Here is a 115,343-nt window from a genome sequence, read left to right as displayed (position 1 = left end):
TCAGCATTAGCAAAACGGTGCTGAAAGCACTGAAGTATAAATTGATCACCAATCCAGATATTACGACGATGGTTGGCGATAGGGCTCTGCGCCAAGATAGAGCAAACACTAACCCCATGGTAATTAAGCCACCGGCTAAAGCCACTAAGCTATGAGACAGTTCAATAAGCCAAGGGGCATAAATTGTTGCTAGCATTAGGCTGAAGCTAGCACCGCTGGCAACACCTAGTGTCGAGGGGGAGGCGATTGGGTTGCGAAGAACTTGCTGCATTAATACGCCAGCAACAGCAAGCGCTGCACCACATAAAAGCGTTGTAAATAAGCGCGGCCACCAAGTTAGGGAGAGTGTGACCGATGTATTTGATTGCCAATTCGTCTCAAACAGACTGAATATGTTTTGAGTAAGGTTTCCCGTGATCGACAATTGCCAGCCCATTAAAAGCAAAACTAAGGCGGCCAATAGAGTAATAAGTCCTATCGGAAATAGACGCATTATTTTGCCTCCTTAGTAAGCTTATTTGTCAGTAAGGTAGCAAATCTAACTGTTGATGGTATGGCGCCAAAACTCCATACGGGTGAGATCTTTAAAACGGGGTTGCCTGTTTGCTTCACTAAGTATTGCCAGAATTGGTCATTCTGCAGGTGTTGCTCTACACCTGCTGGAAGAGGGTCGATAATAACAAGTTGCCCTTTAATGTTGTTCAGCTTGTCTATACCAACTAAAGAAAATCCCCAGGCGTTGGTTTTACCAAGCCAGGCACTGTCTAGACCAATTTCATTGGCAGCGACTTTATACATACTGTTGTCACCGAATACCCGAACATGCCGCGCATCCATAAATTGAATCATGATGAGCTTTGGTGTATTCGGCGGAATTTTTTGTGCTAATTGGGCAAGCTTTGTTTCTGATTGGGTGATTAATTTCTCAGCTGCTTTGTCTGTTTTTGTTTGTGATGCCATTGTGCGCGTGAAGTCTTTGAGCGCTTGCCATGAAATGTTGCTTTTTTTATAGAGAGCAATGTTTGTGACTGGCGCAATACGCGATAGTTGAGATTCGAGAGACTGGAACATGGGTGATATAAAAATACGATCTGGCTTTAATTCAGATAAACGCTCTAGATTTGGCTGTGTTCTTAAGCCAAGGTCGAAGGTGTCTGATGGGATTACTGGTGCTTTTACCCATGAGTTATAGTCAATCACTTGTGCCGCGGCAATTGGATTAACCCCAAGTGCTAATAAGGTTTCGGTTTGTGTCCAATCAATGGTCGCCACTTTTAGTGATGATGCGGATAGATGGTGTGTTGATTTTTGTTCTTGTGCCGCCATCGCAATAGCATTAGTGGTACTGGCAATAAGCACTATTAGATAGGAAAGGTAAGATTTCATAGCAACTACCTGATTACTAATTAATAAGGCATGGCGATAGGATAGCCAGCGGGATGTTCAGAAATATGCATTTTAATACCGTAGATTTTTTGCAGATGATCTTGATTGAAAATACTGTCTACGGAACCCGAAGCAATCATTTCACCACTATGAAGAGCCACTATATGATCGCAAAAGCGTGCCGCCATGTTTATGTCATGGATAACGATAATGACGCCTAAATTGAGTTTTTCACTTAGCTTTTTTATTAGGTTAAGCATGTCAACTTGGTGAGCGATATCGAGTGCCGAAAGAGGCTCGTCAAGAAGTAGATATTGAGTGCGTTGAGCGAGTAGCATAGCTAGCCATAAACGTTGGCGTTCGCCTCCCGATAAGGTATCAACCAGTCTATCTGCATAGTTTGTGGTATCGGTTAGGTCCATTGCCTCGTCAATATATTGTTGATCTTCTTTGTTCAGTCTGCCGAGTAACCCATGCCAAGGGTAGCGACCAAAGCTAACGAGATCTCTTCCAGAAAGGCTGTCTGTAGAAGGTGTTTGTTGAGGCAGGTAAGCCACTTGTTGAGCAAACTTTTTTTGCGACCAAGAAGAAATAGATTGGCTATTCAGTAAAATATTGCCCGCAGTTGGTTTTTGTTGTTGAGCAAGCAATTTTAAAAGGGTGGATTTTCCAGAGCCATTGTGACCTACCAAGGCGTAAATTTTTCCTGGCTCAAATGTCATCGAGAAATTTGTTAATAGTGAACGGTCACCGATACTAAACTGCAGTTCTTTAGACTCTATCATTCTTAAGGCTCTACCATTTTTTAATCGAATATTGACAGTGCTTAACTGAAAAATCATGTCTGAGACTTGTTGATCAATACTCAGGTGGTTAATTATTTTATTGTTATTAGTAGTGGTAATGCAAATCATTTGTAAATACGTCTCTGTATTTGTTTGGTTTGAGAGGTGAAAAATTTGGACGAAATTTTAAATAGTGATTAATTACATAGGCATTGATTGTTTATAACGCTGAGATCAGCGAAAATAGTCGCCAACGAAAACACGATTAACATAACGGGGTTGAGCACAGGCTTTTAGGTCGAGTGTTTTAGAGCCCGCGTATAACCTAAAAGAACACTTTAATGGCAGACCAGAATTTCCTTAATGAAGTAAGCGATAGACGTACATTTGCTATCATATCTCACCCTGATGCGGGTAAAACAACCATTACAGAAAAGCTACTATTGCTCGGTCAGCTTATTCAGACTGCCGGTTCTGTAAAAGGCCGCAAAGGGGATAAGCATGCAACTTCGGACTGGATGGCAATGGAGAAGCAGCGTGGTATTTCGATTACCTCTTCTGTTATGCAGTTTCCATACAAAGATCGTACCGTCAATCTGCTTGATACGCCTGGGCACGAAGACTTCTCCGAAGATACTTACCGCACGTTAACGGCTGTCGATTCTGTGTTGATGATTATCGATGGGGCGAAAGGTGTAGAGGATCGCACGATCAAGTTGATGGACGTCTGTCGTCTTCGAGATACGCCTATTTTAACCTTTATCAATAAGATGGACCGAGATATTCGTGATCCGATTGATTTGTTGGATGAAGTGGAAGACGTGCTGAAAATTGCAGCAGCACCGATAACATGGCCTATAGGCATGAGTGATTTCTTTAAAGGGGTTTATAACCTTTATACCGATACTATTCATGTATTTGTTCGCGGGCGTGGTCATACCTTGATGGACGATATTCGCATCGAAGGGCTGGAGTCTGATGAAGCAAAAGAGTTGCTTGGTGATGATTGGGCGGCTTACATGGATGAGATTGAGCTTGTTCGTGGTGCGAGCCATGAATTTGACCATGATGCGTATTTGGCGGGTGAATTAACGCCTGTATTCTTTGGTACGGCGTTGTCCAACTTTGGTGTTCGTGAAATGCTAGATGGTTTTGTTAAGTGGGCCCCTGCACCGATTGACCGCGAAACAAATTCTCGTAAAGTAGAAGCGAAAGAAGAGAAGTTCTCCGGCTTTATTTTTAAAATACAGGCTAACATGGATCCGAAACACCGTGACCGTATTGCGTTTATGCGAGTGTGTTCAGGGACCTATAGCCGCGGCATGAAAATGCGCCATTGTCGTATCGGTAAAGATATCAAAGTGACGGATGCCGTATCTTTTACTGCCGGTGATCGTGAAGGTGTTGATGAGGCGTTTTCTGGCGATATCATTGGTTTGCATAACCATGGCACAATTCAAATAGGTGATACCTTTACTGAAGGTGAGGATTTGAAGTTCACTGGTATTCCTCACTTTGCTCCAGAATTGTTTCGTAGAGTACGTTTGAAAGATCCGATGAAAATGAAAGCATTGCAGAAAGGGTTGCAGCAGCTTTCTGAGGAAGGTTCCACTCAGCTATTTATGCCACAGCGTAATAATGAACTGATTGTTGGTGCTGTGGGTCAGTTGCAATATGAAGTGGTTGCTTATCGTTTAAAAGACGAATACAAGGTTGAGTGCATCTACGAGCCAGTTAACGTTAATACTGCTCGATGGGTTGAATGTGATGATGCTAAGAAGTTTGAAGAATTTAAAAACAAGTGCCGTGATAATTTAGCGATTGATGGTGGTGGTCATTTAACCTATTTGGCGCCAACACGAGTAAATCTAATGATGGCGGAAGAGAAATGGCCTCAGGTGCGCTTCCGTTCAACTCGTGAGCATTGATCTATACTTGACTAAATTACTCGGATAAGCGGATAATTCATTTATTGAAATGGTTTTAGTGGTATTGAGATGAGCATGGTTGAATCGATTGATCCTATCGAGTTTACAGACGCAGCAGCGGCAAAGTTGCAATCTTTGATTGAAGAAGAAGAGAATGATCGACTCATGTTGCGAGTTTATGTGACAGGTGGCGGTTGCTCTGGCTTTCAGTATGGCTTCACATTTGATGAAGAGCATCAAGAAGACGATACCGAAGTGCAGCGTAATGGAGTGACTTTAGTTGTTGATCCGTTAAGTTTCCAATATCTTGTTGGATCTGAAGTGGACTATAAAGAAAATTTAGAGGGTTCGCGCTTTGTTGTGCAAAACCCTAATGCCACATCGACCTGTGGTTGTGGTGCGAGTTTTAGTATTTAGTTTTCTTTCTAAGCACTTTGTTTGGCTTAGCCGATAAAATGAACCCTTCGTGCGAATCGTATGAAGGGTTTTTTATTGTCTAAATATTGTGCCTTAAGCCTTGGTATAAAGATTGTGTGCTTGCCGGGCTCTTTCTTCTGCGCTAATTGGGTTTCCTTCAATTGGCTTGTAGTGACCGACAAATAGCAGGCCAATTTGTTTGTCTCCTAAGACAACAGGCGTTAGTGTGTTGTTTTTAGATCTCCAAATGCGCAAACCGAAAAATTGAAGGGGAAATGTATTTTCTCCCATGATTTTGCTTTGGTTTGTGTGAACGTAGAGAGGGGATAACTGATCCGGCTCACCGTCTTGATCAAGTAAAATATGGTGGTGAGTGACCTGTTGTTCTAAAAATTCAGGTGGGTAAGGAGTGCGCAAAACTGGAAGCCAACTTTCTTTCGGGAAGGTGTGGAATAGGCTTGGCACTTCTGGGGAGCCGCTATTTGGAGATAATAAGAGTGTCATATCTATGGGGATGCCGTAAGAAGGCTTCACCGGGATATGAAATATAAGCTGCTTTGCTGGTGGGCGCTGTAATGTCTCTGGAGCAACATATTCCACTGATTTTTCGTTTTTTTCTTTTGTTGTGGGCGGGACTTGTAGAAAAAGTGTCCAATCTTTCGTATCTAATTCGAGCTCCTCAGGGGAGTGAATGTGCATGTTGCTTTTTATAATATGACTGAGAACGTGCTCTATAAGGTTGGCAAAAACGCTTGCTGATGCCGTGAGTTGAGATTTTGCTTGGCTATCTAGATGTATTTCCTTTACCTGATGGGCTGCAGAACTTAAGTCGACAGAATCTTGATTGCTGATTATAGGGCGATATTTGGCTCTAGAGATCAACTTTCTCTCGTTTGTCTGAGTGCTGGCTCTATTGAGCGCCTCTATAAATAGCATGGTACGACTCCTTTGTTAGCTGTCAAAGGTATCGGCCGTAAGTTTGAAGAGTTTAGAGATAGTCTAATTTTTACACAAAATAGACTATCTCTAAGCCATATCTTAACGAAGTAAGTTTGAAAGCTTTGGGTTTGGCTTTAAAGCGGCACGATAGAAAAGTGCTACTTTGCCAATGGTTTGTACCGTTTCAGACTTCATTATCTTATTAATTTCTTCAATTAATGCGGAGCGAACTTCGCGGTCAGCAATGCTGATACGTATTTTAATCAGTTCGTGATCTTCAAGAGCGCGATCTATTTCAGTTAGAACAGTCTCTGTTAAACCGTTGCCCGCAATCATAACCACAGGGTTAAGAGCGTGGCCGATTAGACGATATTGCTTTTTTTGGGCGTTTGTAAGACTCATAGTAAAAATTTCTCATATTAGTTGACCCTCTTTATTGGAGGCTTAAGAGGTTAAGCGATATTATAGCGGAATATTGACTGATTTAGGTATGATGAAAACGTGGCAAGATCAAAAAGTAGTAATAATTGGATGAAGGAACATTTTGACGATCCGTATGTCAAAAAATCCCAACAAGATGGCTATCGCTCTCGAGCGAGTTATAAGCTGATAGAAATTAATGACAAGGATAAGTTGTTTAAGCCCGCGATGCGTGTTGTTGATCTTGGTGCCGCTCCTGGGGGGTGGTCTCAAGTGGCGGCAAAGCTAGTGGGTGATAACGGGACAATAGTTGCTTCTGATATTTTGGAAATGTCTCCTTTGCCGGGTGTGAGTTTTGTTCAGGGAGATTTTACTGAACAAGAAGTATACGAAGCAATTTTGGCTGAAATTGGAGATCAAAAAGCAGATCTTGTAATTTCGGATATGGCCCCCAATATGAGTGGTAACAGTTCTTCTGATCAGCCACAAGCTATGTATCTTGTAGAACTTGCCTTGGATATGGCGGCTCAAGTGTTGCGTCCAGGTGGTAATTTTCTGGTGAAAGTGTTCCAGGGAGAGGGGTTTGAAGAATACCTCAAGACTATGCGGGCTCAATTTGAATCTGTAGTAACGCGTAAACCAGATGCGTCGCGAGCAAGAAGTCGCGAAGTTTACTTATTAGGAAGACAATATAAAGGTTAATAGGGTATGTTCTGGTATGATTGCCAGAGACATTTAAAATAACCTTTAAGAGGTGTGCTCTTGAACGATATGATGAAAAATATACTGTTGTGGTTGGTTATAGCGGCTGTACTACTAACTGTGTTTAATAACTTTAATACGACACCTGACACGAATCGAATTTCGTATTCTGAATTTGTGAAAGAAGTCCAAGATGGCCGTATAGCAAAAGTGGTTGTTGATGGTTATACCATTAGCGGTAGCCGAACTAGCGGCGATACCTTTGATACAGTTCGTCCTGCGGCAGCTGATCCAAAGATTATGGATGATTTGCTGAGTAATAATGTGGTTGTTGAGGGGCGTATGCCTGAGCAGCAAAGCATTTGGACACAACTGTTAGTGGCTAGTTTTCCTATTCTTCTCATTCTTGCTATTTTCATGTTTTTCATGCGCCAAATGCAAGGTGGTGGCGGTGGTAAAGGTGGTCCAATGTCTTTTGGTAAGTCCAAAGCGCGCCTTTTACCTGAAGATCAGATTAAAACGACCTTTGCAGATGTTGCTGGTTGTGATGAAGCAAAAGAAGACACTTCAGAATTGGTGGATTTTCTTCGCGAACCAAGTAAGTTTCAGCGTCTTGGCGGTAAAATTCCACGCGGTATTTTGATGTGCGGGCCTCCAGGTACGGGTAAAACCTTGCTAGCAAAAGCCATTGCTGGTGAAGCAAAAGTGCCTTTCTTTACAATTTCAGGTTCTGATTTCGTTGAAATGTTCGTTGGTGTTGGTGCATCTCGTGTACGTGACATGTTTGAGCAGGCGAAAAAGCACGCGCCATGCATCATCTTTATCGATGAGATTGATGCTGTGGGTCGTAACCGTGGTTCCGGTATGGGCGGTGGTAATGATGAGCGTGAGCAGACATTAAACCAGCTATTGGTTGAAATGGATGGTTTTGAAGGTAACGAAGGTATTATCGTTATTGCTGCGACTAACCGTCCAGATGTATTGGATCCAGCTTTGCTTCGTCCTGGTCGTTTTGATAGACAAGTCCAAGTTGGCTTGCCTGACATTCGTGGTCGTGAGCAGATTCTTAAAGTGCATTTGCGTAAAGTGCCTTGCGATGATGATGTTGAACCAAAAAATATTGCTCGCGGTACGCCAGGTTTTTCTGGTGCTGATTTGGCGAACTTGGTAAACGAAGCAGCGCTGTTTGCAGCTCGCTCTAATCGTCGTTTGGTTAACATGGAGCAGCTTGAGCTTGCAAAAGACAAGATTCTCATGGGCGCTGAGCGCAAAACCATGGTGATGAGTGATAAAGAAAAGCTCAATACTGCATACCACGAGGCAGGTCATACTATTATCGGCTATTTGATGCCAGAGCATGATCCAGTATATAAAGTGTCTATTATTCCTCGTGGCCGTGCGCTTGGTGTCACCATGTATTTACCTGAAGAAGATAAATACAGTGTTAGTAAGCGTGGCCTTGAAAGCCAGGTATGTAGTTTGTACGGCGGTCGTATCGCTGAAGAGATGATTCATGGTTTTGATGGTGTTTCCACTGGTGCTTCCAATGATATTGAGCGTGCGACCAGTATTGCTCGTAACATGGTTACTAAATGGGGTTTGTCTGAAAAGCTAGGTCCATTTGCTTACGAAGAAGATGACAATTCTGGTGGTTATATCTCTGGGCCAACAGGCAGCAAGGCAAATTACTTCTCTCCTGAGACGGGTAAAATTATTGATGCCGAAGTTCAGGATATTATTAGTCGCTGTTATGCTAAAGCTACACAGATTCTAGAGGAAAATCGCTCTAAGCTTGATGTGATGTCGGAAGCCTTGATGCAATATGAAACGATTGACTCTAAGCAAATCAAAGAGATTATGGATGGCAAAAAGCCTTCTGCGCCTGAGGGTTGGTCTGATCCTGGTTCTAAAGGCGATGATGTGGGCAAGGTAAGTGACGAGGTTGATGCTCCATCTGGGGTGGGGGCTTCTGAAAATGAGAGTGAGTCAGAGGATCTCGATTCTAATTCGGGTCAGGCTTCACCTAAGCCAACAGGTGAATAATCTCAAATTATTAACTACTGATATGGTTTTTTAATGTCGTTAATACCTTTTGGGGACAAGTCGCTAGACTTGTCCCTTCCTCATGTTATGGGGATACTAAATGTTACGCCGGATTCTTTTTCTGATGGTGGCGCTTTTAATTCTTTAGATGCGGCATTGCGCCAGTCTGAAAGGATGATTCAGGAAGGTGCTAGCATTATTGATGTTGGCGGAGAATCGACTCGTCCTGGAGCTGCGCCCGTTTCTACTCAGCAGGAGTTGGATCGTGTCTTGCCTATTGTTGAGGCTATAAAAAAACGCTTTGACATCGTTGTGTCTGTAGATACTAGTACGAAAGAGGTGATTCGAGGTGCAGCTCATTTGGGTATGGGGTTGATAAATGATGTTAGGGCACTTGAACGTGAAGGCGCTTTGCAGGCGGCGGCTGAAGCTGAGTTGCCTATTTGCCTGATGCATATGAAAGGTATGCCACAGACGATGCAGGATCGACCGGATTATGTGTCGGTGGTGGATGATGTGGTTAGTTACTTGATGTCTAGGGTTGAAGAGTGTGAGTTGGTGGGTATTCCTCGATCTCGCCTTATTTTGGATCCTGGTATCGGATTTGGAAAAACGCTGGCTCATAATTTGTCATTGCTTAAGCATACTGAGGTATTTACCGGTATGGGGTTTGACGTTCTTATCGGTCTTTCGAGAAAGACTATGATAGGAGAGGCTTTGGGTTTACCAGTTGAAGAGCGTTTGTATGGCACTATGGGAGCAAATGCTTCTGCTTATTCAAAAGGTGCCCGTATTTTTAGAGTTCATGATGTTAAGCCGCATGTTGAAATGCTGGCGTTGATGTCTCGTATTGAGAGAGAAATTTAATGCGTAAATATTTTGGTACAGATGGAATTCGTGGAAAAGTCGGTACGACGCCAATTACGCCAGAGTTTATGCTGAAGCTTGGTTGGGCTGCTGGTCAAGTTTTTAAAGAAAACGATAAAAAAATCCTGATAGGCAAGGATACTCGTATTTCTGGTTATATGTTTGAGTCTGCCCTTGAGTCTGGCATTGTTGCTGCGGGTGCTGACGTGCGTTTGGTTGGTCCTATGCCAACACCTGCAATCGCGTATCTTACTCGAACTTTTCGGGCGAGTGCGGGCATTGTTATCAGTGCGTCTCATAATCCTTATACAGATAATGGGATTAAATTCTTCTCTGCAGAGGGTGGTAAAATTTCTGATGAGATAGAAGAGCGAATTGAGTATTTTCTAGAGCAGCCGATGGTGGTTGTTGAGTCTAGTCTTATTGGTCGTGCTAAGCGGATTGATGATGCAGCTGGGCGCTACATAGAATATTGTAAAGGTACATTTCCTATTGGTTTGCAGTTAAGCGGATTGAAAATCGTTGTAGACTGTGCTGACGGTGCGACTTATCACGTTGCTCCTAGAGTTTTCTCCGAGCTGGGGGCAGAAGTTATTTCGATTGGTGCAAACCCTGATGGTTTGAATATCAATGAGTTTAGCGGTGCGACTAAGCCTGAATTGTTATGTAAGAATGTTTTGGCCGAAGAAGCTGATCTTGGTATTGCTCTAGATGGTGATGGGGATCGGTTAATACTGGTTGATCGTCACGGTGTGGTGCGTGATGGTGATGATATTCTGTATATTATTGCTAATCATCTGATGCGCACTGGGCGTTTTAGTGGTGGTGTCGTTGGTACTTTGATGAGTAACTTTGGCTTGGAGTTAGCTTTCTCAGAAACGGGGATTGGCTTTAGTCGTGCCGCGGTCGGAGATCGTTATGTGAACGAAAAGCTTATGCAGCATGGTTGGGTGTTGGGTGGCGAGCCATCAGGGCATATTGTTTGTCGCTCAATTACTACCACAGGTGACGGTATTATTGCGGCACTTCAAGTATTGCGGGCTATGGTTGAAGAAGGTAAGGCTCTTGATGAGCTTTTAGTTGGCTTGGTGAAGTTTCCGCAAAAACTAAAAAATATCCGTGTTGCTAAGCGTTTTGTTCCAAATGAAGAGCCAGCTTTGCAAAAAGCGATTGCTATCGCAAATGAGCGTTTGAACGGCCTTGGCAGGGTTTTGCTTCGAGCGTCCGGTACAGAACCTTTGATTAGGGTAATGGTTGAAGGTCGAGATAGTGATACCGTAGACGAGCTTGTTGAATATTTGGTTGAAGAGGTTAACTCTGTTGTTTCTTCTAAAACGGATGCATAAAACGAATTTTATGTGTTGAGTGATAATAAATACTTGAAACCATAGCGCCCATTCCATAGAATGGGCGCCTCGAATTTAGGGGTTAGAATATGATTCGTCAGAAAATAGTAGCTGGTAACTGGAAAATGAATGGCTCTAAAGAGTCTATTGTTTCACTGATTAACGGCCTGCTTGAGATGGATGATTCTAACTCTGAAGTGGTTGTTGCTCCATCTTTTCCCTATTTGTCACAAGTTAACGATTTAACATCTGACAGTAGTATCGTTTTAGCTGCGCAGAATGTGAGTCAAGAAGTGAAAGGCGCTTATACAGGAGAGGTCTCCACTTCGATGTTAGGTGACTTTGGGGTTAAGTATGTATTGCTTGGTCATTCAGAGAGACGTTCTCTCTATGGCGAAACAAATGAGCTTGTCGCTTCTAAAGTAAATGCGGTTTTGGAATTTGGTTTGACTCCCATGTTGTGTATCGGTGAAACATTGGCTGAACGTGAGTCAAACAAAACCCTAGAAGTCTGCGAGCAGCAGCTTCAGGCTGTTATTGATGTTGTTGGTATTGACTCATTTGAGCATATGGTTATTGCTTATGAGCCAGTATGGGCAATAGGAACTGGTTTGTCTGCAAGTGCAGAGCAGGCGCAAGACGTTCATAAAGCTATTCGGGCCTTTTTGGCCAAAACATCGGAGTCTGTTTCTCAAAAGGTACAGATTTTGTATGGTGGAAGTGTTAAGGCATCAACCAGCTCGGCTTTGTTTCAAATGCCTGATGTAGATGGTGCTCTTGTTGGTGGTGCATCTCTTGATGCAGAAGAATTTATCGCGATTGTAAAAACAGCAGGTTAATTAATGGAAGCACTAATTTTAGTTTTGCATGTACTGGCGGCGGTTCTGATTATCGCGTTGGTTTTGTTGCAGCAAGGAAAAGGTGCGGACGCTGGCGCCTCTTTTGGTGGTGGTGCGTCCCAGACGGTATTTGGTAGTCAAGGTGGTGGTAGTTTCTTCGGAAAAATGACTGCTGTATTTGCTTTGGTATTCTTTTTGACTAGTTTCGGATTGGCTTATTTTGCCAGCGAACAAGCGAAAAGTGTTTCAGGTGCGCTTGATTTTGTTCCTTCAGCTCCTCAGGTTGATGAAACGGTAGGTTTGCCAGAATTGGGTGATAAGAAGAAGACATCATCTGATCTACCTGTAACTGAATAATATTTGGTTGTATTTGTTATAAAGTGTTTGTGTTAATGATTAAGTGAACTTGCGGATGTGGCGGAATTGGTAGACGCGCCACCTTGAGGGGGTGGTGAGCTATGCTCGTGGGGGTTCGAGTCCCCCCATCCGCACCAATCTTGAATTGATGTCGTGTTTTGTGTATGATGTCGAGATATTGATGCAGGGCAATCTGGTTTGTCGAGATTTGAGTCTCTTTTTTAAGATATTCTTCTCATGGTTTTCCTAGTTTAGGTATCCGCACCAGTTTGTTCTTAGTGTTTAGTGTCAGGATTGACGACCTTCCTTAGGAAGGATGCTCTCTCAGTTTTATTTGAGCAGAGTGCTGAGAACCCCTATATGGGGTTTTTTGTTATCTGTACTGTGACTGTTAATAAATGGAAATGGGCCTAGAGCCCGTTTTTTGTTTCTGCGTTTTACAAAATTGGTTTTCGGAGAAAACGATTGTCAGCAAAATATACGATTTTAGAAGAACTTATTCGACCAGTCGTTGAGGGTTTAGGGTTTGAGTTTTGGGGTATGGAATACTTATCTTTAGGTAAGGATTCTGTGCTTCGTATTTACATTGAAACGGATGATGAAAAAGGGATTGATGTAGAAGATTGCGCCCGTGTTAGCCGTCAAGCTAGTTCTATTCTAGATGTTGAGGACCCAATTACAGGGGAGTACAACCTAGAAGTATCGTCACCAGGTTTAGATCGGCCTTTATTCAGTTTGGCTCAGTATCAGGCTTATATCGGTTCTATTGTTTCTTTGCGTTTACGTGTGCCTTTCGATGGGCGTCGCAAATTTAAAGGGCAACTAATGGGGATCGAAAGCGAAGATATTGTTATTCGCGTAGATCAAGAAGAATACTTATTGCCTATTGATTTGATCGATAAGGCAAATGTTGTTCCACAATTTTAAAAATTAACCTTGAAGAGAGGCTAAAAGGATGAGCAAAGAAATTCTTTTGGTAGTAGAAGCCGTTTCCAACGAGAAAGATGTTCCGAAACAAGTTATTTTCGAAGCCGTTGAGATTGCTTTAGCTAGTGCTGCCAAACGCCGTTTTGAAGAAGATGCATTAATTCGTGTCTCTATTGATCAGCGTACAGGTGATTATAAAACTTACCGTCAATGGCATATTGTTGCAGATGAAGATTATTCTGCTCCAGCATTTGAGTTAACAATTGATGATTCTGAAGAACAAAATCTTGGCGTGCCTATCGGCGAGATTTACGAAGAAGAAGTTGAGTCTGAAGTTTTCGGCCGTATTGCTGCTCAAACAGCAAAACAAGTTATCGTACAAAAAGTACGCGAAGCTGAGCGTGCTAAAATGGTCGCTTTGTATTCTGAGAAAGTCGGCAGGCTGGTTCATGGTCAAGTTAAAAAAGTGACTCGTGATAGCTTGATCATTGATCTTGGCGAAAATGCGGAAGCGTCATTGCCAAAAGATCAATTGATTGCCCGTGAAAGCTTCAGAATGAATGATCGCATTCGTGCTTTGTTGCTTGAAATTCGCGATGACAGCCGTGGCGCTCAGTTGATTCTTTCCCGTAATGATCCAGCATTCATGATTGAGCTATTCCGTCTTGAAGTGCCAGAGATTTCTGAAGAAGTTATTGAAATTCGTGGTGCTGCTCGTGATCCAGGTTTACGTGCAAAAATTGCCGTAAAAACAAACGATCGCCGTATTGATCCAATTGGTGCTTGTGTTGGAATGCGTGGAGCACGAGTTCAAGCAGTTTCAAATGAAATGAATGGTGAGCGTGTTGATATCGTACTTTGGGATGATAATCCTGCTCAGTTAGTAATCAATGCAATGGCGCCAGCAGAAGTGGATTCGATTGTTATTGATGAAGACGCACATTCTATGGATGTGGCTGTTAAGAGTGATAATTTAGCGCAAGCTATTGGCCGAAATGGTCAAAACGTTCGTTTGGCGTCTACTTTGACTGGTTGGTCTTTGAATGTAATGACCAGCGAAGATGCAGAAGCTAAACAGCAAGAAGAATCGCAAAAGCTGATTGATATCTTCGTTACTGGATTAGATATCGATGATGATTTGGCGATCCAGATGGTTGATGAGGGATTCACTTCTTTAGAAGAAGTCGCTTATATCCCAATGGAAGAAATGTTAGACATCGATGGATTTGATGAAGATTTAGTAAACGAGCTACGTTCACGTGCAAAAGAGGCCTTGCTGAATCAAGCGCTCCAGGCTGAAGAGCAATTAGATGGTGCCAAACCTGCTGCCGACTTATTGGCGATGGATGGAATGGATAATCACCTTGCTTTGGTTCTTGCTTCTATGGGTGTTATCACTATGGAAGACTTGGCTGAACAATCGGTTGATGAATTGCTTGACGTTGAAGGTATGACTGAAGAGCGTGCAGGTCGTCTTATTCTGACTGCTCGCGCACCTTGGTTTACTGAATCTGAATAAAATCTGAGTACATAAGGGGGAACTTAATGACAGTTCAAACCGTAAAGATACTATCCGAGCTGGTAAATACACCAGTCGATAAGCTACTAGCTCAGATGAAAGACGCTGGCCTACCTCAAACGAGTGCAAGCCAAGAAGTCTCTGAAGTTGAAAAGCAAACGCTATTGAATTATTTAAAGCGTCAACATGGTGAAGAGGGCGAGAATAGCCAGCGAATTACTTTGCAGCGCAAGACAACAAGTACCTTGTCTCGTGGTGATGGCGGAAAAGCTGTCAATGTTGCTGTTAAGAAAAAGCGCACCTATGTTAAGCGTGATGATGTAGATGAAGAAGCTCAGAAGCAGGAAGAGTTGGCAAAACGTCTTGCAGAAGAGCAAGAGCGTTTAGCAGAAGAGAAAGCGCGTCTTGAGTTAGAGCGTAAGCAAGAAGAAGAGAAGGCGGCCAAAGCGAAGGCTGAAGCCGAAGAAAAAGCGCGTCAAGAAGCAGCGGTGAAAACCGTCGTAGCGGATGCTGGCGCGGTCAATGATACGGAGCAGAATGTTTCCGATACAGGAGCGGCAGAACCCGTGGAATCACCGAAGCAGCCTAAAGCAGCGAAAAAAGTGTCTCAACCAGCAATGGATAGTAAAAAGCCTACTGTTGCTCCTAAGGGCAAAAAAGGCCCAGTTAGACACGATAATGACAAAGATAAAGACAAACCTCGTGGTCGCGTGAATCCAGACAATAAGCGTACTTCACGTGTAAATGTGAATGACGAAGATGAATTTACTCGTCGTGGTAAATTAGGTCGTAAGAATAAGAAGCCATCTAAACAAGAGCATGGTTTCCAAAAACCGACGGCGAAAATGATCCACGAAGTGGCATTGCCAGAAAGCATCACGGTTGCTGACCTTGCTGAAAGAATGGCTGTGAAAGGCGCTGAAGTTATAAAAATCATGTTTAAAATGGGCGCGATGGCGACTATTAACCAAACAATTGATCGTGATACAGCAACCTTAGTTGTTGAAGAAATGGGTCATACAGTTAAGTTTATCGACGAGAATGCAGTCGAGAATGACATGATCGAAGCGATTGACTACGAAGGTGAATCGATTAAACGCGCACCTGTAGTCACTGTAATGGGTCACGTTGACCATGGTAAAACATCATTACTTGATTACATTCGTACTACTCGTGTTGCTGCGGGTGAGTCAGGTGGTATCACTCAGCACATTGGTGCTTATCATGTTGAAACACCTCATGGCATGGTTAGTTTCTTGGATACGCCTGGACACGCCGCGTTTACGTCTATGCGTGCTCGTGGTGCTAAAGCTACGGATATCGTTATCCTGGTTTGTGCTGCTGATGACGGTGTGATGCCGCAAACAATTGAAGCTATTCAGCACGCACGTGCTGGTAATGTTCCAATGGTTGTTGCCATCACCAAGATTGATAAAGAAGGTGCAGATATAGATCGTGTTAAAAACGAACTAGTTGCGCAAGAAGTTGTGCCGGAAGAATGGGGCGGTGACGTTCAGTTTGTTGGTGTTTCTGCCAAATCTGGTGAAGGTATCGAAGAGCTACTAGAAGCGATTCTTTTGCAATCAGAAGTGCTTGAGCTTACCGCTGTGCCTAGTGCTCCTGGTAAAGGTGTTGTGGTTGAGGCTCGTCTTGATCGTGGTCGCGGTTCTGTTGCAACCTTGCTTGTTCAAAATGGTACCTTGAAAAAAGGTGACATTGTGTTGGCCGGTCTGCAAATGGGTCGTGTACGTGCTTTGTTAGATGAAACAGGTAAGGCAATTAACTCTGCTGGTCCTTCTATTCCTGTTGAGATTCTTGGTCTTGATGGAACGCCTGAAGCGGGTGAAGAATTTATCGTTGTTGCTGATGAGCGTAAAGCTCGTGAAGTAGCAAACTTCCGCCAAGGTAAGTACCGCGAAGTGCGCTTTGCTCGTCAACATTCTGCTAAATTGGAGAATTTATTCTCTGAAATGGGCAAAGACGAAGTTCGTACATTGAATGTAGTTCTTAAGGCAGACGTTCGTGGCTCTCTTGAAGCATTGATCAAGTCTCTGACTGATCTGAACACTGACGAAGTAAAAGTGAATGTCGTCTCTAGCGGCGTTGGTGGTATCACTGAAACGGATGCGACTTTGGCTTTGGCTTCTGATGCCGTGATTTTTGGTTTCAATGTGCGTGCCGACAACTCTGCTAAGCAGTTTATTGAGCGTGAAAGCATCGATCTTCGTTACTACAGTATTATCTACAACATTATCGATGATGTTAAATCTGCATTGTCTGGCATGTTGTCTCCAGATCTTCGTGAGGATATCAAAGGTACTGCAGAAGTACGTGATGTGTTCCGTTCACCTAAGTTTGGTTTGATTGCCGGCTGTATGGTTATCGAAGGTACGGTTTACCGTAACAAGCAAATTCGTGTATTGCGTGATGATGTTGTTATTTACGAAGGTGAACTTGAGTCTCTTCGTCGTTTCAAAGATGCGGTTAATGACGTTAGCCGTGGTATGGAATGTGGTATCGGCGTGAAGAACTACAACGATGTGAAAGTAGGCGATAAGATCGAGGTTTTTGAAACCGTCGAAGTAGCGCGTACGCTTTAATAGGGCAAGATCATGGCAGGCGAATTTAGTCGTACTAGTCGGATTGGTGACCAGCTCCAAAAGGAGCTGGCGTCCTTGATCCAGTTTGAAGTAAAAGATCCGCGTTTAGGATTAGTTACTGTCAACGAAGTGCGTGTAGCAAAAGATTTAGGCTATGCGGATATTTATTACACCGTATTGGGTAAAGATGACCAGCCAGAAGTATTGGCTGAGAACCAGGCTGCACTTGATAGTGCAAAAGGGTTCTTGCGTCGTCGTTTAGCACAAGAAGTAAAACTTCGTGTTATGCCGCATTTGCGTTTTCATTATGACCAGAGTGTTGTAAATGGTTCACGCATGTCCGCTCTGATTGATGAAGCAATTCGTGATGATGAGACAAAAAACGGTAACGAAGACGAGTAATAATTTCGTATGGTTAAAGCAAAATGGCGTTCAGTGGACGGTATCGTTCTACTGAACAAGCCGATAGGTTTGAGTTCGAACCAAGCGTTGCAGCGTGTCCGTCGCCTTTATCAGGCAGCAAAAGCTGGGCATACTGGGGCGCTTGACCCTTTGGCAACAGGAATGTTGCCATTGTGTCTCGGAGAAGCAACGAAATTTTCTCAATATTTATTAGATGCAAATAAGCGCTACTTAACCTGCATCCAGTTGGGAAAAAGAACCACAACCGGTGATCGTGAAGGTGAGGTCTTAACTGAAGACTTAATTCCAGCACTTTCAGATGAGTCTCTAGAAGGCATTCTAGACGGATTTCGTGGTGACATTGAGCAAATTCCTCCCATGTATTCTGCGTTAAAACACGAAGGTAAACCTTTGTATGAATATGCTCGTCAGGGCATCGTTATAGAAAGGAAGCGCCGTCGCGTGACTATTTCAAATCTAACCCTTGTTTCAAGAACGGAAGATACACTGACGCTTGATATTCAGTGTTCTAAAGGTACTTATATTCGAACCATTGGTGAGGATATTGGTGAGGCGTTAGGTTGTGGTGCGCATCTTCACTCATTGCATCGAATTTCGACGGCAGGATATCTGCCGGAAAATATGATGACGTTAGAAGAGTTTGAAGCCATTGCAGAGCAGGGTTATGAGGCATTAGATTCTCATTTGATCTCTATGGATACCGCGGTGGAGCATTTCGCTAAGGTAGATTTACCTGAGATAGATACAAAGGATATGATGTTTGGTCGAACCATTCCGAGCCCTGTTTCATTAGAGCATGAAACCGTGGTGAGAATGTACGATCAGGGAGCACAGCGTTTCTTGGGGCTCGGGCAAATTAAAGGTGCGTTTATTCGACCTTATCGATTGGTAAATACTAGCGAGTTCTCTTTATAAATAGCAGTGAGTTCTGCTAAAAAGAGTGTTAAACTTGCCAGCTTAGGATGACTGAAAATATGCTCGGCTATCCTTTACTTTTAATAGCATATTAATTTGGAGATTAAGATTATGGCATTGTCTGCAGAATCAAAAGCAGCGTTGGTAAAAGAGTTTCAAGTAGCGGAAGGTGACACTGGTTCTCCTGAAGTTCAAGTAGCATTGTTGACTAAGAACATTGAAGGTCTTCAAGGTCACTTTAAAGCTCATATCCACGACCATCATTCTCGTCGCGGTCTAATCCGTATGGTAAACCAGCGTCGTAAGTTGTTGGATTACCTTAAGCGTAAAGATGCAACTCGCTACACTAGTTTGATCAAAAAACTAGGTCTGCGTCGCTAAGACTGAGAAAGGGCCATAAGTGATTATGGCCCTTTTTTTATTGGTCTCCCAAGGGACAGCCTGTACTTCATATGCACTTTTCTTTTCTTTGATGAAAAAGTAAAAAGAGTCCATATGAGTACTGGCTTAAAAAGAGGTCTTTGGGAGAAGAATTTTTTTTAATAAAAGGAATACGTGTGAGTATTACTACTAAAACTTTTCAGTTCGGTAACGATACCGTAACGCTAGAAACAGGCCGCATTGCTCGTCAAGCAACAGGTGCTGTTCTTTGTACAATTGGTGATGCACAAGTACTTGCTACTGTTGTGGGTGCTAAATCAGCGAAACCTGGTCAAGACTTCTTCCCATTATCTGTTCATTATCAAGAGCGTGCTTACGCTGTTGGTAAAATTCCAGGTGGTTTCCTAAAACGTGAAGGCCGTCCTTCTGAAAAAGAAACGTTAACTTCTCGTTTGATCGACCGTCCAATTCGTCCATTGTTCCCTAAGGGATTCATGAACGAAGTTCAGGTTGTTTGTACAGTAATGTCTACTAACACTAATTTAGACGCTGATATTGCGGCTATGTTAGCAACATCTGCAGCATTGACTATTTCTGGTATCCCATTCAATGGTCCTATCGGTGCAGCTCGTGTTGGTTTTAACGACGAGTCTGGTTACGTTCTTAACCCAAGCTATTCTGATCTAGATGGTTCTTTGCTAGACATGGTTGTAGCGGGTACGAAAGACGCAGTATTGATGGTTGAGTCTGAAGCGCAAGAGCTTACAGAAGACGAAATGCTAGGTGCTGTTCTTTATGCTCATAAAGAAATGCAATCAGCTATCTCTGCTATTACTGAATTCGCAGCTGAGTGCGCTAAGCCTCGCTGGGATTGGGTTGCTGATACAGCAAACGTTTCTTTGACTGATGCACTTCAGTCTGGTTACGCAGCTCAAATCGAAGAAGCATACGGCATCAGTGAAAAAATGGCTCGTTACGCTCAACTAGGTGTTGTTCGTAATGCTGCTGTTGCGGCGCTTGTTACTGAAGAAGGCGAGTTCTCTGAAGCAGATGTTACAGGTGCTTTCTCCAAACTTGAAAAACGCATAGTTCGTCGTCGTGTTATCGATGGCAAACCTCGTATTGATGGTCGTGACAACAAAACTGTTCGTCCAATTGACGTAGAAGTGGGTTTGCTAAGCAAAACTCATGGTTCTGCTTTGTTTACACGTGGTGAGACTCAGGCGATTGCAACTTGTACTCTAGGTACTAGCCGTGACTCACAAATGACTGATGGTTTGACGGGCGAAAGCAAAGACAGCTTCATGCTTCATTATAACTTCCCTCCTTACTCTGTAGGAGAGTGTGGTCGTATGGGTGGTGTTGGTCGTCGTGAAATTGGTCACGGTCGTCTAGCTCGTCGTGGTGTTCAAGCGGTATTGCCTTCTGAAGATGAATTCCCATACACAATTCGTATCGTGTCAGAGATCACTGAATCTAACGGTTCAAGCTCTATGGCGTCTGTTTGTGGTGCGTCTTTGTCTATGATGGATGCGGGTGTTCCTCTGAAAGCACCAGTTGCGGGTATCGCAATGGGTCTTATCAAAGAAGACGACGGCTTTGCTGTATTGACTGATATCTTGGGTGATGAAGATCATCTTGGCGATATGGACTTTAAAGTAGCGGGTACAGCAGAAGGTATCACTGCGCTTCAAATGGACATCAAAATCGAAGGTATCAACGAAGAAATTATGGACATCGCCTTGAGCCAAGCGCTTGAAGCTCGTACGCATATCCTTCGTGAAATGGCGAAAGTTATTGGTTACGCTCGTCCAGAAGTTTCTCCAAATGCGCCTTCTATGGCAACGATCAAAATTGATCCTGAAAAAATCCGTGATGTTATCGGTAAAGGCGGCGCAACAATCCGTTCTATTACTGAGCAGACGGGCGCTTCTATCGATCTAGATGACGATGGTACTGTTCGTATCTACGCTGCAGACAAAGCGGCTTCTGATGCTGCCTTGCTTAAGATTCATGAAATCACTGCAGAAGCAGAAGTGGATAAACTTTACAAAGGTAAAGTTGTTCGCCTAGCTGAGTTTGGTGCATTCGTAAATATCTTGCCGGGTAAAGACGGTTTGGTTCACATCTCTCAAATTGCTGAAGAACGTATTCGTGCGGTAACCGACTTCCTTTCAGAAGGCCAAGAAGTTATCGTTAAAGTACTAGATGTTGATGCTCGTGGTCGTATCAAGCTTTCTATGAAAGATGTAACTGAAGAAGAAAAAGCAGCTTACACTGAGTAATTACTAGTGTAAATTGATGTAAAAGGGCGCTATTTATAGCGCCTTTTTTTGTTTTTAATAGTCTGAATGGACTAAAATAACAATCATGTTTTTAATGTTTAAGTTATATTTTGCCACTATTTATCTCTTAGTAATTCAGAATCTTAGATAAAGGAAAAAGTCATGACGATGAAAGTTGTAGGTTTATTGGCTGCTAGTATGCTTTTGGCTGCTTGTAGTAAAGATGTGGTGAATACGCCAGTTGCTGTTGTTCCTGATTGTGTTTTTGCGGATGGCTCAAACCAGCCAGCTCCTGATTGGGTGTGTGGTGCTCCTGTTGATGGTGTGGCTTTGTCTGCCGTAGGGTATAGCGAAAAATCAGCGGCTGGACCTAATTACATGAAGCAAATGGCTTCGACGGCGGCGCGTGTTGAGTTGGCACAAGTGCTTAGTGTTGATTTGCAAAATATGGTTAAGCAGTATGTCGAGACAACGGGCGCTGGCGATGCTGAAACCGTTGACCGTGTAAATAGTGTGGTAACAAAGCAAGTAACTGAGCAAAAGCTGATTGGTTCAAAGGTGGTTCGTCAGATGCCTACGCCTAGCGGTGGTTTGGTTGTTTTGGTAGGTCTAGATCCGGATCAAGCCGGAAAAGTAGCGCAAGATATTTTGCGTACTTCTATGAAAAATGAAGCCGCTTTATTTCAAAAATTAGAAGCTGAAAAAAGCTTTGATGAATTGGCTGCAGAAATAGCTAAGCGTCACGCTCAGTGATTTCGAGTGATGAGTAGTACTTAATGCGAAGTGCTACTCATTACAATCTCTTCTTAAATATTCGTTTCTTCATCAAAGATCGGGGTAGGTTTCTTATTGATATCCACTGCGACGAAGTTGAAGTGTCCGGTTACTGCTTTTGTGCGTTTATCACTATCCAACTGTTCTAGATAAATCGACACTTCTACTTTCAATGATGTTCTGCCAACATGAACCACACGAGCAATTAATTCGACTAAAATACCCGAAGGTATAGGTTGTTTGAAGTCGACTTGCTCTGTTGATATGGTCACCATGGTTTTTCTGGCAAAGCGAGTTGCGGCGATGTAGGCAACTTCGTCCATCCACTGCAAAGCAATGCCGCCGAATAGCGTGTCATAATGGTTGGTTGTAGCGGGAAAGACCATCTTTGCGACGCGTGTTTCTGAAATTTCTTCTCGTTTTTGGATAAGTAGCTTGTTCATGTTAAAAAAACCTTTTCTTTCAGTGATTCTATTAGGCGGCATTATACTCGCTGGAGTAGCGGGTTGTGACACGCGTTTTAAAGCAGAAGATGTTTTGTCTGAATATGTAACGGATTTAAATCGTTCGCAATTTGTCTCGCTATCTTCTCCAGCAATGGCTATGCCAATTAGTTTACCTGCCTCTCGTGATCGTCAACAAAGTTTGACCCAATTTGATATTGGTTTATTGGATTTTTTGTCTTTGCAACAGTGTGATGTGGGCATTGTTGCAGGAAGAAAGAACAGTATTCTCGGTAAAGTTATGCCCGACAGTCAGCGCTTTTTATATGAGTTGGACATTATTCGTGCCATTGAGTCGTGTGATATTAATAATGAGTCCTTGTCTAAAGAGCTGAATCAAATAGCACAAAAAAAACGTCTTGAGTTACCCAAGGCGTTTGGTAATGCGCTTTTTAACGGTGCAGAGAGTGAGGCTTTTTTTGGCTTATCCAATGGCTATCTTCCATTAAATTATTCGACGGCCGAGCAGCAAGCATTATTAGATGCTTTAAATCGACTGCTTGATATTGGCGAAAATCTTGCCGATTTGCCACTGATAGACGCGAATGTTTTTGAAGGTGATTTAAAAGTATTAATGGACAGCGAATACGCTGGACGATTGTTGTATTCCCTAGCTCGTATTGCCAGTTATTTGAACCTTGTTGCCAACAAAGTAAGTGCATTGGATGGCGATATTTGTGGTGCTCCAATAACGTACCTTAAGCAACAATTTCAGGCGCATTATGTAGAGGTTATCCAGCCTTATATGGGGCGGATCAATCGTGGAGCTTATCAGGTCTTGCCACTAATGAACCGTTTGTTTGAGATCAGTGAGCCATTGAGTCGTGGTATGAGTGATTTTTCTCATCAATTTTCTTTGTCGGAGTCTGATGGTGTATGGCAGCGTTATCAGCAGGCGTCTCAGTTGCATGCTAAGCAGTGGAGTACTTTGTTTACGAGATGCTCTGTTTCTATTGGAGGAAAGTCTTAGTAGAAAATATTCAGATGCGAGTGTTGATTTGCTGTTCTAGGCTTTCAACAGCATCGTATTGATACGCTGGACCTGGCGCTAAAGGCTCGAAGCTTAACGCTTTTAGTAAGGCGATATTTGCAATCGGATTTTCTCCAATGCTGTGTGAAAATTGCATTGGTCGTGTAATGGCGTGTGGCTGATGAAAGCTTAGTTCATCAGGTGTGTCTATGACAGATGGCCCTGGTTGATTGAATAGGCTCATTAATAAAGCAAAATGCGCATTGCCAGAAACCGGATTGCCCGCTTTACTGCTTTGGGTTACCTGTGTCTCAACAATTTCTCTTATATTCATTAATGTGCCTATTAAATTATCTTCGATAACGCTATCGGCACAAAATGGTTTTTCTTAAAGAAAACAGGTAATTAATTGAACGTGCTCTTTCTAAACTGGTTGCAGTTCTTCAGACTCCATCATTTTGAATGGTATGGAGAGTAAGAGTATTTTAATTGTTATTTTTTGTATGTCAGGCTATCAATTTTTGTTCAACGTATAGCCCAAAGTGTGTAAGCATCGTACTATAATGCATTATAGATCAATTATTTTTCAGGATTTGGCGCTTCTATTAAGAAAAATGAGCCGCTTACACACCAGTGCGGTGAGGCATAATGAATGCATGATATTAACGAACTGATCGACAATGTTAGACGCAATGAAGAGATCGCTCGTAAATTTTTTGAGATAGAGCGCTGCATTCTTTCGATTGGTCGTTGTGATCAGTTCGTTTCTACATTAACTAAAGAAGTACAGAAGCAGTTCAGTGTTCCCTATGTTTGGGTAAACCTAATAAACGAAGCTCCTTTATCTCATTTAATAGAAAGTCTAGAAAAAATGCCAGATCTGCGTGATCGGGTACTTTTTACAAGACGCCGCTCTATGATAGATATCATCAAATCCAGTAATAAAACGGTTTTGGTGAACACTAATTTAAGTCAGTGTTGGGAAATTATCCCCGCGGTTTATCGCGACATTATTTCTTCGGTCGCTATTTCTCCTTTAACAATTGACGGTGAGCTAGTTGGCTTATTTTGTCAGGCGGACTCCGACAGTACGCGTTATGATGCCGCGACAAAAGACACCTTCCTACTGGATCAATTAGCGATAAAAATTTCTATTTGTTTGAGTAACGTGACGGCAAGAGAGAAGCTAGAATACTTGGCAACGCGCGACCCTTTGACTGGCTTGCTTAATCGTCGACAGTTGGAGCTGATGTTGGACCGAGAGTTTGCTCGATCTAAAATGCAGGAGCGCGACCTAACCGTTGTATTTATTGATTGTGATGCATTTAAGTCTATCAATGACACACTAGGTCATAATTGTGGTGACGAAGTATTGGAGTATATAGCGAAGCGATTGCTCAAATACGTTCACAAACAAGGCTTGGCCTTTCGGTTCGCTGGTGATGAATTTGTTTTCGTTATGCCAGGTAAAAACTATGAGCAAGCCATTTTAGTAGCGGAATCTATCCAAGAATATCTGCAATCTAATCCATTAAGGTATAAATCTAACCTTGTACCGATTACTATTAGTTACGGTGGTGCCAGCGTCATGTCTGATTCGCCTAGTAACTATAAGCATTTGCTGAAAGTGGCAGATGAGCGCCTCTATGATTATAAAAATAACCGTAAAAGATTGGTGCCAACGAAAGTCTTTAAGTTTTTAAATAGGCTGAGATGATTTTGTAATTTTATTACATTATGAGGCTTATTTTTTCAAGGCTGCGGTATTTTTCACCTCAATTTTGTTGTAAAATTTCAAAAAAATTAAATAGGGTTCGTCTATGTCCCATGCTTTAATCGCCGATCTTGGTGGCACTAATGCGCGTTTTGCTTTGGTTCCTATCCATCAATATGAGCCTCTAGAAGTTAGAGTACTTCCTTGTAAAAATTACGATAATTTTTTTGATGCTGCAGCTGACTACATTGAAAATTGCAGTATTTCTATGGATAAAATAGATGCCATTGTTTTGGCGATTGCGGGCCCTATCAATCAGCCAGTGATACAGTTTTCTAATAATCCTTGGAAATTTACTCGTGATGAAGTGCAGTCCTATTTTGGTGATAATAAACCAGTTGCTTTATTAAACGATTTTGATGCCGTTGGACATTGCTTAGAAATCCTTACATCTGAAGATATGGTAGTCATTGGAGAAAGCTCAACAGTCGACCCTAAAGGTGCTTGTTGGGTGGTTGGGGCTGGAACTGGCTTAGGGATATCCTGTGTTGTTCCTCAAGACAATGGGCCTAATATTGTTTTGCCTGGCGAGGGTGGTCATGTTGACTTATCTGCTTGCAATGACATCGAAGACGACATTCTAAAATTTCTTCGGACGCGCCATAAGCGGGTTTCAGCTGAGCGTGTTTTGTCCGGTATGGGGCTTGAAAATATATACGAAGCACTGGCATTGCGAGAAGGGATTGAAAAACGCTTAACCGCCCCTGAGATTGGCGACGCGCTAAAGCTTGGCAATGACCCAATAGCGACTGCCACTTTAGATCAGTTTTTTGTGTTTTTAGGACGAGTGATCGGAGACCTAGTGTTGTCGGTTGAGTCTCGCGGTGGCGTTTATATCGCCGGTGGGATTGTGCCTCGTTATTTAAATGAGATTCTTAAAAGTAATTTCCGTGATGCGATGCAAGACAAAGGTCGTATGGAAGAGTTTGTTTCCCCTATTCCGACTTTTGTTGTTATGTCTGAATACCCAGGGCTGATGGGGTGTGCATGTTATGCGTCCCATCTTGTGTCGAAAGCCTAGATTAGTTGGAGAATAAAGAATGAAGGCCAGTTTAAAAGCCTGTGATGTTGTAATTTTTGGTGGTGGTGGTGATCTTGCGATGCGTAAATTGCTGCCAGCATTGTTCCATTTGGATATGGATGGTTTACTTGCTCCGACGACCCGCATCATTGGTGCTTCGAGACGAGAAGTAAGCACAGAAGAGTACCAAACTAAAATTCGAGCAGCGCTTGATGAGTTCGTACCTGCAAGTATTGGTGATGAGAAAACATGGCCGCGATTCAAAGAGCGTTTAAGCTATGTTTCTGTTGATGCTCAGCAAGAGTCTGACTTCTCTCGCTTGAATGATCATCAAGTTGGTGGTGAGGATCGTGATGTTGTATTTTACCTTGCCACTTCTCCAGACCTATTCGGCTCTATTTGTTCGTCATTAGCGACTCATGGTTTGAATGCGCCTCGTATGCGTGTTGTTTTAGAAAAGCCACTTGGTCGAGATCTTGCGTCTTCTCGTGCGATAAACGATGAAGTAATGAAGAATTTCAACGAGCAACAAGCGTTCCGTATCGATCACTACCTAGGCAAAGAAACGGTACAAAATCTGTTGGCGATTCGCTTTGGTAACACACTTTTCGAACCTTTGTGGGACAGTGCACACATTGATAACGTGCAGATTACCGTATCGGAAACTGTTGGTGTTGAAGGGCGCTGGGGTTATTACGATAAAGCCGGTGCAATGCGTGACATGGTGCAAAACCATTTGATCCAGCTATTGTGCTTGGTGGCGATGGAGCCTCCTGGTCGAATGGACGCAGACTCTGTCCGAGATGAAAAAATCAAAGTGCTGAAAGCGCTGCGTCCAATTGCGGGTGCAAATGCTTACACTAAAACCGTTCGTGGCCAATATGCGAAAGGTATGATCAAAGGCAAAGATGTTCAAGGTTACTTTGATGAAGAGGGGAGTAACCCTAATTCAAGAACTGAGACATTTGTGGCTTTGCGCGCTGATATTGATAACTGGCGCTGGGCTGGCGTACCTTTCTACCTAAGAACTGGGAAGCGTCTGGGGCAGCGTTATTCTGAGATTGTTATTCAGTATAAAGCGGTTCCACACAGCATCTTTAGTGATGAAAGTAACCGTCAACTTCAGCGTAACCAATTGATTATCCGTCTTCAGCCAGAAGAGAAGATCTCTTTAACTGTGATGAATAAGGTTCCTGGCGTGAGTGAAGGAATGGTTCTTCAACCAGTTGATTTGAACTTGAGTTTGACGGAAGCATTTAACGATAAACGTAGTCCGGAAGCTTATGAGCGTCTATTGCTTGATGTAATGCGCAATGATGCCACTTTGTTCATGCGCTACGATGAAGTAGAAGCGGCTTGGAAGTGGGTGGATGGAATCATGTCTGCTTGGAATCAAACGAGTGAGCGTCCAAAAGAATATGCTTCTGGTTCGTGGGGTCCTGCAGCGTCTATGGCGTTGCCAATTAAAGACGGCCGTAACTGGCACGACTACTAGTCCTTAAACAAAGAAGTCTTAAAAAAAGGAAAGTCATATGACCACTTCTTATACTGCAGAGCAAGTAATGACAGCAACGCCTGTTGTCCCTGTAATTGTTGTTGATGATGTTGCGCAGGCTGTATCACTTGGTAAAGCACTTGTTGCTGGCGGTGTACCTGTTTTAGAAGTTACTTTGCGTACACCTGCTGCCTTAGAAGCGATTACTGCGCTTCGTAAGGAAGTGCCTGATGCCATTGTTGGAGCGGGAACAGTGTGTTCACGTGAGCAATATATTCAAGCGATCGAAGCGGGCTCTCAATTTATCATTAGTCCAGGAATGACAGCGGATTTATTGGCGGTAGGCAAAGAGTACGATGTGCCATACTTACCTGCTGTGGCAACGATTTCTGATGTTTTGTTGGGAATGGAATACGGATATGACCGTTTTAAATTTTTCCCAGCAGAAGTGAATGGCGGTGTGAAAGCATTGAAAGCATTTGGTGGTCCATTACCGCAAATTAAATTTTGTCCAACGGGCGGGATTGGTGCTGACAACTTCCGTGAGTATTTAGCATTGCCTAACGTGCTTTGTGTGGGTGGTTCGTGGATTGTCCCAACAGATTTGGTTCGTGCGGGTAAATGGGATGAAATTACTGAATTGGCGAAATCTGTCGCTCAGTAGTTAATCCATTCAGATCAACTGAATCTGTATATTGATAAAAAAGGGAGAAGAGCTTGGGCTCTTCTCCCTTTTTTGCGTGTTGGTGTTTGTTATTGTTATAGGTTCTCTTCAGCAAATTCAGCGAGTCGGCTTCGTTCTATGCCGTTGACGTGCATAATACTGGCGTATTTAAAGGATTTTGTTTTTTCGACTAAATAGGTTAAACCGGATGTCAGTGGGGTTATGTACTTGTTATCGATTTGTGCCAAGTTGCCAAGTACGATGATTTTTGAATTGCTGCCTACGCGCGTTACGATGGATTTGAGCTGAAACTGTGTTAAGCCTTGTGCTTCATCGATAATAATTAAAGCGTTGTTGAAGGAGCGGCCGCGCATGAAGTTCAACGATTTGAACTGAATGTTGGCCTTTTGTTTTACGTAATCGATACTGCTAAAAGAGTGCTCGTCGGCGCCGTGCAATATTTCTAGGTTATCATCAAATGCGGCTAGCCAAGGCGCCATCTTCTCTTCTTCTGTGCCGGGTAAGAAGCCAATATCTTCTGCCATTGGTGGAGTTGATCTAGCAACGATGATCTTATTAAAGCGCTTTTCCTCCATAGTGACTTGTAGTCCATAAGCTAAAGCCAATAGGGTTTTGCCTGAGCCTGCTGGACCTGTCATTACCATTAAGTCGGAGTTGTCGTGACGTAATAGATAAAACGCCATAGCTTGCTCTAGATTGCGTGGTAGTATGCCCCAGAAATTTTGATTCATCAGATGTTGCTTGTTGATATCAAGCAAAAAGACGTGTTCTTGATCAAGATTGACTACAAATCCAATAAAATCTTCATCATCAACCACAAACATATTTAAATAGATGTTGGGTAAATGGCTTTTGTTAATGACGTGTACAGTGTGACGGCCATGGGCTTCGGTTTTTACACTTTCTATCGTTGACCAAAAACTTCCGTTGAACTGGGTATAGCCTTTGCTCATTAAGTCGAGGTCATCGAGAACCTTGTCTTTTCTATAGTCTTCTACGCGCTCTAGCCCAGAGCCTTTTGCTTTGATGCGCATGTTGATGTCTTTGGTTACAAGGCAAACAGAAGATCGTGGGTGAGTGGCCTGTAGGCTTAGTCCAACATTGATGATGCGATTGTCGTTGGCGTGGTCGTGATTGCCATTTAAAAAAGGTACGTTGTCAGTGAGGGTAATTTGTTGGTCCGGGTAGATAGCTAAAGAGCCTTCACAGCGTTTGGAGTCTGTGTCATTGCTAACTGTGCTGATTGGAACGCCTGCTTGCAGTTCCCGGGGTGTGGCATCGCCGACGATCTTATCAATGGTGTTGATTGCTACACGAGCTTCGCGGCTCACGTCTTTGTCTCTCCTGTCTTTAATGACATCTAACTCTTCAAGGACGGTCATAGGGATAACGACCTTGTGTTCGGCAAAAGCATAAATTGCTAACGGGTCGTGCAATAACACATTGGTATCAAGAACGTAGATTTTTTCCATAGAGTATTACTCCTGCAATGAACATGAAGTTTCTTTTGAAGGGCGAATGAACGAATAAAAAAAATAGTACTTAGTGTCTTTTTGGAGAGCTGAAATTTCAGTTGGTACGGATCGTAATGTTGTAGAAAGTAGCTGGCTAGATGTTGCATCTGCCAAGGGAGGGTAGAGAATTGAGTTATTTTGATTATGGTTTTGTAGCAAGCCAAACCTCACTGTCTTTATCCATACTCTAATCAGAGTGTATGACAGTTTTGTTGCTTATGCTTGTTCTAATGGGTTTTTTTAACATTTTTTGGTTATAAAAAAACCGCTGTTTATGGCAGCGGTTTTTTTATAGCTAATCGTATCATTCGTCTAAGAAGCTTCTTAGGTGCTCTGAACGGCTAGGGTGACGTAGTTTGCGTAGTGCTTTGGCTTCGATTTGACGAATACGCTCACGAGTAACATCGAACTGTTTACCAACCTCTTCAAGAGTATGGTCGGTGTTCATATCGATACCGAAACGCATACGTAACACTTTGGCTTCACGAGCGGTTAGACCAGCAAGTACCATCGTTGTTGATTCACGTAAGCCTTCAATAGTTGCGATATCAATAGGAGATTCAGCACCATCGTCTTCAATAAAGTCACCTAGGTGAGAATCTTCATCATCACCAATTGGTGTTTCCATTGAGATCGGTTCTTTAGCAATCTTAAGAACTTTACGAATTTTATCTTCTGGCATGTCCATGCGAGCAGCCAACTCTTCAGGCGTTGCTTCGCGTCCCATTTCCTGAAGCATCTGACGAGAGATGCGATTCAGTTTGTTAATCGTTTCAATCATGTGTACTGGAATACGGATTGTACGAGCCTGATCGGCAATAGAGCGAGTGATTGCCTGACGAATCCACCAAGTAGCATAAGTCGAGAACTTATAACCACGACGATATTCAAATTTATCAACGGCTTTCATCAGGCCAATATTACCTTCTTGGATAAGATCCAAGAACTGCAAGCCACGGTTGGTGTACTTTTTCGCGATAGAGATAACCAAACGTAAGTTGGCTTCAACCATTTCTTTCTTAGCTCGACGAGCTCGAGTTTCCCCGATAGAAATGCGACGGTTGATTTCTTTTAGTTCTGCGATGGTCAGACCAGTGTCTTTTGAAACAGCACGAAGCTTGCGCTGGCTACGCATAAACTCGGCTTCGTTTTCTTCAAGAGATGCAGCGTAATCAGCACCAGAAGCAATTTGCTCCTTAAGCCAATCAGGATTTGTCTCATTGCTTGGAAAGCGCTTCAAAAACTCGGTTCTTGGCATGCCCGCTTTGCGTACACACACTTGCATGATAAGGCGCTCTTGGTCGCGTACTTTTTCCATACGCGAACGAACACGATCAATTAAATCATCAAACAGCTTAGGTACAAGCTTGATAGGAGCAAAGCTGATACTTAATTCTTCTTGCTTGCTCTTTACCGCTGGATCTTGTCGATTGCTATTTGCTAGCAAGACTTTTAGCTCTTCGTAAATGCGTGAAATATCATTGAAGCGCAGTGCTGTTTCTTCAGGATCAGGACCGTTATCGGTTTCTTCTTCGCTGTCTTCAGAATCATCATCGTCGTCATCACTGTCTACAGTGTCTTCTTCGATCGCAGGCTCTTCTGTTACGGCTTCCTCGAAAACAGGTTCTTCACCATCGCCATCGATGAAACCGCTAAATATATCGCTTAGACGGCCTTCTTCTTCCTGCACTTTTGCATAAGCATCTAGTAGTACGTCTACCGCACCTGGAAAGTAAGAGATAGCCGCCATGACTTCGCGTGTGCCTTCTTCGATACGCTTGGCAATCGCAATTTCGCCCGCACGAGTCAATAGCTCAACAGTACCCATTTCACGCATATACATACGCACTGGATCCGTTGTTCTGGTGATATCACCTTCTACTGCGGCTAGGGCGGCGGCAGCTTCTTCCGCTGCAGCTTCATCTGTAGCGTCACCTTCTTCCATAAGAAGGTTATCTTTATCTGGTGCAACTTCAGAAACCGTAATGCCCATGTCGTTGATCATGGCAATGATTTCTTCTACTTGCTCCGGGTCTGAAAGGTCATCAGGGAGGTGGTCGTTAACTTCGGAAAAAGTTAGGTAACCTTGTTCTTTACCCTTGGAGATCAGCTCTTTGAGACGTGACTGTTGAGTGTCTGGCATTCGACAACCTATCGTTAGAAATTCATTTGGGAGTTTAGCAAGCCGCGGATTATAACAAAATTATTCACTTTTATCCACCGAATCCTGTTTTTTTGAATGAAAATTAAACGCTGTTTAATGTTTTTTCTGTCTAATTAAATCCATTAAATTTCGCAGTTCTTGCTTGCTGCTATTATCCTTTATGGATTCGTTCCCCTGACTTTTCAACCGTGCAATGCTGCTATTTAATCCAAGATTTTTTTCTAATGCTAAAACCATATCAAGAACTTCTTGTTGCGCATTGGTGATTTTTTGCTTGGTTGTTGCATCTTGGTGGTTTAATAGTGCGTAAATAGACGATATTGTGGCTGGATCTGTTATTTCACCTAACAGATGTCCCGTGTTTTTATTAGGGTGTTTTGCGAAATATCTCCATATTTTGCAAAAGATCTGCAGCTCTTCATTGGCTTGATTTACCAATGGGTCTGGTAAATCAATGTCTTTCGCAATGTGTGGGTGCAGTAAAAGGCACAGTGAGGCTTGCTTGATTCGACTGAGACTCGGCGCTGCAGGTGGTAGTGCGGGCTCGTCGTTATAGAATTTCCCTTTAGAAAAAGGTTTTTTCCCAAATGGTTTTTTAAATGAGCCTTGTGTCTTGGGTTGAGCTGCTGGTGCGTTGTAATCGTCATGATGAAAATCATCATAACCACCATGAGAGGGTTCGTAATCGTAGTGGCTTAGGTCTGGTGTGTCGCCATCAAAATGTTGAACTTGCTGTGTATGGCTTTGAGGTGTTAGCTCGTGACCTTCCGTCGGTATGTGTTGGCGGCGAGTTTTGAAAACGGTGTTGCCTAGTGTTTCGCTATCTATGCCAGATTGGTCGCTTAATTGGCGAATTAATACCGAGCGAAAAGTTAGCTCTTTCGGAATTTGTTTGATCATTTCCATGGCATTACGGGCAAACTGTGCTTCACCTTCTTCGTCGCCAAGGGTGACTTGATTTCGGGCGTGATCAAATAGAACGTGTGATAAAGAGGATGCGTCATCTAAGCGATGGTTAAAGGCTTCTTTACCTTCTTTTCTAACAAGAGAGTCAGGGTCTTCGCCCTCTGGCAAGAATAAAAAACGCACCTGTTTTTCATCTTGCATAACAGGAAGGGAGGCTTCTAGGCCTCGTATAGCGGCTGAGCGGCCAGCTTTATCGCCATCAAAGCAAAGTACAACCTTGCTAACTAGTTTAAATAATTTGCGTATGTGTTGGCTATTTACGGATGTTCCTAGTGTGGCGACCGCATTGGTAATGCCGTGTTGGGCTAGCACTATGACATCCATATAGCCTTCGACCACAATAATTTGATCGAGTACAGGCGTGTTTTGCTTTGCCTCAAACAAACCGTAAAGTTCTTGGCTTTTTTGAAAAACTGGCGTTTCTGGAGAGTTTAGGTATTTGGGTTTTTCATCGCCAAATGCACGCCCACCAAAGGCAATAACTCGACCTCGCGAATCACGTATAGGAAAAATAATTCGATCACGAAAGCGGTCGTAGTAATGACCTGGTTGATCTTTTTTTTCAATCAACATGCCGCCAAGAAATAATTGTTCTTGGCTTTCTGCACGAGTACCTACCTTTTTGAGGAGGTTATCCCATCCTGCTGGAGCATACCCTAAGCCAAATACTTTGGCGATTTGACCTGATAACCCACGGTCTTTGGATAAATAGTCGGTGGCCTTTTTCTTATCAGGGTGCTGTGTTAATTGTTGCTGATAAAACTGTGAGCTTTCAGAAAGGCGTTTAAGTAGCTCTGCGTTTTGCTCGTATCTATCTGGCGCGCCTTGTTCTCTCGGAACTTCCATACCAGCGTCTTTGGCGAGGGTTTCAATCGCATCGACGAAGTCTACATGATCATGTTCCATCACAAATGAAATGGCGTTACCGCCGGCGCCACAGCCAAAGCAGTAATAAAATTGCTTGTTGGGGTTTAAGCTAAAAGAAGGGCTTTTTTCATTATGAAAGGGGCAGAGGGCACTGTAATTTTGCCCGGTTTTTTTTAAGCTAATACGAGACGCAACCACGTCGGTTAAGTCGGTTCGAGCGAGTAGCTCATCTATAAACTGATCAGGAATGCGTCCCGCCATGGTATTAGCCTAATTGTGCTTTCACTTGTTTGCTGATCTGTGCCATGTCGGCACGGCCTTGTACTTGAGGTTTTACAATGGCCATAACAGCGCCCATTTGTTGCATGGAGCTGGCACCCGTTTCTGCAATTGCAGCTTTAACAATCTCACCGACTTCATCATCAGTCAATGGCGTTGGCAAAAATTCACTAATGATTACCATCTCTTCTTTTTCGACTACGGCTAGATCTTCGCGGCCACCGTCAATGAACTGTTGGTAGGAGTCTTTGCGCTGCTTGTTCATTTTATCTAACACGGCCAATACGCGTGCATCATCTAGCTCAATGCGTTCATCGACTTCAATTTTTTTACATTCAGATAAAATGGTGCGAATTACGGTCACACGCTGTTTTTCTTTGGCGCGCATCGCTGTTTTTAGTGTGTCTGAGATGTGTTTTTTTAATTCTGACATAGGATCCTCTTTAAATTCATGGTGCTTTAATTCATTGAGACGGTTGCTCGCGGTGTCGTGCTGGGGTCTCTTTGGAAACAAAAAAAACGGCTAGTTGCTTAACTAGCCGTTTTTTATAAGCCTAAATGTTAGAAACGTCTAGGCAAACATTTGTTCTTTAGCAAATTGCCAAACGGCAGATTGGCCTAGTACAAACGTTGAAATTTCTTCTGCTCACGAGAAACTTTCTTAGCGTGACGTTTAACAGCAGCGGCTGCAGCACGTTTGCGAAGAGTAGTTGGTTTTTCGTAGCATTCACGACGACGAACTTCAGCCAAAACACCTGCTTTTTCACAAGAGCGTTTGAAGCGACGTAGAGCGATGTCAAATGGTTCGTTATCTTTTACTTTTACAGCTGGCATGTTATTACCTTCAATAATATTTTTTTAAAGTTTAAGCATTCACAAAAACGGCGTGAATCATACCCGTATTTATTGGGCTTTCAAAGCGCGCTTTTGTTGAACAGAGTGTGATCCGCTATGGATCGATTTTTCTAGGCTAAAAAAAGCCCAACCCTGAACAGACTATTGTCGCGTCTGTAACTGTATTCATTCTTTAAGAGGGTGTTTGGATCGCCATATCATTTACATAAGAAGCACGAAATATAAGAAGTGCTTACATCAGTAGCTATGTGCCAAACTAGAAAAATCACCTGCCTTTTAATTTAAACATTTAAAACGCGCGCATTATAATGCTTTTACTTTGGCATGTCTAATTTCATTTGGGTAGTTTGCTAAGGAAGTCGCTCTTTGCTCTGCAATGGTCGAGATAGATAGGGTACAATGCGCTCAAATTATTGATGAGATTATTCTAATGAAAGTATTGGGATTAGAAACCTCTTGTGACGAGACAGGTATCGCGATTTACGATACTGAAAATGGCTTGTTGGCCCACAAGATTTATTCTCAAATAGCGCAGCATGCTGAGTACGGTGGTGTGGTGCCTGAATTAGCGTCTCGTGATCATGTTCGTAAGACCTTGCCTCTTATTGATGAAGTATTACAAGAAGCGGGAATGAAAAAGTCAGAATTGGATGCGATTGCTTATACCAGTGGCCCAGGTTTGGTTGGTGCTTTGATGGCTGGCGCCACAATTGGTCGCTCTTTAGCGTATGCGTTAGGTATTCCTGCTTTGGGTGTGCATCACATGGAAGGTCATCTTTTAGCACCTATGTTAGAAGAGTCTCAACCAGCGATGCCGTTTATTGCTTTACTGGTTTCTGGTGGGCACACTCAATTGGTTCGAGTGGATGGTATTGGTGAATATCGTTTATTAGGTCAATCACTTGATGATGCCGCTGGTGAGGCCTTTGATAAAGCGGCAAAAATGATAGGTTTACCTTACCCCGGTGGCCCACAGATAGCTGCCTTGGCAAAAAAGGGTGATCCAAAGTCAGGGTTGAAATTCCCTCGCCCTATGACTGATCGCCCAGGCTTGGATTTTAGTTTTAGTGGTTTGAAAACGGCGTTTTTGACGGCCGTTCATGATGCATTGGATAACGATCGTTGTGATGAGCAGTTTAAAGCGGATGCCGCATTAGCGTTTGAAACTGCAGTGGTTGATACCTTGGTAATTAAATGTCGTCGAGCTTTGGAAGCGGAAGGGCTGAAACAACTAATTATTGCCGGTGGCGTAAGTGCAAATCAGCGCTTACGTGAACAGCTTGAAAGCCAGTTGAAAAAAATTAAGGCCAGTGTGTTCTATGCGCGACCAGAATTTTGTACCGATAATGGTGCTATGATCGCTTATGCAGGTGCGCAGCGTTTAGTAAATGGTCAATCTTCGGAATTGAGTTTATCGATACGTGCCCGCTGGCCTTTGTCTGAATTGCCATCTTTGAAGGAATCTTAATATGAAAGACTTGGTCTTTATTGAAGGTCTCAAAACGCAGGCCGTAATAGGCGTGTATGAGTGGGAAAAAAAGATTCAACAGGATTTAGTGTTTGATTTGGAAATGGAGCATGACAACCGAGTTCCAGCTGAAACGGACGATCTTGCTAAGACGCTAGATTATGAGGCTATCTCAAATTATATTTTGGCATTTTGTGCTGAACGTCAATTTGAGTTAATTGAAACCTTGGCCGAGCATTTGGTCGGAGAGTTGATTGGGCAGTTTAAGTTGAATGCTGTCACCTTGACCTTGCGTAAGCCGGGTGCTGTTTCTGCAGCGCAGGCAGTTGGCGTGAAAATTCATCGAAAGTCTGCCGTCACTTACTAGATGTTAAGCATTCGTAAGTGAGAGCAGGTGGTCCAGTATTAGGATATAAGTGGCGATAGGGTTTTATCTAACGCTTCGGCGCGCACCTTTTTCAGTGCTTGGCCCAGTTCAGCGCCGCTTAAGCCTTGTTTAATTAAACCAGCCGCATTGATTGTCGCCGTTGTGTTTCGTAGTAGTTGCCAATGCTCAATTTTGCTGTTGGTTAAATGGCTTAAAACCTCAATCAGTAATATAAATGGTTGAGGTTTTTTTATGGCATTAACAGACGTTAACCAGTTTTCCCACGCAACAGAATCCATCGGAATGCATTGGTTTTCTAAAAAAGAGCGGGTTTGTTCTGCGAGAATCTTAAACTGGTTGGGGCAACGAATACGCTGATGAAGTTGAGTAAGTTTTGCTAGTGGTGTGTCTTTACAAAGAATGGCCCAGCGCTGAGCGGGTGTCAGCTCTACCTGATTTAATGTGTCTGTGAGTGTTTTATTGTTCCCCCAAATAAATCCTGGAAACAGGGTTTCTAATGCATTTGCTTCTTTTAAAACAGAGAAAAAAACATCGGCATGGCGAGTGGTTAGTGCTTTTTCTAGCTCTTTCCAAATACGTTCTGCACTCAATGTTGATAGTTCACCTGAGTCGCTAATTTTTTGCATCAAAGATAGGGTTTCTGGTGCGATGGTAAAGCCAAAATGTTGGAAGCGTGCTGCAAAACGAGCGACTCGTAATACGCGTAGTGGGTCTTCTATGAAGGCTTCGGATACGTGACGAAACACTCGGTCGAGCAAGTCTTGTTGACCATTAAATGGATCGATTAAGGTGCCATTTTTATCTTGTGCGATGGCGTTGATGGTCAGATCTCGTCGCTCTAAATCTTCTTCTAAGCTGATATCTGGAGAGAAATCGCAGATAAATCCAGTATAGCCTTCGCCTTGCTTTTTTTCTTTGCGGGCAAGGGCGTATTCTTCTTTGCTTTTAGGATGTAGGAAAACAGGAAATTGTTTTCCTACTTGTTGAAACCCTTTTCTTTCAAGCTGTTCTGGTGTTGCGCCTGTGACGACCCAGTCATGGTCGATCACTGGAAGTTCAAGTAGCGCGTCTCTGACAGCGCCGCCTACGAGGTAGACTTGATAAGAGGGTGACATTGTTATTTAGTTACCTGTCTCGCATTGGTCTGGGAACATTGCGCTCCATTGACTAAAGCCGCCATTTAAAGAGTAAACTTCTTTAAAGCCCTGAGAGGCTAGGTATTCTGCCGCACCCTTGCTGCTATTGCCGTGATAACAGCAGACAATAACGGGTTGGTTTTTATCTGTGTTATCAATGAAATTTTGAACGTTGTCATTGGTAAGGTTAATAGCATTTGTCATGTGGCTATTTTCAAAGCTAACCAAGTCACGGATATCTACGACAGCAGCGTTACTTTCAATGATTGGTAGAGCGTCAGCGATGTCGATACAAGTGTAAGTCATGAGTTCTTCCGATTAATTGTGCAAGGTGTACTGAAGCGATGTCTGTCTTCAAGGCGTAATGCGGTCAGGCTCCCACCCCAGACGCAACCCGTATCAAGTGCATGAATGCGTTCTTTCTGGGTTTTGCCTTCTAGTGCGGCCCAGTGACCGAAAACAATGTGGCAGTTTTCAGGTACGTTTGTTGGGTAGTTAAACCATGGTGCGTAGCCTTTCGCGGCTGTGTTGATGCCTTCTTTTGATTCTAGATCGAGCTTACTGCTTTCATCGCAGAATCGCATGCGAGTTAGATAATTGGTAATCGCACGAAGGCGATCCAGCCCTGTTAGGTCGTCGCTCCATTTATTTGGCTTATTACCATACATGGTGGCAAAAAATTCATCAACACTGTCTGATTTCAGTTTATCTTCGACTTCTTTGGCTAGAGCTTGTGCCTGTATTAAATCCCAGCAAGGTGGAATACCTGCATGAGTCATAACGGTATTAAGTTGCTCATCATAATGAAAGAGAGGTTGATTGCGTAACCAATTCATCAAATCATCACGATCGCCAGCAGTGAGTATTTCTGCCAGCGTATCGCCACGTTTCAGCTGTCCGTAGCCATGAGATACAGCGAGTAAATGAAGGTCATGATTACCTAAAACTACGGTCGCATTATTGCCTAAAGATTTGATGAAACGCAGTGTTTCTAATGATTCCTCACCGCGGTTGATTAAATCCCCAGCGAACCAAAGTTTATCTTGCTCGGGGTGGTAATTGATTTGTTCTAATAGCTGAACAAGAGGCGTCAGACAGCCTTGTAAATCACCAATAACATAGGTTGCCATAGATAGCCTCAGTGAACCTGGTTTGGAACGGACAAGGTGAACGGACGAATAGGGGCTTTGAACTCTGTGCCATCATCGGCCAGAAACTGATAGCTGCCTTGCATGCTACCAACCACAGTTTCCATCACTGTACCGCTGGTGTAATGAAATGATTCACCAGGTCCCAAATATGGGTATTCTCCAATGACGCCGCTGCCTTTGACTTCTTGAACTTGTTCGTTGCCATCGGTGATTATCCAATGACGAGTTTGAAGTTTGGCTGATTCGGTTCCGCAGTTGGTAATAGATATATGATAAGCAAAAACATAGCGTGATTCAGCTGGTGTTGATTGATTTGCTAAGTATTCTGTGCGAACGGAAACCACGACATCATATTTTTGCATTTACCCTTCCTTTTTGAGGACGTAGTTGGTGATTCGAACAAAGTCTTCTACGTCTAATCTTTCTGGGCGCAGTGTCGGATCAATGTTCAGTGCGGCAAAGTCTTCATTGTCTAAAACGCCTTTGTAGTTATTACGCAGGGTTTTGCGACGTTGCTGGAAGCCGATTCTTACCATATCTTCGAGCATTTTGATGTTGCTTACTGGGTAAGGCAGTATTTTGTGAGGTGTCATTCTGACAATCGCAGAATCCACTTTCGGCGCGGGGTCAAAGGATTCTGGCCCAACGATGAATAGTGATTCGACAGCACAATAATACTGAGCCATAACACTTAAACGACCATATAAGCTGTCGCCAGGGCGTGCTGCTAAACGATCGACAACTTCTTTCTGAAGCATGAAGTGCATGTCTTCAATCGCATCCGCTTGGCTTAATAAGTGAAAAATAAGCGGAGTTGATATGTTGTAAGGTAAGTTGCCTACAACGCGAATAGCTTGTTCTTCTGTTCTTAGGGAGGTGAAGTCAAACTTCATCGCATCGGCTTCATGAACAGTAAGTTCAGGGAAGCGAAACAGATTCACTTTTAAAATAGGGATCAGGTCTCGATCAAGCTCAACGACATCCATGCGCTCAGTGACACTGATAATACCTTCCGTTAGTGCGCCTTTACCGGGCCCGATCTCAACGATACGCTGACCTTTTTTAGGTCCAATACAGGCTACAATGCGTCGAATAACACCGTGATCATGAAGGAAGTTTTGGCCGAATCTTTTTCTGGCTTTATGGGGTTGTGGTTTGCTCATTTAGAAAACTTTTTCGCGTTATTTGCCATGTTAATAGCATGTTGAATGGCCACTTTAAGGCTGCCGTTATTTGCTTTGCCTGTGCCAGCCAAATCAATGGCTGTGCCGTGGTCGACGGATGTCCGAATAATGGGTAAGCCTAAAGTAATATTTACGGCATTACCAAAACCTGAGTATTTTAACACAGGTAAGCCTTGATCGTGATACATAGCCAAGGCGCAGTCGGCATCATTTAGGTATTTTGGTGTGAACAGTGTGTCTGCTGGTAGCGGTCCTATTAGGTTTAAACCCTCTTGGCGCAGCTTATTGAGTGTCGGAATGATAACGTCAATTTCTTCTCGGCCAAGGTGACCATCTTCACCTGCATGAGGATTTAGCCCACAAACTAAAATTTTAGGTTGTGCAACGCCAAATTTCTCTTGGAGATCTTGGTTTAGTGCTTTCACTACAAGGCTTATACTTTGTTCTGTAATGGCTGCAGAAACATCTTTTAAAGGTAGGTGAGTGGTTACTAGTGCTACCTTCATAGCTTCTGTCGCTAGCATCATGACAACATGAGGAGACTGGCATTGGGCTTGAAAGAACTCAGTGTGCCCAGAAAAGTGTACACCAGTTTCGCACAAAATACCCTTGTGAACAGGCGGCGTAACAATGGCATCAAACTCTTTTCGAATGCAGCCTTCTCCCGCTTGTTTCAAGGTTTCTAAAACATAGGCAGAGTTCGCAATATCCAGAGTGCCTGCCGTGGCTTTTTTCGCCATTTGTATTGGCAAGACGCTAATAGTACCTTGCTTATGTGCTTTGGCATCTCCTGGTTTGTTGAGTGTTTGAATGTCTGCCGTAATACCTAAAGCTAACGCTCTTTCTTTCAGTAATTCTGGGTCCGCGAGGATAATTAAACGAGCAGAGAATGTCTGCTCGTTTAAAGCCGTTAAAATAATATCTGGGCCGATACCTGCGGGTTCACCAGAGGTAATGGCAATAATGGGGAATGACTCTACCGGATTATGTGCCATTGTTTTCTCTTATTTTTTAATGTCAATAAAGGCGTCAGCACGTAACTCATCAAGCCAATTGCCAAGCACGATATCTTGTTTCTGTGCCATTAAAGCGCGTTCTGCATTGCTACGTTTCACTTTGTCGCTGATGTCGGCTTCACGGCGGCCTTCAACTTCTAATATATGCCAGCCAAATTGTGTACGGAATGGTTTGCTGATACCTCCGACACTGGTTTTTTTCATCATGTCTTCAAACTCTGGGACCATTGTACCTGGGGTAACCCAGCCCAAATCACCACCTTGTAGCGTTGAACCTTGGTCTTCGCTATATTCTTTGGCTAATTGAGCGAAGTCCGCACCGTTTTCTAATTTTTTATAAAGTTCATCTGCTAGGGCTTTGGTTTGATCCATATTTCGTATTTCATTTGCCCTAACTAGGATATGTCGTGCTTTGGTTTGTTGTTGCAGGGTGACATCTGGAGAGCGCTTCTCAATTACCCACAAAAGATGAAAGCCAGCATTACTTTGTAAGGGACCAATTAGTGGGCCTTTTTCAGTTTCTAATGCTCGTACAAATAGCGGAGGCAACTGATTGAGTGGACGCCAGCCCAAATCACCACCTTCAATGGCAAATTGGCCATCTGAGTTTTCGATTGCTTGTTGAACAAAGTCATTCTCAGAACTTATGTTTTTGGCAATGCTGTTGATTTTTGCTGCTGCTTCTTCGGGGTTGCTTGCGCGAATAAGCAAGTGGCGCAGATGCACCTGATCTTTTTCTTTTGTGATGCTGGTGTCTGAGCTGAGGTAGTCGTTAATTTCTTGGTCAGAAATAGAGATACGCTTTTTAACAATTTCTCTTTTTATGTTGTTAATTAGGATTTCTTGTTCAATTTGCTCACGGTAGCGTGTGTAATTAATGCCTTTGCTTGCAAGGACATTCTTTAGGCCTTGTAAGTCTAGGTTCATATTTTTCGCTACGCCTAGGATGGCATTGTCCACTTCAGAGCTAGAGGCTCGCATGCCGACTTTGCGAGCATAATTAATCTGCAATGCTTCATCTATCATTTGGTTGAGTATTTGGCGGTGTATATTATCAGTCATTACGCCGCCAGGAACTCGATCTTTCACAATCTGAAAGCGGCTCACAATGTCGCTTTCTAAGATAGGTTTAGAGTCAACAATGGCTGCTATACCGTCAATTTTTGTAGGTTCTGCATGCAGTGCGTGTAGCGGTATCAGTGTAAATAAAATAAATGTAAAAAAATAAAATAACTTCATGATTAATATCCAACTTTTCCTTGGTTCCAATAGTTATTGGCAATACCGCTAGCGTTTTCGTTCGCTCGACCTGCAGTGCTTAAACCACGTAAAATAAATTGTAAAAAAATGCCTCTATCAAATATATTGTCATCATCAAGCCAATCTTGATAACTCAGTGATACTTTGATGCAGCAGTTTTCGTAGCCTAGTCCGGCTGTTTGTTTAGTGAGGTCTTCTTTTAAGAAGTCATAAGTGTATTGTGTAAAGGCTGACCAATTGTTATTTATTGGAAAAATTGCTCCAACACTTGCTTGTTTTGCATCGTTTTTTGCATTTATATTATTGATCGAATACAGGTAGCTTAAGTTGATTTTTACATCATCAATTGGTTCCATGGCTGTAATAAATTGCGCTAAATTGACCTCGTCGTCGTCCATGTTGTAATTCACATTCCCAGTCAGACTATAGCGGTTGCCATTGTAATTAGCTGATGTTAGTAGGTCACTGCGCTTTGAATCGTCAACTGCTGAGCCTTTGATTGTATTTCCACTAATACCAACATAACGGTCTTCTAAATAGAAGATCTGACCGGCTTTAAATGACCATTTTTCATTATTATTTTCATCATACAGACGACTCTCTAAACCAAGTGTAATTTGTTCCGTATCACCAATTCGGTCATTGCCGTTAAAGCGAGTGTGGCTATATGCCTGAGAATACGTCATGGTTGGTTCGCTGGCATCAAAAACAGGAATTTGATCTTGTGATTGGAATGGAGAATTCAGGTAGCTTAAGCGAGGTTCAAGTGTTTGACGCCACACGCTACTTTTCAGCGTCAAGCGACGCTCAAACATTACCGATGAGTCAATGTAGCCACTGATATGCCCAATTGATGTTTCGCTGTCTGTAGTTGTTTTGTAGTCATGCAAGTCATAGTCACGGTATTGCGCTAAAAAACCTGTGGTTAGGCTTCCCCAAGCATTTTTGAAATTCAACTTTGAGTCTTGTCTAACGGCAATGCGTTGGCCATCAAAATTGTCTTCTGCTGGGTCATAAAAGTCTGTGTATTGGGTGTCAATTTTATAGTCTAAAAGAGATGTCGCTATCCGGTAAGAGCTGTCTAAACGTGGTAACCATTCAAATGGCTCATTTTCTTTGTCATCGGGCGTTTGATAAGTTAAGTAGGTAAGTTTATTAAGAAAGTTACCGCTGTTAAAGCTAAAGTATGCACTACGTTCGTAATGATCTTTTTCATCGATCGACGTGCTGTTGGCTTCTGGGTATTTATCTTTTGTTGGGTTGTCTTCTAATACAAAACCAGCATTGAAGTTTTGGTTAAATTTTTGTGTGGATTGTAATTTTAACAGTGTCTGCTCGCCTTCGTCATTATCTGAAAAAGTAGACTGTTCATAAATGGTTTCGCCATAAGGGCTTAAGTGGCGAAACTCTATGTCAACCCCTTCTCCCTTGTTTTGGATAAATTGTGGCGTGATTGTAGCGTCGTAGTTTGGTGCAATATTCCAGTAAAAGGGAACTGAAAAGCTAAGGCTATCTGACCCTGAATAGCCAAAGCTCGGGAATAAAAATCCAGTTTGACGAGAATCGTTTATTGGAAAACGCAGCCAAGGAAAATAGAAAATAGGCAATTCACCGATACGAATTTGTACATGCTTTGCGGTTCCAAATCCGCTTTTTGTATCCAGTTCAATGGAACTGCCGTATAGCTTCCAGCTTTCTTGATTGGGTTCACAGGTTGTAAATAAGCCGTCTTCAATAAACACGACGCCATTTTGGCTACGAGATAAGGATTTTGCTTCTACACGTGCGCCACTGTCATAGCTAAGGAGCTTCGCGTCTTTGAATTTTGTTGGCTCATTATCATTATCTCCAATATAACTGCTTGAACTGCGAATCAGTTGGTTTTCACCGCGCAAGGTTACATTGCCAGTAGCTCGATAATACTGATCTGGGATGCCTTCTATTTTGTTCGCAGACAAAGTAGATTGTGGCTGTAAAATTTCCGCAGCTCCTTGAAGGTGAATGACTCCGTCTTTATCGCGAACAATAAGGTCCGCTTTGAGGTTTGTCCCTTTGACGTCGTTCGTTTTCCAGGCGTTAATATAGGATCCCTGACAATACTGACTTAGCTGCGCTTGCTGCTCCGTCGTTAGGGATTCTCTGGGCGTCCAGTCCCATTGATCTGCTTGCGCGTGTGCAAGAGGCAATATGAAAAGACTTTGAAAAAATAAAGCGTAGGTGCGTAAATGCTTAACCATGCAGGGTATACTTGTCGCCAATAATTATTGTCCGAAATCGGATGCTGCCCATAAGCGGATCCACGTTATAAGACAAATGATAATCTAAGCAGGCCCATAGGGGCTACCGATTCTGGAGAAATATCTTTATGTGGAAAATTGTTTGCGCAATTTTGGGTTATATTTTAGCGGGTTTTTTAGGCGGTCTGCTTGGCTTTATTGTCGGTGGTGTCGTTGATAGAGCACAAACTGGCGGTGCTTTCGGCAGTATTCGTGGTCGTGCTGATATGCGTCTTCAGCAAGAAACATTTTTTCGTACATTATTTTTGTTGATGGGACGATTAGCTAAGTCAGATGGTCAAGTTTCCGAAGCTGAGATCCAATTAGCGCAATCTGTCATGCAACGTTTACGATTATCGCCTGCCGCTCAAGAGCAAGCTAAGCAGTTATTTAATGAAGGTAAATCAGACAATTTTGACCTTGCATCTGTTTTAAGTAACTTTAAGCAAGTTGTCGGTCCTGGTGATTTAACTCGTACTTTATTAGAGGTATTGCTGGTATCTGCTTATGCAGACGGGCATTTTAGTGTTGAAGAAAAATCATTTGTGTCACAAGTTTGTGCGTATCTTGGTGTGTCTGTGGCTGAGTTTGAGGCGCTACACATTCAGGTTAAGCAGCAGGCGCACTTTAGACAAGGTTATCAGTCCTCTTCTAATGACTCCTCGTCCAATATGGGGTCAAAAGATCTGTTGAAGGCAGCCTATGAAGCTTTGGGTGTGACGCCAGAGATGAGCGATGCCGATATCAAAAAAGCTTATCGACGTCTCATGAGTAAAAATCACCCTGACAAGTTAAGCTCAAAAGGTTTGCCAGACGAAATGATTGAGTTAGCAAAAGAACGAACTCAAGAAATTCAGTCCGCTTATGAAATGGTCAAGAACGCGCGCAAGTAAACGTGTTTTTAAATTGTTAATTGTTAATGGGGCTTTCATAGAAAAGCCCTTTTTTTGCGCCCGGTAGTGACTTTCGTTGGTTTATTTGGGCGGTGTTCTGTTTTAAAAAGCCACGAACTCGCTGGACTAACAATTGTTTGCTGTTTTTTCCATTGACCCTATCTGGTAGGGCGTCTATCTGGATGAATTCGCCGTTTCTATCTGTTCTTTGATTGGCGGCTTGTTTGCGCCATAACGCAAACTGATCGTTGCCTGTTTTGTTTACATAATAATCGAGTATGGGCAGTGAGACTTGGCGAATTTTTTGTGCGACCTCATAGTCGGATAGGTTTTTTGGTGCTTCTATGTCAATAAGTGCTAATGCGTCGCCTGCATTTGGATTCGCTACTAAAAAACTGAGAGCGTAACTGGCTCCTGTGCCATAACCTAGAAAAACGAATTGATCGACGTCTTGCGTTTGAGCGTTATTAATAGCGGCTTGAATGCGAGCAAAAACCATTGTTTGGTTAGGCAGTTCAGCTGTTGGCGGTTGTGTATTGTCTGCTGGTGGCGTTGCCATTTTTACAGGTTCTGCACGTTTGATTATGTCGGGAACTTCAATAGATAGGGTGCACCAGCTGTATTCGGGCATCGCGTTGCGTAATGGTGCGATGGCATCAGGCCAATCAGGGTGTTCATTGTCTGAATGCAGCATGATCACACAGCCTTGAGTTGAACTGGTGAGAGATTGTCTATAAAGAGCAAGGAAAGGCGCTCCATCCGCTTCTAAGGTTTGTATTTGGTGGTCGAGTCGCCTTATTGTTAACGAGGTTTTTAGCGCATCAATCCGAGAAGCTTGAGGCTTAGGGATAATATAGTCTTTGTTGTTTTGTGTTGGTGTGTTTTGTTGTTGGGTTGATGGGGCGTTAGGCGTTGCTTGAGATTCTTCAGCCAAAAGACTTGACGTTGTGCTCAAGGAAAGAAGTGCAATGATAGCGTGACGTAAAGCAGTAAATTTATTCATTGTTTTCAATACTTCTTTTAAAGGCCTTGTTAAAATACGGTCTAAATTTTCATTATGAGACCTTTATTGTGTCACTGCTGGAGTCAGATATGAATGATTTTATCATTGCCCCTTCTATCCTTTCTGCCGATTTTGCTCGATTAGGCGAAGAGGTCGATAATGTCTTGGAGGCTGGAGCCGACATCATCCACTTTGATGTGATGGACAATCACTATGTTCCTAATTTAACGATTGGCCCTATGGTCTGTAAAGCGTTACGCAAGCATGGTGTTACTGCTGATATTGATGTACATCTGATGGTGAAGCCAGTAGATCGTATGATTGGCGACTTTATCGAGGCTGGGGCGTCTTTTATTACCTTTCACCCAGAAGCCAGCGAGCACATTGATCGCTCTTTGCAAATGATTCGGGACGGTGGGTGTAAGGCGGGTTTGGTATTTAACCCCGCCACGCCTCTTGAGCATTTAAAGTATGTGATGGATAAGGTTGATATGGTTTTGCTAATGTCGGTTAACCCAGGCTTTGGCGGTCAATCTTTTATTCCTGGTACCTTAGATAAATTGCGCGAAGCTCGTGCTCTGATTGATGCCAGCGGTTACGACATTCGTCTTGAAGTGGATGGTGGTGTCAGTGAAAAGAACATCGCTGAGATCGCGCGCGCGGGTGCAGACACGTTTGTGGCAGGCTCAGCTATTTTTGGCAAAGATGACTATAAATCAGTCATCGATACAATGCGCAAAGAATTGGCGAGTACACGTTAATGAAAACACCTAGCTATTTCTCTAAGTGGTTTGATGGTTGGCCAGCACTTGTTTGCTTGGACCTTGATGGTACCTTAGTAGACAGCGTGCCTGATATCGCGCGTGCTGTGGATGCCTTTTTGGTTGAGCTTGGTGCGGCGCCTGCAGGTGAAGAGCTTGTCCGTGGCTGGGTTGGCTTTGGTTCAGCTAAGTTGATTATGCAAGCGCTTGAGTGGGCTGAGATCGATTCGGCTCGACATGAAGAGGCGTATCGGATTTTTCTGACACACTATCATGCGCATTTGACCGACGGCACGACGCTTTACCCCAATGTGAAAGCCTTGCTAAAAGCTTTTAAACATAACGGTGTTCCTGTTGCTTTGGTCACTAACAAGCCTAGCGTGTTTGTGAAGCCAATGTTGGATCATTTTGAATTGACAGAGCAGTTTGGTTGGTTGTTGGGTGGTGACACCTTAGAAGAGAAAAAACCATCCGCTATGCCTTTACTGCATTGCAGTGAGTCTATTGAGGCGTTGCCTGAAAACTGCCTAATGATCGGGGATTCCATTACAGATTATAACGCTGCAAACAATGCTGGCTTTAAGTGCGCCTTGGTGACCTATGGTTATCATCAAGGTGTTGATCTTACTGGATTAGGCGCTGATGCGATCATTGATGATTTAGCCGAGTTGTTGGTCTGATTCAATCTTTTCTGAGAAAAATAAAGGGGTCAAACTGCTTTTGGTTTGCCCCCTTTTTTTGTGCTTAAGTGTATATTTTAATGGATTATTTTGAGTCCTGATCGTTCGCAGGCTGTTGTGTTGGTTCTTGTTCTTTCTGTGACTGCTTTGCTGAATTCTGTTCAGATGGTTTTGCTTGCTCTGACAACAGTGTCATTCGACTATCATTCGCCATATGAACCGTATGGGTCGGGAAGGCAACTTCAGCGTCATGTGATTCAATAATCTGCATGGCTTTGAAAAGTACATCTTGTTTAACGTCATGAAAAGTTCGCCAATCTACGGTTTTTGTATAAGCGTAAATGAAGAAGTCTAGAGACGATGGGCCGAATTGGTTAAAATTCACCATATATATTTCGTTGGTGTCTAGGTCTTCATGGTTGGCAATCATCTCTTTTATCTCAGATAGGACAGTTGAGAGAAGGCTAAAGTCGCAATAGCGGACGCCGATGGTCTCGTTAATGCGGCGATGGGACATGCGAGATGGGTTTTCGACTGAAATTAATGAAAAAGTTGAATTAGGCACATATAAAGGGCGTTTATCAAAGGTGCGAATACGGGTTTGACGCCAGCCTATGTGCTCTACGGTTCCTTCAATATTTTTGTCAGGTGAACGGACCCAGTCACCAATAGCAAAAGGGCGATCTAAGTAAACCATTAATCCGCCAAAGAAATTAGCCAGTAAATCTTTGGCGGCAAAGCCTACGGCAATGCCACCTACACCGCCAAATGCTAATACCCCAGAAACGCTATAGCCTAGAGTCTGTAATGCTACTAATACGGCGGTAATAATGACGGTTGCTCGTAACAGCTTGCTGATTGCGCTGGCTGTTGTGTAATCTACGGTGGTTGAAATTTTATTTGAAGTCGTTAGCGTTTTTTCACTTTCGGAGATGCAGCGTAAAACAAACCAGGTTAGCAGGGCAATAATACCGACTTCGCGGGTCGCCTTAATAAAAGATATGAAGTTAGGATCTAACTCTTTGCCAGATATCTCTGCCGCGACGCTTAACCCTGCTAACCATATGAATACACCAATTGGTTTTTGCGCAGCGTGAATTAAAACGTTATCCCAAGGTGTTTTGGTTTTTTCTAGTTGTCTGTCTATGCGCATTAAAATGCGAGTTGCAATAAAGTTGATGGTGAGAGTGATCAGTACCACTAAAAAGACTCGAACGATCCAGTGCATATTAGTATCACCCAGACCTAAATATACTTGCATTGTTTCCCAGTTCATTATGATTTCTCTATACCTTTGTCTTGTTTGTGAGTGGTTCGAAAGTTACATTCGACTATATAAGTAATAAGGTGCCCAAGCCCAAGAAGGCAACAAAACCTGCAATATCTGTCACTGTGGTTAAAATGACCGACCCAGATAACGCCGGGTCTATGCGTAATTTATCCAGTAAGACTGGTATTAGAACTCCTGATAGGGCAGCCATGATGATATTAACGATAATGGCTAGGCCGATGACCATGCCAAGCATTGGGCTTTCGAACCACCATAAAGTCACAACGCCAATGACAATCGCCCACAAAATGCCGTTTAATCCACCGACTTTTAGTTCTTTAGATAATAAAGACTTTAAGTTGCTGCGGGTTATTTGCCCAAGCGCTAAACCCCGCACAATCAAGGTTAGGGTCTGACTACCCGCAATGCCACCCATGGAAGCAACAACAGGCATTAATACGGCGAGTGCAACGACTTGCTGAAGGGTGGCTTCAAATAGCCCGATAAAAGCGGATGCTAAAAATGCCGTCAATAAATTTATGCCAAGCCAAATGCCACGCGTTGCTGCGCTGCGTTTTACTGGGGCAAATAAGTCTGATTCTTCGTTTAGACCTGCAGTCGACATCTGCTGAGCTTCATGCTCTAAACGCCATGTTTCCATGGCGAGCCCTGCGTGAAAACGCCCTAATAAAATTTGATTTTCATCAACTATAGGAAGTGCTGATAGAGAAGATCGTTCTAATAGCTCTGCGGCTTTCGTTAGTTCTGTGTCAGCGCGGATAAAGGTGCAATCTTCATCTATTAGGCTTGAAATAGGTTCATGGCCTTGTGCTTTGAATAGCTTATCGAACTTTACACAGCCAACCCAGCGGCCTGTTCTGTTTACTAAATACACCATGTCTGTGTAATCTGGAGTGTTCTTTTTAAGCAATCTTAGTGCTTCTGAGGTGCGAATGGATTGAGAGGCGATTAACAGCTCGTGATCAATCCAACGACCGACAACATCATCATCGTAAACAATACCTTGTTGGTAATACTCACGTTGCTTATTGTCCATCTGCTTTAGAGCAATGTCGACCAAGCGGTCTGGTAAGGAATCGGTTATCTCGAGTAGGTCTTCAGCGTCGACATCAGTGAACAGCGTTTCTATTTCTGAGTCGTCTAGCTCTTTTAATAATAACTGGCGAGATTCTCCGCGCATTTCAACCAAGATATCAAGGCGATTCGCTTGCTTGATATTGGCCCACGCTTGTCGTCGTTGGACGAGCGGTATGGATTCAAGGGCTAGCGCCACATCATCTGGTGTTAACTCAGAAATGGCCTTGTTAACGGACTCGGGTGAGTGCTCGTCATGAATGAGGGTTTCGATGAGGGCGGCGACTTGGCTATGCACAGGGCATCCTTAAAACACTAAATGATGGCAGTAAAGATAACATGGTTTCTAGTGTGCGGTATAACCACTTGTATATCAAACAAGGCTTTGTTTTTGCTCAATATTATTGAAAACCTTCCAAAACGCTGAAATAAGAATGGCAAATTACTGCACCAGCGGATAAAAGAATCGAGTATGTTGTGTACCTTGTTTTTGGTTTCTTCTATCTAAGGAGTGTGAGGTCTGGCGAGACAGAGTGTTCATGACAGTGTAGAATTTAGCGCACGTTAAAGATGCATGTTTTTATATTCTTTGAAAATGCATTCTGTTTTTTTTGTGTCTGCTTCTTTGGATTGTGGCGCAGGTATATCAACATTGTTTTATAGGCGTGTCCCTTCTTTATGTTATTGATGATTGATAACTATGATTCTTTTACTTACAACCTTGTGCAGTATTTTCGTGAGTTGGGTGCGGATGTGCAGGTTTATCGTAACGATGAAATTAGTGTTGAAGAAATTGAGCGGCTTGCGCCTTCGCATTTGGTAATTTCACCAGGGCCATGCACGCCCAATGAAGCGGGTGTTTCATTGGCTGTCATTGCGGCGTTTGCTGGGAAAATTCCAATATTGGGTATTTGCTTAGGTCATCAAAGTATTGGTCAGGTATTTGGTGGTGAGGTAATTCGTGCTAAAAATGTTATGCATGGTAAAACCTCGTTAATCTATCATCAAAACACCTCTGTGTTTTCTGGTTTGCCAAACCCACAGACAGCGACGCGTTATCATTCTTTGGTTGTTTCTGTTGACACGCTGCCCGATTGTCTAGAGGTAACTGCTTGGAGTCAAAACATAGCAGGTGATAGAGAGGAAATTATGGGAATTCGACATAAAACGCTTGCCGTTGAAGGAGTGCAATTTCATCCTGAGTCGATTCTGACTGAGTCGGGCCATGCTTTATTGGCCAATTTCTTAACAAGATAGTTTTTACACGATAGGAGAGGCTGGTGAATATTCAGAAGGCGATTGCTGCTGTTGTTGAGTGCCAAGATTTGAGCGCTGATGAGATGCGAATAGTGATGAATGGCATCATGACGGGAAAAGCTACGCCAGCACAGATAGGCGGTTTTTTAATTGGCCTAAGAATGAAAGGTGAAACGGTCGAAGAAATTACGGCAGCGGCTCAGGTTATGCGCGAATTATCCAGTAAGGTTCATTTGGATCTTGAGCATGTGGTTGATACCTGTGGTACTGGCGGAGATGGTGGTAACTTATTTAATGTGTCTACTGCATCGGCTTTTGTCGTTGCTTCTGCTGGTGGCAAGGTAGCTAAGCATGGTGGGCGTTCTGTGTCTTCGAAATCGGGCAGTGCCGATGTGCTAGAACAAGCTGGGATTTATCTTGGTCTGGATGCAGCGCAGGTTTGCCGTTGTGTTGAAGAAATTGGTTTAGGTTTTATGTTTGCGCCGAATCACCATTCCGCCATGAAGTACGCGGTAGGCCCTCGAAAAGAAATGGGCACACGTACTATTTTTAATCTGCTTGGGCCGTTAACGAATCCGGCCAATGCAAAATGCCAAGTGATGGGCGTTTTTCATCGAAAATGGGTTCGTCCTATTGCTGAGGTTTTAAAGGCGCTTGGAAGTGAGCACGTGATGGTGGTTCACTCTGAAGACGGTTTGGATGAAATTAGTATTGCAGCACCTACGTATGTTGCTGAGTTAAAAAATGGAGAGATCCTAGAATATAAAATTTCTCCTGAGGATTTTGGGATTCCATTGCAATCTATTGATACGATTCAAGCTGTCGATGCAACTGAAAGTCTTGCTTTAGTGAAAATGGCGTTGGATGGCAAAGGGAAGGTCAACCCCGCTAGAGACATAGTAGCTTTAAATGCTGGTGCCGCCATTTACGTGTCAGGTATTGCAGATAGTTTAGCGGAAGGGGTGAATATTGCGGAAGACGTGATTGGTGGTGGTACAGCCAAAGTTAAGATGTCTGAATTGGCTAGTTTTACACGTTGTTTTATGAGTCCTGACTCACTGTAATTATAGGAGCGGTAGCCTAATGCAAATAGAAACACCGACAATTTTAAAGAAAATTGTAGCTCGAAAATACGAAGAGATTACTGAGCGTAAATCTCATACACCTTATGGAAACTTAGAGGTCGCTGCATCTGTTGCGAATGTTCATAACGAGCCTCGTGGTTTTGCTCATGCACTAAGGCATCAAATAGCTATCGGTAAATCTGGTGTTATTGCTGAGATTAAGCAAGCTTCTCCAAGCAAAGGTGTATTAAGGGATCCATTTGTTCCAGCCGATATCGCTCGTTCCTATGAGCGCTCTGGGGCCGCTTGTTTATCTGTTCTAACGGACAGTGATTTCTTCAAAGGGCATGAAGATTATTTAGTTGAAGCGCGTTCAGCCTGTAAATTACCTGTGATTCGTAAGGATTTCATTGTTGATGAGTATCAGGTACTAGAATCTAGAGCGATTGGTGCAGATTGTATCTTACTTATTGCCGCATGTTTAAGTGGCGATAAATTACGTGAGCTAGATAAAATGGCTCGTGATTTGGGTATGGATGTTTTAGTAGAAGTGCATAATCGTCCAGAGTTGGATTTAGCTTTGGAATATACTGAAACAGAATTGCTTGGAATTAATAATCGAGATCTTCATACCTTTGAACTTAGTTTAGATCATACGTTTGAATTAATGGGAAGTGTGCCTTCCGATCGATTGATTGTGACAGAGAGCGGGATTCATACTCGTAGTGATGTGGCGTTAATGCGACAAAAAGGTATTCATGCGTTTTTAGTTGGGGAATCGTTTATGGTTGCTGATGACCCAGGTGAAAAATTGGCTGAACTGTTTCAGTCCTAGTCATAGTTTTGATTATAGCGGAATTAGGTAAGGTAGAAAGATGAAGACGAATGTTAGTTGGCAAGAAGATGTGCATTTTACTGCAGAAACAGGTTCTGGTTTTAAGGTAGAGATTGACGGTAATCAGGTGGCTGGGCCAAGACCGATGGAGCTTTTACTTGCTGGGTTGGGTGGCTGTACCTCTTATGATGTAGTCGGTATTTTAAAAAAATCCCGTCAAGATGTTGTGTCTTGTGTGGCTCAAATTGATGCAGATCGAGCGGACGCTGTTCCTGCGGTATTTACAGAGATTCGAGTTCATTTTGTCGTTACAGGTCGTAACCTTAAAGAAAGTGTTGTTGCTCGTGCGGTGAAGTTATCTGCAGAAGAGTACTGCTCTGCCTCTCTAATGTTGGAGAGAGGTGGTGTGAAAATCGTTCATAGTTTTGAAGTTATTGAAGTTGAATAGACTATTGACGGTAAGATGATTTTAGAGAAGAGTCGAAAGGCTCTTTTTTTTGGAATATCTAAAATGGTGTCCCCACCAGACTTTAAATTAATTTTTTAGATATTGATTTTAAAGGTAAAATCAATATCTAAAACGAAAAGAACCCCCATCTATACCCCCAAAAATGCTGTTTGTTCAAATTAGTCCGATGAGTTTGGGTTTAGTTTGCTAATAATGCTGTTTGTAAGTTATTAGAAACATAAAGCCCTCTTAGCTAAGTTAAAAAAGTCTTCAGTATGGGAAAAATGAGGCAACAATAATAGATCGGCGGCATCTAATAATCATTAGATGTTTACAAGGTAGTGTGTCAAAATATGGCCTTAAGAGTTGATTTTTTTGATAAATAGAAGTTAATTTATGGCCAGTTCAGAGCAATTAAAAGCATTGTTACAGTCTCATCTAGAGAAGGATGACGACCGTTTTATGTCTATAGCTTTGCAAGTCGCTGCACATGAGGCTCGAAGTGGTCATGGAAAACTAGCTCAGGAATTAAGAGATATTGTTACGATTGCTAAAAAAAACACTTCTATAAACAAACTTACGCCGATTTCAATTGCAAAGGGAGCTCAGGATTCAAGCGGGCTTCTTTTTGCCTCTCAACCTAAAAATAAACTTGCTGACTTAATAGCTAAAGATGATCTAAAAATTCGACTTAGGCGATTAATTAGAGAGCAAAAATTCATGACAAAACTGAAAAGTCATGGATTATCTCCTCGTCGAAAAGTTCTATTAGTCGGTCCTCCTGGAACAGGAAAAACATTTACAGCTTCTATATTAGCAGGGGAGTTAGATTATCCTCTATTTCAAGTAAAGCTAGATGCGTTAATTACTAAGTTCATGGGAGAGTCTTCTTCTAAACTTAGGCAAGTTTTCGATGCTATTAGCGATATTCGGGGCGTATATTTTTTCGATGAGTTTGATACATTGGGCTCACAGCGAGATTCTCAGAATGATGTAGGCGAAGCGCGAAGAATACTAAATAGCTTTCTTCAAATGATTGAACAAGATGATTCGAATAGCTTAATAGTATGTGCTACCAACCATATTGAGATATTAGATAATGCTTTGTTTAGACGTTTTGATGACGTTATTAGATATGAGTTACCAGAAGATGACGAAATCATAACGTTATTTAAAAATAGACTTATCCCGTATGTCGCTAAGAGTTTTCCGTGGAAAAAACTACCTGAAATAGCGAAAGAGTTGAGTAGTGCAGAAATTTCTAGAGCTGCAGATGAAGCAATAAAAGATATGTTAATTCACGGAACGGAGAGAGTTACATTAACTTCAGTTAAGCATGCAACCTTAGATAGGAAAAGCATGAGAAAGGATCTATTTTAATTTTTTAATAAATGGAAATGAGCAATGGAAGGGAAAAAACACTTATTTGTTGGGAGAAATGGGGAAACACAGAAATATACCTACCCAAGAAAAGTTGTAATAAATTCTACTATACCAAAAAGAGATAGATCTTCTCATGGCGCTAACCTCTCATCGCAACTAACATTAGCAAAAATGGCTGAAAAAGCTATTACTGAAGAAGTTGATAGTATTGAACTAGAGAGCCATATGGGAGTACAACTTTCATTTGAAAGCTTCCCAGGTATAGAAATTGCGTTTGAAAAATTGGCTGATGTTCGAAGTGGCATAGAGTTAATGAGCGTAGTACAAAGAGATAATTCGTTCGTAGCAAACGTGTTGGTTCCTATTGGTAAGTTCGGTACTTTAGAGAAGAAAGTAGCTGAATACTTAAATAGTGATAAAGATAATAAGTCAGGTCCTAAAAATTCAATTCTTCTAAATGCGATTTCATCAATTCGAACTACAGTAATAGAAAACTTATGGACGGATAGCCAAGATCTGTTTCCTATTTCAAATGAAGAGGTCGATTGGTTTGAGATCTGGCTTCCTGTTAGTGATGACCGAATTGCTGTAATCACTGATTTCAAAAAGCTTTGTGGAATTCATGAAGTTAGAGTATCGGACAGTACCCTCGAGTTTCCTGAAAGGTCTATACTGCTTGTTAAAGCGTCATTAAGCCAGCTAGCAAGTTCTGCTGCACTATTAAGCAAAATTTCTGAAATACGAAAATCTAAAACAACAGCAGAGTTTTTTGATTCTCAGGGTATTCCAGAGCAGCGTCAATGGTCTGAGGAGTTGATTTCAAGAGTTGAATACAATACCGATAATGAGAATACTCCTTATGTATCTATTTTAGATACTGGTATAAATTTTGGACACCCTCTCTTGTCTGCTGTTTTTAATTCTAATGATGCATTTGTCGTTGACCCCAATTGGGATAAGGCTGACTCTGATGGCCATGGGACTTCAATGGCTGGCCTTGCTATATGGGGGGACTTCAATGGCTGGCCTTGCTATATGGGGGGACTTAACTGCTGCTCTTGATTCGTCTAGTCACTTAACTATCAATCATAAATTAGAATCTATTAAGCTTCTACGTCATTCAGGGGATAACAGAGATAAACACTTAGGGCAGGTGACTGCATCTGGTATTTCGTTATCAGAGATAGAAAATTTTGACAGAAAGCGAATTTATACGCTTGCTTTATCTGCTAAAGACTCAAAGGATAGAGGTAAGCCATCTGCATGGTCTTCGGAATTAGATGCCTTGGCAGTTGATTATAGCGGTGATAATTTATACCCAAGATTATTTGTAGTGTCTGCTGGTAATACAGATTTAGATTTAACTCTATTAAAACAGTATCCCTATTATAATGAATTGCAAGATATTCATGACCCAGGGCAGTCTTGGAATGTTATAACAGTAGGTGCATGTACCAATAAAGTACAAATAACAGATGATGGCGGAGAAAATTTTTTGCCACTTGCCCCTAACGGGGGATTAAGTCCATATAGTACAACCTCTGTAACTTGGATCAACTCCATGCCAATCAAGCCTGAGGTTGTTTTTGAGGGTGGGAACATGGGAGTAGATGACTACTCCGCGACTTCAATGTCTAGCTTACAACTTTTAAGCACTCATTATGAATTTAATTTACGCCTATTCTCAACGTTTAATGCAACCAGTGCTGCAACAGCATTGGCAGCTAAATTTGCAGCAGACATAAGTGCATTATATCCAGAATATTGGCCAGAAACGGTTAGAGGCTTAATTGTCCATTCCGCTGATTGGTCTGATGCAATGGTTAATCAATTTTCTTATGCTAATAGAACTAAGCGCCAAAGAGCGCAGCATTTAGTGAGATGTGTTGGCTATGGTGTTCCGAATATTAGTAAAGCATTATGGAGTGCTAATAACTCGCTTGTAATGATTGTTGAAGATGAACTACAACCATTTGAAAAACTCAAAGGTAAAGATACTTCAACTAAAGATATGCACATTCATGATATACCCTGGCCAAAAAATGAACTTTTAGACTTAGGCGATATTCCAGTGAAAATGACAATCACTTTGTCATATTTTATTGAGCCTAATCCATCTAGTCGTGATAGTTCAAGTAAATATCGTTACCCTAGTCATCAGTTACGTTTTGATGTGAAACGCCCTACTGAATCAAAACTTCAATTCTTAAAAAGGCTAAGTCGTGATGCTAGAGACGAAGATGAAGGTTCAACTAAGCCGCCCTCAGACTCTAATTGGCTACTAGGTGATTTTCGCAATAAAGGTTCCATTCATAAAGATATCTGGGAAGGCACTGCGGCTGATTTAGCTGAGCGTGGGCTATTAGCCGTATATCCCGGAATAGGTTGGTGGCGTACACGTAAAAAATTAGAGAGATATAACAAGCGTGCTCGTTACACATTGATCGTTTCGATTGAAACGCCATCAACTGAAATTGATTTATATACCCCGGTGGAAGCGAAAATAAGAAATAGAATTCCTATTAAAAACATGGCCAGTGTAACGACAATTTAGTGGCTAAGGCGAGAGAGTAAATAAGTGTTAAAAAATACATTTACTCTTATTGTGTTTGGTTTTTTCCACTCATTTACCTATTATAATTTGGCCAAAAATACCTTGCCATTCGTCGTGCTACCAATTCGCTGAGGCACGCCCATAGCTCAAGTAAGGTAACCTTGTATCAGGGGGGTTCTAAATGGATTTGCTTATTCCTTTTGGACTATCAAATACAACCAATGAGGTTATTGAGCCACATGAAGCTGATCGAGGGCGAGCGTGTGATGCATACTGTCCAGGCTGTAAAACGCCATTACTCTCCAGACATCCACAAGATACCGAGACTAGAATACATTTCGCTCACGATAGCAGACACCCCAAAGCATCTAAAAAAACTATTCAAGATTGCCCTTTTAATGGACCACTGGCTATCGCACTAATGGCGAGAGCTCTAGCTCCTCAACTTTCAGGAGAAAGCCTAAGTAATCCAGAATTGAATATTCGTGTTAGCTGTAAATTATGTAACTCTGAAATTTTTACTGACAGTGTATCTATAAAAAACTCTATAACTATAAAGAAAGCAGAATCTTCATATACAAAATTCGGGGCACTCTTTGATCTGAGGATTGAGCTTGGTAATGCCTCAATTTTAATTTGGCTAGCCTATGCAGATCGACCTTTACCAGAGATAGAATATAAAAACCTTGAAAGAATCGGAGTGCTCAAGATCGATGTAAACTCTTTTGACTCCTTTCAATTTAAAAGGGGTACTAAAAGCTTTCAAGACTCTGTGAAAGACTTCCTACTTTTGGATGGGAAAAGAGAATGGATTTATCATCCTGCTGAAAAAAAACGTGCCACGGAAAAAGCAAAAGAAAATAACCATAGCTGTGTTGTTTTCGAGTGTTCAAAGTGTAATTCGAAATGGTTCCATGACGTCAAAAAGATGCCGGAATGCCCTAAAAAATGCGCTATTCGTTATACCAAAAAATCAATGAATCAGACGAAAATAGCTTATGAGGATACGTTTTTTATTTCACGCTATTAATTTATTAGAGTCTAAATGATACTGAGTAAAATAAACATTAACATTCATTAATTTAACTTAAATGAATAATTTATATGGAAAAAAATCCAAATGGATAAGAAGCCTTCACCTCGAAAATCAGTTCTATCTTACACATTAGATTTCATTCTTAAAGAAGGGTTGACTCTAATAACAGGGGGCGCGCTTGGGGCGACAATTACTCTCGCATTAAGCTACGAAGACGCTATGAGCTTTTGGGGCATAGTTGGCTCACTGCTTTCAGGGCTTGGTACTGTTGGGTTGTTAGCCTTTGGTTGGTTTAAAGCAGACGAATGGATGAAGCAAATAACAACAGAAAAAAAATTAAATATAAAGGCAGATATAGTATGTAGTTTTAAAGAATCGGCAATGAAAGCCTCAACTATATTGAAGGAAGAAGGTAGTGTTATCTCCGAAAAAATGCGAAATAAACATACTAAAAATAATGAGCTTATTTTAATGGAAATGTCAAAACAAGATCAGGTGGAAATAAATTCGCTAGCAGAAAAAGTGATGGGAGTTATAGGTGAGATCTACATAAAAGCAGGTGGCCTCAACTCAATTTCTATAAATTCTGATAATACACTGCTCGCTTATAAGGATAGCGTTAAATATATTTTGCATGAACTTTTTGATCTATCTAGGCCTATTACATATGAAGAATATGTAAAACTCGATAATTATTACCATAGTAATATTCTTAAGATGTACGAAGTCGCTTCAGACATAGAAAAAGATTTGCTAGGAAAAATACTATCACTAAAGCTCTAACCTATACATGAGCTAGTCAACCCTAATAAAATACGCAGTGCGCACCCGCGTACTGCGCACGGAAAGTGCGCACTCTTCAAGATGGAGCATTCTATGGGAAAGAAAAATTGGTTAATTGATTATAAATACAAAGATGAAAAGCTTTCTATGATAATAGAGTTATCAAGAAAGCCTGACACAACCTATACCCTTGTTTCTATAAGAAAGAAGCATATTCCTGATAACGTCCTAATACCATCACATGATAGAAATGATTCGGATGAAGAGGCTTACAAGAAAAATTACCAAATCGAGGTACTATCAATAACAGAGCAGTGAGTTAAGGATATTGTTCACCTATTAGGCCAGCTAAATGCTGGTTTTTTATGAATAATAATTGTCTCCAGTGATTCTCTTGCCCATTGATTCAATATACCAGTCATCTGATCAAACGCATCTTGCCAGCCATCGCGTTTCCAATTCTTTGAGGCTGCTATAGGGCATAATGAGGAGGCTCTTTCGCATAGAGTATGCCTTTGAGTGTGGCATTGTTTCAAATTGTTGTTAGTAGTGAGTTAGTTAGTCCTTAACTCCCATCCATGGGTTATGCTGATAAGCTTAAATCTTTCGGTTTTATCCTACTACCTTCATAGTCGTTAGTGGTTGGGCTCTTTTTTCCTTTGCTAAATACTTTCGCAAGGTAGCACAGCCGTTCAAAAACTAGTTGGTATGTTTTGCTGTCATTACGCTTAAGCACTCTGTAACAGTTTTTTGGTGTGTGAATGGTTCCTATATCCATATCGTTCCAGTATATCTTTGCTATTTCTATTAGTAGGCTAGGGCGTTGATGCTTATTTGCATCAACAATAAAGGCTAGGTGGTAATGCTGTTTGTCACTTTTGTTCTGCTCTCTGCACCACAAATATGCCACGCGCTTTAGCCCTAGGCTTCTTTGTAATCGCTGCCTGTATCGCTTTATGAAGTCTGACAACTCTTTGTTTGAAGGGCTGTAGTCATAAGTGCTCATATCCAGCCTATAGACCAACACTTTACAATGATGACTAAGCATGGCGCTTACTTGTTCATCGGTCTTGATTAGAATTGGTAAAAAAAAGCCTTTATTGCTTTTGCTTATTGGCAATTCTAGTGTTCGGTCACCTAACAGAATTCGTGGCCCGTGGACAATCTTCTTCACCTAATTTGAAAAACAACCAATCCATACCGCGCGCCATTTCTTTTATTACTTGGATTGATTTTAGTTAAAAGTAAGGTAACTATACTATGAAGAACCGAGTGAAAAGCCATCACTTGAAATGGCTTTTTTTCATATGTATCAAGGCATACAGGCGGATCTGATTCGATGATTCTATGAGACAATCTCGAAAGCATGTTTTTGTCTAAAAATGGAGTAGAGAAGAAGTTATCTTCTATACCTCTGTTGTGTTTTTTGCTGGCGGGCTTTTCGCATGTGGATCCTTGTTTTGTGTGTACGCCAATGGAAAAAGTTAGATGTTGCTCTCTATAAATTTTGATTTTTTTCAAAGTATTTATCGACAGTACTTGTAGCGTTGAAAACGCAATTATTCGATTAGGTTTTTTGTATGTGATTTTTTCACTTCTTAACCTTTGTGCCACTAAAAGGGACATTTTTGTTTGTTTCATACTTCCCCCTTAAGCTTTTATTGTCATATCTGGTTCTTCGAGTGATTGAACCCATGATTCAATATCAGTTAACCGCCAGGCTACTCGCATAGGGCTAATGCGAAGTGGTTTAGGGAATTTTCCTTCTTTGATTAACTTGTAGATGGTTGTTTTACGAAGAGAAGTTAAGTGTTCGACTTCTCGGCGGTCAATAATGAAAGGTGTGCTTTGCATAATGTTTCTCCTTAGTGGTTTGAACTTGTTCTAAGGAGGATGCCCTGAGGCTTTTAGGGCCGCAATACGTTGATTTTCTAGCGCTTGACGAAAGTCTGTTAAGGATAAGTCCCATACAGTCCCATGCTGTCCCATATAGTTCCATTTTGAGAGAAAAACAAAATTGTAAATTTTTGTATCTAATGTGGTTTTGTTGTGTTTTTCCTTGAAGGGGTGGGCTGAAGGGGCTTTAAGGTTGCTTATCCTTTCAATAGGTGGATTTCTATTTATGCCTTTTTGATAAGAATTCTGGGTTTGAAATTGACGGATTTTCAGTATCAGGCTTGTTTAAAATTGGCGCTAATTACATTCCCCTCACTTGCTTCAAGTCGCAGTTGATCAAGGTAGTCCGCCCAATGCTGCATCATGGTTCTTCTTTGCTCTAAGTGCTGGGTACGGTTGTATGCACGGCCTAATGGATCTCTTACTTGGTGCGCCAGTTGTTGCTCTATTATGTGAGGAGGATAGCCAAGAGCTTCATCTAACAAGGTTCTTGCCATTGCTCTAAAGCCATGTGGTGTCATGTCATCGTTGGTGTAGCCCATATTACGTAAAGCTACTCTTACACCATTTTCTGAGAGTGGTCTGCTTTGTCCTCTAGCACTTGAGAATAGATACTTTCCATTGCCAGTCACAGAATGAAGTTCTTTAAGAATGCTTAGAGCTTGTTTAGCTAGTGGGATAATTAGGTCGGTATTTGTTTTGCTTGATACTGTTTCAATTTGGCTTTTCTCCCAATTTACTTGATCCCATTCTAAGGTACGTATTTCTTTTGGTCGGCAGGGCCATAGAGCGGAGCATTTCAAGGCGGCTACAACTACGGGCGTTACTCTAGATTGGTGGGCATAATTGTCTATTGTGAGCATCAACATACCCACATCTCTTGGGTTCGTTAGAGCCGAATGATGTTTTGTTTGAGTTGTTCTCATTGCGCCTTTAAGTGCTCCTGCTGGGTCACTCTCTGCTCGACTTGTAGCAACTGCGTATTGGTAAATGTTTGATAAGTAACCACGTAATTTATGTGCGGTTTCGATAGTACCGCGTTCTTCTACTTTACGCAGGACTTCTAGAAGATCGAACGGTTTCAATGATGAAATAGGGCGGTGGCCTATTTTAGGGAATATATTAAGTTCAAGTCGTCGAAGTACGGTTTTTTTATGTCCATCACTTCGGTTGGCTAGTTTGATTTTATGCCACTCACGAGCCACTACTTCTAAAGTGTTAATTGTATCAGTTTGGCTTTGTTTCTTAGCCTGTTTTTGAGCACTTGGGTCTACTCCCCTAGAAAGTGTTAAGCGAGCTTCATCTCGTTGAAGCCTGGCGTCTTTTAGACTGACTTCTGGGTATGGGCCAATAGAGTAGGTTTTCTCTTTTCCATAAAAACGATATTTTACGCGCCAATATTTTGCGCCATTAGCCGTTACTATTAGATAGAGGCCTTTTTCATCGCTAAGTTTGTACTGTTTCTCTCTGGGCTGGGCTGTTTTCACCTCTCTGTCTGTAAGTGGCATTAGACTATCCTTTTTTTCGTTTCAATGGGGGTATTGGTTTTAGGGTGTTCGTAAAATACCCCCTGACATACCCCCTTTTGATAGGGGTACTACAAGATCAAATACGAACTAATTTAAACCTTTGAAAATGAGAATAGACATTGAAGCTAGTAAATACAAGGCTTACAGGCACAAAAAAGCCACCGAATTAGGTGGCTTAATTTGAAGATGGTGTCCCCACCAGGACTCGAACCTGGAATAGCTGCTTAGGAGGCGGCCGGTATATCCTGTTTACCTATGAGGACTTATTTTAAGATAGGATTTATACATTAATCGAGCGTGAAATACAAATGTCAGTTAAGTATGGTGTTGATTCTTATCGCTTTTTAAGCGCGTCCAAGTGTGTGCTTGCTACTAATTGGGCGAGTGGAGCCTCTCGCTGTATATACTTTATTTTTACTACTGTGACCTTGAAGTAACTCAAAAAGATGTTTATTGCGCTTTTGTAGAGTATTGAGTATACGGGCGTTGGTGTTATTCTGTGTTTTGCATTTTTTGAGTAATGTTTCGCACTCTTGCATTAAAAGACGAACGCTGTCCATTGAGCTGTCTTGTTTATTAAGCCAATTCTTAAATTCTTCTTCGGTGGGTTTTTTTCGGTCGACAATATCAAATTTAATGAGAATGTTGATTCTTTTCTCATTAAGCAAATTCATTTCATCAAGAAGGGTTTGTTTTTGCTCGGATAGATCGATGATGACTTCGCTGTCCAGCTCACCATATGCTAACCGTTCTTTATCAAGAAGCGAAGATAGCTCTTGCAGTATCTCTTTGCTTCTGACAAAAATGGGCGTGATAGGGATCATAAAACCAACCGTTTATAGACTGTATAGATCGTACAGTCTAGAACAGCGAATCCATAGAAGCCATATTATTTGCTAGCTTCTGGGTGTCAATTTTATATTCGCCAGATGCAATAGCGTTTTTGATTTGTTCCACTTTATCCATATCAACATCTGGTAAATTGTTAATTTTAGATTGCTGAGTTTGTAGTGTTTGCGCTGTTCCACTTAATTTTACTGTATCTTCCGCAAGAGTGCCCCCGCTTTGAACAGCGTTGTTCTTGCTTGTCGTGTTACTAGTGGCATCATCTTTCTGTGATCGTTCACTTTTGCTGATGTTGCCTTGATTTGATAGTCCTGAAAAATGTATTGCCATTGGGTTTTCCGCCCTGCTTATGATTTGCCTGTCTATGTTGTCGGCCGAGTTAATAAATACTTTAGTATAAAAAAACGAAAAAAAGAACTTATTAAGTTGCCAGTCACTATCTAATCAATAGTTTACAAGAACCTCACTGTTAGTTACAACTTTGGCGTATATAATTCGTTCAGAACTTGTGTTTTTAACACGTATTTGTTGACCTTTTACGCCATTTTGTAAAGCAATGCCATTCATTCTGACTATAATTGTGCCACTGCGTGCGGTTATCAGTACTGAGTCGCCTTTTTTTATGAGATTTGGCGGTGTGGTTAAGTCGTCGGTGATAAAAGTATTGATACGTAAGTTGCGTGAAGCTACGAGGCCATAGGGTGGGTTTTTCTTGGTGAAGATATGTCCCCTTAAGCTGGATATATCTACTTCGCCTGTATCGGTGTTTGATTTATTGATTACTTGTCCACGATTGATTGGGATGATGGTTTTTATGGCAGGAAGCATGATGGTTTGCGTGACAGGCACATACGACTTCCATGTTGGTGAGTCGCAGCGAATTTCATAATTGGTGCGTTTGACTGCTTCAGGTCGTTGGTTTTGTATTTGTATTGATTTGCTATCACAGTCAGGAAGGTAATTTAGTGCCGCGTTGTTATTCAATGAAATACTAATCACGGCGTTAGGGTATATTTCTGATAGCCTAGGTATTTCTACTTGATTTATGTAGCGATTGATTTGCTCTTCAATCGGGCCGGCAAATAATAAGCCTGCTTGGAGACAAAAGAAGGCTATGCTTAGCCTTGAGATTCGCATGATTTGCTCTCTTTGTTTATTATTACGTGATAAATAAGATAGTTAGTAAAAAAATGAAATTCACTTTATCATTGGATGATGCATTTTAACAATTTGAGGTTATACCTCAGGCTAATGTTTACACATTTTGGAGGCGTTTATGGCTGGAGTTCTGGATACTGTTAACCAACGTACACAGCTAGTAGGGGAAAATCGACTAGAATTGCTTTTGTTTCGCTTAAATGGTAAGCAAATATACGGAATTAACGTCTTTAAAGTAAAAGAAGTACTTCAGTGTCCTAAATTAACCACCATGCCTCACAGTTCTCCGGTGGTTAGAGGGGTTGCTCACATTCGTGGCGGTACCATTCCTATTTTAGATTTAGGTTTGGCTACGGGAGCAAGTCCGATAGAAAATATTAGTCAGTGCTTTGTTATTATTACCGAGTACAACCGTAGGATTCAGGGGTTTTTAGTACGTGGTGTTGAGCGTATTGTAAATATGAACTGGAGTGATATTCAGCCACCACCAAAGGGATTGTCTAATGATAATTATCTGACAGCTGTGTGTCAGGTAGATAAAGAAATGGTCGAGATTATTGATGTTGAGCAGATACTTTCTGAGGTTGCGCCTACTCGTCAGGATATATCTGATGGTATTGTTAACGCTGGTGTAACTGAGAATGCGCAAAAGCATCATATTCTTATTGTTGATGATTCTTCTGTTGCGCGTAAGCAGATTAAGCGTTGTATGGAGCAGGTTGGTTTTGCCACTACTGTTTTATGTGATGGCCGCGAGGCACTTACTTATCTTCAGGGATTGGTGGCAGAGGGTAAAGATGTAACTAAGGAGTTTTCTATGGTTATTTCTGATATCGAAATGCCTGAGATGGATGGCTATACGTTAACAACAGCGATTCGTAATGACAGTCGTTTACAGGATTTATTTATTCTTCTTCATACTTCTTTAAGTGGTGTGTTTAACGAAGCAATGGTTAAAAAAGTTGGGGCGGATGGCTTTTTAGCGAAGTTTCAGCCGGACGAATTGGCTCGATTAGCGATAGAAACAGTGCAGGTGCAATCAGAGTGATGTTTGAGCTCTATGTAATAGAGTCTTGTTTATTGAACCTGTCACTTATGGAGTTTTAATGCTCAGTAGCACAAATGCAATTACACCTAATGGATATATCAGGTTCAGAGACTACCTACAGAAAGTGTGCGGTATTTCACTGAGTGATAATAAGCAATATTTAGTCGCTAGTCGGCTAGGGAAAATCTTGGAGAGAGAAGGTTTTTCTAAGATTGAGCAATTGGTTGATGCTCTAGAGCGATTAGGTGGCTCTAAATTAAAAGAAGAAGTCATTAATGCAATGACGACAAATGAAACTCTTTGGTTTAGGGATTCTCACCCTTTTGCGATTCTAAAAGATAAAGTGTTGCCAGAAATGACGGCGGCTCCCTTGAAAGTTTGGTCTGCGGCATCCTCTACGGGCCAAGAGCCATATTCGATAAGTATGGTAATTGAAGAATTTAAGTCTTCTCGCCCTGGCATATTGAAGCCGGGAGAGAAGATAGTGGCGACAGATATTTGTACTAATATACTGCAGCACGCTAAACAGGGGGAGTACGACAGTTTAGCGATCGCTCGAGGTCTTGGTGCAGATTTACAGCGTCGTTATTTTGATAAAATAAATGACTTAACTTGGAAGATTAAACCTCATCTAAGCTCTCGTGTGGATTTTAAGTACTTAAATCTTATCGATTCTTTTTCTATGTTAGGTAAGTTTGATGTTATTTTTTGTCGAAATGTTCTGATTTATTTCACTGTCGACCTTAAGTTGGACATTTTAAAAAGGATGCATGCCTCATTAAAGCCAGGTGGTTATTTATTTCTCGGTGGATCTGAGGCGTTGAGTGGATTGTCTGATTATTTTGAGATCGTTCAGTGTCATCCGGGTATTGTCTACAGAGCAAAAGCTTTGTAATTAACGCTATGTTTTTAGCTCTATCTTGAAAGCCCGTCTAACTTGGTTAGACGGGCTTTTTGTTATATCTGTTCTGCCGTTTTTCTTGCCGCTTTTTGCCGTTCATATGTTTTATTTTAATAAGTATTTGATTTTAAAGGCTTTTGTTTTTTGGCATTATATTTGCTTTAAGTTAGTCATACACAAAAAGAATTTTTTTATTGAGGGTTGAATGGCTATATCTTTCGCTAGTGCATTTGCAGGACACGACAAAACGCTGGAGTTTAGAAGTGCGAGAGCGGCTGTTCTTGCAAATAATATCGCCAACGCAGACACACCGAACTTTAAGGCGAGAGATATTTCATTTAATGCTCATTTAAACAAAGAGCAAAGCAGGTTGCGATTGGCCGGAACTAACTCTCGACATATATCTGCTGAAGGATCTGCCGGTGAGTCTGATGGGTTGCTGTATCGTAATGCTAGTCAGCCATCATTGGATGGGAATACGGTCGATATGCAGAGAGAGCAAGCTGAATTTGCGCAGAACTCATTGCAATTCGATACCAGTTTTATGTTCTTGGATCGAAAAATTAACGGTATGAAAAAAGCGCTTGCTGGGAATTAATAACGATGTCATTGAGTAATATTTTCACTATATCTGGATCTGCAATGAGTGCTCAAACTGTCCGTTTAAATACAGTTGCGAGTAACATGGCGAACGTTGATAGTGCTGCTAGTTCAGCTGATCAAACTTATCGTGCTCGTAAGCCTGTATTTTCCAAAATGATGAATGACAGTATGCACCAGTATGGTTGGGGTAATACTAAGGTTGATAACAGTGGTGCTGGTATAGGTGTCAAGGTTGACGGTATTGTTGAATCAGATGCACCTTTACAGCCAAGATACGAGCCTGATCATCCGATGGCAAATGAAGATGGTTATGTGTTTTACCCGAACGTAAATCCAATAGAAGAGATGGCCGATATGATGTCAGCTTCTCGATCTTTCCAGACAAATGTGGAAATTATGAACTCAGCAAAAAGTATGATGCAGAAAATGCTCACACTTGGGCAATCATAGGAGCTGACAGATGGCAAATATATCTGATACCAAGGGTCTTAATGGATTAATCTCCCAATATGGAACCGAAGCAGCTAAGTCAAAAGCAGGTATTGAAAAAACTGAGGTTGAAAAAGACGAGGCGGCGTTAGCGGATCAAAATGTTTTTTTAAAGCTCTATATTGAGCAGCTTAAGGGACAAGACCCAACTGCGCCTCAAGATACTAATGATATGGTGGCGCAAATGTCCCAGTTTAGCTCTCTTGAGAGGCTAACTAGTATTTCTGATCAGCTGGAAAATATGGCGACTTCACTTACTTCTAATCAAGCGCTTAGTGCTTCAACTTTGGTTGGGAAATCTATTCTGCTGGATGGCAATAGTGTGAAAGTGACAGATGGTTTGGAAGAGGTTCAATTGAGAACTGTAATACCAGACAATTCACAGTCAGCAACATTAAAAATATACGATGCAGATAATCGTCTTGTTCGAACAGCCATGCTTAGCTCTGGTGAATATAAATGGGACAAGCTAGATGATGATGGAAATACTTTGCCGCCTGGCGAATACCGTTTTGCCGCCTCTTCAACTAATGATAAAGGTGAAGTGTCAGCGATGGGTACTCAGCTTCCAACGCGAATTCAAGGTGTCACCATAAATGGTGAAAATGGCACAGTTTTGAACGTGGAAAACCACGGCAAAATCAAACTTACGAATGAATTAGAAATATTAGGGTGATTGGAGAATATTATGGGATTCAATACAGCACTGTCTGGCATTAAAGCGTCTGCCGATTATTTAAGTGTTACCGGTAATAACATTGCCAACGCCGATACTACCGGCTTTAAAAAGTCGCGTATTGAGTTTGATGACCTTTACAATACGAGCGTTCTAGGTGCCGGAAGTGGTAATAGTATTGGCTCAGGTGTGAGTGTAAGTAAGGTTGCCCAAGAGTTTGCACCAGGTAACTTGGCTTATACTGATAACAACCTTGATTTGGCTGTTGATGGGTCAGGCTTTTTTGTGTTGGATGCTGGCGTTGCTCAGACATACACAAGGGCGGGTAATTTCAAACTGGATGAGAATGGTTTTTTAGTTACCAATACAGGAAGCAATGTTCAAGGTTTTAACGCGGTAGATAATGTTGTTGGTGGAAACTTAGAAAAGTTAAAAGTTCCAACAGATAGAATTGCACCTGAAGCAACGACTTCTATGGAATTAAAAGTGAACTTGGACTCAGACAGTAAAGATGTGCCAGCCTTTATTAGTGCTGATTTTGATCCAACAAACCCAGACTCGTATAATTATACTCAGACCCAAGGTGTTGTGGATGGCAATGGTAAGAGTCATGTTGTCACTTATTATTATGCTAAGAGTGAGTTGCCAAATACCTATCAAGTTCATGTTACTGTGGATGGTAATTTGAAAGATGACGCTGATGAACCATTTATGGGTGAGACTTATGCTACTTATAATACCTCTGAAGGTGGAGTGGATTATAATGGTGATGGTGAACTTGAAGAGCCAAATCAACTTCTTTATGTCGGTGCTACTGAGCCTGGTGCAGCAGATATTGAAGCGTTGACTCAAACTTCGCTAGAGGTAAATGGTACATTGGGAGGTGTGGCTATCTCTTCAACTCTTGAGCCTGCTGATATTCGGGATAATACTTCTGTTGCGCGTGATGCATTCGATCCTTTGGATGTTGATTCTTATAACTACGGTAACACACGAACAGTTTATGACTCTTTGGGAGGGACTCACACTTTAGGTTATTACTTCATTAAGCAAGGTGAAAATAATGACTATGAGCTTCGTGTAACTTTGGATGGTAAAGAGAGTTACACAGATCCATTGACTGGCAACGAAACGCGCTTTTTGAAAGAGAATACGACTGTAGGGTTTGATGCTGCAGGTAACTTACGAGGTACTTATCGTGGTTTGCCCCCTTATAATGTGCCTGAGCCAATTAATTTGGAAGTTACAGGGATTGATCCGTCTAACCGCGGCAAGGTTACGCCTTTAGATTTGTTTGGATCAACCCAATTTGCTCTAGAAAATACAGATAATTTTGATCAGGATGGCTTTTCGGCAGGTGAACTTCAAGGGGTTTCTTTTGATGAGGATGGTTTGCTGGTGGCAACCTATTCTAACCAACAAACGGCAACACTTGGCCAAATTGCGTTGGCAACTTTTGATAGTACCGACGGTCTTGTTCCTAACGGCCATACAGGTTGGCTTGCTAGTAAGGGTTCAGGTCCTGCAGATATTGGTCGCCCAAATAGTGGTACTTTAGGAAGAATTCAAGGTGGTGCATTAGAAGAGTCAAATGTTGACCTGACCGCTGAACTAGTTGCTCTGATTGAGGCGCAGCGGAATTATCAAGCAAACAGTAAGACATTAGAAACCGAAAATACGGTCACTCAAACGATTATAAATTTACGCTAATTTTCTGGAGAGAGAAGATTTCATGCCGAAGCAGTCTTACTGTTTCGGCATTTTTTTTGTTTTTTTTAAACCACTGTCTAAGTTGGTATGTTTCTTGAAGGTGATTTGTCTAATAGTGTGAATTCTTTTGGGAGAGTTAAAGTGGATAAGGCCTTATATTTAGCAATGAGCGGTGGTGTTCAAACCATGAATGCTCAAACAATACACGCTAACAATTTGGCAAACGTTAACACAACAGGTTTTCGTTCTGACTTTGAGCAAGCTCGTTCAATGCAGGTGTATGGCGATTATTACCCTAGTCGCGCTTACGCGATGACAGAGAATCCAGCAACTCGTTACACGCAGGGTGATATGATTCAAACGGGTCGGAATCTTGATATCGCAATAGCTGGTGACGGTTTTATTGCGGTTTATGATGAAAGCGGACAAGAGGCGTATACCCGAGCTGGAGACTTGCAGATTAATGCCGCTGGTCAATTGGTAACAGGACGAGGTTTGCCTGTTGCCGGAGTTGGTGGGCCTATTTTTCTTCCTCCGATAGATAATATCAACATCACAGAAGATGGTTCTATTTCTATTGTCCCTCAAGGTGGGGCGAATAATGAAGTGGCTGTTCTTAACCAGATAAAGCTGGTTAATCCGGATAAACAAAATTTACGTAAGCAAGAAGATGGCTTAATTCATACGCGTGATGGCCAACCATTAGAAGTGGATCCTAATGTTAAGCTCGCAAGTGGCTTCATTGAAGGTAGTAATGTTAATGCAGTTGAAGAAATGACGCACATTATGAACCTGGCTCGCCGTTTTGAAATGAACGTGAAGATGATGGATACCATTCGAAATAATGCCGACTCTTCTGCTCGAATACTACAGCGTTCATCTTAAGATCGTTGAGTAAACACACAGAACAAATGATATAAATAGAGGCTTTTATGAATTCAGCATTGTGGGTCAGTAAAACTGGTTTAAGCGCGATGGATAAGCAATTGAACGTGGTTGCCAATAACTTGGCAAACGTTTCAACAACAGCGTTTAAGAAAGACAGAGCGGTATTTGAAGATCTGATGTATAAAGCAGTTCGGGCACCAGGTGGATTGAGTGCTCAAAATGCAGAGTTGCCATCGGGTTTGCAGTTAGGTACAGGGGTGAAAGTTGGAGCGACACAAAAAGATTTCTCCAACGGCGATTATAATATGACCGATAGACAGCTTGATGTTGCTATTCAAGGAAAAGGCTTTTTACAAGTTTTGCAGCCAGATGGCACGATTGCGTATACACGTGACGGCAGTCTGCAATTGAACAGCCAGGGGCAGATTGCGACATCTGGTGGTTTGGTAGTTGAACCGGGTATTCAGATAGATCCTGATGTGAATGAAATTATGATTGCAGAAGATGGTATTGTGTCAGTACGTAAAAATGGTGAGGCGGATGCTCAGCAAGTTGGTGCGATTAATCTTGCCGGTTTCATTAATCCGACAGGCTTGAATTCAGCGGGACAGAATCTTTTTACAGAGACAAATGCTAGTGGCCCTCCGCAAGTTGGTGTACCAGGTACTGATTCATTAGGCACTATTGCTCAAGGAATGCTTGAGGCTTCTAATGTAAACTCTATTGAGGAGTTGGTTAATATGATCACGACGCAACGAGCTTATGAGATGAACTCTAAAGTCATTGCGTCTGCAGATGGCATGATGAGCTTTGCAATACAGCAGCTATAGTAGCGTGTGGAATATGATGAAGATAAAAATTGCTTTTTTGGTTATGTTTAGTGCTTGCTTGTCAGGTTGTCTTACTTGGGATGTAAATGAGCAAGCTGTCGCTAATGCGGCAGCCGCAGGTGCGGCTGGCGCATTAGCGGATGCTGTTGTTGATGCGGTCAACGATAATGACGATGCGGCAGAAGAGGCAGAGCCACCGGAGGAGCCAAGAAAAGGGTATGTGCCAGATCCTAATGATCCTCTAAATGGACCAGATATTGCGCAATCTATTCAGTCAGATGATCCTTACTATGCGCCTGTTTACCCAAATGGTATGAGTCCAACTCAGGCGCCAACAGGTGGTATTTATCAGGCGAGTATGGGCGACGTATTCTTTGGTGACCAGAAAGCCAGTAAGGTTGGTGATATTTTGACCATTAACCTGAATGAGACAACAACTTCAACGAAAGCCAATGCAGCAACAGTTTCTAAGTCTTCGTCTGCAACCATTGAGAATCCAACGGTTTTTGGGCAAGAGTTGAGGGTTGATACAACCCTACCGCAGCAAGGTACTGACTTTTCTGGAAATGCTTCAGCTAATCAAAATAACAGTTTAACTGGAACAATTTCCGTTACTGTATATAAGGCCTATCCCAATGGGGTGTTAGCAGTGCGTGGTGAAAAGTGGTTACGTCTAAATCAGGGGGATGAGTATATCCGTTTTTCTGGTGTCGTGCGTAAGCAAGATATTTCTCCTGATAACACGGTTGAGTCTGAACGTGTTGCAGACGCAAGAATTACATATTCAGGTACTGGCGATGTGGCAGCGGGAAGTGAGCAAGGTTGGGTGAGTCGCTTACTTAACACCAGTAACATGCCTTATTAATTTAATGATCTAATGGCTGAGAGGTTCACTCCTCTCAATGGGTGATGTGATGAAGCACATAGCGCTAATTATCTTTTATCTTTTATCTTTTTCTGTTCAGGCTGAACGCTTGAAGGACATTGCTAGTGTTCAGGGCGTCCGAGAAAACCAATTGTTTGGTTATGGCTTGGTGATTGGTCTTAACGGAACGGGCGACAGTACAGCTTTTACTAACCAAAGTTTTGCCAGCATGTTGTCTCGTTTTGGCGTGACCTTGCCAGAAGGGGTCAATGCCACGTCTAAAAACGTTGCCGCTGTCTCTTTGACGGCTACTTTGCCGGCGTTTTCTAAGCCAGGTCAAAAAATTGATGTAACTGTCTCGTCGATTGGTAACGCGAGCGCCTTGAGTGGCGGAACGCTGCTTTTATCTACATTGAAAGGTGCCGATGGTGCCGTTTATGCGATAGCTCAAGGTAACTTGGTAGTTGGTGGATTGGGGGCAAATGGAGCTGATGGGTCACGAACGACAAGCAACGTCCCAACAGTTGGTCGTATACCAAATGGCGCGAGTGTCGAGCGTATGGTTCCTAGTAGTTTTAATACTGGAGACACTCTAACGTTTAATCTAAATCGTCCAGATTTCACAACTGCAAAACAAGTGACAGACAAGATTAATAGCCTCTTAGGTCCTGGAGTCGCGACGACGCTTGATGCGACTTCTATTCGAGTATCTGCGCCAAGGGACTCCAGTCAACGTGTTACCTATTTATCGATTCTTGAAAATCTAGAAGTTGAAGTGGCTGAAGAGCGTGCGCGCATCGTGGTAAACTCTCGTACGGGAACCATTATCATTGGTCAGCATGTCAAAGTATCTCCTGCTGCAATAACCCACGGTAGCTTGACGGTGACTATCAAAGAAGTGCCACCAGTTGTAGGGCAGGATGGCACTGTAACGGGTGGACAGACGATTGTATCGCCGCGTGAGGGTATTGAGATCGCCCCAGATAGTGGCCATATGTTTGTTTTTGATCCAGGCGCATCGCTTAATGATATTGTTCGTGCCGTTAATCAGGTTGGTGCGGCTCCCGGTGATGTTATGGCTATATTGGAAGGCTTAAAGCAAGCTGGTGCGATTAATGCTGACTTAGTTGTTATATAGGTGTTTTGATGAACTCAATCCCACCAAAGCAAGACTTTTTTGCCGATTTTTCTACGCTAACTGATTTAAAGACTAAGGCGCAAAAAGACCCTGATGCCGCATTAAAAGATGTTGCTCAGCAGTTTGAGTCAATCTTTATAAATATGCTATTAAAAAACATGCGTAGCACCAATGAAGCGATCGGCAGTGGTTTGTTTTCCAGTGCGCAAACCAAGCAATATCAAGAGATGATGGATTCCCAGATGTCTCAAAGTATGGCGCAGTCCGGTGGCATAGGCTTATCGGAAGCGCTTATTCGTCAATACCAAACTCAACAGCAAGGTGGGATTAGTTCGCCTGAAGCGAAAGAACGGGGAGATACAGATTTTCTCAACCAAGTTGCTAAACAAGATTTGGTGCGAATTCAAGCTTTGGCTCATCGTGCTTCTACTGAATTTATTCAATCGGTTCAGCAGGAAGCTAAACGACAAAACCAAAATATTGCCGAGACTGAAATAGCTGCAACACCTTCGGCCCTTTCTGTCGTGTTTGGGTCACCGGATGAGTTTGTTGAGAATCTATGGCCTCATGCTAAGCAGGCAGCTGAAAAACTTGGTGTTAACCCCAAGGCAATATTGGCTCAGGCGGCATTGGAAACGGGTTGGGGAAAGTACCCTATTGCTAAAGAAGACGGCGCGGCTAGTTTTAATCTATTTGGTATTAAAGCGGACAATCGTTGGCAAGGTGATCGTGCCGTAGTGAATACATTAGAATTCCGTGATGGGGTGGCAAAGAGAGAAAAAGCGGCGTTCCGTGCTTATGATTCTTTCTCACAAAGCTTTGATGATTATGCGAATTTTCTATCTTCTAGTGAGCGGTATAAAGATGCCTTGCAGGCTGGAGATGACGCGTCAATGTTTGCCGCTTCTTTGCAAAAAGGCGGTTATGCTACGGATCCTAAGTACTCTGAAAAAATTGAAAACATCCTATCTAGTAAGTGGTTTCAAAAGTTATAGTGTTTTTTCGATGAAATTGCCCGTTAATAATGAATTGATAAAGCGCCTAGCAGGCTTACCTAGACTCATTTCATCTATGTTTAAAGTGGGTTGGTTTGTTTCCCCTTGTATTTTGGGTATGTATTTTTATGCTTTCCTAAATAATAAAGTTATAGATCTTAATTCTTGGTAAGGTTTTTGCATAAGTAATAATTAGAATGAAAAATATCTAATGGTTACTTCTGAAAACGTACTAGGGGTGTGGGCTATGGGCTCAAGTTTATATTCAATTGGTTTGTCTGGACTGCAGTCTAGTAATGCCCGTATTAATACGACAGGGCAGAATACATCCAATGTGGATACCGAAGGCTATAGTCGCCAAAGAACTGATACTACTAGCTCTCCAGTTGGCGGTGTTGTTCTTCGTGACACCTCTCGTCTTGTTGATAACTTTGTTAGTTCACAAGTCCGTGCTGATACTTCAACCTTTTCTTATTACGACGCTTATCAGTCAATGATATCGACTTCAGATAACTTATTGGCCGAAGACAGTATTTCATTGAATACTTATCTCAATAAATCCTTTGATGCCTTGCAAACGGTTAATAATGATCCGACTTCGGCCTCATTGAGGCAGTTAGCTCATTCTAGTTTACAAAATCTAGTGCAGCAATATCATGTTTTGTCTGGTGTGGTGAGTGATCAAGAAGGCTTGGTCGATGAGCAGTTATCTTCTTCTTTAGAGGATCTAAATGCGATCACATCGAAAATATCTAATTTGAATAGACAAATACTACAACAAGAAGGTTTATCTATTTCTCCTGCAAATGAGTTACGCGATCAGCAAGAGCTCTTAGCAAAAGATCTGTCTAAATACTTGGATATTAACGCCCAATTTAACGACAAAGGTTTGATGACGATTCAGTTGGCAAATGGACAGCCTTTAGTTATGGATCAATACCCAACAGAAGTGATCGTTAGACCTAATCCACTACAGCCGAAGAAAATCGATCTGGTTGTTAGTTTTGGTGATTATGAAGTTGGACTAAAAACACAAGGGTTGGGTGGTAGTGTTGGAGGTTTGATTGATTATCGTTCAGAATTTAGTGTGTATGCTGATAGAACCTTGGGTCAGCATGCTATTGCATTAGCCGATGCAATGAACACCCAGAACAAAAAAGGGATTGATGGTAATGGCGAATTTGGTAAGAATTTATTCTCCTTGGGAAAAATCAATGTTTACTCAAGTGCAGATAATATTCATAAGACCAAAAACATCTCTGTTAGGGTTACCGATGGGCAATCTGCTAAAATTACCAAAGATACTTACGAATTAACGAGAACTGATGATAGTAATTTCTCTATTAAAAAATTTGATGTGAACGGCAAATCAACTGAAAAATCTATTACCTTTGACCCTAGCGCTTTAACGAAAGACAGCGACGGTTATGTTAAGCTCGAGGAGCTTGGCATTGATCTGCGCTTGGCAGATATTAATGAAATAGACAGTGATGATGTGTTCCGTTTTACCCCGACAGAAGGTGCTGCCGCTGGTTTGTCTTTGTTCGCTAAAAATGGCGAGGCGTTAGCGTTGAGTACACCCATAGGAGTAAATACCAGTTCTGATAATTTATCAGATGCGAAAATTTCTTTGACTTCTGTGACGAACACTAATCCTGAATCCTCTGCTTTTTCATCAGAAGGGGCGCTTTATCCAAGTGCGCCGCATGAAATTTATTTTACGTCGCCTAGTTCCTATGTGGTTCGTGATTCGTCAGGTATTGAGGTTGCGTCTGTGAGTAATGTGACTCAATATACAAAATTGCTTGAGCAAGCTGGTTTATCTGATGAGGCAGGTTTTGATGTATCTGTTTCATCTAAACCTCATCGAGGTGATGTATTTACCATGAGCACCGATAACCTTGGTGTGTCTGATAACTTTAACGGTCTTGCGTTGGCAGACTTACAAAACAAGTCTCTTGTGGCCGGTAAAGCTACTTTGATGAAATCTTTTTCTGGTTTTATTTCTTATGTTGGCAGTAAAACGGCCGAAATAGAAGGGCATGCCGATGCCAGTAAGATTGTAATGGATGAAAGTGTCGCTCGTCGGGATAGGTTGTCTGCGGTTAGCCTTGATGAGGAAGCCGTAAATCTTTTGAAATATCAACAATCCTATTCCGCTTCAGCTCAAGTAGTGACAGCAGCTCGAACAACGTTTGAGACATTGCTTGGGATTATGAGGTAAGCTTATGCGTGTAACTAATAATTTAATTTATGGCCAAGCAAGTAAGTCTATTGGTCAAGCTAATGAGAAAATTCTTGATATTCAAAGTAAGATTGGTGCACAAACCAATATATTAAAACCCAGCGACGATCCTGTTGGTGCTAGCCAGATTCTCTTGTTCGCAGGAAAGAATCAGACTTTAAGGCAGTATGATGAAGCGATGAAAATGGCGACAGGGAACTTAGATTATCAAGAAGTCGCTCTAGACAGCATGAATGACTTCTTAGATACGGCAAGAACCTTATTCATTCAAGCCCAAAATGACATTAATACTCAGGCTGATGTTAATGCCATTGCTCATGAGATATCGTTAATAACAGAATCCATGGCTGATTTGATGAATTCTAAAAATGCCGATGGCAGCTATATTTTTGCCGGTACAGATACGCAAAGCCCTGCCTTTGTATTGGAGAGTGATGGCCGTTATCGTTGGTCTGGGAATGAGGGTCAGAAATACGCTCAAATTTCTGAAGATCTAAAAATCCCAGTAACCAACTCTGGTAAATACTTGTTTCAAGATATTTGGACTAATCGAACTTTTAACGCCAAAATTGTTGATGGCAACGTCTTAATGACGGATAAAATTAAAGATCAGGCAGACCTAGATGCCTTTATGGCGAAATCTTATGATCCTGAACACCCAGAGTTAAATAAGTATCAACTTAGAACTTCTTATCCTGAAGGTGAAGGTCCTGAACCTGGTGTTAAACAGCCGAGTGAAGGCGACACTGATAAAGCTGAAAAATTAGATAACTATCATTTATTTACCGGTTTACCTGCTAATTACGTTGTAACAAATAGTAAAGGAGAAGAGGTAGAATCTGGTACTTACACTATTGGTAAGCCAATTGTTTTCTCTGGAATGTCTTTTATATTAGAGGGCGAGCCAGGGGCTGCTGTCGACATCACTCTTAAAAAGCCTGAGAAAGATAACGTACTTAATCAAATTAAAGATTCTTTAGCTGTCTTGACTGATGTGAATACCACTTATGAAGAGCGAGAGGCTGCTTTTTTTAGTGCCACTTACAGTATTAATAACGCCCAACAAAGAATAGGTGAAGGGCGCTCGGAAATTGGTGCAAGGCTTAATATGGTCAGAGATCGTGAAGATTATAGCTCGGCAAGCCAATTATCTAATACTGTTGCTCAAAGTAGAGAAGGCGAGTTGGACATGGGCGCTGCTGCAACGGAATTGTCAATGAAAGAGTCTGCACTAAATGCATCGCAAAAAGTGTTTTCTCGCATGAGTAACTTGTCTTTGTTTAACCAAATGTAATTTTGAAAGTAAAAGGTATACAAGATGTCAGCATTTAAACTGGAGTCATGTTTCGGCGCTGATATTAATGTAGGGTATTTCGATATGGAAGAAATACTCGACATTTTAGGTATAAAAAAAGAAGTCGTTGGCAGTAAAAGAGTTCAATGTATTATAAAAGAACATGGGGAGAAAGACCGCTTAGTTGGTATTGCCATGCGTCAAGTTGTGCTCGATGTCCTCCGTTCTAATTTGGAGTCACCATTTCTTACTTATGATCCGTTCTTTTCTGATGATAAATTACTTAATAATCGACATGAGCGCTTATACGATGCTGAAGAAAGATTGCTATTTCTTTGTATGTCGATTGCTTCAGGTCGATCAGTAAAAAGTTTAAAAAAGCTAAATCCTCACTTTACGACAAAAGAATTGCGTAGTAAGCACGCAAAGAATCAAAGTCTATTTCGTTACTTTAGGCAAGAATTAAACGATCAGACAAGAGAGTATATTCTTGCTCATAAAGATCGTTTGGGTAGAAATCGGGTTGAAAGTAGTGGGAGTGAGAAAGGCGCTGGCGAAGTTACTGATACAGACGTTCAAGCCTTAAAAACTGAAACTTCACAAAAAAAGGTTCAGGAAACGAAGTTTAGCCCCACCTCCTTTGATGATGAAATTATTACCGCATTCAAGCTATTTAAAGGCGGTCATGCTTTATTATCGGCGCAAGTTGAGCGATTTAAGCATGGTGATCAGTTGGATATGGTTGAATTGATTAAGTTTTGTCGTCGTTTGATTGAATCCCACTCTCGAAATAACTTCTCCTTATTGGCCATTCGCCATATAAAAGATCCATCTATTTATTTAGAGCAGCATGCAATGGGGATGGCAGTACTCGGTATTCATTTTGCCAAGGCGATGAAGTTATCTGATGCTTATGTTGAAGTGATCGCACTTGGAGCCTTGTTATTAGATTTAGGGCGGTTCCGTCTGCCAATGGTTATGGTAACAAAAGCAACGAAAATGACCGATGCTGAGTTTGATTTATTTCGTAAACATATAAAGTTTGGAGAGCAGATCTTGCAGCAATCTGAGAATGTTCCCAAAGCGGTTTATCAGATGTTGTCTGATCATCATGAAAAAATTGATGGTTCGGGATATCCAGAAGGTAAGCAAGATCAGGAAATTTCTGTTTATGGGAAAATTGCTGCCATTATAGATGCTTATGATGCAATGACCTCAGAGCAGCCTCATAAGCATTCAATCGGACCGATTAAAGCGTATAGGCAGATGAAAAAAGAGTCTGGGTTAGCATTTGATAAGCAACTGCTTTCTGTGTTTTTACGAAGTATTGGGAGTGTTCCAGTAGGGTCTTGTGTTTCTCTTTCTAATGGTCGTGTTGGCTTTGTTTTAACTCTGAATAAGTCCTTTAAACCTTCTTTAGTTCGTCAGGTATACAGCGTAACGAATAAAGCATTTGTGGGTGCGTCGGACATTGAGTTAAATAATTCTAGCCTTCGAACAGATATTGTGATTGAAAAAGAAGTGGATCCACAGGTGTTAGGTTTACAATTCATTAATCACATTTCGTAATTTTTTCCGACTCGTTCTAAACTTCACTCCTTAATACTCTGTTATTTTTTTTGTATGTTACTTAGTGAGCTTTCTTAAAGGCGGCATTTCCTATGAATGCCGCCTTTTTTATCTAAATGAATCTCTTTTACTTGTTTTTTGACTTTTATTCTAAAGTTATCCCTTCTTTGTTCGATAACCGTTTGTGCGTTTTTATTGCGTGATAAAAAATAAAAAAAGCATAAAAAGTACAAAAAATATTAAAGGTTACCACTCTTGTGTCGATAACTTTAATAAGAGACAAAAACCCCAAAAAACCAATTAAATCAGAGGGTTGTCTTATTGTTATAATTCTTAGGAGAGAAGAAAATGGCTTTATATGTAAACACAAATGTGTCCTCGCTGAATGCTCAGCGTCAATTAACAAGTAGTGGTAAAGCACTTGATACAGCTTACCAAAGATTATCTTCAGGCCTTCGTATTAATAGTGCAGGAGATGATGCTGCTGGTTTGCAAATATCTAACCGTTTGACGTCTCAGATTAATGGTTTGAACCAATCTGTACGAAATGCAAACGATGGTATTTCTCTAGCGCAAACTGCTGAGGGTGCCTTAGAAGAAACAACAAATATGCTTCAACGTATGCGTACTTTATCTATTCAATCAGCAAACGGTTCAAACGCTGATGAAGATCGTATCGCACTACAGCAAGAAATGGGGCAGCTTGCCCAAGAAATTAACCGAATTGCAGACATCACCACATTTGGTGGTCGTAGTCTTCTTGATGGCTCATACCAAGGTATTTTCCAAGTCGGTGCCGATGCAAATCAAACCATTAGTTTTTCAATGGAGTTTGGTGGTGTAAATAACTCTATTAACCTTGCAGGAAATGGTGGCTTTACTATTTCTGGCCTGACTTCTGGTGTCGCTTATGAAGAGCCTGAAGAGGCCAAAAAAGAACCTGTGCAAATTATTCCTACAGAGGAAGGTGGTTTTGTTAACCAGTACGGTGATGCGATTAACGAGCAAGGCCATTTAATAGATGACAATGGTGATTTAATCAATGAAGAAGGTCAGCGTGTCAATGAAAATGGCATTCTGATTAACGAAAACGGTGAGTTGGTTAACGAGGAAGGAAAAAGAGTCAATGAGAGTAATGTGCTTATTGATGATCAGAATCGCCCGATTAACGCCAATGGTGTATTGATTGATGAAAACGGTACGCCAATCAATGAAGACGGTACACGAAAAGAAGATGTGCTTAATGAAGACGGCACAATTTCCAAGGCTGATGGAACGACTGAGCTTAAAGATGGCAGTATTGAGTTTCCTGATGGCCGAGTGATTCAGCCTGATGGATCTGTTGTGCATCCAGATGGAACTATAAATCATCCGGATGGTTCGGTAACGCAACCTGATGGAACTGTGGTTCCTGCTGAGAAAAAATACGGTCAGCCATTGATTACTGCAGAGTCTGTTTCGATAACAGATGTTAAGAATTCGCAAAGTATGATTGCTATGCTGGACACAATGATTCAAGCGGTTGACTCTAAGCGAGCTGAATTGGGTGCGGTGCAGAACCGTTTCAGTTCAACAGTGAATAACTTGTCTAGTATTTCAGAAAACGTTTCTGCTGCCCGCTCTCGTGTTCGAGATGCCGATTACGCTGCTGAAACAGCGGCATTAACGAGTTCACAAATTATTCAACAAGCCAGTACGACTATCTTGGCGCAAGCCAACCAAAGACCACAAGCGGCTTTGGCTTTATTAGGGAATTAATAGGTTAGACGTTGGGGCCTTTAGTATTGGGCTTCAATTAAAGATTCGAGTTCTTCTCGGAATACAGGCTACTTCTCTCTCCTAGAGGTGCCTTTTCAGCCGGGTGATTTTTCACCCGGCATTTTTTTGCCCAAATAATGAGATCGCAATCAGTTTTGTATGTTTTTCGATCAGTTTTCAGTGGTTTAAGGCTTATGCCAAAGACAGTTAAGGTTCTATCAGACTGACTTTGAGATTGGCTTTTGGTGGTTAAGATTGTGTCGTTAAAAAGTAGGTGTAGATATACCTTGCTTTATATGGCTTCTCTATCTGGCTTAAAAATTAACAGAGTGTTTGGTGGGGATACTTCTATCCGAATGAAGCTGAAAAATCGGTTTGTGTTGGCTGTTTTTGTCGAGCTGAGTCGACTTTTTATCAAAAGTAGCTTGCCTTCGCATCTGCCTTACATATCTAGCGTTTTATGCTCAGGCTTCCTTGCCTATGGATTGCATTGTTCTCACTTGTATTTGTTCAATGTGTTTGGGCGCGGGAGACGAGATGAATAGCTGTATTCTAAAAGACTACGTTTTATTGCGACATATTGCTGTCCGTCACTTATTAATTGCTTCTTTTATATATGAGGTGATTGCCTGTTTAGTGTGTCGATATTATTTATTTTCTTTCTGGCTCGGTCTTGCTAGCTACTTTTCTCAGGTTGTTCGTTCTTTAGGCTTTATGTCGAGCGTGTCTATTCTGTATAGGTGGAGGGCTGTGAATGGATAGCAATATTATCCGCGATTATTTCTTACTGAGTCATTTTGTCTTCCTGGGGACTCTATCTCAATGGCATTCATCTATCTGTTTAATGCTGCAACTTTTTTTACGCTTTTTAACCTTTAGACCAAAAGTGTTCATTCCGCATGCACGGAGGGTTCTAAATGAATAGCGACATTACTTGCGATGATTTTTTACTGTGGCGTTCGGTCGTTCGGTATCTATTGGGACCACAACCTCGACGGTGTTCACGTGTCTGTTTAGTGTTGTCCGCTTTTTTAGGCTCTCTGGGTATTGTGCCGAGGGTGTTCATTCCGCATGCACGGAGGGTTCTAAATGAATAGCGACATTACTTGTGATGATTTTTTACTGTGGCGTTCGGTCGTTCGGTATTTATTGGGGCCACAACCTCGACGGTATTCACGTGTCTGTTTAGTGTTGTCCGCTTTTTTAGGCTCTCAGGGTATTGTGCCGAGGGTGTTCATTCCGCATGCACGGAGGGTTCTAAATGAATAGCGACATTACTTGTGATGATTTTTTACTGTGGCGTTCGGTCGTTCAGTATTTATTGGGACCACAACCTCGACGGTGTTCAGGTGTCTGTTTAGTGTTGTCCGCTTTTTTAGGCTCTCTGGATATTGTGCCGAGGGTGTTCATTCCGCATGCACGGAGGGCTCTAAATGAATAGCGACATTACTTGCGATGATTTTTCGCAGCAGAGCTGGGTAGTTGGGCATTTATTGAAGGCTCTACCTCAACGGTGTTCATGTGTCCTATTTAATTTTTTTTGTGAGCTCTGGATATTAGGTTAAGAGTGATCATTCCGCATGCTCGGAGGGTTTTAAATGAATGGCAGTGTTGTCAGTGATGATTGTTTGCAGCGGCACTTAGTTGTCTGACGTTTATTGCCTATTGATCTATCTTAGTGACGTTTGATGACGATGAAAGGCATTTATTGGAAGTGGGTTTATGTGTTTTTTTGATCGTGATTTTTAGTGGCAAAAAAGTGTTCTTTTTAGGTGGTGCTGTGCCGCTTATGGCAATAAAAAGACGCAATCTAGAGGTGTTATTTAGAGGCGCTATTTAAGGGGGGGTCATTAATTGATGGGGGAAAGTGATTTTCAAAGAAAAAAGTGCGCGTTTTTGGCTTTTTTTAAAGAAATTGAAAAGATTTTTCTCAAAAAAGATTTTCATTAAAGATTTTTAAAAACAATGAGTTAGGCGGTTATTTGCCGCTTTATGGGAATTTTTTTACCGATTGAGGGAAAAATAATTCCTAAATTGACTAAAGGTTTTCAAAGTATTGTCGAAAACCTTATACGAGCTGCTTTTTGCAGGATTAAATGAAAACTAGGAGGCTATAATGGCTTTATACGTAAATACGAATACTTCATCTTTAAGTGCGCAGCGCCAGCTGATGAAATCAGGAAACACGTTAGATACCTCTTTCCAGCGCTTGTCTTCTGGTTTGCGTATTAACAGTGCTGCAGATGATGCTGCTGGCTTGCAGATTTCTAACCGATTAACATCTCAGGTTAATGGTTTGAATCAGGCTGTTCGTAACGCCAATGACGGTATTTCTGTAGCGCAAACTGCGGAAGGTGCGTTGGATGAAACGACAAATATGTTGCAGCGTATGCGTACTTTGTCTATCCAATCTGCAAACGGATCAAACTCTGATGATGACCGTAAAGCGCTCCAGCAAGAAATTGGTCAGCTATCTCAAGAGATTGACCGTATCGCCTCTATCACAACCTTTGGTGGACGCGCTATACTTGATGGTAGTTACAATGGCGTATACCAAGTAGGTGCCGATTCAAATCAAACAATCAGTTTTGATTTGAGTGCGGGTGATAACCAAGATTACGCAGGTAATGGTGGTTTCACTATGGCTGGTTTGTCTTCAAATGCGGCTGATGAAGCTAAGTATCAAGAAGATATGGCTGCTTATAACAACTATTCAGCTCAAAAAGATGCTGCAAAAGCGGAAGCGAGAGCGCAAGCAGAAGCAAATGGTGAAGAATACGTAGACCCTGAAATTCAAGCAAAAGCGGATGCAGAAGCTCGTGGTGAAGTTTATGTAGATCCTAATGCTCCTGAAATGCCAGAGCCACCAGCTAGCCGTTCTAGTAGTTTTGGTGATCCAGAGCAGGGTTTTGGTGTTCCATCAGTAACGACAATGGCCAATGCACAAAGCATGATTGATATTCTTGATGGCATGATTTCTGCCGTTGGTTCTAAGCGTGCCGAGTTGGGTGCGGTCCAAAACCGTTTTGGTTCCAGTATCAGTAACTTAAGTAACATTACTGAAAACGTATCTGCTGCACGTTCACGTGTACGTGATGCTGACTTTGCGGAAGAAACAGCTAAACTAACAAGTGCTCAGATTCTTCAACAAGCGAGTTCATCTATCTTAGCTCAAGCAAACCAACGTCCTCAAACTGCGTTGTCTCTATTGGGCTAAAATTAGTGAAAACGAAAAGCTGGGGCCTTGTTCCAGCTTTTGTCTCATTCAGAGGACTAGTGTATGTCTATTAATTCTAGTGATTTTTCAAAACAGTCTGTGGGCGTTGTTGCTACCAGACAAGATCAGCGTATGGGGGAGCAATTTAAAGCGCAGCGTGAAGCGAATGCTAAAGCTATTCAAACTTCAGCCGATAGTAATAAAGCGGAAAATAAAAGCAGTGATAATCAGAAATTTGCTGATTCGCCTAAGATTGAACCTGAAAAAATTGAAAATGCAAACCGTAAAATGTCTCAGTTAAATGTTCAATTATCCTTTGAAATGACTGAAGACCGTAGCAAAAATATCGTTAAAGTTTTAGATCAGGCTACAGGTGATGTGGTTCGCCAAATGCCGACAGAAGAGTTTCTTAAAATGTCGGAAAGAATTGATGCTATCATGAACCAATTAAGTGACGTGAAAGGCACCTTAGTTAATAGTGAGGTGTAATCTACTGTAAATAAAAGGCGTTGAAACTAGGAGATTTTGTATGGCTATTGGCTCATTAGGTGCTGGATCTGGTATTGATCTTGAGTCTCTAGTAAGTGATATGGTAAGTGCCAGAAGAGACACAAAAGTAAAATTATATGAAAATAAGTTGGCGAATTACGAAGCCGAGCTTTCTGCACTTGGTTCAGTTGGCTCTGCAATAGATAATTTTAAAACTTATGTAAAAAACTTAAATGATGATGACCTTTTTTCAGGCCGTAATGCGGTTGTTGAGCAAAAAAGTGGTAAAGAGTCTTTCACAGTTACTCCTGGTAAAACCGCTTCTACAGATAGCTATTCCATTCAAGTCAATCAGCTCGCGAAAGGTAGTCGTTTAGTTTCAGATATTTCGTCTTTTTCATCACGAGATGAAACGGTTACTTCGTCTGGTGGTAAGCTCACATTAACAGCTGGTGATGAAAAACTTGTGCTTGATGTTAAACCTGATACAACATTATCTAAACTCCGAGAGCAGATAAACTCAGAGGGAAAAGATTTTGGAGTGTCGGCGAACTTAGTTGACGATGGTGAAGGGCATATGTTTTTTACCATTACCTCAACTAAAACAGGCGCCGGAAATACTCTAAATATTGATAGCGACAACTTAACTTTGGACAGTGCAGCACTGGGTGGTTTTTTCCCTGGTTTGAGTGTTCCTGAGGGAGGTGAAGCGCAAGATGCATCTATAACCGTTGACGGCATTTCTGTACGCAGTGACTCTAATGACTTTGATGATGCTATTGCAGGCTTATCTATTAAGGCATTAGATGTTTCAAAAGAGCCCGCCAAGGTCGAAGTGACCTACAATAAAGAAAAAGTTGAAGAAAGTATTCAAGGTTTTGTTAATTCCTACAATGATCTAATTGCTGTTTTTAAGCGCAATACTGCAAGAGGAGCCGTGCTAAATGGCAACAGCATGATCCGAAATCTAAGCACCTCTTTAGCGGGTGACTTAATGTCTAATCATGCCAGTCCTGGTAGCCCATTTACTTCTATTTTTGATGTTGGCGTAGAGCTGCTGGATAACGGTACCCTTGCTTATGACAGTGAAAAATTTAACCGTGCCGCAGATACAGATTTCGACGGTGTGGCTTCTCTGTTTGTTGGGAGCGATGGATTAGCAAAATCTCTTGATAACTTGTTAGGTAGCTATGCAGGCCCAAGAGGAATGAATAGTACCCTAAAGGATTCCGTATCTAAGTCGATAAGTAGTACAGAAGAGTCACTTTCTGACTATGAGGCACGCATGGAGAAGTATGAAGCATCTTTGCGCAGTAAGTTTACAAGCTTGGATACACAGCTTGCAAACATGAATGCTCAAGGTGATTATCTCAACTCAATGCTGAATAAATTGTAATATGACGACGTTGTCGTTTTAGTAAATATTTTGAGGTTGTTTTATGTACGGGAAAAAAGGGATCCAGGCCTATAAAAAGGACTCTATTAAATCCGATTTAGCCTCGGCAGATCCTCATAGAGTCATACAACTTTTAATGCAAGGTGCTTTAGAGCGATTGGCGTTAGGAAAAGGCTGTATGGAGCGTGCAGACTGGGCTGGAAAAGCCGCCGCTTTTACTCGCGCAATTGAAATTATTAATGCGCTAAGAGATGCGCTAGATCGCGACGTTAACCCTGAGCTTGTTGATAATTTAGATGGTTTGTATGATTACATGATCATGCGTATCAATGAAGCTAGTGTGTCTAAAGATTGTGCGGTTATTGACCAAGTAATTGGTTTGATTTTACAAATTAAAGGCGCTTGGGATCAAATCACTGAAGCAGATAAACAGCAAGCTTACAGTGGTGTAGATGATATGACTGCTGGGGCAGTTAATGCTTGATATAGACCAGTTGACCCTGTTAACTGATGCGTTAGAAGAAGCGGTATCATTAGAAGATTTAGATGAAATTCAGCGGTTGTGCGCAGAAAATAATGATTTTATATTTTCTTTGGAGCCCGACAAAAAAAATGCTTTAGTGAATGAAAAATTAAAGTGTCTTATTAAAGTGCACCAGTCAGCAATTCTAATAGTTAAAAACACCCACAAAGCTATGCATAATCAACTATATCAATCCATCAAAGTTCGTAAGAGTGTCAGCAAATACAAAGGCGTGAAGCATGCAGAATGAAGACAGTGGCTCCAATATTAAGCATGCTGAGGAATTTCTCGCTACGTTCAAAGAAGGCGTCGCAAGATTAAGAGAAAAAGACCAAGAGTTGACGGATCGTTATATTAAAAACATGGCGACTTTTTCTCAGATCATGCCGCATATTTATGATGAGCTTAAGGACTATAGCCCTAAAAAGCGTTATGTATACTTGGAAGAATCGGGTGACATGAATGTTTTTAGAGAAGATATTGGCGTTCCTCTATTTTCAAAAGACCCTAGAGCTCAAGCTAAAGATAAGGTCGACTACGCGCTTTCTAAACCTGCCAAAACACTTCTTAATCTAGAGCGCTCGGTTAATAATGAAAGCCGCCATGTTTTTTACAGCAATAAAATCCTCGACGAAATTGAAATTCAATCTGCTGGTTTAGTGGAACAGAAAGAGTGGCCTGAGTTTGCCGGTGCCGCTATTGTTTTTGGAATTGAGTTTGGTTATCAACTTGAATTGTTGCTAAATAGCAGGGAAATAAAACACCTCTACTTGTATGAGAGTGACTTAGACTTTTTTCACTACTCTTTATACGCGATAGACTGGGAAGAGATACTCGATAAATTTAACCGCGATGGTCGAACCGTTCATTTTTTTCTAGGTATCCAGCCGGATGAATTTACAGACATTTATCTTCTTCAGTTACAAGAAAACGGTTATTTCTTGGCTCCAGAAACCTATTTGTTCATGGGTTACAAAAGCCCAGAAAATAATAAAGCCTTAGACTATTTTAAAAAGCATTATTCCCGCCAAGTCATGGGCTGGGGATTTTTTGACGATGCTTTAATTGGTATTGCCCAAGGTTTAAGGTCGCTTCCCAAGACGAAAGTTGCCCATTTTCAAGGGCGTGAGTTATTGCCTAAGTGGGTGATCAATGTCCCCGTTTTTATTCTGGGTAACGGCCCTTCACTTGATCAAGGGATTGAGTTGATCAAAGAAATTCGTGGGCAAGTTTTGTTGATTTCATGTGGTTCGACCATTAATACTCTTAGTAAGCTAGGAATTGTGCCCGACATTCATGTAGATATCGAGCGAATGAAGCAGACGGTTGATAAATTTTTGTTTTTAGACAAAGAGTATCTAAAAGGGATTTGGGGGCTTAGTGTCGATGTTATGCACCCAGAATATTTTGATTATTTTGATCGATCAGGGATGGGCTTAAAACCTGGTGAGGCAATAACCTCATTAATTTTGGCACATGCGCGCGATCAAGGCGATGATAAAAACTATGTGCAGTTAAATTACTGTAATCCTATTGTTGCTAACTTAGCCCTATCTTATGTGCATTTATTTGGCCTTAACAATGTCTATTTCTTAGGTGTTGATAACGGATTTAAAGACAAAGATACTCACCATTCTGTGCACAGTGGTTATTATAAAGATGGCAAAGAATCGGGCTTTCAGACTTTTCAAGAAGCCAAACTGGTAGAGCGAGAAGGTAACTTTGGTGGTACCGTTTATGCAACAGGCATCATGGATACTTCTAGAGTACAGCTTGAGTCTCTTATACGCTCTTTGAAAAAACGTCGTAATTTTGAAAGCTTTAACTTGTCTGATGTGGCAAAAATTGAAGGTGTGACGCCTCTTTTGATTGAAGATGTTCTTATTACTGATCCTGAAATTGACCATAAAAAAGTCATTGATTTGTTGGAAAATGCATTTTTCACTGAACCGCCGACTGCCGTTTTGCAACAAACGACGGATAGTCTCATTTCTGTAGACGATTTTCTAAAAATTAGTAAAACTCTTCAAAGCGGCTGGGACGATTCAATCAAAACTCGGGAAGACGTTTGTAATTTACTTTGGTCTTATCATCGCGAAATCTATTTTTTACGAGGCAGTGTTTATCGTCACATTCATGACTTATTGATCGGTTCTTTCACTTATTCCGCTTTTTTAATAGTACAGTTCTTATTTAAGTTTGAAGACGAGGCGGCAACGGTTGCTCGTGCCCGTCATTTGTTCACGCCTTGGTGTGAATTCCTTGAAGAAATGCCAAGTATGCTCCAGCAAGCCTCTGACTATGTAGATAAAGGCAACGATCACTTGATTACTTACTACAACGGTTAATTATGTTCGAAGCTATGTTTGAAAAAATGCCTTTTATTATTGCTGAGTTATCGGGCAACCATGACCAAGATTTTGAACTTGCTAAAGCCATGATTCACGCTGCGGCCGACGCGGGTGTAGATGCTATTAAGCTACAAACCTATACACCAGACACTATGACGCTAGATGTTCGTCATGGTGAGTTTATGGTGTCTGAAAGTGACAGTTTATGGCGTGGTTCAAACCTTTATGATCTTTATGCCAAGGCGTCGACGCCTTGGGAATGGCATAAGCCTTTGTTTGAGCTGGCTGAGTCTTTAGGCTTGGTGGCATTTAGTTCGCCTTTTGACCTCAGTGCGGTGGCATTTTTAGAATCCATCGATGTGCCCTTATATAAAATCGCCTCTTTTGAGATGACCGACATCCCGCTAATTCAAGCCGTTGCACGAACCGGTAAGCCTATTATCATGTCCACGGGCATGGCAAGCGAAGAAGAAATCGCGGAAGCGGTAGCAACCATTCGAGTCATTGGCGATAACCCGTTAACCTTGCTTAAATGCACTAGTACGTATCCTTCTAAAATAGAAGACTCTAACTTAGTTACCATGGCGGATTTAGCGGAAAAAACTGGTTGTCCTGTTGGTTTGTCCGATCATACTCAAGGCCTAGGCGCGGCGGTTGCAGCAACGGCACTGGGTGCCACTGTGATTGAAAAACACTTTGTGTTGGATCGTAGTGCCGGCGGTGTAGATGCTGAGTTCTCCATGGAGCCTGCGGAAATGAAAGCGCTGGTGGTTGCTTGCCGTGCGGCAAAGGCCGCGCTTGGTACGGTGACTTATGGTGGTTCAGATGCCGAGCAAGCCGCGAAAAAATACCGCCGTTCTATTTATGTGGCTATAGATTTGCCCGCTGGCACCATATTGACCGAAGAACACCTGAAAATCATTCGCCCGTCGTTCGGTCTAGCGCCTAAACATTGGCCCGACGTATTAGGCAAAACATTAGTGGCGGATGCGCAAAAAGGTCAGCCGCTTACTTGGGAAATGATGGCGTGAAACTTTTGGTGCGAGCCGATGCCTCTGTCGACATCGGCATGGGGCATAGGGTTCGCTGCCAAGCCTTGGTCCACGCTTTTACTCAATTAGGTTGGCAATGTCAGTTTGTTGTGGACCGTCGATATCAAGCCTTTGCTTCCCCTGATGATTGTTTTATCGGTGGACAGTCTGAACAAGACTCTATTGAAAAAAAAGTTGCTAAAAAAGAGGGCAAAACAGAGTTTTTATCGTTGGCGCAACAAGCTGACTTGGTCATCTTAGATCATTACGACTACAGTGCCGATGATATTGCTCAGCTTTATCAGTATCAAACAAACCTTCTTGTATTGGATGACATGAATGACAGGGGCGAGTTTCCCGCCAAATGGTTGCTTAACCCTCTGCAACAAGACTATTCCAAGCACATTGAGTTTCCATTAGTAGGAAGTCGTTATGCGTTGTTAAGGCCGGCTTTTCAACAGCTGGACGAAAGCCAAAGCTCGCCAGAACAACTGCTTATTACCCTTGGTGGAACCGACCCGCTTGCTTTAACCTTGCCTATACTCAATGCCTTATTGGTGTCCAATTTTCCTACAAAGTACATTCAGGTGTTATTGGGTGCGAATGCCAAAAATGCAGATCAAGTGATCCATTTTTGTCGAGTTAATAATATCGCTTTTGAGCAAGGTTTGGCGGATGTTACGCCGTTAATGAAGCAAGCCAAGATGGCGATCTCTGCCGCTGGTGGTACTTTATTTGAACTTGCCTGCATAGGCGTGCCGACCGTTTTTGCTCAAGTCGCAGACAATCAAACTCGTTCTCTTCAGCAGCATGTTCCACTGAATTGGTGTCGTTCGGTTCGGTTTGATAACATTGTGGAAGACGTTCGACAGCAACGTGTGAAGCTATTGGTTGAAGAGGTTAACCGTCACTGGCTGGATATTGAGTGGCGGCAAGAAGCTAGCAAAACGGCTAGGAGTTTGGTTGATGGAGAGGGTGCCAATCGCGTGGCAAAAACCATTAACTCATATTTTTCAGCGCCATGATTTGCGTTAAACGCAACCAATCCTCCTCGGTGTCCAAATCTTGAATTCTGTGTCTTGGTAGCAATAAAGGCTTAGATTTAGCACCAAAAATGTCTTCATCAAACCAGTCTTGTGTACTTGCCCAATAAAACTGCCCAGCATCGTGAATAGCTTCAGTTAGATCTTGTGAGCGCTTGCCAATGTGTTCAGGGAACATAGGCGCTAGTTCGCCATTTTTTTGAATATGAAGCGCACGCTGAATAGGGAAAGCAAACGTCGTAGCAGAAAAGCAAAAGGCAGTGGATTCGTCAAGCTGTGCCAATCCTTGCTGTAAATCTCTTGGTGTCAGCATTGGGCAAGTCGCATAAATCAAGCAGGCTTGGTCTGGTGTTTTGTCTTCATCGATTAAACAGCGTAATGCGTGCTGCATAACGGGTGTGGTGCCAGTCATATGATCGGCTAAGTCAGCAGGGCGAAAAAACGGTGTTTCGGCACCAAATTGTCGAGCAACTTCTGCAATTTCCAAGTCATCGGTAGATACAATTACTCGATCAAATAGGCCGGAAGCAATCGCGGTTTCGATGGAGTAACCAATCAAGGGTTTACCATCCAGCAAACGAATATTTTTCCTTGGAATGCGCTGAGACCTACCGCGGGCTGGAATCACAGCGACTCGATATGGTGTTTGATCGTCTATATTGTTCTGCAAAAGAGAAGCATCTTTCATTGGTTAGGCACTCATCACACGATTTGCAATTAAAGCGTGTTTCAGAATTAGCGCCACTCGCTCTTGTTGGGCATGGGTTAAGTCGGCAAAAAGCGGCAAGCTCAGAGTGCGAGCATAGTAATCTTCCGCATTAGGGAAGTCGCCTTGTTTGAAGCCTAACTCTTGATAATAAGGTTGGGTGTGCACGGGAATATAATGCACCTGAGTGCCAATGCCCGCTTGGCGTAAAATATCAAATACGCCTTTTCTAGCTGCCTTGTTGTGCTCAGGTAAGAGAATCGGAAACAAATGCAGTGCTGAATAATTATCATCTGCTTGATAAGGCAAGGTAACAGGCAGGTTTTTTAGCAAGGCCTCATAGTTAGAAAATTGCTGATGACGACGTTCAATAAAGTCATCCAAGCGTGATAATTGAGACAAGCCAAGCGCGGCCTGCAATTCCGTCATGCGGTAATTGAAGCCCAGCGTGTGCTGTTCATAATACCAATCACCTGACATTTGCGTTAACTCGTCTGGCGATTTGGTTGTGCCTTGCGAGGCATGAGTACGCATGTGCTTAGCGAGTTTATTGTCGTTCGTGACGGCCATGCCGCCTTCTGCGGACGTGATGATTTTCACTGGGTGAAAGCTGAAAATACAAATATCACTGAATGCTCCGTTGCCCACATAATTGTCTTGGTATTTTGCCCCAATCGCATGGGAAGCATCTTCTATAATACGAAAACCATATTCTTTGGATAACGCATGAATGGCGTGCATATCGCAGGATTGACCGGCGAAATGTACTGGAATTACGACTTTTGGTAATTTGCCTTGTTCTTTCGCAGTGACTAATTTTTCAGCCAGCTTATCTGCGCACATGTTATAGGTGTGAGGGTCGATATCGACAAAATCCACGCTTGCACCGCAATAGCGTGCGCAATTAGCGGAAGCGATAAAAGTGTTAGGCGATGTCCAAACCGTGTCACCCGCTCCAACTCCCAATGCCAAGCAAGCAAGGTGCAAAGCGGATGTGGCACTGTTTGCGGCCACACCATAACGAGCGCTTACCTTTGTGCAAATAGCTTGTTCAAATTCGCTGACACAAGGGCCTTGAGTCAAAAAGTCAGAGCGTAGCGACTTTACGACGGCCGCAATGTCGTCTTCGCTAATGGATTGGCGACCGTAGGGAATAAAATCAGTGTGCGTCATCGAAGGTCAAAATCTCTTCAATACTTAAAAAATGTGGGTTGCTACCAGATTGATATTCATAACCGGGTTCAACCATTTCGCCCGTTTCGCCTAAGCGATTGTGCGCAAAATCCATATCGTCTTGATAAAATTTGATGCTTGGCGAAATCACATAATGGTCGCTAAATTCATAGGTATGGAAAGAGTCATCTCCAGGGCACATGACTTCATGGAGCTTCTCTCCTGGGCGAATGCCAACGTCTTTAGTTGGGATATTTGGCGCATAAGCGGCCGCCAAATCCATGATGCGTACAGAAGGAATTTTAGGCACGAATATTTCGCCACCATGCATGCGGCGGAAGTTTTTCAATACAAAATCCACCCCCATTGGTAGGGTGATCCAAAAACGCGTCATGTCTGGATGAGTAATTGGAATCGATTCAGCGCCATCGGCAACCAGCTTTTGGAAGAAGGGGACAACTGAACCACGTGAGCCAACAACGTTGCCATAACGAACCACAGAGAAGCGTGTACGACCTTGGCCGACCATGTTGTTAGCGGCAACAAATAATTTGTCAGATGCGAGTTTCGTCGCGCCGTAAAGGTTGATTGGAGCAGCGGCTTTGTCAGTTGATAAAGCAATGACCTTTTCAACGTCGTTTGCAATGGCCGCAGCAATCACATTTTCGGCGCCATGGATGTTGGTTTTAATACATTCCATCGGGTTGTATTCAGCAGCGGGTACTTGCTTCAGAGCAGCGGCATGAATAACAAAATCCACATCGCGCATAGCCTGAGTTAAACGGTCTTTGTCACGCACATCGCCGATAAAATAGCGCATGCAACCAGCATCAAAGTCTTGTTGCATCTCGTATTGTTTCAATTCATCACGTGAATAAATAATCAGTCGCTTAGGTTGGTAATTGGCCAATAGAGTTTTCACATACTGACGGCCAAAAGAACCCGTGCCACCAGTAATAAGAATGCTTTTGTTGTTAAACATGTTATGTACCAACCTAAATAATGGAATTGAAGCGCCCAAAACGCGTCGCCATTGTACTAAGAGCTTCGTTACTATATCGACTACTTTAGGCTAAACATTAATGAAATCAAGGAACTGCTTCTGTTTATGAGTGCTTAAGCAATTTATTTGTTCTTTCGCGATACACAATCCTCAATATGATCATTCACCATGCCAGTTGCTTGCATAAAGGCATAACAAGTCGTGGCGCCCAGGAATTTAAAGCCTCTTTTCTTCAAATCTTTGGCGAAACGAGTGGATAGTTCGGTCACAGCGGGCGCGTCTGTATGATGGCCGATTGGGTTATCAATGATTTTGTTATCGCTAAACGCCCAGTAATATTCGCTAAACGAGCCGAACTCGTCAGCAATGTTTAAAAAGGCTTTGGCGTTGTTAATGGTGGCTTCTATTTTTGCGCGGTGGCGGACAATACGTTCATCCAGTAGTAATCGCTCTACGTCGGCTTCGGTCATGTTAGCGACTTTTACAGGGTCAAAGTTGTGAAAAAGCGCTCGATAACCTTCTCGCTTGCGTAAAATAGTAATCCAGCTTAGACCTGCTTGAGCGCTTTCTAGTACAATGCATTCAAACAGCGATTGGTCGTCATAAATAGGGATTCCCCATTCTGTATCATGGTAATGAATGTATTCGGGAGATCCTAAACACCAAGCGCAACGTATATTTTCCATTTATGACACTCCAAATTTGTAATCGCGACTGACGAATTGTGAATAAATCATATCAGAACTTATTCCAAACAGTGGTCTGCTAAGGACGAAATAGTATGAAGTTTACACCGACGTACAGCAAAAAAGATGTAGAGGTATTGGCTGACGAATGTCTTTATAAAGGCTTCTTCGAAATGCGTAAACTGACTTTGAAACATAAAAAATTTAACGGTGAATGGAGCCAGCCCATGACCCGAGAAATGATGGTGCGAAACGACGCAGTGTGCGTACTATTATTCGATCCTGTGGCGGATAAAGTGTTATTGATTGAACAATTTCGTCCTACAGTATTGAGAAGTGAATCGCCATGGTTGCTAGAGTTGGTGGCTGGCATGGTGGAAGAAGGCGAAAGCGATGAAGATGTCGCACGCCGTGAGACCTTTGAAGAGGCCGGTGTAACAGTTAAGCGTCTTGAGTATATGTTTAAGTTTGTGCCATCTCCAGGCGGATTGGTGGAGTACTTGCGCATGTATGCAGGTGAATTCGACTCAAGCCTTGTTGATACCATAAAAGTTCATGGTTTAGACGAGGAAAACGAAGACATTAAATTGCATCTTGTTTCGTCTGACGACGCTATCGGTTTGCTTAAAAATGACATTGAAAACGCCAGTACTATAATGGGGCTGCAGTGGTTTGCATTAAATAAAAACGATCTAGTAAAACGTTGGTGTGCTTAAATCAATGAAGTCAGATAGAGCCGTTTTTACAAATAAAACCCCGTTGTTGCAGCCAATTATTGGCCTCGTTTCTTTTGTCTTTATGTGCGGTAACGTACTTTTTTGGACCTTGTTAGCTCATCTCGTAGCGCCTTTATTATTGTTAAAGAATACGCGCTACGAAAACATGGCTGAACGCTATTTTAATCGTTTGTATGAAGGTTGGGTTGCTTCTTGTGAGTGGTGGTTTCATAACGTCTTAGAAGTAAGGTGGGAAATTGATGAAACCATGAAAACAGATTTTGATAATTGGCATTTGATTATTGCGAATCATAGGTCCTGGGTGGATGTGTTTGCTCTTTATGCGCAGTTGAAAGGCCGCCGTCCTTTACCAAGAGTATTCATGAAGCAAGCTCTCATTTGGATGCCTTTTGTTGGTACAGCAACATATATAATGGGGTTTCCTTTTATGAAGCGCTATACTAAAAAGCAAATTCAAAAGAACCCCAAATTAGCCGGAAAAGATTTAGCCACAACAAAACGTTCTTGCACGCGCTTACTTAAGCGCCCCAACTCAATTATGAGTTTTGTGGAAGGTACGCGTTTTACCGAGCAAAAACACCAAAGACAGGCATCACCTTATCGTTGTTTGCTTAAACCAAAGGCTGGCGGCATTAGTTTTATATTGCAAACTATGCCAGAGGCCATAAAGACTATTACGGATATCAATATTCTGTATGAGCAAAAGACAGTGACAGGTTGGGATCTGCTCTGCGGGCGCACCGGAAGAGTTAAGTTAATGGTACGAGAAGTCACCGTGCCAAATGCCATGCTAGTACCTGAATATCAGGCTGCAGGCAAAGATAGAGAACACTTTTTTACTTGGTTTAATCTATACTGGCACGATAAAGATATACGCATGAATTATCAGCTAGACGCCTTAAGACAGGTTGCGGTGGATGACTCAGAGCAAAATTTTTCAAAAGGAAACACGTCGCAAGAATGACAGATACTATGAAGACAGAGAAAACATCAAAACAATACGTGCCAGACTTGGTTAGTTTACAGATGCTCGGCGAGTTAAATTATCGTCGCTTGGGTAAGCTTATGCGTGGTCAAGAGGAGATGGATTCTTGGAACTTTTCCGTTCATAGTGCGGGGGACCAAGAGAGTCGGTTACGCCTTACATTGGGCAAAGAAAGCCGCTTCACCTCTGAAATTGCGTTAGAGTTTGGCCCTGAAATGACTGAAAAACTTCTGTTTAAGACAACATTGTCTATGACTGTCCGCTTGTACCATGATGTTGGCATTGCAGAGATTACCGATGGTCATCGACAATACAGAGGCGCATATCCTTATCCGAATGATGCCATGTTGCATCGAGACGAGAAATTTCGCTTAAACCAGCAATTGGCCGATTTGTTAGAACTGTGCTTGAAACATGGTCATCGATTGAACAACACCTTGTCTTTTCAGTTTGCCTAACCCTGACGTTAACCTTAATAATTTAAGTAAAGAGAAGAGAACTTTTTGACTGCTCTATTGTATATCCATGGTTTTAATAGCTCAGAACGCTCTCATAAGGCGACTGTGTTGGGTCAAGCAGTCAAAAAAATAGGCTTGCCTGACGCTCTTATTTCTCCACGCTTGTCTTGGCAGCCAGCAAAAGCTATTGAACAACTAGAAAGCATAATTGAAGCTAACCAGCAGCAAGGCCTCACGCTAATAGGCAGCTCTTTGGGAGGCTTTTATGCCGCGTATTTGGCTGAAAAATATCGTTTGAAAGCCATTCTTGTGAACCCTGCAGTGCAAGCTCCCGTCTTGCTACAGGACTTTCTTGGTCCGCAATTTAACCCTTATACCAATGAAGAATACGAATTAACCCAAGCTCACATGATTGAGCTTGAGAAATTAGTGGTGACTAAGCCAACTGCCGACTTATACTGGCTGATGATTCAAGAAGGTGATGAAGTGCTGGACTACAAAGAAGCACTCAAAGCTTTTCCTAAAACAGCACGACTTACTCACGAAGAAAAAGGCGATCACAGTTTTACTGAATTTGAACGGTTTTCTGTAGAAATTCTTCGCTTTGCCGAAATATTAACCGAGTAAACTACTGCTTTTGTTAGACTATTTCACACTAAGTAAAACCAGTGATAGACTCTAGCCAATCTAATTTACACTCGCACGTAATACAATATTCGAACCCTGTATTGCACGATCAACTTGGAAGTAAAAACACGCATGTCTGCAAAAGAATATAACGCCGGATCGATAGAAGTTCTTAGTGGCTTAGAACCAGTACAAAAACGCCCAGGAATGTATACGGATACCACACGGCCAAACCATCTAGCGCAAGAAGTTATTGATAACTCAGTGGATGAGGCCTTGGCTAATCATGCGGATCGTATTGAAGTTATTCTATACAAAGACGGTTCTCTGAGTGTCGAGGACAATGGCCGAGGCATGCCCGTGGATATTCACCCAGAAGAGGGAATATCGGGCGTTGAATTGATTCTGACCAAGCTCCATGCAGGCGGTAAATTTTCCGGCGATAATTACCAGTTCTCAGGTGGTTTGCATGGCGTTGGTGTGTCTGTTGTTAACGCCTTATCTACATCGCTAGAAGTCTGGGTGCGTCGTAACGGTGTACATCATCACATTGGCTTCGAGAATGGTTTTAAAACATCAGAGCTAAAAGAAATCGGCACCGTCGGTAAGAAAAATACCGGTACGAAAGTGAAATTTACCGCGGACACTAAATATTTCGACAGTCCTAAGTTTTCTATTTCGCGACTCAAACATTTATTGAAAGCCAAAGCCGTGCTTTGTTCTGGTCTTCATGTTGTCTTTATTGATCAGAGTGGTAGTGAAGAAGGCCGAGAAGAATGGTTTTTCCAAGATGGTTTAAAAGACTACCTAGCGCAGGCCAATGACGGTTTTGTATTGCTACCAGAGGAACCTTTCATTGGTGGCCTGACAGAAAAAACACAAGGGGTTGATTGGGCGGTTCAATGGTTGCCTGAAGGCGGCGAGTTAGTGACAGAAAGTTATGTCAACTTGATCCCAACAGCCCAAGGCGGCACTCACGTTAATGGGTTGCGAACTGGCTTATTAGAAGCCATTCGCGAGTTCTGTGATTTCCACAATATCTTACCTCGTGGCGTTAAGTTAACCGCAGAAGATGTGTGGGATCGTTGTAGCTATGTCTTGTCAGCGAAAATCCAAGAACCTCAATTTTCGGGTCAAACCAAAGAACGTCTTTCTTCTCGTCAAATCGTGGCCTTTATTGCAGCGACAGTAAAAGATGCATTCAGCCTTTGGTTGAACAAACACGTTGAAGACGGTAAAAAGATTGCCGACATCGTTATTAACAGCGCGCAAAAACGTCTAAAAGACAGCAAGAAGGTCGTACGTAAGCGTATTACTCAAGGTCCTGCATTACCGGGTAAATTGGCCGACTGTTCTGGACAAGACTCGTCTCGAAGCGAACTTTTTCTCGTGGAAGGGGATTCGGCGGGCGGCTCTGCCAAACAGGCTCGTGAGAAAGATTTCCAAGCCATTTTGCCGCTGCGAGGTAAAATCCTAAACACTTGGGAAGTAGACTCTAATCAAGTGCTTGGCTCTCAGGAAATTCATGATATTTCCGTGGCGCTTGGTGTCGATCCAGGTGACGAGAATTTAAGCGGTTTACGTTACGGAAAAGTCTGTATCTTGGCCGATGCCGACTCCGATGGTTTGCACATCGCAACGTTAATTTGTGCTTTGTTTGTTCGCCACTTTCCAGCCTTAGTCAACAGCGGTCATGTTTTCGTAGCCATGCCGCCTTTGTACCGAATTGATATTGGCAAAGAAGTTTATTACGCCCTTGATGACGAAGAAAAAGACATCACCCTGCATAAAATTGCTGCTGAAAATAAACGTGGTACGCCAAACGTACAGCGATTCAAAGGCTTGGGTGAGATGAATCCGTCGCAACTACGTGAAACCACCATGGCACCAGATACACGTCGTTTAATCCAATTAACCATGGAAGATAAATTGGATACTGATGAGCTTCTAGACAAACTGCTGTCGAAAAAACGCGCAGGGGATCGTAAAAGCTGGCTGGAAACCTACGGCAACTTGGCGATTATTGACTAATAAATCAATAGTTTATCGCTTTTGCTAAGGTAAGCTAAAATAAATATAGCTCAACAAAATGGAAACGAATGAATGTCTGAAGAAAAAGACGATGATGTCATCAGCGAAGAAGTCCTTTACGAAAAGATAGATCACTATTTATTGACGTTCGGGACTGATCGTTCGCTAATGTGTGTATCAGAGTTAGATGGCTTTTTAACGGCGCTAGGCTGTTCTGTGCAAGAATTAGAACCAGATGTTTGGTTGAATGCCATTTGGGGCGCAGATGAAGATCAGCCTGTTTGGGACTCAACAGAGCAGGAAGACGAGTTCTTAAGCCTTGTATTGATTATGTACATGGAGACAATGAACAGCTTACTGTTTGGAGACTTTTATCCTGTTTATCTTGAGCAAGAAGTCGATGGCGAGTACAGCATATTGGTTGAAGAATGGTGTGTTGGCTTCGTTCGTGGTGCCAAACTGATTGGTTTGGGGATTGGTGGCGATCGCGAATTTTTCGACGAAGTCCTAGCTCCTGTGCGTTTGTTTGGTACGGAAGCGGGTTGGAAAAAGCTAGAAGGCATGGTGCAAGAAGAAGTCTCTTTCTGGCGAGACAATCTAGAACCGTCGATCTTGCGCTTAGTGCAGCATTATCATCCAGAAATACAAACCGGCATTAAAAATAAAGAAACTCGCGTACTGCATTAAGTTTTTCGTTACTTATACAAATTGCTTTATAAAATCTTTAAAAGCGCCTAAGCAAAAAAAACCGTGATTTTGTTCAGATCACGGTTTTTTTAGTTCTGCTTTAAAATAAGCGGTTTTTTAAATTAACCAACGACTTTTGCAATGCTTTCGCACAAATAATCGATGTTGCTATCGCTTACACCGGCAATACTCATACGGCCAGTATCAGCGATGTAAATCGCGTATTCGCTGCGTAATGTATGAACTTGCTCTAACGTTAAGCCAGAGTAAGAGAACATGCCGCGCTGATCTTTAATGAAACTAAAGTCTTTGCTTACGCCAGATGCAGCCAATTTAGCAACGAGCTTTTCACGCAAACCGTTAATACGATCACGCATCGCGGCCACTTCTAGTTCCCATTCTGCTTTTAGTTCTGGGTTGCTCATAATGGTATAAACTACCGCGGCACCATGTGCTGGTGGCATAGAGTAGTTGGCACGAATCGCTTGGCCAATAATAGAAAATGCGGCCGTTGCTTCATCTGCAGATGCAGCAATAACACTCAAACCACCACAACGTTCACGGTAAATACCGAAGTTTTTCGAGAAAGAATTCGCGATCAACATATCTTGAACATTAGCGGCCATATAGCGCAAGCCAGCCAAGTCTTCATCTAAACCGTCACCAAAACCTTGGTATGCCGCATCAACCAATGGCAACAAGCCACGTTTGTTAACAAAATCGGTTAGTACTTTCCAGTGATCGAATTGTAAATCGATACCTGTTGGGTTGTGGCAGCAAGCATGAAGCAACAATACATCGCCTTCTTTCACTTCAGCTTCTAGCTTCGCCATCATGTCGTCAAAACGTAGGCCGTTTGTTGCTGGATCGTAGTAAGGGTAGTCTTTTACTTCTACGCCTGCTGAATCAAAAATAGACTTATGGTTACCCCAAGTCGGGTCACTTACCCAAAGGCGAGCATCTTTTAAGTTTGCGCTGATAAAATCCGCCGCGACTTTTAATGCGCCTGTACCGCCAGGTGTTTGCGTAGAACGAATACGACCAGAAGCGATCAGCTCATTGCCTTCGCCCAAGACCAAGTCTTTAATAATGGCTTCAAACTCAGTCGCGCCGTAAATCCCTAAATAACTTTTAGAGTCTTCTTGTTCAAGCAAAATAGATTCGGCTTTTTTTACCGTATTCAAAATGGGTGTATGGCCATTATCGTCTTTATAAACACCCACACCCAAATCAATTTTCTTTGGGTTCGTGTCGTTTTTATGGGCAATGATAAGCGCTAATAGAGGGTCGCCAGAAACAGCGTTAAGATGCTTGAACATGATAGTTACGGGGTCCTTTTTTATGTCACAGAAAAATCACTGTGGATATAATCGTTGCTTGAATAGCCTCTTCATTTTGCCGTTTTTATGACAAAATACAATGCAAGCGAGAGGGAAATTTCCTCAATACTGTATAGAAAAAAAGACACTTAGTTTTTCCGCCCTAGCGAGCTTGTTATGACCTCTCTCCAACAGCGTTTTCAATCTCTTGATACTTGGTTGAACACACATACTCAACTTTGGCAATTTGATACCTTTGCTCGCTTAGATACTCCTTGGGAAAATGTCTATCCTGAGCTGGCGGCGCTCTTGAAACGTGAAAACCTAGATACAGGCAGTGAAGCTTTTTATGCGGAAGTATTTCGACTCTGCCCAGATCTAAAAACCGCGTCTAACTTTTTGCCCCCTGACTTACTTGATCCATCACCGCAGCGAACACTTACTCATGATTTACCAAGCTATGTATCGGCAGGAATAAAAGGTCGTAAATGGTCGCAAATACAGGCTTTTGTTGCCCACACCCCAACCGCCAACAACTACGTGGAATGGTGTGCGGGAAAAGGCCACTTAGGGAAGTTATTGGCCTTTCAAGATAACAAGCCCGTCCACAGCCTAGAATGGCAAAAAACACTTTGCGAAGCGGGCGAACAAGAAGCTAAGCGACTAAACCTACCACAGACTTTTACCCACGCCGATGTGCTTAAAGGAGAGGGGCGACCCGCGTTAGCAAACGCTCACTGTGCCGTTGCCCTTCATGCCTGTGGAGACTTACATCGTGAACTGATAGAACAGGCTGTTACTGCGAACACGGCCATGCTGTGTATTTCCCCATGCTGCTATCACCTGACTCAAGTGAGTCATTATCAGCCGTTATCACACAGCGCCCAACAGTCTGCACTGACACTGCGCCAAGCTGATCTCAAACTCGCCGTCAAAGAAGTTGCCACGGCTGGCAAGCGAGAGCAACGCCTCAAACAACTTGAACTCACTTACCGACTTGGCTTTGACGCATGGCAAAGGTCAGCTCGCCAACAAGACGAATACCTCCCCGTTCCTTCTGTTCAAAAAGCACTGCTCAACCAAGGTTTTGCTACTTTTTGCCAGTGGGCCGCAGAGCAAAAAGGGTTAATAGATTTAACCGCCAAAACCCCTTTTGAAGACTTCGAGCCCATCGGCCAAACCCGCTACCAACATATCCAAAAACTCGAAGCCATCAGCCAACTCTTTCGCCCCGCGCTTGAATACTGGCTCGTCCTCGACCGCGCCATGTACCTAGAAGAAAACGGCTACCAGGTCGAGATCGGCAAATTCTGTGACAAAAGTTTAACGCCGAGGAACTGGATGATAAGAGCTGAGCGGGCGTAAGAGGCTTTTGTGATAATATAGCGGCTAGGTGCTTTCTTTTAGAACTGTGCTATATGTACCGTAAACTAATCTGCATGGATGCAGATAATTCCGACCATTTGGAGATGGTGTTATGACCCAAAAAACTCAACTTAGCCTACAAGATCAAACCTCGGAATTCTTACTTTATACCGCCCCTAATGGTGAGGTAAAAGTAGAAGTATTGCTCAGTGGTGAAACTATTTGGTTAACACAGGAGCGGATAGCAGAGCTGTTCGGGGTACAACGTCCGGCTATCTCTAAGCATTTAAAAAATATTTTTGAAAGTGGTGAGTTGCAAGAGGAACTGGTTATTTCCATTTTGGAACATACCACTGCTCATGGTGCTATGGCTGGAAAAACTCAAACTAAACCAGTGAAATATTATAATTTAGATGTTGTCATCTCGGTCGGCTATCGCGTTAACTCGACACAAGCAACCCAATTTCGTATCTGGGCAACCCAACTCATTAAAGACTACCTTATTAAAGGCTTTTCCATGGATGATGAGCGACTTAAAAACGGTCGTTTCTTTGGCAAAGATTATTTTAAAGAGCTACTGGAGCGAGTTCGCTCCATTCGATCCAGTGAGCGACGTGTTTATCAGCAAATAACCGATATATTTGCTGAATGCAGCATTGATTATGACCCCCGTTCAGAAACAACGCACTTGTTCTATGCTCATGTGCAAGATAAGTTTCACTTTGCTATTACAGGGCATACGGCGGCAGAAATCATTTCACTAAAGGCCGATGCCAGCCAGCCCTTAATGGGTATGATGACTTATAAAAACGCCCCTTCAGGTCGAGTGCTTAAATCCGATTCAACCGTCGCGAAAAACTACCTAAGAGAAGATGAAATCAAAAAACTAGAACGCACAGTGTCGGCCTTTTTTGACTATATAGAAGGTATAATTGAGCGTCGAAATACCTTTTCCATGGAAGCCTTTGCAGAAAGTGTTAATAAATTTTTAGCCTTTAATGAATATCAAGTATTAGAAGGCTACGGCCAAATATCGCGCCAAGCTGCAGAGCAAAAAGCCCATATTGAGTATGAACAATTTAACAAACAACAAAAAATAGAGTCAGACTTTGATCGCGCAGTGAATAACTTGCTTAGCAACAAGAAGAGAACATAGGTAAATGCGTCAAGCATAGTAAAAGGTTTGACGCTAAGGAGCTGGGTGATCAGGGCTGGGCTAGTAGCTTAGAGCTCACCTGTCATTTCACGCGCAGGCGGGAATCCATTGTGTAAATGAAAAACTGATTGATCTGACTACAAAAATACCACAATAGTCATTTGGTTATCACAAAAAACTGCGCTACATTGCTAAACCATCAAACGTAAAGGAATGGTCAGCATGGAAGTCGCACAGCGCTATTGGATGTTAGAATTGATCGCCTTTTGGGAAGGGCAAATAAACACCAAACCATTAATTACAGCTTTAGGTCTCACGCGGCAAAGCGTCAGTCAGCTGCTTAAACAATATCAGGCCGATTTTCCAAACTCGTTAGATTATGATGCAACACTCAAAGCCTACCAAATTACAGGCCATTTCAAACCGCACTATATTGACCAAACCGTGGATGAATACTTTGATTGGTTAAACTACGGCAAAATACCCACCTTTCCCAATACCGCTATCGAATCCACCCAACACCGAATAGAAGCCCTAGCGCGCTTCGTTTCGCCACAAGTTATGCGACCCTTATTAAAAGCCGTTAAAGACAAAACCGCTGTAGATTGTGAATACTTATCCGTATCTAGCAGCGACCCGCAAGGGCGTTTGATCTATCCTCATAGCTTTGTCAAAACTGCCGGGCGTTGGCACGTTCGTGCCTACTGCGATGTGCGACAACATTACCTCGATTTCGTATTGAGCCGCTTTCAGCACGTAGACTACGACGGCAAAGCCAGCGCACATACCGAGCAACAAGACACACTCTGGAACACCCAAGTTACCCTGATACTCGCCCCCGATTCCCGCCTCACCGACAAACAAAAAAGCGTGCTTGAAAACGACTATGGCATGACCAATAGCCAGCTTCACATTACCACTCGCGCTGCCCTCGTTAAATACACCCTCGACGACTTACAGATAAAAACCAAAATGCTCGAAGCCAACCCACAAGCCCAGCAACTGGTGTGTGTTAACTATGCCGACATAAAACAATGGCTGTACGACTGATTGATACAAGAAAACGCTGACATAAGACAAAACCTGTCAAATGACTTTACCTGTGTAAAACGACAGCATTGTGAGGCAACGAAAAGCACGGCACAGTGGAAGCAAGCCGGATAAACCAGAGCAAAATAGATAAGAGCAAAAGGGACAGACAATGGAACAGTTCTCACCATCAGACATGAAAACCATATTGCACTCAAAACGAGCCAATATGTATTACTTAGAATATTGCCGAGTCATGCAAAAAGATGGTCGAGTCTTGTATCTCACGGAAGCGCTTTCTAATAATAAGTCAGGAGAAAACCAGTACTTTAATATCCCGATTGCCAACACCACCGTGCTTCTACTTGGTAATGGTACCTCGATCACCCAAGCGGCGATGCGAATGCTGGCTCAAGCTGGCGTCTTGGTTGGATTTTGTGGTGGCGGTGGTACGCCTCTGTATATGGCGTGCGAAGTAGAATGGTTTACCCCGCAAAGCGAATATCGACCTACCGAATACCTTCATGGTTGGCTGCAATTTTGGTTTGATGACGACAAGCGTCTTGATGCTGCGAAAACTTTCCAGAAAGCGCGCCTTGATTACCTTGAACGTATTTGGACAAAAGACAAAGACTTAAAAGGCGAAGGCTTCGCCCTGCAAGACGCAGTATTACAATCGTCTTTCGAGACTTTTCATAACCGAACCGATGCCGCGACGAAACAATCCGATTTATTACTCACCGAAGCGCAACTAACCAAAGCCTTGTATAAATACGCCGCTAATGCCGTACGCATTGAGGATTTTAAACGTCAGCATAACTCAAGCGACAAAGCCAACGACTTTTTAAACCACGGCAATTATCTTGCCTATGGCTTAGCCGCTTGTTGTTTGTGGGTGCTCGGCATTCCTCATGGTTTTGCCGTTATGCATGGCAAAACACGTCGTGGGGCCTTGGTGTTTGATGTGGCTGACTTGATCAAAGACGCCATCGTCCTGCCTTGGGCATTTGTTTGTGCCAAAGAAAACGCCACAGAACAAGAATTTCGCCAACAGATCCTACAAAAATTCACCGACCATAAAGCCTTAGATTTTATGTTTGATACCGTTAAAAACATGGCTTTAAACCTTGGTAGTTCATCAAATCAGCAAAATGACCTCGAAGAGCAAAAGACACTTGTAGGTCGTTCTTTAGAGCGACAAAACGACTAGGATACCGAACTATGATGGTGACCTTTGTCAGCCAGTGCGAAAAAAACTCTCTCAAAAAGACACGTCGAGTTTTAGATGCCTTTGCTAATCGCATTGGCGATAACACATGGCAAACCCTGATTACCGAGGACGGGCTACTCACTGTCAAAAAAATGCTGCGTAAAACCGCCAGTAAAAATACCGCAGTGAGTTGTCACTGGATAAGAACTCGTGCCAGAAGCGAGTTATTGTGGGTAGTGGGAAATAAAAATAAGTTTAATGAGCAGGGCATAGTGCCTGTTAATACAACTTTAAAAGAGGTTTTTATGGATACAAAACAGGCGAAACCTGTAAAAGGTATGATTTACGCCAATACACACTTACAACCCTTAAATCATCATTTATTTGCAGTGGGGTTTGTTGCACAGCAGCTGTATTTGTACTTTTACCCAGATAAAAGAAATCAAGCGAATGCTGCTTTTATTGCGGGTTGTCTGCATGATATAGGTAAGCTAGATCCTTCTTTTCAAGATTGGGTCATCAAACCAAAAAATCAAAATTACCAAGCGGAAGACGGTCAACATATTGATGACTCTAAGTTCAGCTTTGAAAAACATCCTAGGCACAATGAAATATCAGCGCTTATTTTTCAATGTATCGCTGATCAAGCTAAAGGCATTAGGCAAATAAAGCAATCTATTAAACACGCAATCTATTGGCATCATGCAAAGCCGTTTAGAACAAAAGCGAAAGACGAGTTTGATACCTACGGAAAGCTTTATAACAAACTTAAAGCAAGCATGGGAGATAACGCTTGGACGCTTATTTCTGAAAATGCTATCGCCATGTTAAATAGCGTTTGTGAACTAGATAACCACTATAAAGAGGGACAAGACAGTTTTTTGAGAAAAGCCTTTTCAAGTGATGTCGATGACGAAGTATTAAGTAATTATCAAAATACTCCATTACCAAATTATAAAGAATATGACGCAGCAGAGAATACTCAAGAGTATGAGAAGCAAATTCGGATTAACGCTAATAATAATGAAATACGAGCGTGTTTAATTACTGCAGATCGTTGGGTTTCTTCCTTATCTCCAAATGAATTATTGAGCCATATCAAAAATAAAAATTTAGATGGATTTATACAAGAACAACTAACAAATAACGTATTTTTGGAAAGTGATTTAACGACTCATATCCAAGAATGTCTCAAGCAATTCCCTAATAGTGAACGAACCATAAAACAGTCATCGGTTGCAGAAAAGTTGGCTGAAGTCACAGGTAGGGTGAAAGTTCTAGCAGGTGCTGCGGGTTGTGGAAAAAGTAAAATAGCGCTGGAGTGGGCTGGCCTCAGCAATGCCCAGCAAATTATTTGGGTATGCATGCCCTAGGGTTCAAATTTGCCAAGGTATGTTTGCTGAATTAAAAGCGTCTGATGAGCCTTATCTACGTGATGCAACCGTGGAATTATTTACGGGTGAATTCAAATGCACTGATAGTTTTGAAAATGTAACCCCAGAAGGTCAGTATCTGACAGGTGATGTTGTGATCACCACGATTGATCAGTTATTAAGTAGCGTTATTAGTCACACCAAAGCTGATCGTCTCTTGAATTACCTTAGTGCTCATGTTGTGTTCGATGAATATCATGAATACATTAATATGCCTGCTTTTAATCTACTGTTTGCTGAGCTTATCGCTTCACGAAATCAATTACAGAATGGCTGTAATGCGTTGTTAGTGTCCGCTACGCCGAATTATTTTTACCTTAAAAACATACTTAATCTTAATGTCGATGATGGTGACGTGATTGAAATGCCATCTTTCAATGACAAAAAATATCAGTTTGATTTTGTTGTGTACGATGAGTCGATAGAAGATTCTTCAAACCCACTCTATAAAACCCAAGATGGAACGACATTTGTTATCAGTAACACAGCGACCACCGCACAAAAAAGTTTCATCACTAATTTAGCGGATGAAAATGCCATTCTGCTCCATTCTAAATACAAAAAAAGCGATAAAAAATATCTATTCGATAAGGTATTTGAGTCTTTCAAGCGTGAAGGTAGCAACGCTTTTGAACTTCTTAGAAGTGGGCCAATTGTACAAGCTTCGCTTAACATCAGCTGTGACTACATGGTATCGGAAATAACGACAGCCGAGAATTGCCTACAAAGAATGGGAAGGCTTGATAGGTTTGGTCAAAATGATGAAATCAACCGTTATACCATTGCTGTGCCAGAAACTATCCATATAGGGAAACGTACTGGCTCAGTGGCTAGATTCCTCTCAAGCACTAATGAATTGGCCTCAGCAAAAGCGTGGTATGCATTGTTGTTGGAAAAAACAGATAGCGGAAGTAAGGTACAAACCATTCCTGATGTTTATGAACTCTACAAAGACTTCTATCAGCAACCATCTGCCATCAAGTTTATTGAGCAAGATATGGTCGCAGCAATGAAGAAAAGCATCACCCTTATTACTGCCAAAATCAGCGAACCTCAAACCATGATTACTCGCAAAAAACAGCCAGTGCAGCGAGCAAAAATTAGCAATAACTCACTTCGTGGCGATAGTCGATTTGTGCAAATGGCACTTTGCAATCTTGATAATAAAGACGCTCCAAAATTTATTGAAGGTTACGCCTATGATATTTCAACAGATGAAAGTGATGCTGTTGATAACCTAACAGCGTCATGTGATTTGATACAAGGGTATGGTGACAGCAATAATAATTTGCTGAGTTATATGATGAAAAAGCATCACAATATTATGGGCGATAAGAAAGCTTATAAAGACTTTATTCTTCTTAATGACGCGAAAGACCCAGAATTTCCTATTTATCTGAGTTATACGGAAAACGATTTACTACCTATTGGTGGTGTCTCTCAACGGCATAATTCAGCTATTTACTATGGTATATGTGAAAAGCAGGCTGTAGGTGCAATCTCAATAAAAAACTTAACTCATAAAAAGGACTAATCATGAAAAAAGTAACAGGTATTAAAAGCGTCGATTTTAAAATTACAGCACTTGGTCATGGCGTGGTGAATTGGAATGGACCTACATCGTTAATGGGAGAATCAGGAACCACCGTAGATAATCATACTTTGCCAAAATTGCGTGGATATACGAATTTATCAGGGAAAATAAAAGAAGAAACGGGTTATAAATATCGTAAAGAAGCTACAGATATTGATTTTAAGAAAACGCCTTTGTATATCAGTCAAAACTGTATTCGTCATCACCTGTTTCGATCACAAGCGTTTGACGTGCATTATGCCAATAAAACAAAAACTGATGATTTAACTTGTATGCTTGCATCTGTGACAGGATTAATTCGTGGTTACGTTGTTCCATCAAGTCAAAATAAACGTACAAGCCCTTTGTTGATTGAAGACTTTGTCGATCAGCTAGGGAATGGAAACTTTGAGCAATTTGGTCAAGCTGGTGAACGTGATAGCTCATCTTTCTTCTCAAAAACAACTTTTGGGGATACGCAATATATAGCTTATGGCTCTATCAGTATCGAACAATTACAGTTTATTTCTTTAGATAAGAAGTTTGATAGAGAATCGATGGGTATTAAAGCGGGACAAGGTGAGGGTGTTGCTAAAGCCGTGCAAGACTTCATTCAATCACTTAATTCAGATTTAAAGCCAGAAGCTGTATTTCATGAAAACTATGTACGCAGCGGAACGATTTTTGAAGAAGGCGAAGTGGGGGTTTTATTGAATCAAGATGCTATTCAAGCACTAATTGACTACACCATAGAATTAATTAAAGACTTGTCAATTCGTCAAGCAAAGTCATACATGTATGTGGATGATGTGCTAGTGGATTATAACGACAGCAATAAGATGATGCGCATAAAACGCGATGAAAGCAGTATAGCTGTTGAACCTGAAAATGAATTCGCTAGCTATTTTTATCAAAAATAAAGCGAGGAGCTAATGATGAAAATAGAAATTAAATATGAATCTAGCTGGCGCAATTCTTTTCTAGAAGGCTCTAATAACGAACCCTTGCCTAAGGAAGGTAGGAAGTTCATCGGTTCAATGACGAGCCTCAAAAAGAGCGAAAACTATATTCTTCGAGGTATTACCCATAACACAGTAATGGGTATTTTGAATCGACTGATTGGTGATCAAAGGAAGCTTTACCAAGCTAGACAGCAAGAGTCTTATTATTTTCAAAATCTTGAGCCTCTTATCCGCTTTGATGACAAGCCCAGTTATGTAAATCAAGAAATGACATACATAAGAAATATTTCAGGTAGTGAGGATCAAAATTCATATACAGGAATGATCCAAGTAGATGCCCCCATTTTTTGTTCTGATTACTCAGAACAGCTATGGGGCGTTCTAGATTTGGATGTTGATGAGCTGTGTGACTTCGTTCTTAATGGAAAAAAAGTAACCAAGACCATCGCCCATAATCCTTTAGTGATTATTGCTAAACTTGAAGAGTTATTTTCGTTAAAGCCTGTTTTGAATGAAAATAGGGTGAATGAGACTTTCCAGTATTTGAAACAAAAATTTGACAAATTCAATGGGCTTAATCGTAACGATGAAGTGTTATTAATTAGTCTTTATTGTTCAGCGTTGTATTTGCAGCTTGAAAGGCTTTCTAAGTATTTTGATGTGTCATCAGCAAAAACGAAAGCAGGAGGGCTAAGTGGTATTTCTAACAACGGCTTTACTAAGAAAGACTTTATGGCTCGTTATACATCCGGAGAAAAAAAGAAAATTTGGGGTAACCCTTATATTCGCAAAGAACGAATAAAAGGAATAGGTGAAGTAACCTCTTTAATGGAAAAGGCAGGAGGGACACTCAATATTGAACTTGAAATTGATCGTGAAACTGCGAAAGACTTATATGAAAAAATAGAAAATGCTGGCGTGTCTAGTTTTTACCTAGGCAAAAAAGGTTTGGCTTATGTCTCAGATATCAGACTTTAGGAGAATGTATGGGTTCGTATATTGATATTCGTATTAGGCCAGATGCCGAAATGCGAGAAAATGTTCTATTAAATAAGGTATATACCAAGCTCCATAAAGCATTCTTCGATCTGCAATCTCTAGATATAGGCGTCAGTTTTCCTGAAACGAAAGTCATGCTAGGTACTTTAATTAGAGTACATTCAAGTCAAGCAAGATTAGAGGAATTAATGGCGCTTTCATGGTTAGGTGGACTATCTGGTTATTGTGTATGCAGTGATATAAAAATGGTTCCTGAACATGCTTTACACAGGCGTGTTTCACGGTGGCGTCCTAATATGAGTCAATCACACCTTAGACGATTAATAAAACGAGGTTCAATTTCAGAACATGAAATGAAAGCTTATAAAGCCAAAATGTTTGCTGAGCAGATGACCACTTTACCTTATCTTGAATTGGAAAGTGCTTCGAATGGAAAGCATCATCGACGTTATATCCAAATGACAAATACTCAAGATAATTCATTGGTTGGTGATTTTGACTATTTTGGCTTAAGTAAAACAGCAACAATTCCTTGGTTTTAACCAATAAAAATTGCTCTTTAAAAATATCTTTTAAAAACAGCAAGTTACAATATGCAGAAAAAACATAGGTAAAAACGCTTATTTTGACCTAACTGCATGTTGTAACTTATTTTTTTGCGAATAAACTATAGTTCGCCGCCGAGCACGCGGCTTAGAAAATATTGTATATGGTTCGTTTATTGCGACCTCGGTTCGCCGCCGAGCACGCGGCTTAGAAATGCTTGGACTTCTTCTTTGATCGTTTCCACATGTTCGCCGCCGAGCACGCGGCTTAGAAAACTCATAATCCGTACCCAAAACTGCTGCCTTGGTTCGCCGCCGAGCACGCGGCTTAGAAAGGACGTCTGTCGTAGCCCTTTAACGCGGCGTTGTTCGCCGCCGAGCACGCGGCTTAGAAAGTTTAGCCGCAGCATTTAGATACTGTAGAGTCGTTCGCCGCCGAGCACGCGGCTTAGAAATCGTTATCTATCATGACATCAAGGCGCTTGACGTTCGCCGCCGAGCACGCGGCTTAGAAATAATACGATTTAAGCGAGCCCATGCCGTGATAGTTCGCCGCCGAGCACGCGGCTTAGAAAAGTCGTTCATCAGATTCATGTCAGACTGATGTGTTCGCCGCCGAGCACGCGGCTTAGAAAAAATGGCCGAGAAACCACGGCGGCGGATATTCGTTCGCCGCCGAGCACGCGGCTTAGAAAACTTGATTGAAGTGTCTTTTAGTATGGAAATTGTTCGCCGCCGAGCACGCGGCTTAGAAATGTCTTCACTCGCTGCCCAAGTCTCAGGCAACGTTCGCCGCCGAGCACGCGGCTTAGAAATGTTAGCCGCTTCCTGCGAAACTCTAATCATTGTTCGCCGCCGAGCACGCGGCTTAGAAATGTTTTTGCACTTGGTTCGCACTTGGTTTGCGGTTCGCCGCCGAGCACGCGGCTTAGAAATTTCTTGCTTGTTGATACGCTACAAATAGCATGTTCGCCGCCGAGCACGCGGCTTAGAAAGCACTCTTTTAATAAAGCATCAGCCTTTGCGCGTTCGCCGCCGAGCACGCGGCTTAGAAATGCGAAACTCTAATCATTAAAGACGGTTTTTTGTTCGCCGCCGAGCACGCGGCTTAGAAATGACGTATTCCAGATTTTGAACGCTGCTTTTGTGTTCGCCGCCGAGCACGCGGCTTAGAAAATAGAGAACCGCGTCGCGCCTTGGATCGGTTTGTTCGCCGCCGAGCACGCGGCTTAGAAAATAGAGAACCGCGTCGCGCCTTGGATCGGTTTGTTCGCCGCCGAGCACGCGGCTTAGAAATAAAATTGCTCAAGCCATCGCGGAAGGTTTGAGTTCGCCGCCGAGCACGCGGCTTAGAAAGATAGAGTGGTTGATGGCTGATAATACGACTAGTTCGCCGCCGAGCACGCGGCTTAGAAAACCCATGTCTCTAACGTGTAATCCACATTGCTGTTCGCCGCCGAGCACGCGGCTTAGAAAGTTTCCCCTGTCTTTTCCGTGTCACTATCAATGTTCGCCGCCGAGCACGCGGCTTAGAAAATTAGACCCATCGCCCATATCGAGGTGCAAGGGTTCGCCGCCGAGCACGCGGCTTAGAAATACAAAGCGGAAGCCATTGTGAAGCTAGAAGCGTTCGCCGCCGAGCACGCGGCTTAGAAAAACATAGAGCAATTAGGGCAAGCACTATCCTTGTTCGCCGCCGAGCACGCGGCTTAGAAATGTATCTATATAAGCGTCTCCCATTATCCAATGTTCGCCGCCGAGCACGCGGCTTAGAAATTTCATGGATGTAGCTAGTTCGTTTACTCGATGTTCGCCGCCGAGCACGCGGCTTAGAAATTCTCCTTTTTCGGTACGGATAGAATACCAAAGTTCGCCGCCGAGCACGCGGCTTAGAAAAGTAGGACACTATCACGATAGTAAAGACGTGGGTTCGCCGCCGAGCACGCGGCTTAGAAATATAACAACTCAAGCAACCAAGTATAAAACCTGTTCGCCGCCGAGCACGCGGCTTAGAAATGTCCCTGTAATTTGATTAATTAATTCTAAATGTTCGCCGCCGAGCACGCGGCTTAGAAACATCATGCGGCACTAACCAAGCAAACGGTGTTGTTCGCCGCCGAGCACGCGGCTTAGAAAGGAAATCGGCTAACTATGTCGGACGTGCTAATGTTCGCCGCCGAGCACGCGGCTTAGAAAATTATTTACCACCTTTCGCAATTGAAGCAATTGTTCGCCGCCGAGCACGCGGCTTAGAAATTCATCATACTGGGATCTATCGGAATCT

108 protein-coding genes, 2 tRNA genes, 2 pseudogenes and 1 CRISPR repeat array (1 of these 113 only partly in view) are annotated in these 115,343 nt (G+C 42.2%); of the genes and pseudogenes, 76 read left to right on the top strand and 36 right to left on the bottom strand.

Features of this window, described 5'->3' with window-relative positions; all coding sequences use genetic code 11:
* The 3 genes in view from fhuB to KDW99_RS16600 are tightly spaced (at most 20 nt apart) and all read right to left on the bottom strand, a layout consistent with a single transcriptional unit that may run on beyond the window.
* Positions 1-493 carry the start of a Fe(3+)-hydroxamate ABC transporter permease FhuB gene (gene fhuB / locus KDW99_RS16610; protein ID WP_255826289.1) on the bottom strand. The gene continues 1,484 nt to the left of window position 1, outside the view, so 493 of the gene's 1,977 nt are visible here — the first part of the coding sequence; its start codon is at positions 491-493; its stop codon lies beyond the left edge, outside the window.
* Entirely contained in the window at positions 493-1,386 is an 894-nt protein-coding gene (locus tag KDW99_RS16605) for an ABC transporter substrate-binding protein (RefSeq protein ID WP_255826288.1), read from the bottom strand. The genes fhuB and KDW99_RS16605 overlap by 1 nt, the downstream gene beginning before the upstream one ends.
* Positions 1,387-1,406: 20 nt before the next feature.
* The gene (locus KDW99_RS16600; protein WP_255826287.1) at positions 1,407-2,171 is read right to left on the bottom strand and encodes an ABC transporter ATP-binding protein; all 765 of its coding nucleotides are present in this window, start codon (positions 2,169-2,171) and stop codon (positions 1,407-1,409) included.
* 341 nt (positions 2,172-2,512) lie between these two features.
* On the opposite strand from KDW99_RS16600, the gene KDW99_RS16595 reads away from it, so the two are divergent.
* Together KDW99_RS16595 and erpA are read left to right on the top strand one after the other, a co-directional pair.
* A complete protein-coding gene (locus KDW99_RS16595) occupies positions 2,513-4,099 on the top strand; it encodes a peptide chain release factor 3 (protein ID WP_255826286.1) in 1,587 nt (528 codons plus the stop codon).
* Positions 4,100-4,168: 69 nt separating this feature from the next.
* A complete protein-coding gene (gene erpA, locus KDW99_RS16590) occupies positions 4,169-4,516 on the top strand; it encodes an iron-sulfur cluster insertion protein ErpA (protein WP_226753440.1) in 348 nt (115 codons plus the stop codon).
* A 93-nt stretch (positions 4,517-4,609) separates the two neighbouring features.
* Here the strand turns inward: erpA and KDW99_RS16585 are convergent, their stop codons facing one another.
* On the bottom strand, positions 4,610-5,452 hold the full coding sequence (locus KDW99_RS16585) for a hypothetical protein (protein WP_255826284.1): 843 nt from the start codon (positions 5,450-5,452) through the stop codon (positions 4,610-4,612).
* A 102-nt stretch (positions 5,453-5,554) separates the two neighbouring features.
* Complete coding sequence (locus KDW99_RS16580) at positions 5,555-5,857, bottom strand: YhbY family RNA-binding protein (protein WP_255826283.1); 303 nt, start codon at positions 5,855-5,857, stop codon at positions 5,555-5,557.
* A gap of 99 nt (positions 5,858-5,956) precedes the next feature.
* Here KDW99_RS16580 and rlmE point away from each other — a divergent pair, with 99 nt between their 5' ends.
* The 15 genes from rlmE (at position 5,957) to KDW99_RS16505 (ending at position 21,832) form a co-directional block, all read left to right on the top strand.
* Positions 5,957-6,577: a 23S rRNA (uridine(2552)-2'-O)-methyltransferase RlmE gene (rlmE, locus tag KDW99_RS16575; RefSeq protein WP_255826282.1), complete on the top strand. Its 621-nt coding sequence runs from the start codon at positions 5,957-5,959 to the stop codon at positions 6,575-6,577.
* Positions 6,578-6,637: 60 nt separating this feature from the next.
* Positions 6,638-8,620 carry an ATP-dependent zinc metalloprotease FtsH gene (gene ftsH, locus KDW99_RS16570; RefSeq protein ID WP_255826281.1) on the top strand — a complete coding sequence of 661 codons (1,983 nt, stop codon included), beginning with the start codon at positions 6,638-6,640 and terminating at the stop codon, positions 8,618-8,620.
* 33 nt (positions 8,621-8,653) lie between these two features.
* A complete protein-coding gene (folP, locus tag KDW99_RS16565) occupies positions 8,654-9,487 on the top strand; it encodes a dihydropteroate synthase (protein WP_255826280.1) in 834 nt (277 codons plus the stop codon).
* A complete protein-coding gene (glmM, locus tag KDW99_RS16560) occupies positions 9,487-10,833 on the top strand; it encodes a phosphoglucosamine mutase (protein WP_255826279.1) in 1,347 nt (448 codons plus the stop codon). The genes folP and glmM overlap by 1 nt, the downstream gene beginning before the upstream one ends.
* A gap of 89 nt (positions 10,834-10,922) precedes the next feature.
* Positions 10,923-11,672 carry a triose-phosphate isomerase gene (gene tpiA, locus KDW99_RS16555; RefSeq protein WP_255826278.1) on the top strand — a complete coding sequence of 250 codons (750 nt, stop codon included), beginning with the start codon at positions 10,923-10,925 and terminating at the stop codon, positions 11,670-11,672.
* Between the two features lie 3 nt (positions 11,673-11,675).
* A complete protein-coding gene (gene secG / locus KDW99_RS16550; RefSeq protein ID WP_255826277.1) occupies positions 11,676-12,029 on the top strand; it encodes a preprotein translocase subunit SecG in 354 nt (117 codons plus the stop codon).
* A gap of 51 nt (positions 12,030-12,080) precedes the next feature.
* A tRNA-Leu gene (locus KDW99_RS16545) sits at positions 12,081-12,166 on the top strand.
* 328 nt (positions 12,167-12,494) lie between these two features.
* Complete coding sequence (rimP, locus tag KDW99_RS16540; protein ID WP_255826275.1) at positions 12,495-12,956, top strand: ribosome maturation factor RimP; 462 nt, start codon at positions 12,495-12,497, stop codon at positions 12,954-12,956.
* 28 nt (positions 12,957-12,984) lie between these two features.
* Positions 12,985-14,475: a transcription termination factor NusA gene (gene nusA / locus KDW99_RS16535; RefSeq protein WP_255826273.1), complete on the top strand. Its 1,491-nt coding sequence runs from the start codon at positions 12,985-12,987 to the stop codon at positions 14,473-14,475.
* A 26-nt stretch (positions 14,476-14,501) separates the two neighbouring features.
* Positions 14,502-17,075, top strand: coding sequence for a translation initiation factor IF-2 (gene infB, locus KDW99_RS16530; RefSeq protein ID WP_255826271.1), 2,574 nt, complete (start codon positions 14,502-14,504; stop codon positions 17,073-17,075).
* A 12-nt stretch (positions 17,076-17,087) separates the two neighbouring features.
* On the top strand, positions 17,088-17,477 hold the full coding sequence (gene rbfA, locus KDW99_RS16525) for a 30S ribosome-binding factor RbfA (protein ID WP_012068746.1): 390 nt from the start codon (positions 17,088-17,090) through the stop codon (positions 17,475-17,477).
* 9 nt (positions 17,478-17,486) lie between these two features.
* Positions 17,487-18,413 carry a tRNA pseudouridine(55) synthase TruB gene (truB, locus tag KDW99_RS16520; RefSeq protein ID WP_255826267.1) on the top strand — a complete coding sequence of 309 codons (927 nt, stop codon included), beginning with the start codon at positions 17,487-17,489 and terminating at the stop codon, positions 18,411-18,413.
* A gap of 111 nt (positions 18,414-18,524) precedes the next feature.
* Complete coding sequence (gene rpsO / locus KDW99_RS16515; RefSeq protein ID WP_255826265.1) at positions 18,525-18,794, top strand: 30S ribosomal protein S15; 270 nt, start codon at positions 18,525-18,527, stop codon at positions 18,792-18,794.
* 176 nt (positions 18,795-18,970) lie between these two features.
* Positions 18,971-21,079, top strand: coding sequence for a polyribonucleotide nucleotidyltransferase (pnp, locus tag KDW99_RS16510; protein WP_255826263.1), 2,109 nt, complete (start codon positions 18,971-18,973; stop codon positions 21,077-21,079).
* A gap of 162 nt (positions 21,080-21,241) precedes the next feature.
* Positions 21,242-21,832 (top strand): LPP20 family lipoprotein, encoded by a 591-nt coding sequence (locus KDW99_RS16505; RefSeq protein ID WP_255826261.1) that lies wholly within the window; start codon positions 21,242-21,244, stop codon positions 21,830-21,832.
* Positions 21,833-21,885: 53 nt separating this feature from the next.
* Here the strand turns inward: KDW99_RS16505 and KDW99_RS16500 are convergent, their stop codons facing one another.
* Positions 21,886-22,296 carry an acyl-CoA thioesterase gene (locus KDW99_RS16500; RefSeq protein WP_255826259.1) on the bottom strand — a complete coding sequence of 137 codons (411 nt, stop codon included), beginning with the start codon at positions 22,294-22,296 and terminating at the stop codon, positions 21,886-21,888.
* Between KDW99_RS16500 and KDW99_RS16495 the strand changes: the two genes are divergently transcribed.
* Positions 22,295-23,326 carry a DUF3080 family protein gene (locus KDW99_RS16495; RefSeq protein WP_255826257.1) on the top strand — a complete coding sequence of 344 codons (1,032 nt, stop codon included), beginning with the start codon at positions 22,295-22,297 and terminating at the stop codon, positions 23,324-23,326. The two genes, KDW99_RS16500 and KDW99_RS16495, sit on opposite strands and share 2 nt — an antisense overlap.
* Positions 23,327-23,336: 10 nt before the next feature.
* Here KDW99_RS16495 and KDW99_RS16490 read toward each other — a convergent pair whose 3' ends face one another.
* Positions 23,337-23,660, bottom strand: coding sequence for a hypothetical protein (locus KDW99_RS16490; RefSeq protein ID WP_255826255.1), 324 nt, complete (start codon positions 23,658-23,660; stop codon positions 23,337-23,339).
* A 318-nt stretch (positions 23,661-23,978) separates the two neighbouring features.
* Between KDW99_RS16490 and KDW99_RS16485 the strand changes: the two genes are divergently transcribed.
* The 4 genes from KDW99_RS16485 (at position 23,979) to KDW99_RS16470 (ending at position 28,280) form a co-directional block, all read left to right on the top strand.
* On the top strand, positions 23,979-25,043 hold the full coding sequence (locus KDW99_RS16485; protein WP_255826253.1) for a sensor domain-containing diguanylate cyclase: 1,065 nt from the start codon (positions 23,979-23,981) through the stop codon (positions 25,041-25,043).
* Between the two features lie 103 nt (positions 25,044-25,146).
* Positions 25,147-26,121, top strand: a complete 975-nt coding sequence (gene glk, locus KDW99_RS16480; protein ID WP_255826251.1) for a glucokinase — start codon at positions 25,147-25,149, stop codon at positions 26,119-26,121.
* A gap of 19 nt (positions 26,122-26,140) precedes the next feature.
* Positions 26,141-27,616 (top strand): glucose-6-phosphate dehydrogenase, encoded by a 1,476-nt coding sequence (zwf, locus tag KDW99_RS16475; RefSeq protein WP_255826249.1) that lies wholly within the window; start codon positions 26,141-26,143, stop codon positions 27,614-27,616.
* A 37-nt stretch (positions 27,617-27,653) separates the two neighbouring features.
* Entirely contained in the window at positions 27,654-28,280 is a 627-nt protein-coding gene (locus KDW99_RS16470; RefSeq protein ID WP_255826247.1) for a bifunctional 4-hydroxy-2-oxoglutarate aldolase/2-dehydro-3-deoxy-phosphogluconate aldolase, read from the top strand.
* Positions 28,281-28,375: 95 nt separating this feature from the next.
* Here the strand turns inward: KDW99_RS16470 and KDW99_RS16465 are convergent, their stop codons facing one another.
* The 5 genes from KDW99_RS16465 to rpsU form a co-directional block, all read right to left on the bottom strand.
* Positions 28,376-29,773, bottom strand: coding sequence for a PhoH family protein (locus tag KDW99_RS16465; RefSeq protein ID WP_255826245.1), 1,398 nt, complete (start codon positions 29,771-29,773; stop codon positions 28,376-28,378).
* A gap of 346 nt (positions 29,774-30,119) precedes the next feature.
* Positions 30,120-31,958, bottom strand: a complete 1,839-nt coding sequence (rpoD, locus tag KDW99_RS16460) for an RNA polymerase sigma factor RpoD (protein WP_255826243.1) — start codon at positions 31,956-31,958, stop codon at positions 30,120-30,122.
* 114 nt (positions 31,959-32,072) lie between these two features.
* Complete coding sequence (dnaG, locus tag KDW99_RS16455) at positions 32,073-34,073, bottom strand: DNA primase (protein ID WP_255826241.1); 2,001 nt, start codon at positions 34,071-34,073, stop codon at positions 32,073-32,075.
* A 4-nt stretch (positions 34,074-34,077) separates the two neighbouring features.
* On the bottom strand, positions 34,078-34,524 hold the full coding sequence (locus tag KDW99_RS16450; RefSeq protein WP_255826239.1) for a GatB/YqeY domain-containing protein: 447 nt from the start codon (positions 34,522-34,524) through the stop codon (positions 34,078-34,080).
* Between the two features lie 185 nt (positions 34,525-34,709).
* On the bottom strand, positions 34,710-34,925 hold the full coding sequence (gene rpsU, locus KDW99_RS16445; RefSeq protein ID WP_009835737.1) for a 30S ribosomal protein S21: 216 nt from the start codon (positions 34,923-34,925) through the stop codon (positions 34,710-34,712).
* Between the two features lie 451 nt (positions 34,926-35,376).
* Here rpsU and tsaD point away from each other — a divergent pair, with 451 nt between their 5' ends.
* Complete coding sequence (gene tsaD / locus KDW99_RS16440) at positions 35,377-36,414, top strand: tRNA (adenosine(37)-N6)-threonylcarbamoyltransferase complex transferase subunit TsaD (RefSeq protein WP_255826221.1); 1,038 nt, start codon at positions 35,377-35,379, stop codon at positions 36,412-36,414.
* A 1-nt stretch (position 36,415) separates the two neighbouring features.
* On the top strand, positions 36,416-36,781 hold the full coding sequence (folB, locus tag KDW99_RS16435) for a dihydroneopterin aldolase (protein ID WP_212917910.1): 366 nt from the start codon (positions 36,416-36,418) through the stop codon (positions 36,779-36,781).
* 38 nt (positions 36,782-36,819) lie between these two features.
* Here the strand turns inward: folB and KDW99_RS16430 are convergent, their stop codons facing one another.
* The 8 genes from KDW99_RS16430 to KDW99_RS16395 are packed head-to-tail and all read right to left on the bottom strand — an operon-like array spanning position 36,820 to position 44,786.
* Positions 36,820-37,917: a tRNA nucleotidyltransferase gene (locus tag KDW99_RS16430; protein ID WP_255826215.1), complete on the bottom strand. Its 1,098-nt coding sequence runs from the start codon at positions 37,915-37,917 to the stop codon at positions 36,820-36,822.
* Between the two features lie 6 nt (positions 37,918-37,923).
* A complete protein-coding gene (gene glpE, locus KDW99_RS16425; protein ID WP_255826213.1) occupies positions 37,924-38,244 on the bottom strand; it encodes a thiosulfate sulfurtransferase GlpE in 321 nt (106 codons plus the stop codon).
* Entirely contained in the window at positions 38,241-39,068 is an 828-nt protein-coding gene (locus tag KDW99_RS16420) for a symmetrical bis(5'-nucleosyl)-tetraphosphatase (RefSeq protein WP_255826211.1), read from the bottom strand. Before KDW99_RS16420 ends, glpE begins: the two co-directional genes overlap by 4 nt.
* A gap of 8 nt (positions 39,069-39,076) precedes the next feature.
* Positions 39,077-39,451 (bottom strand): Co2+/Mg2+ efflux protein ApaG, encoded by a 375-nt coding sequence (apaG, locus tag KDW99_RS16415; RefSeq protein WP_255826209.1) that lies wholly within the window; start codon positions 39,449-39,451, stop codon positions 39,077-39,079.
* The gene (rsmA, locus tag KDW99_RS16410) at positions 39,452-40,252 is read right to left on the bottom strand and encodes a 16S rRNA (adenine(1518)-N(6)/adenine(1519)-N(6))-dimethyltransferase RsmA (RefSeq protein WP_255826207.1); all 801 of its coding nucleotides are present in this window, start codon (positions 40,250-40,252) and stop codon (positions 39,452-39,454) included.
* Positions 40,249-41,268: a 4-hydroxythreonine-4-phosphate dehydrogenase PdxA gene (gene pdxA, locus KDW99_RS16405; RefSeq protein WP_255826205.1), complete on the bottom strand. Its 1,020-nt coding sequence runs from the start codon at positions 41,266-41,268 to the stop codon at positions 40,249-40,251. The genes rsmA and pdxA overlap by 4 nt, the downstream gene beginning before the upstream one ends.
* A gap of 9 nt (positions 41,269-41,277) precedes the next feature.
* Positions 41,278-42,528 carry a peptidylprolyl isomerase gene (locus KDW99_RS16400; protein ID WP_255826203.1) on the bottom strand — a complete coding sequence of 417 codons (1,251 nt, stop codon included), beginning with the start codon at positions 42,526-42,528 and terminating at the stop codon, positions 41,278-41,280.
* A 2-nt stretch (positions 42,529-42,530) separates the two neighbouring features.
* A complete protein-coding gene (locus KDW99_RS16395; RefSeq protein ID WP_255826201.1) occupies positions 42,531-44,786 on the bottom strand; it encodes an LPS-assembly protein LptD in 2,256 nt (751 codons plus the stop codon).
* 128 nt (positions 44,787-44,914) lie between these two features.
* Between KDW99_RS16395 and djlA the strand changes: the two genes are divergently transcribed.
* Complete coding sequence (gene djlA, locus KDW99_RS16390) at positions 44,915-45,718, top strand: co-chaperone DjlA (protein ID WP_255826199.1); 804 nt, start codon at positions 44,915-44,917, stop codon at positions 45,716-45,718.
* A 16-nt stretch (positions 45,719-45,734) separates the two neighbouring features.
* On the opposite strand, the gene KDW99_RS16385 is transcribed toward djlA, so the two are convergent.
* Positions 45,735-46,721, bottom strand: coding sequence for a DUF3530 family protein (locus KDW99_RS16385; RefSeq protein ID WP_255826197.1), 987 nt, complete (start codon positions 46,719-46,721; stop codon positions 45,735-45,737).
* Positions 46,722-46,810: 89 nt separating this feature from the next.
* Between KDW99_RS16385 and rpe the strand changes: the two genes are divergently transcribed.
* Together rpe and KDW99_RS16375 are read left to right on the top strand one after the other, a co-directional pair.
* Entirely contained in the window at positions 46,811-47,482 is a 672-nt protein-coding gene (gene rpe, locus KDW99_RS16380) for a ribulose-phosphate 3-epimerase (protein ID WP_255826195.1), read from the top strand.
* On the top strand, positions 47,482-48,162 hold the full coding sequence (locus tag KDW99_RS16375) for a phosphoglycolate phosphatase (RefSeq protein WP_255826194.1): 681 nt from the start codon (positions 47,482-47,484) through the stop codon (positions 48,160-48,162). Before rpe ends, KDW99_RS16375 begins: the two co-directional genes overlap by 1 nt.
* 85 nt (positions 48,163-48,247) lie before the next feature.
* Here KDW99_RS16375 and KDW99_RS16370 read toward each other — a convergent pair whose 3' ends face one another.
* Both KDW99_RS16370 and KDW99_RS16365 read right to left on the bottom strand, forming a co-directional pair.
* Positions 48,248-49,438 (bottom strand): mechanosensitive ion channel family protein, encoded by a 1,191-nt coding sequence (locus KDW99_RS16370; RefSeq protein ID WP_255826192.1) that lies wholly within the window; start codon positions 49,436-49,438, stop codon positions 48,248-48,250.
* 55 nt (positions 49,439-49,493) lie between these two features.
* The gene (locus tag KDW99_RS16365) at positions 49,494-50,825 is read right to left on the bottom strand and encodes a magnesium transporter (RefSeq protein ID WP_255826190.1); all 1,332 of its coding nucleotides are present in this window, start codon (positions 50,823-50,825) and stop codon (positions 49,494-49,496) included.
* A 380-nt stretch (positions 50,826-51,205) separates the two neighbouring features.
* Here KDW99_RS16365 and KDW99_RS16360 point away from each other — a divergent pair, with 380 nt between their 5' ends.
* From KDW99_RS16360 to KDW99_RS16315, 10 genes are all read left to right on the top strand, one after another.
* Entirely contained in the window at positions 51,206-51,784 is a 579-nt protein-coding gene (locus tag KDW99_RS16360; protein ID WP_255826189.1) for an anthranilate synthase component II, read from the top strand.
* Positions 51,785-51,807: 23 nt separating this feature from the next.
* The gene (gene trpD, locus KDW99_RS16355) at positions 51,808-52,848 is read left to right on the top strand and encodes an anthranilate phosphoribosyltransferase (protein WP_255826187.1); all 1,041 of its coding nucleotides are present in this window, start codon (positions 51,808-51,810) and stop codon (positions 52,846-52,848) included.
* Positions 52,849-52,867: 19 nt separating this feature from the next.
* Entirely contained in the window at positions 52,868-53,683 is an 816-nt protein-coding gene (trpC, locus tag KDW99_RS16350) for an indole-3-glycerol phosphate synthase TrpC (protein ID WP_255826185.1), read from the top strand.
* 40 nt (positions 53,684-53,723) lie between these two features.
* Entirely contained in the window at positions 53,724-54,131 is a 408-nt protein-coding gene (locus KDW99_RS16345; RefSeq protein ID WP_255826183.1) for an OsmC family protein, read from the top strand.
* 396 nt (positions 54,132-54,527) lie between these two features.
* Positions 54,528-55,511, top strand: coding sequence for an AAA family ATPase (locus tag KDW99_RS16340; RefSeq protein ID WP_255826182.1), 984 nt, complete (start codon positions 54,528-54,530; stop codon positions 55,509-55,511).
* Positions 55,512-55,535: 24 nt separating this feature from the next.
* Positions 55,536-56,576 (top strand): S8 family serine peptidase, encoded by a 1,041-nt coding sequence (locus KDW99_RS16335; RefSeq protein WP_255826180.1) that lies wholly within the window; start codon positions 55,536-55,538, stop codon positions 56,574-56,576.
* Positions 56,533-58,068: a S8 family peptidase gene (locus KDW99_RS16330; protein WP_255826177.1), complete on the top strand. Its 1,536-nt coding sequence runs from the start codon at positions 56,533-56,535 to the stop codon at positions 58,066-58,068. The genes KDW99_RS16335 and KDW99_RS16330 overlap by 44 nt, the downstream gene beginning before the upstream one ends.
* Before the next feature lie 181 nt (positions 58,069-58,249).
* Positions 58,250-59,098, top strand: coding sequence for a hypothetical protein (locus tag KDW99_RS16325; RefSeq protein WP_255826175.1), 849 nt, complete (start codon positions 58,250-58,252; stop codon positions 59,096-59,098).
* Between the two features lie 90 nt (positions 59,099-59,188).
* The gene (locus KDW99_RS16320; protein WP_255826173.1) at positions 59,189-59,887 is read left to right on the top strand and encodes a hypothetical protein; all 699 of its coding nucleotides are present in this window, start codon (positions 59,189-59,191) and stop codon (positions 59,885-59,887) included.
* Positions 59,888-59,980: 93 nt separating this feature from the next.
* Positions 59,981-60,205 (top strand): hypothetical protein, encoded by a 225-nt coding sequence (locus tag KDW99_RS16315; protein ID WP_255826171.1) that lies wholly within the window; start codon positions 59,981-59,983, stop codon positions 60,203-60,205.
* Positions 60,206-60,470: 265 nt separating this feature from the next.
* Here the strand turns inward: KDW99_RS16315 and KDW99_RS20515 are convergent, their stop codons facing one another.
* The 8 genes from KDW99_RS20515 to flgA form a co-directional block, all read right to left on the bottom strand.
* Positions 60,471-60,935, bottom strand: a complete 465-nt coding sequence (locus tag KDW99_RS20515) for a YagK/YfjJ domain-containing protein (protein WP_370646830.1) — start codon at positions 60,933-60,935, stop codon at positions 60,471-60,473.
* A 122-nt stretch (positions 60,936-61,057) separates the two neighbouring features.
* Positions 61,058-61,528 (bottom strand): hypothetical protein, encoded by a 471-nt coding sequence (locus KDW99_RS16310; protein WP_255826169.1) that lies wholly within the window; start codon positions 61,526-61,528, stop codon positions 61,058-61,060.
* A 9-nt stretch (positions 61,529-61,537) separates the two neighbouring features.
* Positions 61,538-61,741: a helix-turn-helix transcriptional regulator gene (locus KDW99_RS16305; protein ID WP_255826167.1), complete on the bottom strand. Its 204-nt coding sequence runs from the start codon at positions 61,739-61,741 to the stop codon at positions 61,538-61,540.
* 317 nt (positions 61,742-62,058) lie between these two features.
* Positions 62,059-63,291, bottom strand: coding sequence for a tyrosine-type recombinase/integrase (locus KDW99_RS16300; protein ID WP_255826165.1), 1,233 nt, complete (start codon positions 63,289-63,291; stop codon positions 62,059-62,061).
* Positions 63,292-63,499: 208 nt separating this feature from the next.
* Positions 63,500-63,575 (bottom strand) — tRNA-Arg (locus KDW99_RS16295).
* A gap of 81 nt (positions 63,576-63,656) precedes the next feature.
* Entirely contained in the window at positions 63,657-64,136 is a 480-nt protein-coding gene (locus tag KDW99_RS16290; protein ID WP_255826163.1) for a flagella synthesis protein FlgN, read from the bottom strand.
* A 37-nt stretch (positions 64,137-64,173) separates the two neighbouring features.
* Positions 64,174-64,488: a flagellar biosynthesis anti-sigma factor FlgM gene (flgM, locus tag KDW99_RS16285; RefSeq protein WP_255826162.1), complete on the bottom strand. Its 315-nt coding sequence runs from the start codon at positions 64,486-64,488 to the stop codon at positions 64,174-64,176.
* 114 nt (positions 64,489-64,602) lie between these two features.
* Positions 64,603-65,295: a flagellar basal body P-ring formation chaperone FlgA gene (flgA, locus tag KDW99_RS16280; protein WP_255826161.1), complete on the bottom strand. Its 693-nt coding sequence runs from the start codon at positions 65,293-65,295 to the stop codon at positions 64,603-64,605.
* Between the two features lie 139 nt (positions 65,296-65,434).
* Here flgA and KDW99_RS16275 point away from each other — a divergent pair, with 139 nt between their 5' ends.
* The 24 genes and pseudogenes from KDW99_RS16275 (at position 65,435) to pseG (ending at position 92,357) form a co-directional block, all read left to right on the top strand.
* Positions 65,435-66,364 (top strand): chemotaxis protein CheV, encoded by a 930-nt coding sequence (locus KDW99_RS16275; RefSeq protein ID WP_255826160.1) that lies wholly within the window; start codon positions 65,435-65,437, stop codon positions 66,362-66,364.
* Positions 66,365-66,422: 58 nt separating this feature from the next.
* On the top strand, positions 66,423-67,259 hold the full coding sequence (locus KDW99_RS16270; RefSeq protein WP_255826159.1) for a CheR family methyltransferase: 837 nt from the start codon (positions 66,423-66,425) through the stop codon (positions 67,257-67,259).
* A 211-nt stretch (positions 67,260-67,470) separates the two neighbouring features.
* Positions 67,471-67,863, top strand: a complete 393-nt coding sequence (gene flgB / locus KDW99_RS16265; RefSeq protein WP_255826158.1) for a flagellar basal body rod protein FlgB — start codon at positions 67,471-67,473, stop codon at positions 67,861-67,863.
* Between the two features lie 5 nt (positions 67,864-67,868).
* Positions 67,869-68,318 (top strand): flagellar basal body rod protein FlgC, encoded by a 450-nt coding sequence (gene flgC, locus KDW99_RS16260; protein ID WP_255826157.1) that lies wholly within the window; start codon positions 67,869-67,871, stop codon positions 68,316-68,318.
* Positions 68,319-68,328: 10 nt separating this feature from the next.
* A complete protein-coding gene (locus tag KDW99_RS16255) occupies positions 68,329-69,033 on the top strand; it encodes a flagellar hook assembly protein FlgD (protein ID WP_255826156.1) in 705 nt (234 codons plus the stop codon).
* Between the two features lie 12 nt (positions 69,034-69,045).
* Positions 69,046-70,743 (top strand): flagellar hook-basal body complex protein, encoded by a 1,698-nt coding sequence (locus tag KDW99_RS16250; RefSeq protein WP_255826155.1) that lies wholly within the window; start codon positions 69,046-69,048, stop codon positions 70,741-70,743.
* Positions 70,744-70,884: 141 nt separating this feature from the next.
* On the top strand, positions 70,885-71,628 hold the full coding sequence (gene flgF, locus KDW99_RS16245) for a flagellar basal-body rod protein FlgF (protein ID WP_255826154.1): 744 nt from the start codon (positions 70,885-70,887) through the stop codon (positions 71,626-71,628).
* Between the two features lie 47 nt (positions 71,629-71,675).
* Entirely contained in the window at positions 71,676-72,461 is a 786-nt protein-coding gene (gene flgG / locus KDW99_RS16240) for a flagellar basal-body rod protein FlgG (RefSeq protein WP_255826152.1), read from the top strand.
* Positions 72,462-72,474: 13 nt separating this feature from the next.
* Positions 72,475-73,326, top strand: a complete 852-nt coding sequence (locus KDW99_RS16235) for a flagellar basal body L-ring protein FlgH (protein ID WP_255826151.1) — start codon at positions 72,475-72,477, stop codon at positions 73,324-73,326.
* Positions 73,327-73,375: 49 nt separating this feature from the next.
* A complete protein-coding gene (locus KDW99_RS16230; protein WP_255826150.1) occupies positions 73,376-74,464 on the top strand; it encodes a flagellar basal body P-ring protein FlgI in 1,089 nt (362 codons plus the stop codon).
* A gap of 8 nt (positions 74,465-74,472) precedes the next feature.
* Positions 74,473-75,459 (top strand): flagellar assembly peptidoglycan hydrolase FlgJ, encoded by a 987-nt coding sequence (gene flgJ / locus KDW99_RS16225; protein WP_255826149.1) that lies wholly within the window; start codon positions 74,473-74,475, stop codon positions 75,457-75,459.
* A gap of 247 nt (positions 75,460-75,706) precedes the next feature.
* Entirely contained in the window at positions 75,707-77,683 is a 1,977-nt protein-coding gene (flgK, locus tag KDW99_RS16220) for a flagellar hook-associated protein FlgK (protein ID WP_255826148.1), read from the top strand.
* Positions 77,684-77,687: 4 nt separating this feature from the next.
* Entirely contained in the window at positions 77,688-78,998 is a 1,311-nt protein-coding gene (gene flgL, locus KDW99_RS16215) for a flagellar hook-associated protein FlgL (protein ID WP_255826147.1), read from the top strand.
* A gap of 24 nt (positions 78,999-79,022) precedes the next feature.
* Positions 79,023-80,567 carry an HD-GYP domain-containing protein gene (locus KDW99_RS16210; RefSeq protein ID WP_255826146.1) on the top strand — a complete coding sequence of 515 codons (1,545 nt, stop codon included), beginning with the start codon at positions 79,023-79,025 and terminating at the stop codon, positions 80,565-80,567.
* A 348-nt stretch (positions 80,568-80,915) separates the two neighbouring features.
* A pseudogene (locus tag KDW99_RS16205) lies at positions 80,916-81,396 on the top strand (flagellin N-terminal helical domain-containing protein); the annotation flags it as partial.
* A 653-nt stretch (positions 81,397-82,049) separates the two neighbouring features.
* Positions 82,050-82,325, top strand: a pseudogene (locus tag KDW99_RS16200) (flagellin); the annotation flags it as partial.
* Positions 82,326-84,441: 2,116 nt separating this feature from the next.
* Positions 84,442-85,542: a flagellin gene (locus KDW99_RS16195; RefSeq protein ID WP_255826145.1), complete on the top strand. Its 1,101-nt coding sequence runs from the start codon at positions 84,442-84,444 to the stop codon at positions 85,540-85,542.
* Positions 85,543-85,605: 63 nt separating this feature from the next.
* On the top strand, positions 85,606-86,031 hold the full coding sequence (locus KDW99_RS16190) for a flagellar protein FlaG (RefSeq protein ID WP_255826144.1): 426 nt from the start codon (positions 85,606-85,608) through the stop codon (positions 86,029-86,031).
* A gap of 40 nt (positions 86,032-86,071) precedes the next feature.
* Entirely contained in the window at positions 86,072-87,427 is a 1,356-nt protein-coding gene (gene fliD, locus KDW99_RS16185) for a flagellar filament capping protein FliD (protein ID WP_255826143.1), read from the top strand.
* 43 nt (positions 87,428-87,470) lie between these two features.
* A complete protein-coding gene (gene fliS / locus KDW99_RS16180; protein ID WP_255826142.1) occupies positions 87,471-87,911 on the top strand; it encodes a flagellar export chaperone FliS in 441 nt (146 codons plus the stop codon).
* Positions 87,904-88,200, top strand: a complete 297-nt coding sequence (locus KDW99_RS16175; RefSeq protein ID WP_255826141.1) for a hypothetical protein — start codon at positions 87,904-87,906, stop codon at positions 88,198-88,200. Before fliS ends, KDW99_RS16175 begins: the two co-directional genes overlap by 8 nt.
* Complete coding sequence (locus KDW99_RS16170) at positions 88,190-90,298, top strand: motility associated factor glycosyltransferase family protein (RefSeq protein ID WP_255826140.1); 2,109 nt, start codon at positions 88,190-88,192, stop codon at positions 90,296-90,298. Before KDW99_RS16175 ends, KDW99_RS16170 begins: the two co-directional genes overlap by 11 nt.
* Before the next feature lie 2 nt (positions 90,299-90,300).
* On the top strand, positions 90,301-91,332 hold the full coding sequence (gene pseI, locus KDW99_RS16165) for a pseudaminic acid synthase (RefSeq protein WP_255826139.1): 1,032 nt from the start codon (positions 90,301-90,303) through the stop codon (positions 91,330-91,332).
* Positions 91,329-92,357, top strand: coding sequence for a UDP-2,4-diacetamido-2,4,6-trideoxy-beta-L-altropyranose hydrolase (pseG, locus tag KDW99_RS16160; RefSeq protein WP_255826137.1), 1,029 nt, complete (start codon positions 91,329-91,331; stop codon positions 92,355-92,357). Before pseI ends, pseG begins: the two co-directional genes overlap by 4 nt.
* Here pseG and pseF read toward each other — a convergent pair.
* The 4 genes from pseF to KDW99_RS16140 form a co-directional block, all read right to left on the bottom strand.
* Positions 92,332-93,063: a pseudaminic acid cytidylyltransferase gene (gene pseF, locus KDW99_RS16155; protein WP_255826136.1), complete on the bottom strand. Its 732-nt coding sequence runs from the start codon at positions 93,061-93,063 to the stop codon at positions 92,332-92,334. The genes pseG and pseF overlap by 26 nt on opposite strands.
* A gap of 3 nt (positions 93,064-93,066) precedes the next feature.
* Positions 93,067-94,254, bottom strand: coding sequence for a UDP-4-amino-4,6-dideoxy-N-acetyl-beta-L-altrosamine transaminase (gene pseC / locus KDW99_RS16150; protein WP_255826135.1), 1,188 nt, complete (start codon positions 94,252-94,254; stop codon positions 93,067-93,069).
* Positions 94,241-95,236 carry a UDP-N-acetylglucosamine 4,6-dehydratase (inverting) gene (gene pseB, locus KDW99_RS16145; protein ID WP_255826133.1) on the bottom strand — a complete coding sequence of 332 codons (996 nt, stop codon included), beginning with the start codon at positions 95,234-95,236 and terminating at the stop codon, positions 94,241-94,243. Before pseB ends, pseC begins: the two co-directional genes overlap by 14 nt.
* Positions 95,237-95,379: 143 nt before the next feature.
* Entirely contained in the window at positions 95,380-95,943 is a 564-nt protein-coding gene (locus KDW99_RS16140) for a DNA-3-methyladenine glycosylase I (protein ID WP_255826132.1), read from the bottom strand.
* Between the two features lie 95 nt (positions 95,944-96,038).
* On the opposite strand from KDW99_RS16140, the gene KDW99_RS16135 reads away from it, so the two are divergent.
* From KDW99_RS16135 to KDW99_RS16110, 6 genes are all read left to right on the top strand, one after another.
* Positions 96,039-96,659 (top strand): NUDIX domain-containing protein, encoded by a 621-nt coding sequence (locus KDW99_RS16135; RefSeq protein ID WP_255826131.1) that lies wholly within the window; start codon positions 96,039-96,041, stop codon positions 96,657-96,659.
* A gap of 4 nt (positions 96,660-96,663) precedes the next feature.
* Positions 96,664-97,644, top strand: coding sequence for an acetyltransferase (locus tag KDW99_RS16130; protein ID WP_255826130.1), 981 nt, complete (start codon positions 96,664-96,666; stop codon positions 97,642-97,644).
* Positions 97,641-98,123, top strand: coding sequence for a DUF1249 domain-containing protein (locus KDW99_RS16125; protein WP_255826129.1), 483 nt, complete (start codon positions 97,641-97,643; stop codon positions 98,121-98,123). The genes KDW99_RS16130 and KDW99_RS16125 overlap by 4 nt, the downstream gene beginning before the upstream one ends.
* A 45-nt stretch (positions 98,124-98,168) precedes the next feature.
* Positions 98,169-98,750, top strand: coding sequence for a YqiA/YcfP family alpha/beta fold hydrolase (locus tag KDW99_RS16120; protein WP_255826128.1), 582 nt, complete (start codon positions 98,169-98,171; stop codon positions 98,748-98,750).
* 132 nt (positions 98,751-98,882) lie between these two features.
* Positions 98,883-100,781, top strand: a complete 1,899-nt coding sequence (gene parE, locus KDW99_RS16115; RefSeq protein ID WP_255826127.1) for a DNA topoisomerase IV subunit B — start codon at positions 98,883-98,885, stop codon at positions 100,779-100,781.
* A 72-nt stretch (positions 100,782-100,853) separates the two neighbouring features.
* A complete protein-coding gene (locus KDW99_RS16110; RefSeq protein WP_255826126.1) occupies positions 100,854-101,468 on the top strand; it encodes a UPF0149 family protein in 615 nt (204 codons plus the stop codon).
* A gap of 122 nt (positions 101,469-101,590) precedes the next feature.
* On the opposite strand, the gene KDW99_RS16105 is transcribed toward KDW99_RS16110, so the two are convergent.
* Positions 101,591-102,787, bottom strand: a complete 1,197-nt coding sequence (locus tag KDW99_RS16105) for an amino acid aminotransferase (protein ID WP_255826124.1) — start codon at positions 102,785-102,787, stop codon at positions 101,591-101,593.
* Between the two features lie 177 nt (positions 102,788-102,964).
* Between KDW99_RS16105 and KDW99_RS16100 the strand changes: the two genes are divergently transcribed.
* The 9 genes from KDW99_RS16100 to cas6f all read left to right on the top strand — a co-directional run bounded on the left by KDW99_RS16100 (position 102,965) and on the right by cas6f (position 113,056).
* Positions 102,965-104,152, top strand: a complete 1,188-nt coding sequence (locus KDW99_RS16100; RefSeq protein WP_255826123.1) for a methyltransferase — start codon at positions 102,965-102,967, stop codon at positions 104,150-104,152.
* A 112-nt stretch (positions 104,153-104,264) separates the two neighbouring features.
* Positions 104,265-105,308, top strand: a complete 1,044-nt coding sequence (locus KDW99_RS16095) for a virulence RhuM family protein (protein ID WP_255826122.1) — start codon at positions 104,265-104,267, stop codon at positions 105,306-105,308.
* A gap of 222 nt (positions 105,309-105,530) precedes the next feature.
* Positions 105,531-106,358, top strand: coding sequence for a WYL domain-containing protein (locus KDW99_RS16090; protein WP_255826121.1), 828 nt, complete (start codon positions 105,531-105,533; stop codon positions 106,356-106,358).
* Positions 106,359-106,509: 151 nt separating this feature from the next.
* Positions 106,510-107,547 (top strand): type I-F CRISPR-associated endonuclease Cas1f, encoded by a 1,038-nt coding sequence (gene cas1f, locus KDW99_RS16085; RefSeq protein WP_255826120.1) that lies wholly within the window; start codon positions 106,510-106,512, stop codon positions 107,545-107,547.
* Between the two features lie 11 nt (positions 107,548-107,558).
* Positions 107,559-108,920, top strand: coding sequence for a CRISPR-associated endonuclease Cas3'' (locus tag KDW99_RS16080; protein ID WP_255826119.1), 1,362 nt, complete (start codon positions 107,559-107,561; stop codon positions 108,918-108,920).
* On the top strand, positions 108,886-110,514 hold the full coding sequence (locus KDW99_RS16075; protein ID WP_255826118.1) for a DEAD/DEAH box helicase: 1,629 nt from the start codon (positions 108,886-108,888) through the stop codon (positions 110,512-110,514). Before KDW99_RS16080 ends, KDW99_RS16075 begins: the two co-directional genes overlap by 35 nt.
* Positions 110,515-110,516: 2 nt before the next feature.
* Positions 110,517-111,473 (top strand): type I-Fv CRISPR-associated protein Cas7fv, encoded by a 957-nt coding sequence (cas7fv, locus tag KDW99_RS16070; RefSeq protein ID WP_255826116.1) that lies wholly within the window; start codon positions 110,517-110,519, stop codon positions 111,471-111,473.
* 15 nt (positions 111,474-111,488) lie between these two features.
* The gene (gene cas5fv, locus KDW99_RS16065) at positions 111,489-112,493 is read left to right on the top strand and encodes a type I-Fv CRISPR-associated protein Cas5fv (protein WP_255826115.1); all 1,005 of its coding nucleotides are present in this window, start codon (positions 111,489-111,491) and stop codon (positions 112,491-112,493) included.
* 8 nt (positions 112,494-112,501) lie between these two features.
* Positions 112,502-113,056 carry a type I-F CRISPR-associated endoribonuclease Cas6/Csy4 gene (gene cas6f, locus KDW99_RS16060; protein WP_255826114.1) on the top strand — a complete coding sequence of 185 codons (555 nt, stop codon included), beginning with the start codon at positions 112,502-112,504 and terminating at the stop codon, positions 113,054-113,056.
* A gap of 130 nt (positions 113,057-113,186) precedes the next feature.
* Positions 113,187-115,315: direct repeats of the CRISPR family, unit length 28 nt; unit sequence GTTCGCCGCCGAGCACGCGGCTTAGAAA.
* Positions 115,316-115,343: the final 28 nt, after the last annotated feature.

This window comes from Marinomonas rhizomae (assembly GCF_024397855.1).
GTDB classification, from domain to species: Bacteria; Pseudomonadota; Gammaproteobacteria; order Pseudomonadales; family Marinomonadaceae; genus Marinomonas; species Marinomonas rhizomae_A.
This window is presented reverse-complemented; position numbering and strand designations above follow the sequence as displayed.

What these genes read in the sequence shown, in the direction of transcription:
- KDW99_RS16605 (WP_255826288.1), bottom strand. Translation starts at nt 1,386, where the DNA reads ATGAAATCTTACCTTTCCTATCTAATAGTGCTTATTGCCAGTACCACT.
- KDW99_RS16600 (WP_255826287.1), bottom strand. Translation starts at nt 2,171, where the DNA reads ATGATAGAGTCTAAAGAACTGCAGTTTAGTATCGGTGACCGTTCACTA.
- KDW99_RS16595 (WP_255826286.1), top strand. Translation starts at nt 2,513, where the DNA reads ATGGCAGACCAGAATTTCCTTAATGAAGTAAGCGATAGACGTACATTT.
- erpA (WP_226753440.1), top strand. Translation starts at nt 4,169, where the DNA reads ATGAGCATGGTTGAATCGATTGATCCTATCGAGTTTACAGACGCAGCA.
- KDW99_RS16585 (WP_255826284.1), bottom strand. Translation starts at nt 5,452, where the DNA reads ATGCTATTTATAGAGGCGCTCAATAGAGCCAGCACTCAGACAAACGAG.
- KDW99_RS16580 (WP_255826283.1), bottom strand. Translation starts at nt 5,857, where the DNA reads ATGAGTCTTACAAACGCCCAAAAAAAGCAATATCGTCTAATCGGCCAC.
- folP (WP_255826280.1), top strand. Translation starts at nt 8,654, where the DNA reads ATGTCGTTAATACCTTTTGGGGACAAGTCGCTAGACTTGTCCCTTCCT.
- glmM (WP_255826279.1), top strand. Translation starts at nt 9,487, where the DNA reads ATGCGTAAATATTTTGGTACAGATGGAATTCGTGGAAAAGTCGGTACG.
- tpiA (WP_255826278.1), top strand. Translation starts at nt 10,923, where the DNA reads ATGATTCGTCAGAAAATAGTAGCTGGTAACTGGAAAATGAATGGCTCT.
- secG (WP_255826277.1), top strand. Translation starts at nt 11,676, where the DNA reads ATGGAAGCACTAATTTTAGTTTTGCATGTACTGGCGGCGGTTCTGATT.
- nusA (WP_255826273.1), top strand. Translation starts at nt 12,985, where the DNA reads ATGAGCAAAGAAATTCTTTTGGTAGTAGAAGCCGTTTCCAACGAGAAA.
- infB (WP_255826271.1), top strand. Translation starts at nt 14,502, where the DNA reads ATGACAGTTCAAACCGTAAAGATACTATCCGAGCTGGTAAATACACCA.
- rbfA (WP_012068746.1), top strand. Translation starts at nt 17,088, where the DNA reads ATGGCAGGCGAATTTAGTCGTACTAGTCGGATTGGTGACCAGCTCCAA.
- truB (WP_255826267.1), top strand. Translation starts at nt 17,487, where the DNA reads ATGGTTAAAGCAAAATGGCGTTCAGTGGACGGTATCGTTCTACTGAAC.
- rpsO (WP_255826265.1), top strand. Translation starts at nt 18,525, where the DNA reads ATGGCATTGTCTGCAGAATCAAAAGCAGCGTTGGTAAAAGAGTTTCAA.
- KDW99_RS16505 (WP_255826261.1), top strand. Translation starts at nt 21,242, where the DNA reads ATGACGATGAAAGTTGTAGGTTTATTGGCTGCTAGTATGCTTTTGGCT.
- KDW99_RS16495 (WP_255826257.1), top strand. Translation starts at nt 22,295, where the DNA reads ATGTTAAAAAAACCTTTTCTTTCAGTGATTCTATTAGGCGGCATTATA.
- KDW99_RS16500 (WP_255826259.1), bottom strand. Translation starts at nt 22,296, where the DNA reads ATGAACAAGCTACTTATCCAAAAACGAGAAGAAATTTCAGAAACACGC.
- KDW99_RS16490 (WP_255826255.1), bottom strand. Translation starts at nt 23,660, where the DNA reads ATGAATATAAGAGAAATTGTTGAGACACAGGTAACCCAAAGCAGTAAA.
- KDW99_RS16485 (WP_255826253.1), top strand. Translation starts at nt 23,979, where the DNA reads ATGCATGATATTAACGAACTGATCGACAATGTTAGACGCAATGAAGAG.
- glk (WP_255826251.1), top strand. Translation starts at nt 25,147, where the DNA reads ATGTCCCATGCTTTAATCGCCGATCTTGGTGGCACTAATGCGCGTTTT.
- zwf (WP_255826249.1), top strand. Translation starts at nt 26,141, where the DNA reads ATGAAGGCCAGTTTAAAAGCCTGTGATGTTGTAATTTTTGGTGGTGGT.
- KDW99_RS16470 (WP_255826247.1), top strand. Translation starts at nt 27,654, where the DNA reads ATGACCACTTCTTATACTGCAGAGCAAGTAATGACAGCAACGCCTGTT.
- KDW99_RS16465 (WP_255826245.1), bottom strand. Translation starts at nt 29,773, where the DNA reads ATGGAAAAAATCTACGTTCTTGATACCAATGTGTTATTGCACGACCCG.
- rpoD (WP_255826243.1), bottom strand. Translation starts at nt 31,958, where the DNA reads ATGCCAGACACTCAACAGTCACGTCTCAAAGAGCTGATCTCCAAGGGT.
- dnaG (WP_255826241.1), bottom strand. Translation starts at nt 34,073, where the DNA reads ATGGCGGGACGCATTCCTGATCAGTTTATAGATGAGCTACTCGCTCGA.
- KDW99_RS16450 (WP_255826239.1), bottom strand. Translation starts at nt 34,524, where the DNA reads ATGTCAGAATTAAAAAAACACATCTCAGACACACTAAAAACAGCGATG.
- rpsU (WP_009835737.1), bottom strand. Translation starts at nt 34,925, where the DNA reads ATGCCAGCTGTAAAAGTAAAAGATAACGAACCATTTGACATCGCTCTA.
- tsaD (WP_255826221.1), top strand. Translation starts at nt 35,377, where the DNA reads ATGAAAGTATTGGGATTAGAAACCTCTTGTGACGAGACAGGTATCGCG.
- folB (WP_212917910.1), top strand. Translation starts at nt 36,416, where the DNA reads ATGAAAGACTTGGTCTTTATTGAAGGTCTCAAAACGCAGGCCGTAATA.
- KDW99_RS16430 (WP_255826215.1), bottom strand. Translation starts at nt 37,917, where the DNA reads ATGTCACCCTCTTATCAAGTCTACCTCGTAGGCGGCGCTGTCAGAGAC.
- glpE (WP_255826213.1), bottom strand. Translation starts at nt 38,244, where the DNA reads ATGACTTACACTTGTATCGACATCGCTGACGCTCTACCAATCATTGAA.
- KDW99_RS16420 (WP_255826211.1), bottom strand. Translation starts at nt 39,068, where the DNA reads ATGGCAACCTATGTTATTGGTGATTTACAAGGCTGTCTGACGCCTCTT.
- apaG (WP_255826209.1), bottom strand. Translation starts at nt 39,451, where the DNA reads ATGCAAAAATATGATGTCGTGGTTTCCGTTCGCACAGAATACTTAGCA.
- rsmA (WP_255826207.1), bottom strand. Translation starts at nt 40,252, where the DNA reads ATGAGCAAACCACAACCCCATAAAGCCAGAAAAAGATTCGGCCAAAAC.
- pdxA (WP_255826205.1), bottom strand. Translation starts at nt 41,268, where the DNA reads ATGGCACATAATCCGGTAGAGTCATTCCCCATTATTGCCATTACCTCT.
- KDW99_RS16400 (WP_255826203.1), bottom strand. Translation starts at nt 42,528, where the DNA reads ATGAAGTTATTTTATTTTTTTACATTTATTTTATTTACACTGATACCG.
- KDW99_RS16395 (WP_255826201.1), bottom strand. Translation starts at nt 44,786, where the DNA reads ATGGTTAAGCATTTACGCACCTACGCTTTATTTTTTCAAAGTCTTTTC.
- djlA (WP_255826199.1), top strand. Translation starts at nt 44,915, where the DNA reads ATGTGGAAAATTGTTTGCGCAATTTTGGGTTATATTTTAGCGGGTTTT.
- KDW99_RS16385 (WP_255826197.1), bottom strand. Translation starts at nt 46,721, where the DNA reads ATGAATAAATTTACTGCTTTACGTCACGCTATCATTGCACTTCTTTCC.
- rpe (WP_255826195.1), top strand. Translation starts at nt 46,811, where the DNA reads ATGAATGATTTTATCATTGCCCCTTCTATCCTTTCTGCCGATTTTGCT.
- KDW99_RS16375 (WP_255826194.1), top strand. Translation starts at nt 47,482, where the DNA reads ATGAAAACACCTAGCTATTTCTCTAAGTGGTTTGATGGTTGGCCAGCA.
- KDW99_RS16370 (WP_255826192.1), bottom strand. Translation starts at nt 49,438, where the DNA reads ATGAACTGGGAAACAATGCAAGTATATTTAGGTCTGGGTGATACTAAT.
- KDW99_RS16360 (WP_255826189.1), top strand. Translation starts at nt 51,206, where the DNA reads ATGTTATTGATGATTGATAACTATGATTCTTTTACTTACAACCTTGTG.
- trpC (WP_255826185.1), top strand. Translation starts at nt 52,868, where the DNA reads ATGCAAATAGAAACACCGACAATTTTAAAGAAAATTGTAGCTCGAAAA.
- KDW99_RS16345 (WP_255826183.1), top strand. Translation starts at nt 53,724, where the DNA reads ATGAAGACGAATGTTAGTTGGCAAGAAGATGTGCATTTTACTGCAGAA.
- KDW99_RS16340 (WP_255826182.1), top strand. Translation starts at nt 54,528, where the DNA reads ATGGCCAGTTCAGAGCAATTAAAAGCATTGTTACAGTCTCATCTAGAG.
- KDW99_RS16335 (WP_255826180.1), top strand. Translation starts at nt 55,536, where the DNA reads ATGGAAGGGAAAAAACACTTATTTGTTGGGAGAAATGGGGAAACACAG.
- KDW99_RS16330 (WP_255826177.1), top strand. Translation starts at nt 56,533, where the DNA reads ATGGCTGGCCTTGCTATATGGGGGGACTTAACTGCTGCTCTTGATTCG.
- KDW99_RS16325 (WP_255826175.1), top strand. Translation starts at nt 58,250, where the DNA reads ATGGATTTGCTTATTCCTTTTGGACTATCAAATACAACCAATGAGGTT.
- KDW99_RS16320 (WP_255826173.1), top strand. Translation starts at nt 59,189, where the DNA reads ATGGATAAGAAGCCTTCACCTCGAAAATCAGTTCTATCTTACACATTA.
- KDW99_RS16315 (WP_255826171.1), top strand. Translation starts at nt 59,981, where the DNA reads ATGGGAAAGAAAAATTGGTTAATTGATTATAAATACAAAGATGAAAAG.
- KDW99_RS20515 (WP_370646830.1), bottom strand. Translation starts at nt 60,935, where the DNA reads ATGCTTAGTCATCATTGTAAAGTGTTGGTCTATAGGCTGGATATGAGC.
- KDW99_RS16310 (WP_255826169.1), bottom strand. Translation starts at nt 61,528, where the DNA reads ATGAAACAAACAAAAATGTCCCTTTTAGTGGCACAAAGGTTAAGAAGT.
- KDW99_RS16305 (WP_255826167.1), bottom strand. Translation starts at nt 61,741, where the DNA reads ATGCAAAGCACACCTTTCATTATTGACCGCCGAGAAGTCGAACACTTA.
- KDW99_RS16300 (WP_255826165.1), bottom strand. Translation starts at nt 63,291, where the DNA reads ATGCCACTTACAGACAGAGAGGTGAAAACAGCCCAGCCCAGAGAGAAA.
- KDW99_RS16290 (WP_255826163.1), bottom strand. Translation starts at nt 64,136, where the DNA reads ATGATCCCTATCACGCCCATTTTTGTCAGAAGCAAAGAGATACTGCAA.
- flgM (WP_255826162.1), bottom strand. Translation starts at nt 64,488, where the DNA reads ATGGCAATACATTTTTCAGGACTATCAAATCAAGGCAACATCAGCAAA.
- flgA (WP_255826161.1), bottom strand. Translation starts at nt 65,295, where the DNA reads ATGCGAATCTCAAGGCTAAGCATAGCCTTCTTTTGTCTCCAAGCAGGC.
- KDW99_RS16275 (WP_255826160.1), top strand. Translation starts at nt 65,435, where the DNA reads ATGGCTGGAGTTCTGGATACTGTTAACCAACGTACACAGCTAGTAGGG.
- KDW99_RS16270 (WP_255826159.1), top strand. Translation starts at nt 66,423, where the DNA reads ATGCTCAGTAGCACAAATGCAATTACACCTAATGGATATATCAGGTTC.
- flgB (WP_255826158.1), top strand. Translation starts at nt 67,471, where the DNA reads ATGGCTATATCTTTCGCTAGTGCATTTGCAGGACACGACAAAACGCTG.
- flgC (WP_255826157.1), top strand. Translation starts at nt 67,869, where the DNA reads ATGTCATTGAGTAATATTTTCACTATATCTGGATCTGCAATGAGTGCT.
- KDW99_RS16255 (WP_255826156.1), top strand. Translation starts at nt 68,329, where the DNA reads ATGGCAAATATATCTGATACCAAGGGTCTTAATGGATTAATCTCCCAA.
- KDW99_RS16250 (WP_255826155.1), top strand. Translation starts at nt 69,046, where the DNA reads ATGGGATTCAATACAGCACTGTCTGGCATTAAAGCGTCTGCCGATTAT.
- flgG (WP_255826152.1), top strand. Translation starts at nt 71,676, where the DNA reads ATGAATTCAGCATTGTGGGTCAGTAAAACTGGTTTAAGCGCGATGGAT.
- KDW99_RS16235 (WP_255826151.1), top strand. Translation starts at nt 72,475, where the DNA reads ATGATGAAGATAAAAATTGCTTTTTTGGTTATGTTTAGTGCTTGCTTG.
- KDW99_RS16230 (WP_255826150.1), top strand. Translation starts at nt 73,376, where the DNA reads ATGAAGCACATAGCGCTAATTATCTTTTATCTTTTATCTTTTTCTGTT.
- flgJ (WP_255826149.1), top strand. Translation starts at nt 74,473, where the DNA reads ATGAACTCAATCCCACCAAAGCAAGACTTTTTTGCCGATTTTTCTACG.
- flgK (WP_255826148.1), top strand. Translation starts at nt 75,707, where the DNA reads ATGGGCTCAAGTTTATATTCAATTGGTTTGTCTGGACTGCAGTCTAGT.
- flgL (WP_255826147.1), top strand. Translation starts at nt 77,688, where the DNA reads ATGCGTGTAACTAATAATTTAATTTATGGCCAAGCAAGTAAGTCTATT.
- KDW99_RS16210 (WP_255826146.1), top strand. Translation starts at nt 79,023, where the DNA reads ATGTCAGCATTTAAACTGGAGTCATGTTTCGGCGCTGATATTAATGTA.
- KDW99_RS16195 (WP_255826145.1), top strand. Translation starts at nt 84,442, where the DNA reads ATGGCTTTATACGTAAATACGAATACTTCATCTTTAAGTGCGCAGCGC.
- KDW99_RS16190 (WP_255826144.1), top strand. Translation starts at nt 85,606, where the DNA reads ATGTCTATTAATTCTAGTGATTTTTCAAAACAGTCTGTGGGCGTTGTT.
- fliD (WP_255826143.1), top strand. Translation starts at nt 86,072, where the DNA reads ATGGCTATTGGCTCATTAGGTGCTGGATCTGGTATTGATCTTGAGTCT.
- fliS (WP_255826142.1), top strand. Translation starts at nt 87,471, where the DNA reads ATGTACGGGAAAAAAGGGATCCAGGCCTATAAAAAGGACTCTATTAAA.
- KDW99_RS16175 (WP_255826141.1), top strand. Translation starts at nt 87,904, where the DNA reads ATGCTTGATATAGACCAGTTGACCCTGTTAACTGATGCGTTAGAAGAA.
- KDW99_RS16170 (WP_255826140.1), top strand. Translation starts at nt 88,190, where the DNA reads ATGCAGAATGAAGACAGTGGCTCCAATATTAAGCATGCTGAGGAATTT.
- pseI (WP_255826139.1), top strand. Translation starts at nt 90,301, where the DNA reads ATGTTCGAAGCTATGTTTGAAAAAATGCCTTTTATTATTGCTGAGTTA.
- pseF (WP_255826136.1), bottom strand. Translation starts at nt 93,063, where the DNA reads ATGAAAGATGCTTCTCTTTTGCAGAACAATATAGACGATCAAACACCA.
- pseC (WP_255826135.1), bottom strand. Translation starts at nt 94,254, where the DNA reads ATGACGCACACTGATTTTATTCCCTACGGTCGCCAATCCATTAGCGAA.
- pseB (WP_255826133.1), bottom strand. Translation starts at nt 95,236, where the DNA reads ATGTTTAACAACAAAAGCATTCTTATTACTGGTGGCACGGGTTCTTTT.
- KDW99_RS16140 (WP_255826132.1), bottom strand. Translation starts at nt 95,943, where the DNA reads ATGGAAAATATACGTTGCGCTTGGTGTTTAGGATCTCCCGAATACATT.
- KDW99_RS16135 (WP_255826131.1), top strand. Translation starts at nt 96,039, where the DNA reads ATGAAGTTTACACCGACGTACAGCAAAAAAGATGTAGAGGTATTGGCT.
- KDW99_RS16130 (WP_255826130.1), top strand. Translation starts at nt 96,664, where the DNA reads ATGAAGTCAGATAGAGCCGTTTTTACAAATAAAACCCCGTTGTTGCAG.
- KDW99_RS16125 (WP_255826129.1), top strand. Translation starts at nt 97,641, where the DNA reads ATGACAGATACTATGAAGACAGAGAAAACATCAAAACAATACGTGCCA.
- parE (WP_255826127.1), top strand. Translation starts at nt 98,883, where the DNA reads ATGTCTGCAAAAGAATATAACGCCGGATCGATAGAAGTTCTTAGTGGC.
- KDW99_RS16110 (WP_255826126.1), top strand. Translation starts at nt 100,854, where the DNA reads ATGTCTGAAGAAAAAGACGATGATGTCATCAGCGAAGAAGTCCTTTAC.
- KDW99_RS16105 (WP_255826124.1), bottom strand. Translation starts at nt 102,787, where the DNA reads ATGTTCAAGCATCTTAACGCTGTTTCTGGCGACCCTCTATTAGCGCTT.
- KDW99_RS16100 (WP_255826123.1), top strand. Translation starts at nt 102,965, where the DNA reads ATGACCTCTCTCCAACAGCGTTTTCAATCTCTTGATACTTGGTTGAAC.
- KDW99_RS16095 (WP_255826122.1), top strand. Translation starts at nt 104,265, where the DNA reads ATGACCCAAAAAACTCAACTTAGCCTACAAGATCAAACCTCGGAATTC.
- KDW99_RS16090 (WP_255826121.1), top strand. Translation starts at nt 105,531, where the DNA reads ATGGAAGTCGCACAGCGCTATTGGATGTTAGAATTGATCGCCTTTTGG.
- cas1f (WP_255826120.1), top strand. Translation starts at nt 106,510, where the DNA reads ATGGAACAGTTCTCACCATCAGACATGAAAACCATATTGCACTCAAAA.
- KDW99_RS16080 (WP_255826119.1), top strand. Translation starts at nt 107,559, where the DNA reads ATGATGGTGACCTTTGTCAGCCAGTGCGAAAAAAACTCTCTCAAAAAG.
- KDW99_RS16075 (WP_255826118.1), top strand. Translation starts at nt 108,886, where the DNA reads ATGCCCAGCAAATTATTTGGGTATGCATGCCCTAGGGTTCAAATTTGC.
- cas7fv (WP_255826116.1), top strand. Translation starts at nt 110,517, where the DNA reads ATGAAAAAAGTAACAGGTATTAAAAGCGTCGATTTTAAAATTACAGCA.
- cas5fv (WP_255826115.1), top strand. Translation starts at nt 111,489, where the DNA reads ATGAAAATAGAAATTAAATATGAATCTAGCTGGCGCAATTCTTTTCTA.
- cas6f (WP_255826114.1), top strand. Translation starts at nt 112,502, where the DNA reads ATGGGTTCGTATATTGATATTCGTATTAGGCCAGATGCCGAAATGCGA.